General features: G+C 33.5%; 70 protein-coding genes and 1 other RNA gene. 45 read left to right on the forward strand and 26 right to left on the reverse strand.

The genetic code is table 11. The annotated features are described in order from the left end of the window. The first annotated feature begins 252 nt into the window (after positions 1-252). The 7 genes from AC13CQ_RS09010 (at position 253) to AC13CQ_RS09040 (ending at position 9166) form a co-directional block, all read left to right on the forward strand. Complete coding sequence (locus AC13CQ_RS09010; RefSeq protein ID WP_482882833.1) at positions 253-870, forward strand: conjugal transfer protein TraK; 618 nt, start codon at positions 253-255, stop codon at positions 868-870. Then, positions 857-1765, forward strand: a complete 909-nt coding sequence (gene traM, locus AC13CQ_RS09015) for a conjugative transposon protein TraM (protein WP_482882834.1) — start codon at positions 857-859, stop codon at positions 1763-1765. Before AC13CQ_RS09010 ends, traM begins: the two co-directional genes overlap by 14 nt. Further along, positions 1762-2571 (forward strand): DUF4138 domain-containing protein, encoded by an 810-nt coding sequence (locus AC13CQ_RS09020; protein WP_482882835.1) that lies wholly within the window; start codon positions 1762-1764, stop codon positions 2569-2571. The genes traM and AC13CQ_RS09020 overlap by 4 nt, the downstream gene beginning before the upstream one ends. A gap of 193 nt (positions 2572-2764) precedes the next feature. Further along, positions 2765-3934, forward strand: coding sequence for a HEPN-associated N-terminal domain-containing protein (locus AC13CQ_RS09025; RefSeq protein WP_482882836.1), 1170 nt, complete (start codon positions 2765-2767; stop codon positions 3932-3934). 160 nt (positions 3935-4094) lie between these two features. Then, positions 4095-7442 carry a hypothetical protein gene (locus tag AC13CQ_RS09030; protein ID WP_482882837.1) on the forward strand — a complete coding sequence of 1116 codons (3348 nt, stop codon included), beginning with the start codon at positions 4095-4097 and terminating at the stop codon, positions 7440-7442. 5 nt (positions 7443-7447) lie between these two features. Further along, positions 7448-8350, forward strand: coding sequence for a competence protein CoiA (locus AC13CQ_RS09035; protein WP_482882838.1), 903 nt, complete (start codon positions 7448-7450; stop codon positions 8348-8350). Positions 8351-8440: 90 nt separating this feature from the next. Then, the gene (locus tag AC13CQ_RS09040) at positions 8441-9166 is read left to right on the forward strand and encodes a hypothetical protein (protein ID WP_482882840.1); all 726 of its coding nucleotides are present in this window, start codon (positions 8441-8443) and stop codon (positions 9164-9166) included. Positions 9167-9226: 60 nt separating this feature from the next. Here the strand turns inward: AC13CQ_RS09040 and AC13CQ_RS09045 are convergent, their stop codons facing one another. The 5 genes from AC13CQ_RS09045 to AC13CQ_RS09065 form a co-directional block, all read right to left on the reverse strand. Beyond that, positions 9227-10813: a type IV secretory system conjugative DNA transfer family protein gene (locus tag AC13CQ_RS09045; protein ID WP_482882841.1), complete on the reverse strand. Its 1587-nt coding sequence runs from the start codon at positions 10811-10813 to the stop codon at positions 9227-9229. A 17-nt stretch (positions 10814-10830) separates the two neighbouring features. Continuing rightward, positions 10831-11853 (reverse strand): MobB family relaxase, encoded by a 1023-nt coding sequence (mobB, locus tag AC13CQ_RS09050; RefSeq protein ID WP_482882842.1) that lies wholly within the window; start codon positions 11851-11853, stop codon positions 10831-10833. A gap of 2 nt (positions 11854-11855) precedes the next feature. After that, positions 11856-12467, reverse strand: a complete 612-nt coding sequence (locus AC13CQ_RS09055) for a BfmA/BtgA family mobilization protein (RefSeq protein ID WP_482882843.1) — start codon at positions 12465-12467, stop codon at positions 11856-11858. Between the two features lie 425 nt (positions 12468-12892). Beyond that, the gene (locus AC13CQ_RS09060; protein ID WP_482882844.1) at positions 12893-13342 is read right to left on the reverse strand and encodes a JAB domain-containing protein; all 450 of its coding nucleotides are present in this window, start codon (positions 13340-13342) and stop codon (positions 12893-12895) included. A gap of 69 nt (positions 13343-13411) precedes the next feature. Continuing rightward, positions 13412-13756 (reverse strand): single-stranded DNA-binding protein, encoded by a 345-nt coding sequence (locus AC13CQ_RS09065; protein ID WP_482882845.1) that lies wholly within the window; start codon positions 13754-13756, stop codon positions 13412-13414. A gap of 727 nt (positions 13757-14483) precedes the next feature. On the opposite strand from AC13CQ_RS09065, the gene hsdR reads away from it, so the two are divergent. From hsdR to AC13CQ_RS09110, 9 genes are all read left to right on the forward strand, one after another. Further along, positions 14484-17699, forward strand: a complete 3216-nt coding sequence (hsdR, locus tag AC13CQ_RS09070; RefSeq protein ID WP_482882846.1) for a type I restriction-modification system endonuclease — start codon at positions 14484-14486, stop codon at positions 17697-17699. Between the two features lie 2 nt (positions 17700-17701). Beyond that, the gene (locus tag AC13CQ_RS09075) at positions 17702-18331 is read left to right on the forward strand and encodes an 8-oxoguanine DNA glycosylase OGG fold protein (RefSeq protein ID WP_482882848.1); all 630 of its coding nucleotides are present in this window, start codon (positions 17702-17704) and stop codon (positions 18329-18331) included. A 16-nt stretch (positions 18332-18347) separates the two neighbouring features. Then, positions 18348-19808 (forward strand): class I SAM-dependent DNA methyltransferase, encoded by a 1461-nt coding sequence (locus AC13CQ_RS09080; protein ID WP_482882849.1) that lies wholly within the window; start codon positions 18348-18350, stop codon positions 19806-19808. Beyond that, positions 19808-21109, forward strand: a complete 1302-nt coding sequence (locus AC13CQ_RS09085) for a restriction endonuclease subunit S (RefSeq protein WP_482882850.1) — start codon at positions 19808-19810, stop codon at positions 21107-21109. The genes AC13CQ_RS09080 and AC13CQ_RS09085 overlap by 1 nt, the downstream gene beginning before the upstream one ends. Before the next feature lie 8 nt (positions 21110-21117). Next, positions 21118-23829, forward strand: coding sequence for a P-loop NTPase fold protein (locus tag AC13CQ_RS09090; RefSeq protein ID WP_482882851.1), 2712 nt, complete (start codon positions 21118-21120; stop codon positions 23827-23829). Between the two features lie 377 nt (positions 23830-24206). Then, positions 24207-25169 (forward strand): phosphoribosyltransferase-like protein, encoded by a 963-nt coding sequence (locus tag AC13CQ_RS09095; protein ID WP_482882852.1) that lies wholly within the window; start codon positions 24207-24209, stop codon positions 25167-25169. Continuing rightward, a complete protein-coding gene (locus tag AC13CQ_RS09100) occupies positions 25156-27027 on the forward strand; it encodes an ORC-CDC6 family AAA ATPase (protein WP_482882854.1) in 1872 nt (623 codons plus the stop codon). The genes AC13CQ_RS09095 and AC13CQ_RS09100 overlap by 14 nt, the downstream gene beginning before the upstream one ends. 39 nt (positions 27028-27066) lie before the next feature. Continuing rightward, positions 27067-28002 (forward strand): hypothetical protein, encoded by a 936-nt coding sequence (locus AC13CQ_RS09105; protein ID WP_482882855.1) that lies wholly within the window; start codon positions 27067-27069, stop codon positions 28000-28002. Beyond that, entirely contained in the window at positions 27995-29176 is a 1182-nt protein-coding gene (locus AC13CQ_RS09110) for an HsdM family class I SAM-dependent methyltransferase (protein WP_482882856.1), read from the forward strand. Before AC13CQ_RS09105 ends, AC13CQ_RS09110 begins: the two co-directional genes overlap by 8 nt. Before the next feature lie 141 nt (positions 29177-29317). On the opposite strand, the gene AC13CQ_RS09115 is transcribed toward AC13CQ_RS09110, so the two are convergent. Beyond that, the gene (locus AC13CQ_RS09115) at positions 29318-30571 is read right to left on the reverse strand and encodes a site-specific integrase (protein WP_482882857.1); all 1254 of its coding nucleotides are present in this window, start codon (positions 30569-30571) and stop codon (positions 29318-29320) included. A 257-nt stretch (positions 30572-30828) separates the two neighbouring features. Beyond that, positions 30829-31229: a transfer-messenger RNA gene (ssrA, locus tag AC13CQ_RS09120) on the reverse strand. 804 nt (positions 31230-32033) lie between these two features. On the opposite strand from ssrA, the gene AC13CQ_RS09125 reads away from it, so the two are divergent. Both AC13CQ_RS09125 and AC13CQ_RS09130 read left to right on the forward strand, forming a co-directional pair. Further along, entirely contained in the window at positions 32034-33239 is a 1206-nt protein-coding gene (locus tag AC13CQ_RS09125) for an NAD(P)-dependent oxidoreductase (RefSeq protein ID WP_008613136.1), read from the forward strand. A 241-nt stretch (positions 33240-33480) separates the two neighbouring features. Further along, complete coding sequence (locus tag AC13CQ_RS09130; protein ID WP_008613134.1) at positions 33481-34488, forward strand: 3-oxoacyl-ACP synthase III family protein; 1008 nt, start codon at positions 33481-33483, stop codon at positions 34486-34488. Positions 34489-34602: 114 nt separating this feature from the next. Here the strand turns inward: AC13CQ_RS09130 and AC13CQ_RS09135 are convergent, their stop codons facing one another. From AC13CQ_RS09135 to AC13CQ_RS09155, 5 genes are read right to left on the reverse strand one after another with little or no spacing between them, the layout of a single operon-like run. Further along, positions 34603-35415 (reverse strand): N-acetylmuramic acid 6-phosphate etherase, encoded by an 813-nt coding sequence (locus AC13CQ_RS09135; protein ID WP_008613130.1) that lies wholly within the window; start codon positions 35413-35415, stop codon positions 34603-34605. Then, complete coding sequence (locus AC13CQ_RS09140; protein ID WP_008613128.1) at positions 35393-36862, reverse strand: sodium:solute symporter; 1470 nt, start codon at positions 36860-36862, stop codon at positions 35393-35395. The genes AC13CQ_RS09135 and AC13CQ_RS09140 overlap by 23 nt, the downstream gene beginning before the upstream one ends. 6 nt (positions 36863-36868) lie before the next feature. Next, positions 36869-38056, reverse strand: a complete 1188-nt coding sequence (locus tag AC13CQ_RS09145; RefSeq protein ID WP_008613127.1) for an exo-beta-N-acetylmuramidase NamZ family protein — start codon at positions 38054-38056, stop codon at positions 36869-36871. A gap of 51 nt (positions 38057-38107) precedes the next feature. Continuing rightward, positions 38108-39382, reverse strand: a complete 1275-nt coding sequence (locus AC13CQ_RS09150) for a RagB/SusD family nutrient uptake outer membrane protein (RefSeq protein WP_008613124.1) — start codon at positions 39380-39382, stop codon at positions 38108-38110. Between the two features lie 10 nt (positions 39383-39392). Beyond that, positions 39393-42449, reverse strand: a complete 3057-nt coding sequence (locus AC13CQ_RS09155) for a SusC/RagA family TonB-linked outer membrane protein (RefSeq protein ID WP_008613122.1) — start codon at positions 42447-42449, stop codon at positions 39393-39395. A gap of 164 nt (positions 42450-42613) precedes the next feature. Here AC13CQ_RS09155 and AC13CQ_RS09160 point away from each other — a divergent pair, with 164 nt between their 5' ends. Continuing rightward, on the forward strand, positions 42614-43363 hold the full coding sequence (locus AC13CQ_RS09160) for a DeoR/GlpR family DNA-binding transcription regulator (protein ID WP_008613120.1): 750 nt from the start codon (positions 42614-42616) through the stop codon (positions 43361-43363). Between the two features lie 96 nt (positions 43364-43459). Further along, positions 43460-45397 (forward strand): glucosamine-6-phosphate deaminase, encoded by a 1938-nt coding sequence (nagB, locus tag AC13CQ_RS09165; RefSeq protein ID WP_008613119.1) that lies wholly within the window; start codon positions 43460-43462, stop codon positions 45395-45397. Positions 45398-45745: 348 nt separating this feature from the next. On the opposite strand, the gene AC13CQ_RS09170 is transcribed toward nagB, so the two are convergent. After that, positions 45746-48214 carry a TonB-dependent receptor gene (locus AC13CQ_RS09170; RefSeq protein ID WP_008613117.1) on the reverse strand — a complete coding sequence of 823 codons (2469 nt, stop codon included), beginning with the start codon at positions 48212-48214 and terminating at the stop codon, positions 45746-45748. A gap of 115 nt (positions 48215-48329) precedes the next feature. Here AC13CQ_RS09170 and AC13CQ_RS09175 point away from each other — a divergent pair, with 115 nt between their 5' ends. After that, entirely contained in the window at positions 48330-48689 is a 360-nt protein-coding gene (locus AC13CQ_RS09175; protein ID WP_008613115.1) for a CoA-binding protein, read from the forward strand. Here the strand turns inward: AC13CQ_RS09175 and AC13CQ_RS09180 are convergent. Further along, positions 48673-50154 carry a sodium:solute symporter gene (locus AC13CQ_RS09180; protein ID WP_008613113.1) on the reverse strand — a complete coding sequence of 494 codons (1482 nt, stop codon included), beginning with the start codon at positions 50152-50154 and terminating at the stop codon, positions 48673-48675. The two genes, AC13CQ_RS09175 and AC13CQ_RS09180, sit on opposite strands and share 17 nt — an antisense overlap. Before the next feature lie 79 nt (positions 50155-50233). On the opposite strand from AC13CQ_RS09180, the gene recR reads away from it, so the two are divergent. From recR to rimO, 12 genes are all read left to right on the forward strand, one after another. After that, on the forward strand, positions 50234-50854 hold the full coding sequence (gene recR, locus AC13CQ_RS09185) for a recombination mediator RecR (RefSeq protein ID WP_008613111.1): 621 nt from the start codon (positions 50234-50236) through the stop codon (positions 50852-50854). A gap of 100 nt (positions 50855-50954) precedes the next feature. Beyond that, on the forward strand, positions 50955-52328 hold the full coding sequence (locus AC13CQ_RS09190; protein WP_008613108.1) for a dihydrolipoamide acetyltransferase family protein: 1374 nt from the start codon (positions 50955-50957) through the stop codon (positions 52326-52328). An 87-nt stretch (positions 52329-52415) separates the two neighbouring features. Further along, positions 52416-53195 (forward strand): 3'-5' exonuclease, encoded by a 780-nt coding sequence (locus AC13CQ_RS09195; protein ID WP_008613106.1) that lies wholly within the window; start codon positions 52416-52418, stop codon positions 53193-53195. An 11-nt stretch (positions 53196-53206) separates the two neighbouring features. After that, a complete protein-coding gene (locus tag AC13CQ_RS09200; RefSeq protein WP_008613104.1) occupies positions 53207-53818 on the forward strand; it encodes a fumarylacetoacetate hydrolase family protein in 612 nt (203 codons plus the stop codon). Positions 53819-53867: 49 nt separating this feature from the next. Next, positions 53868-54203: an Hpt domain-containing protein gene (locus AC13CQ_RS09205; RefSeq protein WP_008613102.1), complete on the forward strand. Its 336-nt coding sequence runs from the start codon at positions 53868-53870 to the stop codon at positions 54201-54203. A 2-nt stretch (positions 54204-54205) separates the two neighbouring features. Continuing rightward, positions 54206-55453: a competence/damage-inducible protein A gene (locus tag AC13CQ_RS09210; RefSeq protein ID WP_008613100.1), complete on the forward strand. Its 1248-nt coding sequence runs from the start codon at positions 54206-54208 to the stop codon at positions 55451-55453. A 75-nt stretch (positions 55454-55528) separates the two neighbouring features. Beyond that, complete coding sequence (gene rpmB, locus AC13CQ_RS09215) at positions 55529-55765, forward strand: 50S ribosomal protein L28 (protein ID WP_008613098.1); 237 nt, start codon at positions 55529-55531, stop codon at positions 55763-55765. Positions 55766-55792: 27 nt separating this feature from the next. Further along, the gene (rpmG, locus tag AC13CQ_RS09220) at positions 55793-55975 is read left to right on the forward strand and encodes a 50S ribosomal protein L33 (protein WP_008613096.1); all 183 of its coding nucleotides are present in this window, start codon (positions 55793-55795) and stop codon (positions 55973-55975) included. Between the two features lie 6 nt (positions 55976-55981). Further along, positions 55982-56134, forward strand: coding sequence for a DUF4295 domain-containing protein (locus AC13CQ_RS09225; protein ID WP_008613094.1), 153 nt, complete (start codon positions 55982-55984; stop codon positions 56132-56134). 126 nt (positions 56135-56260) lie between these two features. Then, positions 56261-57217, forward strand: coding sequence for a signal recognition particle-docking protein FtsY (ftsY, locus tag AC13CQ_RS09230; RefSeq protein WP_474506727.1), 957 nt, complete (start codon positions 56261-56263; stop codon positions 57215-57217). Positions 57218-57223: 6 nt separating this feature from the next. Continuing rightward, positions 57224-57499, forward strand: coding sequence for a hypothetical protein (locus AC13CQ_RS09235; RefSeq protein ID WP_008613091.1), 276 nt, complete (start codon positions 57224-57226; stop codon positions 57497-57499). Positions 57500-57653: 154 nt separating this feature from the next. Continuing rightward, complete coding sequence (gene rimO / locus AC13CQ_RS09240; RefSeq protein ID WP_008613089.1) at positions 57654-58958, forward strand: 30S ribosomal protein S12 methylthiotransferase RimO; 1305 nt, start codon at positions 57654-57656, stop codon at positions 58956-58958. Between the two features lie 69 nt (positions 58959-59027). Here rimO and AC13CQ_RS09245 read toward each other — a convergent pair whose 3' ends face one another. From AC13CQ_RS09245 to AC13CQ_RS09270, 6 genes are all read right to left on the reverse strand, one after another. After that, entirely contained in the window at positions 59028-59399 is a 372-nt protein-coding gene (locus tag AC13CQ_RS09245; protein WP_337902001.1) for a Dabb family protein, read from the reverse strand. A 42-nt stretch (positions 59400-59441) separates the two neighbouring features. Then, on the reverse strand, positions 59442-59768 hold the full coding sequence (locus AC13CQ_RS09250; protein WP_337902003.1) for a DMT family transporter: 327 nt from the start codon (positions 59766-59768) through the stop codon (positions 59442-59444). Between the two features lie 68 nt (positions 59769-59836). Beyond that, the gene (locus AC13CQ_RS09255; RefSeq protein ID WP_337902004.1) at positions 59837-60817 is read right to left on the reverse strand and encodes a DUF6515 family protein; all 981 of its coding nucleotides are present in this window, start codon (positions 60815-60817) and stop codon (positions 59837-59839) included. A gap of 33 nt (positions 60818-60850) precedes the next feature. After that, entirely contained in the window at positions 60851-61579 is a 729-nt protein-coding gene (locus AC13CQ_RS09260; RefSeq protein WP_474506725.1) for a DUF2092 domain-containing protein, read from the reverse strand. Positions 61580-61810: 231 nt separating this feature from the next. Further along, on the reverse strand, positions 61811-62500 hold the full coding sequence (aqpZ, locus tag AC13CQ_RS09265; RefSeq protein ID WP_008613081.1) for an aquaporin Z: 690 nt from the start codon (positions 62498-62500) through the stop codon (positions 61811-61813). A gap of 185 nt (positions 62501-62685) precedes the next feature. Beyond that, positions 62686-65451: a T9SS type B sorting domain-containing protein gene (locus AC13CQ_RS09270; protein WP_474506724.1), complete on the reverse strand. Its 2766-nt coding sequence runs from the start codon at positions 65449-65451 to the stop codon at positions 62686-62688. 151 nt (positions 65452-65602) lie between these two features. Here AC13CQ_RS09270 and AC13CQ_RS09275 point away from each other — a divergent pair, with 151 nt between their 5' ends. Further along, complete coding sequence (locus tag AC13CQ_RS09275) at positions 65603-66115, forward strand: adenine phosphoribosyltransferase (RefSeq protein WP_482882860.1); 513 nt, start codon at positions 65603-65605, stop codon at positions 66113-66115. On the opposite strand, the gene AC13CQ_RS09280 is transcribed toward AC13CQ_RS09275, so the two are convergent. The 3 genes from AC13CQ_RS09280 to AC13CQ_RS09290 all read right to left on the reverse strand — a co-directional run bounded on the left by AC13CQ_RS09280 (position 66112) and on the right by AC13CQ_RS09290 (position 68689). After that, a complete protein-coding gene (locus AC13CQ_RS09280; protein ID WP_040880028.1) occupies positions 66112-66264 on the reverse strand; it encodes a hypothetical protein in 153 nt (50 codons plus the stop codon). The two genes, AC13CQ_RS09275 and AC13CQ_RS09280, sit on opposite strands and share 4 nt — an antisense overlap. Before the next feature lie 230 nt (positions 66265-66494). Then, on the reverse strand, positions 66495-68330 hold the full coding sequence (locus AC13CQ_RS09285) for a M56 family metallopeptidase (RefSeq protein WP_482882861.1): 1836 nt from the start codon (positions 68328-68330) through the stop codon (positions 66495-66497). Continuing rightward, on the reverse strand, positions 68330-68689 hold the full coding sequence (locus tag AC13CQ_RS09290) for a BlaI/MecI/CopY family transcriptional regulator (protein WP_008613075.1): 360 nt from the start codon (positions 68687-68689) through the stop codon (positions 68330-68332). The genes AC13CQ_RS09285 and AC13CQ_RS09290 overlap by 1 nt, the downstream gene beginning before the upstream one ends. A 194-nt stretch (positions 68690-68883) precedes the next feature. Between AC13CQ_RS09290 and AC13CQ_RS09295 the strand changes: the two genes are divergently transcribed. Beyond that, positions 68884-69819, forward strand: a complete 936-nt coding sequence (locus AC13CQ_RS09295; protein WP_008613068.1) for a calcium/sodium antiporter — start codon at positions 68884-68886, stop codon at positions 69817-69819. A 183-nt stretch (positions 69820-70002) separates the two neighbouring features. Here the strand turns inward: AC13CQ_RS09295 and AC13CQ_RS09300 are convergent, their stop codons facing one another. Beyond that, positions 70003-71016, reverse strand: coding sequence for a glutamine synthetase beta-grasp domain-containing protein (locus tag AC13CQ_RS09300; RefSeq protein WP_008613066.1), 1014 nt, complete (start codon positions 71014-71016; stop codon positions 70003-70005). A 283-nt stretch (positions 71017-71299) separates the two neighbouring features. Here AC13CQ_RS09300 and AC13CQ_RS09305 point away from each other — a divergent pair, with 283 nt between their 5' ends. From AC13CQ_RS09305 to AC13CQ_RS09320, 4 genes are all read left to right on the forward strand, one after another. Next, a complete protein-coding gene (locus tag AC13CQ_RS09305; RefSeq protein ID WP_008613065.1) occupies positions 71300-73486 on the forward strand; it encodes a glutamine synthetase III family protein in 2187 nt (728 codons plus the stop codon). A 14-nt stretch (positions 73487-73500) separates the two neighbouring features. Continuing rightward, positions 73501-74154, forward strand: a complete 654-nt coding sequence (locus AC13CQ_RS09310) for an FRG domain-containing protein (protein WP_482882862.1) — start codon at positions 73501-73503, stop codon at positions 74152-74154. Positions 74155-74422: 268 nt separating this feature from the next. Continuing rightward, a complete protein-coding gene (locus AC13CQ_RS09315) occupies positions 74423-75601 on the forward strand; it encodes an AIR synthase related protein (protein WP_482882863.1) in 1179 nt (392 codons plus the stop codon). Between the two features lie 489 nt (positions 75602-76090). Then, entirely contained in the window at positions 76091-78643 is a 2553-nt protein-coding gene (locus tag AC13CQ_RS09320; protein WP_482882864.1) for an adenosylcobalamin-dependent ribonucleoside-diphosphate reductase, read from the forward strand. A 372-nt stretch (positions 78644-79015) separates the two neighbouring features. Here the strand turns inward: AC13CQ_RS09320 and AC13CQ_RS09325 are convergent, their stop codons facing one another. Continuing rightward, a complete protein-coding gene (locus tag AC13CQ_RS09325; protein WP_456867511.1) occupies positions 79016-79666 on the reverse strand; it encodes an ATP-binding cassette domain-containing protein in 651 nt (216 codons plus the stop codon). Positions 79667-80124: 458 nt separating this feature from the next. Between AC13CQ_RS09325 and prfA the strand changes: the two genes are divergently transcribed. The 3 genes from prfA (at position 80125) to AC13CQ_RS09340 (ending at position 82905) form a co-directional block, all read left to right on the forward strand. After that, a complete protein-coding gene (gene prfA / locus AC13CQ_RS09330) occupies positions 80125-81201 on the forward strand; it encodes a peptide chain release factor 1 (RefSeq protein ID WP_008613058.1) in 1077 nt (358 codons plus the stop codon). A gap of 99 nt (positions 81202-81300) precedes the next feature. After that, a complete protein-coding gene (gene pyrF, locus AC13CQ_RS09335) occupies positions 81301-82110 on the forward strand; it encodes an orotidine-5'-phosphate decarboxylase (RefSeq protein ID WP_482882869.1) in 810 nt (269 codons plus the stop codon). Between the two features lie 9 nt (positions 82111-82119). Then, the gene (locus tag AC13CQ_RS09340) at positions 82120-82905 is read left to right on the forward strand and encodes an ABC transporter substrate-binding protein (protein ID WP_482882866.1); all 786 of its coding nucleotides are present in this window, start codon (positions 82120-82122) and stop codon (positions 82903-82905) included. 334 nt (positions 82906-83239) lie between these two features. Here the strand turns inward: AC13CQ_RS09340 and purU are convergent, their stop codons facing one another. Continuing rightward, entirely contained in the window at positions 83240-84094 is an 855-nt protein-coding gene (gene purU, locus AC13CQ_RS09345) for a formyltetrahydrofolate deformylase (protein WP_335588621.1), read from the reverse strand. Between the two features lie 313 nt (positions 84095-84407). Between purU and AC13CQ_RS09350 the strand changes: the two genes are divergently transcribed. The 3 genes from AC13CQ_RS09350 to AC13CQ_RS09360 form a co-directional block, all read left to right on the forward strand. Next, positions 84408-87881 (forward strand): methylmalonyl-CoA mutase family protein, encoded by a 3474-nt coding sequence (locus AC13CQ_RS09350; RefSeq protein WP_482882867.1) that lies wholly within the window; start codon positions 84408-84410, stop codon positions 87879-87881. Positions 87882-88150: 269 nt separating this feature from the next. Further along, positions 88151-89143 carry a UDP-glucuronic acid decarboxylase family protein gene (locus AC13CQ_RS09355; RefSeq protein ID WP_456867508.1) on the forward strand — a complete coding sequence of 331 codons (993 nt, stop codon included), beginning with the start codon at positions 88151-88153 and terminating at the stop codon, positions 89141-89143. A gap of 759 nt (positions 89144-89902) precedes the next feature. Continuing rightward, the coding region (locus tag AC13CQ_RS09360; protein WP_482882868.1) for a response regulator at positions 89903-90538 on the forward strand (636 nt) is incomplete at its 3' end.

A 90538-nucleotide genomic window follows, 5' to 3' on the forward strand; every position in this document is an offset into this window, starting at 1 on the left:
ATAGAAACTTGGTATAATAGAAAAAGATTACACTCAGCTTTAGGATTAAAATCTATTGATGAGTTTGAAACAGATATGTACAATCAAAAATTAGCAGCATAATCTCTTTTCTCTTTGTCTAGTTTTTTGTTGCAAGTCCACATTGGGCTTTATCATCTTTTTAAAATTCAAGCTTTACCGTAGAGCCGTGTCTTTCACCATTCGCATTTTTACCGGAGGGTAATAAAACAGCATTAAAACAATAGAACAATTATGAAAACACCTTATAAAAGCATAGCCCAGATATTAAAAAACAACCGCTTTGTGGTTATTACCGTGACGGTGATGGCTTTTACAGCAACTGTGGTATGTTCATGGTTTACCTATTCCATATATCAAAAATCGATAAACAACGCATTTGTAGTCAGCACAGAAGGGAGTGTAATCCCTTTAAAACTGGTGGCCCAAAAGCAAAACCTAGAAATAGAAGCCAAGGCTCACTTAGATAATTTCCACCGATACTTTTATGATTTGTCTCCTACTAACTATAAGGAACAATTGGAAAATGCCCTATGGCTGGGAGACAGTTCGGTAGACAATGTATATCGCCAGAAAAAAGCAGATGGTGTATATAACCGCTTATTGCAATATGCCCTAGTACAAAAGGTGAGCGATATACAATCAGAAGTGGATGTATCCCAAGAGCCATATCCCTTTAAGGTAAGGACCATTTTTGAAATTAACCGGGGGTCGGTAACCGACATTTATGAATTGATAACTACCGGGGAACTTATAACCATCACCCGGAACTTCCCGAAAAACCCGCATGGGTTGCTCATTACCCATTTTTTTGAAAACAGTTTAAAGAAGATTACCCATGAAGATCGATAAAAAGAAAATCTTGTTTGCCGCAATCATAGGAGCTATTGTCTTGTTTATAATTGGCTACGGAGTATTTGCATTAGGAGCGGATAAGGAAACAGACAAAGCACTGGATCAGACGGTAGTCCCGGAACTTGGAGAAACCGAAGAGCAATACGAAGACAGGCTGAAAGCAGTGGATCAGTTGAAAGAGAAAAAGAAATCCGATGCCCCGAGTATTTATGACGAAAGCCTGTTGGATTCTACCGGACTTTACGATTCGGAATTGAAAGAGAAACAAAAGGAACGTATGGTAGATAGTATCTATAACCGGGGAAGAATAGACTATACAGCCAGGGGGTATCGCAAGCGTAAGAGTATTGAATCAAAAGATACGACCGTTACTTTTAAAAAACGAGACCTGGACGCCCTGGATAAAAGCCAGCAGGATTTTTTTAAGGTAGGGAAGGTCATCTGGGAGAGTATAGCTCCAAAAGCCTATACTCAGCCGGTAATCCATGCGGTGGTACACGATGCACAAACCGTAAAGACCAACGGCAGATTGGAACTCCGCCTTACCGAGGAGGCTATCATTAACGATAGGAAAATCCCAAAAAACACCCTGGTCTATGGTTTTGTAAAGCTAAAAGAAAACAGGGTGATGATAAACATCACCAATATCAACCACCAACCCGTACATCTGAAAGCCTATGACCTCCAGGATGGCAATGAAGGGATCTATATCGAGAACAGTATCCGCGCGGAACTCACCCGACAAATGACCGATGATATGATTCAGGATATCAATATAGCCGGCGTACCCCAGGTGCGGGGGCTGAAAAATGTCTTCCGTCGGAATAACCGCAAAGTAAAAAATACGATTTACAACCACTACCAACTCATTTTAAAACCCGTACAGCAATGAAACTTATATACTTTTTTTTCAGTCTGTGTTTAATACATTGGCCTTTGATGGGGCAAGTGCAGGAATTGGACACCATATATGCTAATGATCATACTACCATATCCCTTTTCTTTCCTGAACCTATCCGGCAGGGAATTAGTGGCAATGCCCATTTTATTTTTACCTATAATAAGGAAAACCCACAATACCTGGGACTACTTAAAGCTACGCCCGGGCTTGACAGCAACCTTTTAGTCATAACCACAGATGGCCAGGTGTACAGTTATATCCTGAAGTACCGTAAAGATTTGCCACAACTCAATTATTTTATAGATAAAGAGCAGCGTATAGGGCATGAAAAAGGGACTCCTCTTACAGAAAAGAAGCCACAGAAAGAGGGAGAGAGGACGGTGAAAATAACCCCCTACCATATGAATGCCGTCAAAAAAGTATCGGAGTACATGAAGAGGCAGAACCAGCTTTTGGCTCGCAAAAACAGGAAAGGGGTAAAACTCATTTTAAAGGATATACAGTACCGGTGGCAGGAAGTCTATATTTCCTTTACCATTGAAAACAAATCGGGGATTGATTACGAAATAGATTACTTCAGGGTCTATGTGGAAAACGGGAACAGGAAGAAAAATGCCTCCTACCAGAAGATCCTTCAGAAACCTGTTTATGCCCATAAGTTACCGAAGATTGTAAAAGACAGTCAGCAAAAAAGTTTTGTGATGGTATTTCCGAAGTTTACGTTGGGAAAGCAGGAAAGACTATTAATTGAATTAAGGGAAAGGAATGGGCATCGAATAGTGAAACTAAAAAGGTGAGAAATACCAACCCCGTATCTGAGATAGTTTTGTTCTCGATTAGTTATAAGAATAATATACCAGAGAGAAATTATGTTTAAGGGTAGGGTTTTGATAAAAAGCTGAATCATCCTAATATGTGATTTATTGTATATTTAATATTAATGTCAATACGGAATGAACCATTCCGATATTGCTTAAAAAATTATAATAGATGGGAAGAGTAAAAAATAGGATGTTAGATTTAGAATCCTTGTACATAGGAAATGTTCCTAATAAGAATGTTTGTGCAAAACATATTGATAATCGATTTGTTAAACGGTTTATAAAGGAAAATTATGAATATGGTTATTGTGATTATTGTCGAAAGAAAGTTAAGGTGATACATTTGGAGAAGTTGTTAGAATTTATGATGGAAAGAATTACATTATGTTATACTGATGCTGTTAATTTTATGAGTTATGATGGTAAAAGAGGAGGGTATCTTGGAGAAACCTTTAATGCAGATGAATTAATTCAAGATAGAATTGGTTTAAAGGCAGAACCGTTTGAATTGACAGAAGATATTATTAGTGGAATTCAGGAAATTGCTTGGAGTCAACCAGACAATTATTATCCTACTCCAAATGAAGAACTCATGTATCATTGGGGGCAGTTTAAGAATATGATTATGTTTCGGTCAAGGTATTTATTTGAACCATATCAAACATATGATGGAGATAGTGTGAATCCATACATCATTTTAAAAGAGGTTGGCAAATGCATTAGGAAATCAAATCTAATTAAAAACATATCCAAGGACTCTCTAATATATAGATGTAGGCAGCATAAATCTAATATCTCTCTCGAGAGATTAGAAGATTTTACAGCTCCTCCACAGGAAAATTGCAAATTTTCGAATAGATTTAGTCCGGCAGGAATATCTATGCTTTATGCTACATTTGATTCAAGAACATCTGTTAAAGAAGTTATAGACGAAAATAATGAAGAAAAGGATTCCCTAACTATTGCTAAATTAAAAATAGCTAAAGATATCAAGGTTATTGATTTTACAAATCTTCCAAAATATCCAGATATCTTTGATTCAAAAAAGTTCAGTTACCGCTTTTTAATTCAATTTTTGCACAATCTAGTTAGAGATTTTTCTAAGAGAATTGAAAAAGACAATATAGAGCATATTGAATATGTTCCCACTCAAGTGGTAACGGAATATTTTAGGTATCCCTTTAATAAGAATCGCAAATATAAAGTGGATGGTCTTGTATATCCTTCTTCAAGAAATGAAAATAATTCTTCAATGGTATTATTTTGGGACGATAAGGAAAGTTTAAAACATTTGAAATTAATAGATATTGAAGTACAAAAAACGAAATCATTTATTTGATGATTAACATCTCATTTATTTTACACTATATGCCTTTTGCAGATTTCAGGAGACTACAAATGGTGGTTAGTGAATAATTTTTAATACATTATGTTACGTATTTCCGTAAACTTTCTGTTTGCAATATTCTTATATTTAGTGTTTGTCATTAAAATAGACCATGGAACAGATAAATAATACTGAAACGGAGAAGGAAACATTACCTCTACAGCAGATTGAATTAACCGATATACAAACACAGATTTATGATGGTCTTAATATCATTAGACCTGAAATTGCAGAATTATTTTTGGATGGCATTTTTATATTAAATTCTGATTTAAAATCTAAATCTTATTTATTAGCTCATATCCTAAGAGAAGTTGAAAGTGGTTTAAGAGATATTTTTGGTAATAAGAAATCACAAAAAGAGCTTCAAAAAAAAATAGACACTCAGGATCTTCAAAGGTTATTTGATGAAATCAAAAATGACTACCAAGATTATGAATATTTAAAGGATACATCATTTGAAAAATTTAAACAAAGTAAAGGACACATTTCATCAATATTAGTTGCTTTCGGTTATCCTATAGATCATCCTTTATCTAAACAATACATTAAAGTTGCTATTTGGTTGGCCAAATACGCACATAGAAGTAATGACTACAATCAACCCAGAAATCCAAAAGATATTATACGGATATGGAATGAATTTGAAAGTATTTTATTAAAGTTACTCGGTAATTATTTTGCTATTGCAGATCGTTTGGACTTGATTATAAAATTGCAAGAGCCAACAGAAGAAGTTATGAGGACTTTACCTAATATCATTAAGTTTGAATCTAGATATGTATATTTCTTTAACCATTTAAGCTCTCCACAATGGTTGCCATTTTTAGAAGAGAAAGGGTACTTCTACGGAGGTGATAATCCTAACCCAGTAGAAGTAGAAGATACCCCAGGTGCATTTATAACTCCTTTTTGGCCTGTTTTGGCTTACCTTCAGAAAGTGGCTCAATATAATAAGCAAAATGTTGATGAGGAGTCTACTAGGATGATTTTAGGTATTATTGATGATATTATGCAGTATAGAAATGATGATGGAAGTCGGGTAGATAATTATCATACGGATTATGCAGTTTTTAAGTTGATTTGTGATATCCCAGGAAACTACCTTGAAAACAAGCATTTTGAATATATCCGTACCATGTTGTACAGTAATAATTTCAATGGGATACGATTTTATTTTAATGAATTTGTGCAACAATTAATTGCTTATAGGGATAAAGACTTGCTTTTTAAAGGGTTGAATTTGTTGTTTGAATTTTATATTGAGGATGAATATTCTTATAAGGTTGAATCCATTTTTGGTGAACATGAATTTGAAAGAATACTCCTGCAATATAAAGAAAGTCTAATTGCTGTATTGAATATTGATCTATTACAATTTGCATTAGATAAAATACACGAGGTTCTCCAACAGACTGAATATACCTTTAGTACTTCGGATATTCCAGCCATTGAAAATCATACACAAACCTGGAACCCTAACGAATATGAATGTCAACTGATATATTTGATTAGAGATTGCCTGGAAAGAATTGAATTAAATGAAATTAGGGATGAATTGATAAAATTCTTCAAAGAAGAACATCCTATTTATAAAAGATTAGCTGTTCATACTATTCGTATGAGATATGAAGAATTTCAAGACCTATTTTGGGGTTTTGATGGTAATCCATTGGATTTACCTTCATGTAAGCATGAGCTCTATGAATTACTAAAAAGAAGAGTGCCTGAATTCACAGAGGAAGAAATTCACAAAGTTTTGAATTGGATAGAAACCTGTGATTATTATATACATGAGAGTTTAAAAAATGATCCTGATGCGATAAGTAAACACGTCATTGGGTGTAAGAAAGAATGGCTTACTGCATTGTTGTCTACGGAAAATGAAGTTGTGATTAAAAAATGGGAAGAGTTTCATGCCATAAACCCGATAACATTTGATCATCCAGGGATTGATTCTTGGACTGAAACTAAATTTGGAAATGAGTCACCAATCGGGTATGATGAATTGGCTTGTATGAGTATAGAAGAGATTATTTCATATTGTAGCGATTTCCAAAGCAAAGAGAGAGATTTTTTTGGTCCTGATGTGCAAGGTTTAGTTAATGAATTAAAACAAGTGATTATTGATAATCCGGATAAATTCAATGTAGAGAATAACCCTATAGTTGCTGCACCAGCTCCAGTTCAATATAGTTGGATTTGTGGGATTTCTCAACTATGGGAAAAAGACATAGCTAATTATCGATGGGAGCAGGTGTTGAATACTATTAGAGTAATAGTTACCAGAGATAACTTTTGGGTTCCGGAAAAAAAAGATGATTCATATCGCTCAATGTTCGTCTCCAATGTATTGTCTTTTCTAATAGATGGGCTAAAGGATGATGACCATGCTTTAGATCGTGAACAACTTCCGGCAATAAAAGAAATTCTATTTACCTTTTTAGAAAAGGATGTCATCAAAGTGCATGACTTTAAGGATTTAAGTACGACCGTTTTAAATAGCACTAAGGGTAGGTGTTATATGGCTTTAATGCAATATTCTCTAAGATATGCTCGTCTCGAAAATAAAGAAGACAATCGTTGGGATTCAGACATTAAATTATGGATTTCAAAACAGATCCTTGAGGGACAGGAGAATTCCTTATTGTTTTTTGTTTTGGGGCAATTTCTACCAACTATTCAATACTTGGATGAACCGTGGTTATTAGAGAATTTTAATATTGTATTTCCGTTAAAGAATAAATCTAATTGGAGTGCTGCTATGCAGGGTTATTTTGTTAATAATCGCTTGAACTCCAATTTAAGTAAACTTTTTTTAAAATATGACCATTTAAATAATGCGTTTAATGAAAACATCTTACTCGATAACAAACTAAACTATATTTTAAATCATATTTGTACTGCCTTTTTACTTGGGATTGATGGATTTGAATTGGAAAGTGAGATAATTCAAAAATTAATAGAGTCGGAGCAGGTGTATATTTATCATCCAATACAACGCTTTTTGGCAGGGAATTCTATTCGTAAGATAGAAGAGAAAAATAAAGTCCAAGCCTTGTGGAAGGCACTGTTTGACAAAGCTATTGTCCTTGCTAATGAGAACATCGATAAGGAAATACTTTCAGGTTGTTGTTTATGGCTTAAAAATGTAAATAGTATTGATGGTGTTGTTTTTAAGATGTTATTGAATTCAGTACAGTACATATCGAATCGTGATCAATTATTGTTGATGAAAGCTCTGAATATTCATATTAATGATACTCCTAAAGAAGTTGGGAAGATATTAATAAGCATGTGCAATTATAATGTGGCTTATTTGTCCAGAACCTTACTGCTGCAAATGGTAAATGTTTTATATGAGAGAGAATTAAAGGAAATAGCAGATAGAATCTGTTTAATAAACGCTGAGAATGGAATGAATTTTTTAAGGCCAGTTTATTCTACGTATAATATTTAAAAAAGATGAGATATGCTATAAAGAAAAATAGAAAAGTAGAGCCTCAAGTGTCTGGAGAAAGGGCATTATGTCTAGTGTGCAAAAGTGAAGTGGTTGGAAAAATTTATAGTACTAGAATAGATCATTGGGCACATCTAGTAAAAAGAGAAAGCGATTGTGACAGTTGGTATGAACCCATCACGGAATGGCATCTAAATTGGCAAAATCTATTTCCTGAAGAAAATAGAGAAGTTACTATTACTGAAAATAATATCTCACATAGGGCAGACATTTTATTAAATAATGAACTTGTAATTGAATTTCAAAATTCATCTATAAAGATTCGTGAAGTAGAACGTAGGGAAACATTTTACAATAAAAACGATAGAAAATTAATATGGGTTTTAAATGGCAACAGTTTGGCTGAAAGTACAACCATAGAAAAAGAAGAGGCTATCAGTAATATATCGGTGTCCATATCAATCCCAAGGTCATTGACGACAGTAGAAAATTACAGCAGTAGAAGAATATTAAAGGATAAACTAATAAGTTTTCAAAATTTGGATAAAAAGCAAACAGAAACTAAAGAGAATACTCTAACTTTTAAATATGCAGAAGGAGAGTTTGATATTGAGCAAGTTAAAGAAATATACAAAAACCATATAGTTTATATTTATGAAAGTTTATATGGTCGAGTTGGACTAAAACTCTTTAAGGGGCTTATAAAAATTGAGGTTCACCCGATAGAGGAGACAATCATTGAACCAAAGTTAAAAATACAGACTTGGAGAGCTTTTATCGACAAGATGCGGTCTCCTATATTCATTGATAACCTAAAAGGACTAGAAGAAGACGAATTGTATTACCTTTCTGAAAATAAAATAATTTCCAAAAAGAAATTTATAGAAAAAGCATTAAAGTACATTTAAAAAAATTTAAGCTACGCTATTTTGTTTATTTTTTTAGTATATTGAAAAACAGTGTTATACAGATTCAGGCTATGGTCTAAAAATGTAGTGATGAAAAAAATAATATTACTTTGTATTTCTTTTATAGGCTTAGTCTCTTGTTTTGATCAAAAAGAAACCTTTGGTGTAACAGATATAATCAAAGGAGGGCAATGGAATTTGAAAATCGGAAGTTCGCCTGTAGAAGTGTATGATCAGATTCAGGAATTAGGAAAGAAGAAAGGTTTTGATGATATTGCCTTGGTGGGTAAATCGGAGGAGCATTTGGCAAGTATAGGAGGTAATTTGTCATTATATAATGCGGTAACCATACTGAGGCCAAGATATGATACGGATAGTATTTATATTAAGTTTAAGAATGGAAAAGTTACTGATATCACCAGATGGAGGGATCCACTGTTCGTTTTAGAGGAATGGTTTGAAGATGAAACAGGAGAAGTTCCTATGCCTTTTGTTCCCGGGCATTTAAGGTTGAAAGCGGATATTTTGAAAAATTGGCCGGAAGAATTACCAGAGACTTCCATAAACCTCGGAGATCAGGTTAATCTGGCGTCGGAAAAGTTGGGGGAAATTCCAAACAGGTTAGGAAGAACTAATATGCCTATTGTTTTATCAGAGAAAAACCTGGAAAAAGAATATGACCCTGAGATGGCGAAATATACCCAATGGGAATTTTCCTTTCCTGAGATCAAGAAGGATGTCCAAATAGGGCGTTATTCCATATGCTTATATTTTTGTGATAACAGATTAGAAAAGATTCGAAGGGAATATCGGTAGCAAATTACCCTTGAGTATATTTAAAATGAGATATACTTTTTAAACATTTTTTTAAAAAACCTATCCCGTATGGTGTGTGAAAATTTTCCTAACCTCCCCATGAATCCTCAAAAATTCAGCATCTACATCGACGGTTATTCCAGAAAATGGAGGCAGGAATTTTTCAATTAGGTGTTTTTTAAATCGTACTCGTTTCTCCCTACCATCAGCAAAGGCTACAAATTCTCCTGGTTTTAAACGGAAAAAACGATCCGCCCGTATTTTAGCCACTTCCTTTTCACTTCTAGTTATCCTTGTACGTGGGTTCATCCATTCCCCTTTACTGATACTGGTGGTTTTCATTTTCACAATTTCAAAAAACTGTTCATAATATTTGGCTGTATCCGGATCATTGGCCTTTCCGAAAAACTGGTAGGAAAGATTACTTAGGATGGCTTTGCTTGCTTTGTCTCCATAGAGCAGGTCATTCTGTATCTTATCCTGTAGTACATATAGGGTTGCTATATCATAACTACGCAAACTTGCCGGTATACGGTGCATGTTGAGCAGCCGGATGGTAGGGGCTTCTTCCATAAGCAGAAAAGAAGATCGGCGGTGCCGGACGCTCATCTGGTTGGTCATGGTATGGAGGATGGTGGCCAGTATGGGTGAATATGAAGTTTCAAAAAGGGGATTGTTGACCAGAGACACTACCGCTGGGTTATCCGGATTATTGACATCTAGGGGCACTTCATCTACGGAGAGTAGGGCAAAGAGTCGCTTGGTTGAAATCTTTTTAAAGGCATTGGCCAATGTACTTTTCACCCCGGCTGTTTGACGTTCGGAATCCCTGCCGCTGATAAAGGCATCGGCCATGGCTTTGGCGGTCCGGTTGGAAACCAAAAAATTGATAAGGCTGTCGGTGTCCAATAACTGATATAACGCCATCATATGCGGTAAGGTGCAATACTGAGGATAATCTTCTTTCAGTTTCCAGATCATCCCTGCGATAAGTCCTTCCACGGCATCATTAAAAAAACGGGAAGTTCCGGTGGCACCAGATTCTTTCATTTCCAGCAGGTTTTCCAGAAGTACTCTAGAGACTTCATTGACGGATTCTTCGTGTTCCAAGTAGCGGGGTGCAATGGGGTTGACCCGGTGATAGATTTTATCTGGAGAAATGATATAGAAAGGAATGCCTGCTTGCTGAAATAAAGGATAGGCAATTTCTGTCAGCTCAAAATGTTTGTAATCATGCATGACGCCACAAAAGGAATGTTTTCCTAAGTGTTGCAGGAGGTTGAAGACCACGCTTTCTGTTTTGCCGCTCCCAGCTGCCCCAATAATGGATATACCCCGCCGGATATTATCCAAAACAAGGCTCCCGTTTTTTAAATACAGTTTCACCCTGTATTTTTTATTGGGTATCGGACGGATGACGTACAGAATGCGTACATAGAGTATACCTACACATAAAAGAGCCGGCACTTCAATATACAGGAATACTTGCATCCAGGCTCTGCCGGGAAGAAGATGCCATACCCAGATCAAACAGGAAAGCAGGGGAACGATCAGGGAAAAGATAAAACTCCGGTGCACTCCCAAAAACCGTACGCCTGTCAAAAACAATAACACAAGACTTAAAGTAATATACAGGTAGCAATACATGGAAATAGGAATTTTAATTAGTAGCCCTGGCTGGACTCCTTGGTGATATCGATGATCTTTCTCAACGACTTGATGGTTTTTAGAGCCATTTGGGTTTTTGTAACGGGAATGTTGAGCCCGGGTATCCTTATGCCGGATTCCCTAAGAATGGATATGGCAGTTTTCCGTTCCTTCTTCGGGGTTTTCAGCAGTAATTTAAAATACTTTTTGGGGTCAGTTACCATTAGTTTTCTTGTCTGGTAGTATTCGGCAAAGTTGCGCTGGTACCCGGTCATTCGGTCAAAGGTTTTTTCGGTATTTATAAAAAAGCTGTCCCTGTCAAAGCCCCGTTTTACGGTCTTTCCGTTCAACTCCACCTGTGAGGCTTTATATCTGCTTCCCGGGGACAGGCTAAAGGTGTTGGAGGCGTCCCTGCGGCTTATGACAATATGGACGTGGGTTTGCATCCCCGGCTTTTGCATACCCTGTGCAATGGGTTTGCCATCAACTTTATGAGGGATCTCCCGTAAGAGCTGGTCGATCTCTTTTTCCATTTTTTTGACGTTGCCTTTTATTTCCCCACGTTCTACTTTCCGGATATTGTTTTTGAGTCTGGCTATTTTTTTGCTATAGGGAGCATTTTCCTTGATTTCTTGATCAAAGCCCTTGTAGGAGCGTCGGTGTTCTATTTTTGCATAATACTTAATATCGTCCACTGAAACCTCCTTACCCCTGTTAAAGGATTGGGTATAGCCTTTCATAACTTCCCGGGTATAGGCCTTCAGGTTGAGGTCGCCTTGTTTGAGATGTTGGAGCTCCCGTTTACTGGGGTTGATGGTAATGGAGTAGAAGCGAGGTTCAGTTTTCCTAAGCTTAGCCGTATTTCCGTCGATATCTTTAATGACATGATCCCGGTCAACCGTATCCTCATGCTGGTTAAAGAAATGTTCCATTTCTTCCGGCGATTTCCCTTCGTTTTCTTTTTCCAAATACTCTACGAAATTAGTAACACTTACATTATAGGTGTCGCTCATATTTTGTGGTGTGATGGTGACGTACATGATTATTCATTTAAGTTTAGTTTTCGTTTAAGATGTTCCAGACTTTCTAGAGGAAGGTCGATACGCAGGTAGGGTTTCCCGAAATTGCTCCGAATGGGTTTTACTTTTTCGAGAAAACGTGAAACTTCCTTTCTGGTATCTGACAATTCTTGTGTTGCTTTGGCATGTTTATTCCGATATAGGGATATCTGTTCTTTAGCTTCTTCCAGTTCTAACCGTTTAGGAATATTATGGCTGCTCACATGCCCCGGTTTCAAATTTTTTTCCTTCCAACTTTTCTTAGTGTTTCCCGACTTTTTTTCGGAAGTACTTTCCGCCTGTTCAAAGAGGTTTTGAAGCATGGCTACGGTGGGCTTGGTCTGGTGTTTTTCCATATCCTTTATAATGGAGATCACTCCATGGATACGCCTTTTAATTAGACTCTCTAAGGTATAGGCATTGGGACCGATGGATTCTTCCGGGGAAAGGCCACTACTTTCAAAAAACTGTAGCATAAGCAATAAAGTCATAGATTGTGACTTGGAGAGTATTTTACAATACTTCCGGAACTTTCGGGCGACTGATTTTTTGATTCTCAGTCCGGCATATCCTTCTTTTTCAAATTCCTTATCCATTTTTTCATAAAAAAGTTTACTGTTTACAGGGGCTGCGTGTGTTTTTTCATAAAAAATCAAGGTATTTCCCTGATTATAAATTATCTGTAATTATATAAATATATGATTTTCAATAATTTAAAAAATAAATGAAATTGCAATGACGCTTTAGCGCATTGCCCTCTTGCTATTCCTTTTATCCCGTAGGGATAAAAAAACAACCGCCCAGTCTCTGGTTAAAAAACAAAAGACCGGATTTATCTTAACCGACACTTTGCCTATAACAAGACAAATCACGGTAAGAATCAAACCTTGAAAATTAAATTATTTATAAATTGATCCCATCAGTGAAAGTCAAAAAAGGGATGGGAATATTACTATATAAAAATAGGGTATTTCTTGATAAATTGAAATACCCAAAACTACTTATATAAACATAAATAAAATTAAATTAAGGCTTCATCGGCAAAACTGAGATAGTTTCCCGCGGGACTTAAAATAATATGATCAAGAATTTTGACATCCATATATGAAGCTGCTTTTACAATTTTTCTTGTGAGCTCCTTATCCAGTGTACTCGCTTTTAGGTTGCTACTTGGATGATTATGACATAAAATAATTGACGTTGATAGGCTTTTTAGTACTACGGCAAAAATAATTCGAATGTCTACCAGAGTTCCGGTAATTCCGCCTGTGGAATGGGTATAAATTCCCTTAACAGCATTGGCATGATTGAGAAGCAATACTTTAAAGGTTTCATTCATAGCTATTGTGTGTTTATCAAAAGATTGATATAAAAGGTCGGCTGCATCCTTACTACATTTAATATGTGTTTGATGACTTGTCAAAAAACTTTCTTTATACGAGAGTTGAATTTCATTAACTTTGTTTAACATAACTATTCAATTTTAAATTGATCCGAAATAGTTAAATACAGCAGGTCCCCCGACCTGCTGTATTCTTTTTTAACTTGCTTGGTTTCCTCCAAGAAATAGAATCTCTGAGACGATGACCTCGGTTACATAGCGTTTTACGCCTTCTTTATCCTCGTAGGAACGTGAGGACAGTTTTCCTTGAACGGCAATCTCTTTACCTGTAAATACATAGTCTTCGATTAGGGAAGCTACTTTACCCCAGGCAACGAGTTGATGCCAGTCGGTATTGGTCTGTTTCTCTCCCTTGGAGTTTTTGTAGTTCTCATTGGTAGCTAGTGAAATTCTGGCTACTTTTTTTCCGTTTTCCAAAACGGTTACCTGTGGCTCCTGTCCTACATTTCCGATTAACTGTACTTGATTTTTTAGAGTACTCATAATTAAAAGATTTAAAAAATTAAACATTGATTTACTTATTATATCCGGCAGCGTTTTTCTTTTTTGATTTTTTTTAGTTTCACTTCCGAATTGATATTTTACTGGTGATTTCATGATAAACTGGTTTTGATTTACTTCCCATAGTGCCGTATAGCTGTTATCTTTTTTTGATGCTGACACGATTTCAATATCTTGGATTGACAAGGACTTATAAAAAGAGCGACATAGGAGCCTGATTATGCAGTCCGCTCAACTCCAAAATGTTGGTGTTTTGCGGTCAAATAAAAGAGTAACAGCTACGGGATATAGGAGATTAAAACCTAATTTTGAAGAACCGGGAATTATCAGGAAGTGAAACTAAATGCAATAAAGGAATTCCGATAAGATGGACTTAGGATTCTAATTTTAGGTAAGCATTATATTATGATTTAATCTTTATATAAAGAAAAAGAGTAGCTGAAGAAGAAAATGCTTGAGCTTAAAGCTCTTAATTTTCGGGGATCATTATTTGAATAGCTATATATTTTTGCGGTGTTACGGGAAGTAAATGATATTAAATTGTATAGCGCTTCTCTCGATATTGTTATAGACTATCTGTTGTTTGTTTCATTATTTAATTGAAATAAATTATCAAATAAAATACAAAGAGAAGCAATCAAAAGAATAATGATTATTGTGAATGTAGGAGTATTATCCTATATTTAGACTCCCTTTATAATACCAAATAATGGATCATTCAAAGTTTAAATTCTTACAATCTGAATATCCAGAGTTATTTTCTATTGCTGAGCTTACAGAAAAGCTTATTCATGTGGATCCTAGCTCTGCATTAGCAAAAGCACGTCTGTTTTCTGAAAAGACATCTCAATTGATATGGAATTTTGAAAAATTAGGTTTTTTCAATGGAAAGCAGGTAGAACGTATAAATCAGCTTAAATACACGAATTCTATACCGGATCCTGTTGCAGATTTAATGCATGTTATTCGTAAATCGGGAAATAAGGCTTCCCATAGTGGATCAGGATCCTATAAAGAGGCGTTATTTATACTAAAGAAGTGCTATCAATTGTCAAAATGGTTTTTTGAAACCTATGAGAGTGATTATCTAGAGAATGAAACTTATGAGTTACCAGAAACGGAGGAGCAAAAATCGGTTGAAGAGTTAACACAACAGTTAGAAAAGCTATCTCAACAAGTGATTGATTATGAATCTAAAATTTCTGCCCTGAATGCCTCAACACAGATTATAGAAGAGCGTAAAGAGCGATCTTTTAAAAATGCTCGAAATATTGACAAGTCGGAGGCGGAAACAAGAGCACTCATAGATGAGCAATTGCGAAGTGTAGGATGGGAATGTGATACCGAAGAAATAAATTTTAAGAAAAATAAGTCTTTACCCGAAAAAGGAAAGAACAAAGCGATAGCTGAATGGCCATGCGAAGGAAAATGGGCAGATTATGCGCTATTTATGGGCACAGAACTATATGGTATTGTGGAGGCTAAAAAATATGCGACAGACATATCTACAGATTTACAGCAGTCAAAAATATATGCCGAGAAAGTGACTATGCTAGGTTCATCAAAATTAATAGGAGAATGGCATGGGTACAAAGTTCCTTTTTTATTTTCCACAAATGGGAGATCGTATTTAGAGCAATTAAAGACGAAAAGTGGTATTTGGTTTTTAGATATCAGAAATAAAAGGAATCATCCTAAAGCTTTGCACGGATGGTATTCTCCGCAAGGTTTATTCGAATTATATCAACGTGACACTGCTATTGCAGATGAGCGTTTAGAAGAAAGTGGTTATGAATATTTGCAAAATAAAAATGGCTTAAGTTTAAGGTATTATCAAATAGATGCTATAAAAGCTATTGAGAAAAAGATACGTCAGCACCCTAATGAGAAACGCTCATTATTGGTAATGGCGACTGGGACGGGTAAAACCAGAACAGTTTTAGGACTTACTTATCGACTTATAAAATCAGATCGCTTTAAAAGAATATTATTTTTAACCGATAGAACCTTATTGGCAGGACAAGCTAAAGATGGATTTCAAGATAATAAAGTTGAAAACCTTCAGACCTTTGCGGGGATTTATCAAATGGAAGATACCACGGTTGTTCAACCGGATTCAGACACACGTTTGCATTTTGCCACAGTACAAAGTATGGTAAAACGATTATTTTATTCTGAAGAGCCCCTTCCTATTGATACGTATGATTGTATTATTATAGATGAAGCACATCGTGGATATAATCTAGATAAGGAAATAGATGAAGGCGATTTACATTTTAAGGATGAAAAAGATTATGTGAGTCAGTATAAGCGTGTAATTGAGTATTTTGATGCTTATATAATAGGCCTTACCGCTACACCAGCTTTACATACAACAGAAATATTTGGAAAGCCAACGCACAGTTATTCTTATCGGGAAGCTGTTATTGATGGCTATTTGACAGATCATGAGCCTCCTTATTTAATAAAAACCAAGCTAAGTGAAGAAGGAATTGTTTGGCAAAAAGGAGAAAAACCGACTGTTTATAACCCTGAAACTAATTCGTTGGAGGAATTAGCGGAACTTGAAGATGAATTACTTATTGAGATAGAACAGTTTAATAAACTTGTTATTACAGAGTCATTTAATCGTGAAGTCATTAAACAATTGGTGCAAGAACTGGATCCTGAAAGTGAGGAGAAAACACTCATTTTTGCTGTACGCGATAGCCATGCAGATATGATTGTTGACATTTTACGTGAAGAATTTGCAAATATAGGTTGTGATATTGAGCAGGGAGCGATTGAAAAAATTACAGGTAGTGCATACGATCCAACTGGTTTAACCAAAAGGTTAAAGAATGAAAAGTATCCAACTATAGCCGTAACGGTTGATTTATTAACTACAGGTATTGATGTTCCGCAAATTACCAATTTAGTTTTTCTACGAAGGGTTCGTTCTAGAATTTTATTTGAACAGATGTTGGGGCGAGCAACCAGAAAATGCGATGATATTGGCAAAGAATATTTTAGAATTTACGATGCAGTAAAAGTATATGAAGCTTTGGAAGATTATACACAAATGCAAACAGTTTCAAACCCGAGTATTTCATTTCAAAGACTCGTAGAAGAATTAGATTTTATTGATACTCCTGAGCGAGCTGAAAAACAATTGCAGCAAATTATCGCAAAATTGCAGCGGAAGAAAAAAAATATAGAAGAAGAACGTCAGGAAGAGTTTATATATTTAGCAAATGGTGAAAGTCCTGAAACATTGATAGAGCGTTTAAAAGAGGTTTCTAGCGAAGAGGTACATAAAGTAGTGGCAGATTATGCTAGCTTATGGAAGTTTTTGGATAAAAAAGTGTATAGACCAAAAAAGCAATTGGTGTCCGATCATGATGATAAACTGATTGGAATTGAGCGAGGGTATGGGAAAGCTGAAAAACCGGAAGATTATATCGAAGGGTTTAAAAATTTCATACAAGAAAACAGAAATAAAATTGCAGCCATCAATATGCTTTGCACCCGTCCTTCTGAATTGGATAGAGCTTCATTAAAAGAACTTAAATTGTTATTAGACCAAGAAGGATATACCGACATTGGCTTGAATACAGCCTGGAAACAATGGAAAAATGAAGATGTAGCTGCCGATATTATTTCTTTTATTAGAACGATGGCTCTAGATACCGATTTAGTAAGCCATGAAGACCGTATTATAAATGCAGTTGATAAAATTAGAAAACTGAAAGGCTGGAATAAAATTCAATTAAAATGGATTGAGCGTTTTGAGTATCAATTACTCAAAGAAACTATCTTACAAATACCCGATTTAAATCAAGAACCTTTCAACAGGGATGGTGGATACCAACGACTCAATAAAATATTTGAAAATAGATTGGATGAAATTATCACTACGTTGAATGAAAATTTATATTCTGCCTAAATATGCGTATTAAAGACTATTCAGCATTGATCGAGAATTTACCTTATAAAAATCAGGCATTTATTGTCAAAGCTAATAATTGGTCTAAATATTCAACACTATGTAGTGATTATAAATTATTTGAAGACAATAGTGAGATTAGAATTTCAAGAAAAGATTTGTTTGAAGCGTCAACAAATACAAAACTTTTCATTATAAAAACTTTAATGTGGGGATACCCAAATGGTGGCAGAGGAGGAAATATTAAAAAGGTATTAGATACCTCGGTTTTATGTAAGGTTTCAGAAATATTAGACGGATACAGAAATCAAAATATTTCGCACGAAAGGTTTATAACCGACTTAAAGAGTATACACGGGTTAGGAATTTCAACCATTACCAAGTTTCTCTATTTTTTAAATACCAAAGTCGATGAACATCCATCGCTTATTTTGGATGAGCGTATTATGAGAGTAGTTAGCGAAGGTGTGTTTGAGGAGCTTAATGAATTAGGAAAATTAAGAAGAGAAAATGCTTCGAAAAAATATCCGAAGTATTTAAAATTGATGAATGAATTAGCTGAAGATATAAAAGTAAAACCTGACCAATTGGAGTTATTTTTATTTATGTTTGGACAGAATTTAAAAGAATAAACAAGAGATATAAACGATGAGCGCAGAAGAGATTGCAAACAAATTATGGAACCTATGTAACGTATTGAGGGATGATGGTGTTACATACCACCAATATTTAAATGAATTAACATATATATTGTTTTTAAAACTCTCAGAAGTCAAAAATTTTGAAGAGCATATTCCTAAAGAATACCGTTGGCGTGGCTTTGTAGAGGAACACGATAATAACGAGGCTTTTGTGCGCTATCGCAAGTTTTTAGCTGAAATTAGCAATGAAACATCTAGTGAAAGCATCAAAGAAATTTACACCAATGCGTCTACAAGTCTTCGTAAGCCAGTAAATTTTAACACCTTGGTACAAGCCATCGATAAGATAGATTGGTATGAGCAGAATGATCGCGATGTTATGGGAGACATTTACGAAAGTCTACTTGAAAAAAATGCCGGCGAGAAAAAGAGCGGAGCCGGACAATACTTTACGCCGCGTCCGCTAATTAATGTAATGATAGACCTTGTAGTGCCTAAAGTAGGCGAGCGATGGAACGATCCAGCAGCCGGAACTTTTGGCTTTATGATTGCGGCTGACCATTATTTACGAAGTAAAACGGATGATTATTACGAATTAAACGCCAAAGATCGTAAGTTTCAGGAAGAAGAAGCCTTTAGTGGGGTAGAACTGGTAAGTGATGCGCACCGATTGGCTTTGATGAATGCCCGCTTGCATGGCATGGAAAGTACTATAGATTTAAATGACACCTTAACCGAGTTTGGTAAAAGTTTAAAAAACTTTGATGGTGTATTGGCAAATCCACCTTTTGGAACCAAAAAAGGAGGAGAACGCCCAACACGTGATGATTTCACATACCCAACCAGTAACAAACAGCTTAATTTTTTACAGCACATATACAGAAGCTTAAAGAATAATGGGAAGGCCAGGGCAGCCGTGATTTTACCGGATAATGTATTGTTTGAAGATGGGGATGGTGAACGCATTCGGAAAGATTTAATGCATAAATGCAATTTACATACCATTTTACGCCTACCAACGGGAATATTTTATGCGGCGGGCGTAAAAACAAATGTACTTTTCTTTACCAGAGGAAAAACAGAAACCGACAATACCAAAGGTGTATGGTTTTACGATATGCGTACCAATGTACCTAACTATGGAAAACGTACCCCGTTTACCGAAAAAGCTTTTGAAGATTTTATCATCGCCTATACCGGAGGAATAACTTTTGATAAGGTCGAAAAGGACTATGAAGGGATCATTGATAATAAAAAAAGAGAAAAGATAAAGAACGAACGTTGGCAATATATTACCCGTGAACAAATTACCAAAAAGAATGATAGTTTAGATCTTGGGTTAATAGCCGATGACAGCATTAACAATGGTGAAGACTTAGGCGAACCAATTGATATAGCTAAAGAAGCTTTAGTAGAATTAAACAGCATTACCAAGGAGTTAAATGCCATGATAAAAGAATTAAGTTGATGGAGAGGGAATTACCAAAGAATTGGATTAAATTAAAATTGAAGGATGCTGTTTTTTATAAAAAGGGTAAAAAACCTAAGATTTTAAATGAAAGCTCATTTAGGAATTCAATTCCATATCTAGATATAAGAGGCTTAGAGAAAGGAGAAATTAGGAGATATGCAGATATAGAATCTTCTAGAGTTATTAATGATAATGATATAGCTATTGTTTGGGATGGTGCACGTAGTGGTTGGGTAGCTAAGGGGAAATATGGCGCTATAGGCTCTACAATAGCAATATTAACACCAAAAAAAATAGAGCAAGAGTTTTTATATCGATTCATACAATCTAAGTTTGATTACATTAATTCTAATACACGTGGAACTGGTATTCCTCATGTTGATCCTAAAATATTATGGGACATTGACTTCCCTCTCCCTCCACGAGCAGAGCAGGAGCGTATTGTAGTCAAGTTAGATGCTTTGTTTGCGCAACACGAAGCCATAAAAAACCGTTTAGAAAAAATACCCATTTTACTTAAAAACTTTAAACAGCAAGTGCTTACCCAAGCTATTACTGGGAAGTTGACGGATGTTAAAATGAATGAAGTTGAATTAGGAGGTTATTTGGTTGATGTTAAATATGGGACATCAAAAAAATCTTCATATGAAACTGATGGTATTCCAGTATTTAGAATTCCAAATATAGAAAATGGAGAAATAAATGATGAGGATTTAAAGTTTTCAAGTTTAGATGATAAAGAGGTGGAGAAATTATCACTGCAAAAAGATGATATATTAATAATTAGGTCAAATGGAAGCGTTAATCTCGTTGGAAGATCAGCTATAGTAAGAAAAAGACATTTAGGTTATTCTTATGCGGGATATTTAATCAGGCTTAGATGTAATGAAAATTTACTACCAAGTTACCTTAACTATTTATTTCAAAGTACGAAATTAAGAGAACAAATTGTTGATACATCACGTTCCACTAGTGGAGTAAATAACATAAATAGTACAGAAGTAAAAAGACTTCTTATCTATTTACCTAGCTCAATAAATGAACAACAGGAAATTGTCAACCGTGTAGAAAGTTTATTTGCCAAAGTAGCTGTTATTGAGCAGCAATATAAATGCCTTAAATCCAAAGTTGATACTTTGCCACAATCCATTTTACATAAGGCTTTTAAGGGGGAGTTGTTAGAACAACTGTCTACAGATGGTGATGCAAGAGATTTATTGAAAGAGATTGAGGGGTTAAAAAAACAAGTGAAAAATAAAAAACAGCCAACTAGAAAGAAGAAGGTTGTGAAAAAATAGACTTGAAGATGAATGAATTTCTAGAAACAAACAGATCGTATGTAATAAAATTTTTAATATTCATAGCGACTTATTTTGTATTTAGGCAAACAATTATTGAATTCTTAATTTCAATTTCAAGTATTATAAATTTTGAATCAGTTTCCTTTAAGATAGGCCTCATTCTCTTTTGTCTTGTAATATTCATTTTATATACTTCTAAATTTGATAATAAGTTTAAATTCAGTTGGCAATACACTTTAGCGGGAGTTTTATTATTAGTCATATATTTTCTAGAAAGATTTTTTTTCGATAGTATTTCTTTTTTACCGCACGGTACGTATATAAAATATGTGGATTTTATATTGATGTTTACTGCTGTTCATATTCTAGTGTTGAATAGATACAAAAAAAGAGATGTAGAGTCGAAATCTTTAAAAGAAAGTAAGGGAGAAGAATGCTTTTTCATAGAAGATAGAGTATATGATGGCGAAATTGACAACGAGTTAATATTAAAAAATCTTTTAGGTCGTTTAAATGGTTTTATGCCTGATTCCTCTTTTAGTATAGGGGTAAATGCGTCATGGGGCTATGGTAAATCTACTTTTCTCAATCGCTTTTATTATAAATATAAACAAGAAAATAAAGAAGGTATTATATTCTGGTATAATATCTGGAGAAATAAGGATAGTGAAGCTATAATAGATAATTTTTTCTCCGAATTATCAAATAATTTATCTCCATATTCTGGAGAAATTTCTAATGAGGTAGATAAATATGTGAATGCGATTCTTCATATTACTCCAAATGGTATAGGGAAAGCTATTGAAGCAGGGAAATCTATATTTGTTGAAGAAAGTTCTTTAGAAGTTCGTTTTAATCGCATTAAAAATGCAATAAAAAAAATTGACCGTCAAATAGTGATTTTACTAGATGATTTAGATCGATTAGAAAAGGATGAAATTCTTGCTACATATAAATTGATTAGAACTTTGTCGAATTTTAATAATGTAATCTTTATTTCAGGTTATGATGTTAACTATTTAGAGTTAATTTTAGGTACAGAGAAGAAATACTTTAGCGATAAAATATTTCAGACTATTATTAACTTATTGCCTCACGAGCCATTAAAAATTAATGATAAGCTATTTAAATATTTAGAAGTAAATTTTCCTAAACATGATGCATATGATGATAAAAATGAATCAATTAGAATTAGCTTTTCTAATTTATCTCATGTCTTAAAAGACGAATCTGAATCTATACCTAATTGTATTGAAAAACTGAATATTGGTTTTGAAAGAATTAGTTTTAATAGTTTTCTTAGAACAGATAGAGATATTAAAAGATTTATAAATGAAATAAAATTTATTTTAGTTAATAAAGGCTTAATTGAAAATATAAATATACCTGAGTATCTTTTATTGAAACTTCTTTCTTTTAAATATAGGTTTATAGATGCCGAATTCATTATAAAATTGGAAAATGTACTTGATGATTTTGGCGGAAACATTAATGATGCAGGAGTAAACTCTATGTATCTTTCAGAAGATAAATTTAAGATACTAAAAGATGACCAAATTGAAAAGTTAAGATGTTTTTTATGTGCAAAAAGCTTTAAAAATGAAGACATTTATGTAATATTAGCATCTTTGTGGATATTATTTAAAGAGAGAGGTGAAGAATATTACAAAAACAATAGAACTAGTATAACGAACCATTTTATGTTACCTTTTTATTTGAGAAATGGTATTGTAAGTGGTCATTATACTCTTTCAGATTTTAAAAAAGTTATTGAAAAAGGAGAGCTAGTTTCATTGACGAAGGAGTTGTCTTTAATAGAAGATAAACAAGTATCTACTAAAGCTTTTATTGAGTTAAGAGAGCTTCTAAGAAAAATTAATGTTAGTAAGATAGAAATACTTGAAGATATATTGAATGCTGCTAATGAGGGGTTATTTAGCAATTATAATCCTGACCAAAATCAATTAATGATTGATATTCTGGACAGAGCAAATAATAATATTTTTGATGGCAAAGAGTCTGATTTTATTAATTATATAAAAGAATATACTCTTAGGTTTGAAACTACTTTTGTAGACTTACTATTGTCTGATTTAAATTTAAACTTGAAAAGACAAGAAAGCAATTTCTATAAAAAAAATGAATATATAGGGTATAAAAACTACCAGGTTTTTAAACCTCATATTAAAGATATTTTAATCTCTAAATTAAAAAGAAACATTAAAGATGGTAGTTATATTTCAATTAGCAGATCATATCACTCATTTATTGAAAAAATAATATTAGATCAAAAAAAAATAAGGCCTATAGAAGTAAATGAAATTTTACAAGATAATATAAAGCAAAGGCCTGATTTTTACTTAGATAACGGGATGTTTGATTTTAATGAAGAGTCAGGCAATATGGCTCCTAGTGATTTTAATAAGTATCATACATCAGAGTCACTTCTTCAAATTTTTGCAGATAAAAGTGAACTACAAAAAATACTTGATAAACCGAAGGATAAGAAAATATTTGAAAGCCTAGTTAGTAATGGATGGAACAATTATTATGAATTCTTAAGGTCAATTGATAAAGATAAACTCAGTGAAAGTCAAAAAGAAAAGTTAGAACAAACTATTAAACTATTTGAAATATTTAAAAGGAAAAATTATAGTTTTCTAGACTATAACGAGTATTATGAGATTGTTGATCCATTAAAATTAAAAGATATATGAAATGTAGGTTATTAAATAATAGAGATCTATATACGTTTGAGAATTATAATTTTTTTGAATAGAACTTATTATTAGTCTAATTGAGTTCTACCAAATAGAAAATGTAAAAGATGGTAATAAAAGAATTAGTGCGAGGGGCTAATACTGCATTAATTTATAATAATTGTGGGAATCAATACTAATAAATAAAACAATTCAATTATGGATATCTTTACTGAAAAAGAATTTAATATTCTAAAATCAACTTCTAAAAAAAAATATAATAAAGATGATAAGGGATCAAAAGAACTTTTATAGTCAAAAAATAATTTATATATAAAGTAATTTGTATTATTAAAGAAAATCTCGTTATTTATATTTCATTACGTTTATTTTATATGCTTTCAGAAGAAAAAATCGATAAATTTATTTCATATGCTTTAGATAAGGTCTATTTTTATATAGAGTCCAAGTTTTGGTCAAAACCAAACATGAAAGAGCTAAATAATTGGCTTAGAAATTTCAGAACTTTAGAAGAAAGATATTGTGCTTTAAAACTATTAGATAGATTTGTATACTACTCAGAAGAAGATATTATTCACTTGATGAAGTATGGCATAAATGAAAAAATAATTAGAAATCATATATATAATATAGAGCAAAATAGTGGCTTTCTACTTTCTAATTGTGAAATTAAAAGAGCAAAGAAAAAATTTTTAGAAGGACTATATTTTATAAAATTAGATACTGGCAATCCCTCAGAAAGTTCAGGAGCTATGTTGAGATATTTAACTGTATCTCTTGGTTTTCGAGAATCCAATATTCTCGATATTAATAATTTGAATAGTATTGATCTTGAGAAATGTGATAATCTTATAATAATAGATGATTTTATAGGTAGTGGTAATCAGATAATTGATTTTTGGAATTATAAAAAGGTTAAAGTTAATGGAGAAGAGATGCTTTTTTATAAATTAGGAGAAAAGTTTAAGCACATGTCAATTGAGTATTTCTGTTTGGTCTGTACTGAAGAGGGGTACTATAATTTTGCATTAGATAATGATCCAGGAAGAAAAACAAATTTGAAAATAACTTATAGTGAAATGCTTTCAAATAGATTTAGAGTTTTCGGGAATGATTCGATGTATTTTGATGATAAAGAAATGGATTATTGTAAAGAAATATTACAAAATATATGTGTCAAAAATAATATCGACTTCCTAGGATATGAAAGCCTAGATTATGCTATAGCTTTACACCATTCAATACCAGATTGCTCTTTACCATTGTTTTACAAAAATAACGACTCATGGAATTATCTTTTCCGAAATAAAAAAACCGAATCTGATGCCAATATTTGAAAATCCATTTTCCACAGATAGAGCTGAGCAACTTGGTGATAAATTATTTGAATTTTACGCAAATAGTAATACATTTGAAGGGCTTCTACGAAGAAAATCATTGATATTAGAAGGAGGAAGGGGGTCTGGTAAAACAATGTTTTATTTATATCATTCTTATTTCAATAAGAAGAGAGAATCTCAAAGTAATTTAACTGAATTTAATGAATTTTTAAAAGGAGAAAAATTAATAGGTATCCACTTTAGAGCAGATTCCAATTTCGTTCCTGCTTTTCAGCACAAAGGAATTAAAGAAGAAGATTGGAATTTACTTTTTGCACATTATATGAATATAAATCTTACTAAAAGATTAGTTGAAATTATTTTGGATATAAATGAATCAGTTAATGAAGAAAAATTAATATTTGATGTTAAAGAAGAGGTCTGTGAATTATTTTCTGATGATTCTATAATTGATTTTCCATCTTTTTTTAAAAGATTGAAAACTCAAGAAATTCGTTTGATTTCTTTTATTAATAATCCTGTGGAATATGACAAACCAGGATTAATTATAAATGGTTATTTGCTAAATCTTTTGGCTAAATGTATTCTAAAACAACCAATTCTTAAAGATAAATCAATACACATTTTTATTGATGAATATGAGAATATGCTTTTATATCAACAAAGGATAATTAATACACTTATTAAACACCCTGATCCTGTTATTTTTAATGTAGGTATGAGAAAAGAAGGGCTTAAAACTCATGAAACTCTTGCTAAATCAGAGATAATTAGCGCTCCCCACGATTTTAAACCCTTTGATATGGAAGATTTATCAGAAGATGAATATGAAGAACTACTTTTGAAAATATGTGAAAAAAGATTGTTACGAGTAGCTGAGCTTAATTCTTTTAAAAATGATCGCCTTTTAGATATTAGATATTATTTAGGTAACTATGATTATAAAAAAGAAATAGCAAGTATTTTAAAAACAAGGGATATTGAGGATTTGAAAATTAGAATAAAAAATAGAGTGGGATTTTCTGATTCTAGAATGGCTCCTTTATTCGATTGTGATGATCCATTATTATTAAGGTTAAATATTGTGTTATTAGATAGAGGGAAGAAGCCAGAATTTTTGGTAGATGAAATAAATAAATTGAATAAAGGAAAAAAATCAAAATATCGTGATTGGATACATAACAATAAAATGGGGGTTATTTTCCTATTAGCCAAAGAGCATAAAAAGGAAAAAATTTATGCTGGTTTTAATACATTTAAATCTGTTTCATCGGGGATTAGCAGATATTTCATTGAATTATGTGAGGCTGCATTTCAAAATGCATATCGTAATGGCTTTTTATTTACCGAACCAAGAGAGATTAGTTATCAAGAGCAAACGGCAGCAGCAAATCATATATCTAAATATAAAATTAATGACATAGAAACATATACTCCCTATAGTATAAAGCTTAAAAGGTTTACTTTATTGATGGGACAAATTTTTCAAAAATTACATCGTGATATAAGATTGAGTGAACCTGAAAGAAATCATTTTTCAACAGACTATGATAAATTATCAGAGTCGACTAGAGACTTTTTAAATAATGCAATATTATACTCGGTTCTTCAACGAAGAGAAGAAACGAAGGATAAGGATAACTCTATAGATTCGAATACTTATGAGTATCATCTAAATCATATATATGCTCCTTACTTCAATATTTCAGCTAGGCGTATACGCAGTTTGAAGATTAATTTCAGCAATTTAGAAACCCTTATTAATGGCGATGTAAAGAGTGCTTATGCAATTGCCAATAGTTATGTTAAAAACATAACCAAAGATGATAATAACCAACTTAGGATTGATATTTAAATGCAAGAAAAGTATACTAGATACTATGAGCTGAAGTCATTGATAAGTAAAGATGGATTTGTCGAAAATATAGATATATTACTGTTTGGTAATAGTCGAGAGTTAAGAGCTCAGAGAATACCTTCATTACTTGATGATAACTTTAAAGGAAAAGCATATTCAATAAATTATGATGTTGAGTATGAGAAGTACTCAATTATTGAAACGGGTATTAAAGCTACACATAGAGAAGAAGACTTAAAGATAAAAGGAAAAGATTTAGTATCTACTTTTAGAATGGATTTAGAGAATATTAAAATTGATAATAAAACAGTCTTAATTGATATTACCTCATTAAAACATCCTTTGGTGTTTTTTGTGATAAATATTTTGAAAGAGTCTTTTAATCCGAAAAAATTTTTTGTCTGTTACACAGAACCTGAGCAATATTCTAAAAAATATGAAAGTGAAATCGATGTGAAATTTGATTTAACAGAAAAGTTTTGTGAAGCAAATACTCTCCCAGGATTCCTTAGAATACCTGATCATAATAAAGATAAATTATTAATTGCAATATTAGGGTTTGAAGGCTCTAGATTTAGTAAAGCTTTTGGAGAAGTAAACCCAGGGAAAAGAAAAACATATGCAATTGTAGGATTTCCTTCTTTCCATCCAAATTGGCAATATTATGTGTATTCTAAAAATCAATCGACATTAATTCAATCACAATCTAGAGATTTAATAGAAAGAACAACCGCAAATGAGCCTTTTGGTATTTATAATATTCTACAAAAAATTAAATTAAATAACCCTAATGAAGAAATTACTATTGCACCACTTGGAACAAAGCCACACTCACTGGGGGTTAGTATGTTTGCTGTAGATAATCCAGATGTACAACTATATTATGATTTTCCATCACATGGCAAAAAAATAAGAACAGTTGGAATAGGAAAAAGCTTATTATATAATTTAACTGAGTTTATAAATGAATAATAGTTTAGGTCAATTTTACACAGCTGAATGTATTTCTCGTCTATTAGTATCAAAAATACTTATAAAAAAGCCAAAATATATAATTGAGCTTGGAGCTGGAAGTGGGTCTTTATTAAGGGAAGCACAAAAAAAATGGAAAACTAGTAAATTCATAGCTGGTGAAATTGATTCTAAAAACCTAGATGATTTAAAGAATGAATTTCCAAATATTAGTGTATTTAAGATTAATGGATTGTCGTCAAAACTTAATAAGAGAATAAAGATTAAATTAGGAACTATAGATGTAGGTATTTGCAATCCTCCCTACTTAAAAGTAAAAAAATCAAAAGCAATAGCTAAAATTATAGAGAATAGTAATTTAGGCAAATTAGAGCACTATAAAGTGATTACTTCTGATTTGGTTTTTTTAGCTCAAAATTTATCATTTATTCGTGAAGGAGGTGAACTTGGTATAATTTTACCAGATGGATTATTAACTTCTCATCAGTTCAGAGTTTTTAGAGAGCATTTAATTAATAATCACCAAATATTAGGTGTTATTGAGCTTCCTGACCACGTTTTTAAAAAAACAGAGGCTAAAACGCATATATTAGTGATAAGAAAAGCCAGGCCTAAAGAAATGGAGGTGCCTTTGTACTTGTCTGATATTGAAGGGAAAATAATTGAAAAACATGTAGTAAATAGGAAAGACTTAATTTTCAGAATGGATTTTAGTTATAATAAATGGTTAAATTCAGATAAAGTAGTAGGTATAAAACTGAGTCAGATAGGAGCTCAAGTATTTAGGGGAAAGTTTTCTAAAAAACAACTTGATAATAATAAATATGAATTTTTGCATACTACAGATTTGAATCAATCATTTTCTTTTATGTCTTGTAAGCCAAATAAAGAATTGTTGAAAAAATTTAAATGTGCGCAAAAAGGAGACATTGTAATATCTCGGGTAGGAAAAAGATGTTTAGATAGAGTGCTTATGATAACTGAAGGAGCTATATTAATCAGTGACTGTTTATATGTTATAAGAGTTGATGAGAAGTATAGAAATGCTATTGTTGATACATTGACCAGCGATTATGGAAAAAAATGGATTGAAGCTCATTCACATGGGGTATGTGCCAAAGTAATTAGTAAGATTGATTTATTAAATTTAAAAATTCAATTCGATGAATTATAAAAAAATATATTTTTATGGATAATATGAGCTAAATTAATCGATAAGTAAAGACTTTGGTTAAGATTATAAATACAAGGACTGAAAATCCTTGGGCCTCTATGACCTTGAATCTTGTTGCTTAAATTTGAGTTGGATATTTTATTAAATAGATGGTGATCTCTTAGAAACCTCCTTCTCATTCACTTCTAATTTTTCTCTTAAGACTCTCATGTCATCACTAATTTTTCGGTCTATAATTTTTGCATAATGTTGTGTAGTGCGTAATGATTTATGGCCAAGCATACGACTGACTGATTCTATAGGAACACCATTGGAAAGAGTTACTGTAGTAGCAAAAGTATGTCTGGCTAAATGAGTGGTGAGATTTTTTTTAATTCCACACAGCTCGGCTATTTCTTTCAAAAATGCATTTGACTTTTGGTTACTTAGAACCGGTAGGATATATTTTCCCTTTTTAACTTCTGGATGTTCTTTGTATTTATCCAAAATTTCCAGAGCTACCGGAAGTAAAGGGATACTACTTACTGTATTTGTTTTAGTTCGTTTAGTACGAATCCATTGATACCCGTCAATGCCAATAATAATGTCATCTTGTGAAAGTTTTTTCACATCTGAATAGGCCAGACCTGTATAACATGAGAATAGGAATATGTCCCTGACCAAGCGCAAACGGTCGAAGTGTAATTCTTTTTCATATAATGTATTGATTTCCTTTTCGGTTAAAAATTCACGCTCTACAGGCTTAAACTTCACTTTATAATTAAAGAAAGGATTTCTGTCTATCCATTGATTTGCTATGGCAATTCGAATGATTTTTTTAAAATTATTAATGTATTTAAGTGTGGAATTATGGTTGCATTTCCGGGTGGTCTTGAGATAGTATTCCAGTTTGGTGATGAATTGATTGTCGATCTTCCTTAAAGGGTAGTCCGTTGCGTTATACTCACTCTTGATGAAGGATTGTAGGTGACGGTAGCAGGTCCAGTACCTAGTTGCTGTGGATACTGTTATATCCTTACCAGCTAAGGTGTCCATTTTTTCATTGTGCTCCTTGAATACTTCCAGGAGAAGTTTTGATTTTCTTCTGGAGCCGCCACGTAATTTGTACATCAGATCCTTGGCTGTTACCTCGATGTCATTATCAATAAAGGTTTGGTGAACCTTGTTGAGTTTATGCCGAAGGTTGGCCATATGGTCATTGACCTCTTTGGCCTCACGGTTGTTGCCCATTACTTTTTCACTGGTAGGATTCCAGAACATAGGGTTCACCTTTCTTGAGATGCTGTATTCTACTCTTTTACCTTGAACTACAAGTCTCAGGTAAATGGGTGCCATACCAGTCTTATTAATTTTTTCTTTTCTTATGTAAAAGTGAACGTGATAATCAGTCTTCATTATTATGCATTTTTAGGTGTCGATTTGTACTTAAAATTACCTAAAAAGCATATAAAGTAAAAATACTTTAACAAATGTAAAATACTGAATATAAGTGTTTTGTTGGTTTAGCGATACCTATTTTTGATGAGGCTTAGGGGGTATCCATATAGGTATCGTTTAGTGCCGTATCATTTGCTATTATATAAAGTGATAAAAAATAAAAAACCCTGTAAATCAATTCATTACAGGGTTTATGATATGGATTGTCGTCCAAAAAGTGGAGTCGGGGAGATTCGAACTCCCGTCCAAACAAGCAATCAAAATGCTTTCTACATGCTTAGTTTTTGTTCAATTGTCGACGTGCAGCTGACCAAAAACCGCCCACTACACGCTTAGCTTCTTAAAGTTTAAAACAGTGCCGAAGCTACACCATTTCTATGTTGACTTTTATGGTGTCTTATAACGCGTCGCCATCAACAAGGGCTACCCAGAGACATCTCGCCTTCCCGCCTTGCGGGAACGTGGCCAAAATCTTACTATAAATTCAGATTAGGCAGCAAGAGCGTAGTTATTCTCGCCATTTAAAAAAATGTGAAATATGAGATTAAAGAGCTGTATCCCAGCGCTCTGCATGCTTACACTTTCATTAGACTCGCTGTCAAAACCAGTCGACCCCATATTCAAAGAACTATTTTATGCAATTTTCATCGCTATAACATCCGCAATTTTAGGATGTATTTTTTGGGCATTTCCCTCGCAAAAAAAAAAGCTCGGGTCGGGCTATTCGCTATATCTTTTTTACAATTGTCACCTTGAGCTTGTTGTGAAATTGTCACCCTGAGCTTGTCGAAGGGACAATTATAAAAAAGGATGTCGCTACTATCCCTAATGCGGGGTGCAAATGTAATACAATTTCTATTAATCCATAGGGCAAACGTATACTTTTATTCGGCTCTAGTTAAAAGAGCGTTAATGGCTAGCGCAGCTAAAACCCTTATTCCTAGAATAGTGACCGAAGGCTCTGAGATCAGGAGTGCAGCGACGCAGAGTTTCGGGCACGGTTTTTCGACCCAGTTGTCAAAAAAATTCATTGGATAAGGTGCCTTTTTCTTTGTTTCGTTTCTTTTGGGCGAGCAAAAGAAATGAAAAGCACGAAATCACTAGCATTTGGGTTGATATTAGAGCCAACAAATAATCAACGTAATTCTAAACTAGAACCTTATTTCTACTATTTTTATGTGAAAAACTAATTCATTTTTTCAGTTTTAAGAATATTCAAGTTCGTTGAAAATAAAAACAAGTTTAATTCATTTGACGTAGAGTCCTTTGGTCTCAGTACAGGCTCTGGGTAATAAGACCCTCTTTGAGGGATTCAAATGGATTTTTACAAAGTGTGAGTTTGCCCTCGTATTAATCCATAAGAAACTTGTACATTTCCATCCTTCCGTGTAAATTAGAACAAAATTTATACCAAATTAGTATGAAGTTCGGAATTATCAAAGAACGTAAAACACCTCCTGATCGAAGAGTAGTTTTGTCGCCTAAAGCCTGTCAAGCTGTCAAAACACAATTTCCTTCAGCAGAAATTATTGTAGAATCATCAGAAATTAGAGTTTTCAAGGATAATGACTACCAAAGTGCAGGTTTTAAAATTTCCGAGAATATGGAACAATGTGATGTGCTTCTTGGAGTAAAAGAAGTGCCTATTGCTGCGTTAATTCCGAATAAAAAATATTTTTTCTTTTCACACACTATAAAAAAGCAACCTTATAATAGAGCGTTACTTCAAGCAGTTCTAGAAAAAAATATCGAATTATATGACCATGAAGTAATAACAAATAGCAACGGACAAAGGTTAGTAGCTTTTGGACGTTATGCAGGCATTGTAGGGGCTTATAATGGATTTAGAACATACGGACTTAAATACAATTTATTTGAATTACCCAAAGCTACCACACTTCCCAACCAACAAGCATTAATAGATGCTTTAAAACGAATTCCTCTTCCACCAATAAAAATATTGCTTACTGGAAGCGGTCGTGTAGGTAATGGAGCTAAAGAAATGTTGGACGCCAAAGGCGTAAAAGAAGTTTCAGTAAAAGAATATTTGGATAGCAATTTTGATGTTGCTGTATATTGCCAAATAGATGTGTTGGATTACAACAAACGTAAGGACGGGGCTTTTTCAGAAATAATAAATTTTTATAAAAATCCATCAGAATATGAGTCTAATTTTATGCGATTTGCAGCGGTAACCGATTTCTATATCGCAGGACATTTTTATGGAGATGGAGCTCCATATTTATTTACACGTGAGGATGCAAAAAAAACAGATTTTAAAATAAAAGTAGTGGCAGATATAAGTTGTGATATCGATGGTCCTGTAGCAACTACAATTCGGTCGTCTACTATAGCCGATCCAATTTATGGGTATAACCCGAAGTCGGAACTTGAAACCGATTTTAGAGATGCAGACGCCATTGCAGTAATGGCGGTAGATAATTTACCGTGTGAACTTCCAGCCGACGCTAGTGATGGCTTTGGAGAGAATTTTATTGCAGCTGTAATTCCTGCTTTTTTTAATAATGATAAAGATGGGGTTTTAGAAAGAGGACGTATGACTTTTAAAGGAAAACTTACAGATAGATACAGCTACCTTCAAGATTATGTATATGGAAAAGAGTAAATAGCTTAATTTAAAAGGGCTTATTAAAGATTTATTATGCTTTAGGATTAGTGAGAGAGGTAAAATGACTTCTAATTTTTCCTTAAGAGCATTTTTTAGGATTCATTCTAGCTTTTTACACTACTTTTAGGAGACAGTTTTTTAAAGAGTTACTAATAATGCGTAACTTGCGATGCTTAATTTTGTTAAAGTCGCAAAAGAAAACGATTATTTTATATTATTTTAAAGAAAGGTCTTGCAGATGTATAATTCAAAAATAACAGGTTTAGGGTATTATGTACCTGATAATGTAGTAACCAATAACGATTTATCTAAAATAATGGATACTAATGATGCTTGGATTCAAGAGCGTACTGGTATTCAAGAGCGTCGTCATGTGGTTAGGGGGGAAGACACTACAACAACTATGGGTGTGAAAGCTGCTAAAATAGCTATAGAGCGTTCTGGGGTTGATAAAAATGATATTGATTTTATTGTTTTTGCCACTTTAAGTCCAGATTACTACTTTCCTGGACCTGGAGTTTTAGTACAAAGAGACTTGGGTTTAAAAACTGTTGGAGCCTTGGATGTTAGAAATCAGTGTTCTGGTTTTGTTTATGCAATTTCTGTAGCCGATCAATTTATTAAAACTGGAATGTATAAAAACATTTTGGTTATAGGGTCAGAAGTGCATTCTACAGGTTTGGATATGACAACTCGCGGTCGTGGGGTTTCTGTAATTTTTGGAGATGGTGCTGGGGCAGCAGTTTTAAGTAGAGAAGAAGATACTTCTAAAGGAATTTTATCCACACATCTCCATTCAGAAGGAGAGCATGCTGAGGAATTGGCATTAATTGCTCCAGGGATGGGAAAACGCTGGGTTACAGATATTATAGAAGATAATAATCCTGATGATACTTCTTATTTACCACATATGAACGGACAGTTTGTGTTTAAAAATGCAGTGGTTCGTTTTAGTGAGGTAATAAACGAAGGATTGAAAGCAAATAATTTAACTCCTGCAGATATCGATATGTTAGTCCCTCATCAAGCAAATTTGAGAATTTCGCAGTTTATTCAGCAGAAATTTAAATTAAGCGATGATCAGGTGTATAACAATATAATGAAATATGGTAATACAACCGCAGCTTCTATTCCAATTGCTTTAACTGAAGCTTGGGAGCAAGGAAAAGTTAAAGAAGGAGATACAGTTGTACTAGCAGCCTTTGGAAGTGGTTTTACATGGGGAAGTGCTATTATTAAATGGTAGATTTTTAAGTTGAAAGTTATAAAGTAAAAAAGTTAATAAGTTATCGAGTTATATTGTTGTGATGTTTTAGAAAAGCTTTTTTTTAACTAATAACTAATAACTAATAACTAATAACTACCCTTTAAAGTTTGCTATTGCTTTTTTTACACTTTGATGCTCCATTAAAAGGGCTTTTGCTTTTTTTTCATCAATTTTTAAATCTTCCATAAGCATTTTAATACCTCGCTTTACTAATTTTTTGTTGGAAAGTTGCATGTTGATCATTTTATTGTCTTTTACCTTTCCCATTTTAATCATCAAAGCGGTGGAGATCATGTTTAAAATTAATTTCTGAGCAGTTCCTGCTTTCATCCGTGTGCTTCCGGTAACAAATTCAGGCCCTAGAATTACTTCAACAGGATAAGTTACATTTGCAGCTAATGGGGTGTTCATATTGCAGGTAATACAACCAGTTGTAATATTATTCTCATTGGCTTTTTGCACACCTCCAATTACATAAGGGGTAGTTCCAGAGGCAGCAATACCAATTACAGCATCTTTATCAGAAATGAGATGTTCCTGCATTTCTATCCATGCTTTTTCAGTATTATCTTCTTCATTTTCAACTGCATTTCGTAATGCCATGTCACCTCCCGCAATAAGTGCAATAACTAATTCTTTGGATACTCCGTACGTTGGTGGAAGTTCGGAGGCATCAAGAACTCCTAATCTGCCACTTGTACCTGCTCCAAGATAGAATAAGCGTCCTCCTTTTTTCATTTTTTTATATACAGCATTTACCAATTTTTCTATTTCGGGAAGAGCTTTTTCAATAGCATTTGGAACTGTTTTGTCTTCTGTGTTTATATTGATGAGCAATTTTTGAGTGCTCATTTTTTCTAAATTGTTATATTCTGAAGTGTTTTCAGTGATTAATTGCTGACTCATGTTTTGGTTTGATTAAGATTAGGAATACTATTGTGATTAGGGCGTTTATAAAAATATTCATAAATCCTAGATCAAAACTGTAATAATATATTAATACGTAATTTAAAATATAGGTTAGAACAGGAGCGATAATGCATATAAATGGCACGAGTTTGTCTATAATGTTTACTTTACTGAAAATTCCAAAGAGAAAGAGTCCTAGGAGGGGACCATAAGTATATCCAGCAACTTTAAAAATACTGGTAATAATGTCTCCTGTGCTATTAGCAAATGCCATGATAATAGCAAACACAATAATGTTAAACCCGAAGAGCGTTAAGTTTTTAGCTTTTTTTCTTTCTGTAGGGGTTTTCTTATCTATATTTAAAAAATCGTGGGTAAAAGAGGTTGTTAAAGCAGTTAAAGCAGAATCAACACTAGAAAAAGCGGCGGCAGTAATTCCTAAAATAAAAGTAATAGCGGCTGCAATTCCAAAATAATTTAATGATAGTTTAGGGAAGAGGTCATCTGTATTAATAAAAGTACCCTCTTTTATAGGGAGTGTAATGCCTTTGTTTTCTGCAAAAACATAAAGTAAAATACCTAAACCTAAAAAGAGAAATTGGGTAATTGCTAGGATAAAGCTAAAAACCAATGCGTTTTTTTGAGCCTCACTTTTAGATTTACAAGTGAGCGTTTTTTGCATGATATTTTGATCGAGTCCCATCATGGCTATAGCAATTAAAATACCTGAAACTATTTGTTTGAAAAAATTATTTCCAGATTTAGAATCCCAGTCAAAAACCTTAAAATACTTATGTGATGTTACAGTGTCTATGGTTTCTGAAATAGAAAAATTTAATGCATTTTTTATAGCGAAAATAGAAACGATTGCCGCAACAATTAAAAAGGTAGTTTGAAGCGTATCTGTCCATACAATTGTTTTTATTCCCGATTTATTAGTGTAAACCCAAATAAGGATTAAAATAATTAGCACGGTTATTGGGAAAGGAATCCCTATGGGAGCAAACATAGCATAATCTAGTACTTTAACGGCTAGTAGGAGTCGTAATGCAGCGCCAAAAGATTGTGAGATTATAAAAAGTAGAGAGCCAGTTTTGTATGAATAAAACCCAAAGCGAGTTGATAAATAGGTGTAAATTGAAATTAATTTAAACTTATAATAAATTGGAATAAGCACAAAAACTATAAAACTGTAGCCAATTACATTTCCTATAACAAATTGGAAATAGTATAGGTAATTGTTAGAAACCATTCCTGGGATCGAAACAAAGGTAACACCAGACATAGCTGCGCCAATCATTCCATAAGCCACCAATGGCCAAGGAGATTGTCTATCTCCAGTGTAGTATGCGTCTGCTCCCGATTTTCTAGAGACTATGTAGGAAATGGCAACTAGAACTACAAAATAGACTAGAAAAATAGTAAAGAAAAGAGAGGTATTCATGTGTTATTATTTATAGAGTAAAATGGATGCTATTTGTGTTTTGTATTCCTTTAAATTTTCAAAGTTTTCTAAATCTTCCATAGTGCCATTAGTGGTTACCCATTTTCTTAATTTATCGGTTCCGTTAATAATATCAATAGGCATATTTTTATAATCATACTCGTAAGGAGGTTCTTTCCATTCAAAATCTTTTCCTAAATAATGATAAAATTCTTTCATAAGAAATTGTCCTGTTCTCCATGGTTTGAATGTTTGTGAATCTGTAACATGAATTTGAAACCCACCACATATTCTATTCATATTCTTTTGAAAAGTGGGTAAAAATGTAATAGGTCTTAAAACGACTCCTTTTAGTCCAGATTTAGCGAAAGATTTTTCCAAATGATTTTTATAGTAACCAAAGGCTTCAATTTTTGGGCTTCCAACAATTTCTAATGATTGTGTAGTGCCGCGCCCTTCACTTAATTTTGTTCCTTCAAAAAGTACAGTCGTAGGAAATGTAAGAGTGCTAATAGCCCGTGGTAAATTTGGAGACGGCAATAACCATGAGAGTCCAGTGTCTTTATAGTACATTGTACGATTCCAATTTTTCATGGAAATTATGGAAAGATTACATTTTTTGTTTGCCCAATATTCTTGGTGCATAAGAGCAACTTCTGCAATGGTAAGTCCATGTCTAACGGGTAATGGATGTAAACCTATAAAGGATGAAAATTTTTCATCTAAAATATTTCCTTCAATGTCAATCCCATTTATTGGGTTGGGACGATCCAATATAACAATCTCAATATCTCTTTCTGCGCATTTATTTAATATATGCGTTACAGTATATATATAGGTATACATTCTGCATCCAACATCTTGCAAGTCGATAAATAGATAATTGATGTTTTCCAACATTTCATCAGTAGGAATTCGAGTTTCAGAGTAAAGAGAGTATACGGGGATATTGAAATATGGGTGTATAAAATGATTTGTTTCAATCATATTATCCTGCGCATCTGTAGAAAATCCGTGTTGTGGTCCAAATAGTTTTATAAATCTGTCGCCAAAAATATTCTTAAATAGTAATGCAGCATGATTTAATTTACCATCAACAGAAGCATTGTGGCACAAAAGCGCTACGTTTCCTTGATATTTTGATTGGATAGAGGTATCATTTACCAACCGATCCAAACCAGTATTTGTTTTCATACGATCAAATTTAAGTTAGGCATTTTTTTCTTTCTATTAAGATTTCATAAATTAATTTTGTGGATTTGGAGGAGTTTGGGTGTTGTTATCTCTTTCGGAGTTAGGATAAGGATAATAATTTCTGTTTCTTTCTGTAGTAGGTCTGTTAAATCTTCTGGAATCTTCTAATGATAAGCCACTTAAATAAAGTTCTATTCTTCTGTTTTTATAAATTTCATCTAAAATAGCTTCTTTGGTCATTTCTCCAGAATATGCAGGAAGCATAGCGGCTACGCCATAAATATCTTGCGCAGGAGTTTTTGTTATTACTTTGTTCAGTTTTATTGTAGCCTCTTCTAATCTATCTTCTCGAGCATAAGCTTCTGCTTGTATTAAATACATTTCACCTGGAAGATATACAGGAATTTTATCAGTATTCGAAGTAAAAAAACCTTTGACAAAATAATCAGGTTCCTGACCATCAACATAAAAATCAATGCGACCATCGTTTGTGCTGGGAGCTAAATTAGATGGCAAACCAAAGTTTTTGTCTTTTGCCTGACTTACATTATTTGATGAGAACCAAAATGCTAGCGGATTTGGATTTGCTTCTTCAAAAATCCAAGTAGATGACGTGTTTAGATTAACATTGTTTGCAGCAGAGATGGCATCAATATTATTACCTAACATTAAATGATATCTGGCTGTTAAGGCGTATACAGAATTTTTAAGGTCGATAGAATTAAACAATTCTGAAGTTACAGAAGTAGATAATCCATTATTTATATATTCTAAAGAAGTAGATAAATCGGTTAAAGCACTATTTAATACTTCTGTGCGTGTATTGAATGGGGCGTTTTTCTGAATAGAAAGCGGTAGACTTTCAAAAAACTGAATTAAAGTTCCGTGAGCAAGAGCGCGGTAGAAAAGAGCATATGCTTTTAAGGAATTAGCTATTTGAGAATCTTCTGTAGCAGTATTTGCATTGTCAATAATAGTGGTAGCTTCTTTTTTAATTAACATAATTTGCCCCCACATATTGATTAGAACTTCATTGTCTCCAGAAACGGTAGAGCCTCCAATTACTAATTCATTTTCTCCAACATTCCCAGGGTTTAGCAATCGCAATTCTCCAGTATTTAGTCCTGCTGCTGTTACTGTAGTATACATGGGACTGGGTCTATTGGTGCTCCATTGTTGTTGCATGCCGTTAAGGAGCATTATTTGCTCATCAACACTAGAGGTGAGCGTTGGATCTAATACAGAATAAGGATCCAAATATTCTTTATCGCAAGATATAAAAACGATAAAACTGCATATTATTAAGGTATATTTAATAGATTTCATAATCATTATTTTAAAAGTTAGCACTTACAGATAAGGAAAACGTTCTTGGGATAGGTGCATTTCCAAAATTTACGGAGCGGAGGAGATTTGATTGCCCTCCAGCATTAGTTTCAGGGTCATAACTAAAGAAATCATCAAATGAAAAGAGATTTCTACCTTGTACTGAAATTAGAACATTATTGAGGGCATTTCCAAGACTTCCCAGTTTATAGCTTAAAGAAATTTCTCTTAGTTTGATGAAGGAACCGTCTTCAATTCTGAATTCTTCAATAGGATATATAGAGGCAATATAACCTCTAGGTAATTCTCCAGTAAGCTCTTGTTCAGCCATTTTACCTACCCCAACTCCTTGACGAGTACGCTTATCGGCATCAAAAACATCAAACCCTTGAACCGATTCCCAGAGCATGGAAAAAGAGAGTTTTTTGTAGGTAAGATTGGTTCCAAAAGCAAGAATATAATCAGCATTGGGGTCGCCAATAACTTTTTTTAATTGATCTCCAACTGGTTGTCCGTTTGCATCTCGTTGAGGTAATCCAGTAGTTATATTCCCTCTTTCTGTTTGAGGAAGCCCATCTGGAGTTAATAGTAAACTACCATCTGTGTTTTGAGCGTAATAGGTTCCGTAAAAAACACCTAATGGTTCTCCTTCTCTTACCTGTGGTAAAGCTCCACTTACGGTAGCAATAGAAATAGGCCCTCCACTAGTATTGGTAACTTCATTTTTATTAGTGCTGAAATTAAAGTTTAAATCCCATTGCCAATCTTCATTTTTTATAGGACTTACATTTAGGTAAGCTTCATAACCGTGATTCTTCATATTTCCTACATTTTCTGTTCGCGTTAGTCCGCCTTCAGAAGGAGATAAAACCCGTCTTACAATTAAATCTGAGATATTCTGATTGTAATAAGTAAATAAGAAAGAAACTCTGTTATTAAACATATTTACATCCGTACCAATTTCAAATTCTTTTGTACGCTCTGGTTTTAGGTCTAAATTTCCTAATCTACTGTCTTGTACTAGGGTGTTCTGTACGCCGAAAAAATTATTTCTTGAATAGCTTCCAAAACGTTCATAAGGAGAAATTGCAGTTAGGTTTCCTGCATGTCCATAAGAAGAACGAAGTCTTACAGAGTTAAAAATGTTACTTAAATTACTGTTTTCCCAGAAAGGTTCGTTAGATAATAGGTATGAACCTGAAATTTTTGGATAGAAATTTGTGCGATTATCGGGAGCAAAATTGGTGGCTCCGTCTACTCTTCCAGCTACAGTTAAAAAATACCTGTCTTTATAAGCCAAGGATTCCTGAAGGAAAAAACCAAAAATGTCTAACCTATCTTCCGATAGTTTGTCTTCTAAAGGGACTGTAGGAATATTATTTGCATTAAGATCTCTTCCTTGAGTTCCGTTTAGTGTTAATTTACTTGATTGAAAATTATATCCAATAATAGTTTCGGAACTTAATTCATCAGAAAAATCAAAGTCAAAAGTAGCCGTAGCATCATAATTCCAATTAAATATTTTGGCTTCGGTATCGGACAAATACCCTTTGTCAAAGTAGGATGGATTTACATCAGGATATGGATAGGCAGGAATGTAAATATGACCAACTTGCGTGTACATATCTGCTCCATATGTTTGATTGATGGTTAAAAAATCAAAGGGTTTTATGGCTACCTTTAAATTTGGAATAAAACGGTTAATTTCTTGACTAATATCAAAATCTTCAATAATAGATAACGGATTAACTCGGGTAGGTTCTACGGCCATTAAATTACCATTTTCATCTCTTCGTGTAGCATCATAAATATTATTTGAAATATTAACAGAGTTAATTGGACTCCAAAACACATTTCCATCTGGCTTTTCATTAGATTGGCTATTTGCAAAATAAGCGCCTACATCATAAGACAGCCAATCGGTAACTTTATGGTTAAATCCCAATCGGGTAGAGAGCCTTTTAAAGTCTGTGTTTTTTATAATACCTTGATTTGTAGTATATCCAACAGAAGCATTATAACCAATGTTTGGAGCTCCACCTCTCATTGATAAATAATTATCTGTTCCATAGCCTGTATCAAAAATTAAATCTTGATAGTCGTAACGAGTTACATCAAATTTTTCTGAAGAAAGATTTTGATAGGGTGTAAGATTGCCATTTTCATCTTTTCCGAAAATTGGCCAAAGACGTTCTCCTAAACCACTTTCAAATTGTTCGCCACGTAAATTTGTAGGTACTTTTTTACGAACTGTATTTACATTAACGGAAGTTTTGAAATAAAATTCAGGTTCTTCATTCCCCATAAGCCCTTGTTTGGTATTAATAATAACAACACCATTGGAGGCTCTAGATCCATAAATAGCAGCAGCTGCAGAACCGTTTAAGATATTAATACTGGCAATGTCATTTGGATTGATATCTGCCATTCGGTTTTGTCCTGGCTGCGCTGCTCCAGCGTCTACATTTAAATTGGTAACATTGGTAGTTAAGTTACTAGTAATTACCCCATCAATTACATATAGTGGTTCTGATGAACCGCTAATAGTACTCGGACCTCTTAATCTTATAGAAAATCCACCAGCTGGATCTCCCGAATTTTGTGTAATTTGAGCTCCTGGAATTTTTCCTTGAATAGCTGCAGTTACACTAGGCGTGGGAGAACTGGTAATGTCTTTAGATTTTAATGTGGTAATAGCATTCCCAATTTTCTTTCTAGATTGTGATACACTCGACCCCATTACGACTACTTCCTCTAAAGCATTTGAGTTGCTGTTTAAATACACTTCAATAGTGTTTTGATCTAAAGCAATTGTAATTTCTTTAGAAGAGTAACCAATGTAGCTTACTACTAATATTTTCTCTTCTCCACTAATAGTTATAGAGAATTTCCCGTCAAAGTCCGTCACAGCACCAATAGTAGTGCCTTTAAACAATACATTAGCTCCTGGAAGCGGTTGATTGTCGTCTTCTGAAATAACAATTCCGCTAATTGTTCGCTCTTGAGCCATAGCAAAATTTATAATCAGAAGTAATACTGATAAGAATGTTAAATAGTGTTTGTTCATTTTTATGACCTTTAAATAGAGTAGTAATGTATAGTTTATTTTTCATATAAGCAAAAAAAATGCTAAATAATGCATATTTAATGCATTTATAGCTGTAAATTTGGACTTAAACTAATTTAATGCGTATATTTTTGCATGAATAAAGCGTGTTATTTATAATTTGTATGCAAAAAAAGGAAAGACAAGATCTTATTATAGAGGAGGTTAGGGTAAATAGAAATGTTACTTCAACCTACTTAGCTCAAAAACTAAATGTTTCTGAGGATACTATTCGAAGAGATTTAAATGAGCTCGATAAAAAAGGGTTGGTAATGAAGGTGCATGGAGGAGCGGTGTCGACTATTCAAAAACTATATCATTATAATGAAGAGGTTATCTTTAATAGGGATAAAAAAGATACAATAGCTAAAAAAGCTGGAGTGTTATTGAAAGATGGAATGGTAATTATAATAAGTGGCGGAACTACAAATTTAATGTTTGCAAAGCAACTACCAGAAACATTAAAAGCAACAGTATATACCTATAGTTTGCCAATTGCTATGCAATTATCTGATCATCCAACTGTAGAGGTTATTTTTATAGGAGGGAAGATCAATAAAAAATCGATGGTTACTGTAGGGATCGATGTGGTGCAATCGCTTTCTCAAGTAATGGCAGATATTTGTTTTATAGGAGTTAGTAGTATTAATGAATTAAATGGTTTGACCGATGAGGGGTATGAAGTATCTTTAGTAAAAAAAGCCATGATTGCTGCTTCAGACAAAGTAGTGGCTTTGGCAACTTCAAATAAATTAAACATTAGGCAAAATTATAGTGTATGTGGCTTAGAGGAAATTAATACCTTGGTAACAGAAATAGACGCTAACGATAGTATCTTGCAGCCATATAAAAACGCAGGGATATTAATAATGTAAATTATTTTTGAAAGTGTTTAATAAACTGACCAAATTAAAATTGTAGAAATTATTATTTAATAGTATTTTTAATACATCCAGAGAAAAGTAAAGACAATGAAAACAAACGCTGACGAAGTACAAAGTGTTAAGTATGTCAAGGTAGGAACGTATGAGTATAGTAGATTTGAAAAAATCCATAATGTGGTTTTTAAAAAATCTTCTAAAGCCTCTTACCTTGTAGCCAAAGAAATAGCCGATTTAATTCGCTCTAAAAACAGTAAAGGGGAAAAGTGCGTTTTAGGACTTGCTACGGGTTCATCGCCAATTCGAGTGTATGAAGAATTAATAAAAATGCACAAAGAAGAGGGGTTGAGTTTTAAAAATGTAATCACCTTTAATTTGGATGAATATTTACCTATGAATCCAAGTAGTATTCATAGTTATCATTACTTCATGCATGAGAATTTATTTAATCATATAGATATTCCCGAAGCGCAAATTCATATTCCAGATGGAACTATTTCACAGGAGGAGGTAAATGATTATTGTGCGGCTTACGAAGAAAAAATAGCAGCATGTGGTGGTTTGGATTTCCAACTTTTGGGAATTGGTAGAACGGGCCATATAGGATTTAATGAGCCTGGATCTCATTATAATTCGGCTACCAGAAGTATAACGCTAGATCAGTTAACAAGAGAAGATGCTGCAAGTTCGTTTTTAGGGATTGAAAATGTGCCTAAAAAAGCAATTACAATGGGGGTTGGTACGGTTACCAATGCAAAACGAATTGTGCTTTTAGGATGGGGGCATAAAAAAGCAGAGATTATAAAACAAACTATTGAAGGGGAAGAAACAGCTCAGATTCCTGCTACCTATCTTCAGGATCATCCAAATACTACTTTTGTTTTGGATACCGAAGCGGCTTCTATGCTTACTAGATTTGAGTCGCCTTGGTTGGTAGATACAGTGGAGTGGACAGCGCCAATGATTAAAAGAGCAGTGGTTTGGCTTTGTGATAAAGTAGAAAAATCTATATTAAAACTTACAGATAAAGATTATAACGAACATGGATTAGCTTCTTTAATTGCTGAAAAAGGTTCTTCGTATGAATTAAATATCGAAATGTTTAACCAATTGCAGCATACTATTACTGGTTGGCCAGGAGGAAAACCAAATGCTGATGATTCTAATAGGCCAGAACGAAAATCTCCAGAAAAGAAACGTGTTATTATTTTTAGTCCGCATCCAGATGACGATGTAATCTCAATGGGAGGTACATTTGACCGATTGGTACAACAAGGACATGAAGTGCATATTGCATATCAAACCTCCGGAAATATAGCTGTTTCTAATGCCGATGCTTTAAAGTTTGCTGAAGTGGCAATGGATTTCCTTCCGCAGGGGGAAGAATTAGAAAAATTAAAAGCAGTAGTAGAAGGGATTAATCAGAAGAAAGAAAATGAGATTGACCCGATACAGGTGAGAGAATTAAAAGGGTTAATACGTAAAAGAGAGTCTATTGCGGCTACCCGTTATTTTGAGGTTCCAGATGCGCAGGTGCACTTTTTAAATCTTCCTTTTTATGAAACTGGGGCTGTAAAGAAAAGTCCGTTAGGGCAAGCAGATATTGATATTGTAAAAAATTTAATTGCAGAAGTTAAACCACATCAAGTATATGCAGCAGGAGATTTAGCAGATCCGCATGGAACTCACAAAGTATGTTTGGATGCTGTATTTAAAGCGATGGCCGAATTGAAGTCTGAATCTTATATGGACGATTGCTGGTTGTGGTTGTATAGAGGTGCTTGGCACGAATGGGAAATCCATGAGATAGATATGGCGGTTCCAATGAGTCCAGACCAAGTGTTGAGAAAGCGAAAAGCTATTTTCTTCCATCAGACTCAAAAAGATGGGGTTTTATTTCAAGGAGAAGACTTACGAGAATTTTGGGTTAGAGCAGAAGATAGAAATAAAAAAACGGCAGCACATTACCGTAAGTTAGGATTGTCGGATTATGCAGCCATAGAGGCTTTTAAACGTTTTGATTATTAGAATTTTCAATTCAATTATGTAAAAAATCAAGAAGCTGTCTAAAAAGAATCTAAACTCTAAAATCATCCTGAACTTGTTGAAGGATGCCCTTGAGTGTTAGTTGTTTAAAACTTCGATAAGCTCAGTTTGACAACTAATGATTACTTTTTAAAACAGCTTCTTTTATTAATAGCGGGCAGATAACACTAACCATCAACTATATGAGAATATGCGTCGCTATTAAATCCCTCATTGAGGGTTTCATTTTCTAGAGCCTGTCCTGGAGTTAACCGAAGGGCTCTACGTTGAAACAGATTAAATTATTTTCCTTTGAGTAGCTCGTAGGCTTGCCTCGAGGGAGTTGGTTTTTTAGAAACCACCTCCGCTACTTTCTTTAGTGTTATTGTCTCTATTTTTACGTGCTACTTTTCTGTTTTTTCCACCGCCAAATCGATAAGATAATCCAGCAAATATGGTTCTGCTTTCCCAATTAAAAGCACCTTCTTGCATGTATGGACGCTCTCCTTCAAATCTAAATTGCATAGTATTGAAAATATCGTTGAAATTTAAACTAAAGGTTCCTTTGCCTTGCGCAAAGCTGTAACGTGCTCCTGTATTTACAAAATACATGGGTTGTGCATTCATTTGAATTCCTTTGTTTTCTCCTCTATAAAATCCAAATAAAGAAAGGGAGAGCTTTTTTGTAATCGTAAAATTATTATTCAAACGAGCGTTATACGCCACATTCTCAACTTTAATTTTTTCTTCCACAATATCATCCACAGATGGGGTGTCGCTTGGGTTTAATTGTTCGGTTAATCCACGTTGGGTTTGCGAGTATAAATCGAAACTTCCGTTAATGCTCCACCATTCTAATGGTTTATAATTTGTTGAAATTTCAAAACCGAAGGCTTCAGTGTCGTCAAAATTATCATAGGTAAGCACTTGCTTTGAAACATCCAATCGGTCTATATATAAAGCTCTGTTAATTTCGTCTTTTATGGCTCTGTAATACACCCCTAAAGTAATACTCCCGTGTTCCAATCTACGTGTGTAATTTGTTTCAAAGGAGTTTGTAAATTGCGGTTTTAGACTTTCATTTCCATAAGAAGAAATAATTGGGGTACTCCATTCTCTAATAGGATTTACCTGTGTAAGTCCTGGTCTATCTACTCTTTTACTATAACTAACTTGAAACTGATTTTTTTCTGAAGGAGAATAAGTTACAAAAGCCGAAGGATATAATTGTGAATAATTGTCGGTGAAACTACGAACGCTATTAGTGTCTGCCTTAACCGATACATTTTCGTAGCGAGCTCCAACTTGATAGCTCCATTTTTCGAAATTCTGACCAAAAGTAGCATACCCAGAATAGATATCCATTCCGTAGATAAATTCTGTACTTGGGGTAGGCACGAGTTGTCCGCCACTGTTAAAAGTAAATCCTGTTGAATTGTAATCTACATTGGTTTCAAAATTACGAGTTTCAACTCCAAGTTCTAATTTAGACTTTTCAGAAAGCGGATTTACATAATCTAAATTGGCAATAGTCTGTTGTCTTCTTGTATCAACAAAATCTAAATAATCGGGTTGAGTTGTTGCGCCAGAATAGTTGAAATCTGCATTTTCTTCATCTGAAAAATTACTGTAATCCACTTCCAATTCAATATTGTGACCTTCTTTCTCAAAATCTCTTTTATAATCAAAATTATATTGTTCGTTTTGGTTGGAATTATTGCTTATAAATAATTGTTGTGTGTCTCCAACCGATGGGTCTATATTTGTAATTCTTGTGTCTCCAGAGCCTTTTCCATCGTAGATATTCTGATTTGTAAAAACAGAAATAGTATTGTTGTCATCTAAGAAAAAGTCAACTCCTAATTTGTATAAATGCGATTTGTTATTATTGAAAAAATTAAAATTTTGAATCTGGTTTTCATTAAAATTAGCAGATGCTTCATCGTCAAAACGTTCTATTCTTCCATCGTTCACATATTTCCCAATATTGTTTCCGTAATTCCCGTAAAAGTTAAATTTTCCACGTCGGTAATTTAAATCTATAGAACTATTAAATTTAGCTTCCTCTTGATAAGACAACCCTAGATTTAAATTTCCATTAAAACCAATATTAGCATCTTTATACAATACAATATTAATAAGTCCGCTCATCCCCTCAGGGTTATATTTTGCTGAAGGATTTGTAATTAATTCTATCTTTTTGATAGATGTTGACGGGATTTGTTTTAATAATTGTGCAACAGGGACGTTGGATAATTTTCCGTCTACCATAACCCGAACATTAGAATTTCCTCGCATAGATAAATCGCCTGTTTGTTGATCCACATTTAGTGATGGAATATTATTCATAATATCACTAGCGGTAGCTCCTTGTGTGGTTAAATCTTTTCCAACATTAATAACTTTACGGTCAATTTTCTGTTCAATACTAGAGCGTTCTGCAACCACATCTACGCCTTCAAGCTCAGTAATATTTTCTTCAAGAGTAATAGTTCCAAGGGCTACTTTTCTATTTTCTTTTGAAATTGTTATTGCTTTACTAAAAGTGTTGTATCCTATAAATTGTACTTCAAATAAATAGGATCCTTCTTCAATATTGGAAAGTTCAAAAGTACCATCGTCGTTTGTAATGCCTCCAACAATTGTATTTCCTTCTTTTTTTATAACTACAGTAGCATATGGAATTGGTTGTTGAAGTGATTTGTCGATTACAGTTCCTGAAACGCTCCCAAGCTTAGCAAAATTTGTATTGGGAGCGCTGTTTTGTGCATTTAAGATAGTTGATAAGGCTATCATGCAACATAGAATGAATTGTTTCATTGATTGATTTTTTTGATTGATGATTTTTGTTTAATTTCATTTAAGCTGTTACCTAATTGACGACTGTTTAAGCAAGCTGTTACAGCTTTATTAAATCTTTAACATTATTTAACAAATGAAGAAAACACTAGTAATGGGCGCTTCTTTAAAGCCTAGTAGATATAGTAATATTGCGATAAACAGATTGGTTTCGGCTGGTAATGAGGTTGTTGCATTTGGTTTAAGAAAAGGAGAAGTGGCAGGAGTGGAAATAGATACAGCGCTTTTAAAATATAAAAATATTGATACCGTTACGTTATACTTAAATCCAAAAAATCAAGAACAGTATTACGAGTATATAATTGGTTTAAATCCAAGCCGAATTATTTTTAATCCAGGTACAGAAAACCCCGATTTTTACGCAATGCTTCGTAAAAATAATATTGATTATGAGGTGGCTTGTACGTTAGTTTTGCTTTCTATTGGGCAGTATTAAATAGAATTTCTTTTTCTGCTGAAGTTGGTTTACTAGAGATAAGAAGTAATCCTATAAAAGTTAGAGCTCCATTGAGAATTAATACAAAAAAACCAAAATCAAATCCAAACTGAGTATTACTCCAGGTGCTTATTACATAAGCTAAAATTGGAGATAAAATAGCTATAAAAGGCACCCATTTATCGTTTGCTTTAAGTTTTGTGAAAAGTCCAAAGCTATAAAGTCCCAGGAGTGGACCGTAGGTATAACCAGTAAAAACAAAGAGTTTAGCAATAACGCTTTCGTCTTTTATAATATATTTAAAGGCAATGATTACTAGAATTAAAACCAATGAAAACAGAACATGGATATTTTTTCTGATTCTAATCTGTTTCTTAGCATTGTATTTTTTTTCAATATTTAAAATATCAACACTAAATGAAGTGGTAAGAGAGGTAAGAGCACTGTCTGCGCTACTGTATGCCGCTGCAATAAGTCCAATTAAGAAAAATATAAACACGCCAATTCCTAGATAGTCTTTAGCAAGTACAGCAAATAAATCGTCTTTATGAGCATCAATACCTAGCTGTTGCGCGTAAACGGTCATTAACAATCCTAAACATAAAAAAATAAAATTTACTACTGTTAGTACAATTGTGAACCAGAACATATTTTTTTGAGCATCTTTAAGAGAACGACAAGTAAGATTTTTTTGCATCATATCTTGGTCAAGTCCTGTCATTACTACAGAAATAAATGCTCCAGAAATAAACTGTTTCCAGAAGTAATTTCCGCTTTTAAAATCGTCAAAAAAGAACATTTTAGATAAGTCGCTTGAGGCAATATAATTTGCCATGGTCTCGCCACTAATATTTAAATCGTTGTAAACAGTAACAATGGCAACCCCTAATGCTATCAACATAAAAAGAGTTTGCAGCGTATCGGTCCAAACAATAGTTTTGATGCCGCTTTTAAAAGTATAAAGCCAAATAAGTATAATGGTTAGCGTTACGGTAGCCCAAAAAGGCACGCCCATTTCATTAAAAATAATTACTTGTAAGACATTGGCTACAAGGAATAATCTAAAGCTAGCTCCAACAATTCTAGAAAGTAAAAAGAAAGAAGCGCCGGTTTTATAGCTATTATTTCCAAATCTCTTTTCTAGATACGTGTAAATAGAGGTGAGGTTTAGTTTATAATATAGGGGTAATAATACAGTTCCAATAATTAGATACCCAACAATATAGCCAAAAACAACCTGCATATAACCAAACTTAGACTCTTCAACCCAGCCGGGTACAGAAATAAAAGTAACCCCACTAAGAGAGGCGCCAATCATCCCAAAGGCTACAATATACCAAGGCGATTGTCGGTTTGCTTTAAAAAAGTTATCATTACTTTCTTCATCTTTGCTTGTTAAGAAGGAGACTAAGATTAAAATTCCGAAGTAAGCAGCAATGATTAGGAGGATATAAATAGGCTTCATGTAATTTTTTTCTGAAATGAATATACAAAACTATGTTATAAAATTTATTTATGACACTTAAAATTGTAATTTCGCAACAATGGAATTTTCATCTAAATTATTAGAAAGTGCCGTTTATGAAGTTTCTCAGCTTCCAGGCATAGGAAAGCGTACTGCGCTTCGCTTAGTACTGCATTTATTGCGCCAACCCGAAAGTCAGACTACCAATTTGGCATCCTCACTTTTAACCCTTAAAACAGAAGTAAAGTTTTGTAAGAGCTGTCATAATATTTCTGATGTAGAATTATGTGAAATTTGTGCCAACCCAAAGCGACAAGAAAAATTGGTGTGTGTGGTAGAAGATATCCGAGATGTTATGGCTATTGAAAATACAGGGCAATACCGTGGAATTTATCATGTTTTGGGAGGTAAAATATCTCCAATGGACGGAATTGGTCCTTTAGATTTGAATATTGCTACCCTTGTGGAAAAAGTAAAAGAAGGAAAAGTAGATGAAATAATTTTTGCTTTAAGCTCGACAATGGAGGGAGATACTACCAATTTTTATATCTTTAAACAGTTGGAACCTTATAAAGTGGTAACATCTACAATTGCGCGAGGTATTGCGGTTGGAGATGAATTGGAATATGCAGATGAGGTTACTTTAGGAAGAAGTATTTTACATAGAATACCTTTTGAAAATTCTTTAAAAAGTGATTAACGTAGAATTATGATATTATAAAGAAAAATTAATAACGAAAAAGCTTATTTTTTATTATTTTCGCAAAATAAGCAACTTAAAATAGCTACAAATTATTGATATGGCAAGAATTGAATTAAAACTCCCACAAATGGGGGAAAGTGTCGCAGAAGCAACGGTAACTTCTTGGTTAAAAGAAGTAGGTGATACCATTGAAGCAGATGAGGCGGTACTAGAAATTGCAACCGATAAAGTAGATTCTGAAGTTCCAAGTGAAGTAGATGGAGTTTTAGTAGAGAAGTTTTTTGAAGTAGATGCTGTTGCGAAAGTTGGAGATGTCCTGGCTATTATTGAAACAGAAGGAGAGAATGAAGATGTTAAAGAAGCTTCAGAGGAAAGCGCTTCAACAGCTGTAGAAACAGAAAAAGAAGAAGTGAATGGAACGTCTGTTAATGAATTAGAAGACAATATTTCAGCAATAAAAGAAAGTGTTTCTGCACCAGTAGCAGATTTTAATGATTCTGAAAGATTTTATTCTCCTTTGGTGAAAAATATTGCTAAAGAAGAAAATATAAGTCTAGGAGAATTAGAAACTATTAGCGGTACAGGAAAGGATGGGCGAGTTACTAAAGACGATATTTTAAAGTATTTAGAAAATAGAGGCTCAGCTTCAAGTACTAAACCAGTATCTGTAGCTCCAGAACCTACTAAAAAAGTAGAGTCGCAAAGCAAGCCTACACCTCCAGTAGGACAAACAGTACAAGCATCTCCAGTTTCTGTAAATGGGCAAGATGAGGTAATTGAGATGACTCGAATGGGGAAATTAATTTCGCATCATATGGTGCAGAGTGTTCAAACTTCTGCACATGTACAGAGCTTTATTGAGGTAGATGTAACAAATATTTGGAATTGGAGAAACAAAGTAAAAAATGAGTTTCAGAAAAGAGAAGGAGAGAAGCTTACTTTTACGCCAATTTTTATGCAAATAATTGCTAAAACCATCAAAGATTTTCCGCTAATTAATATTTCTGTTGATGGCGATAAAATCATCAAAAAGAAAAATATTAATTTAGGAATGGCGGCTGCGCTTCCAGACGGGAATTTAATTGTTCCAGTAATTAAGAATGCAGACCAGTTAAATTTAGTTGGAATGGCAAAGCGTGTAAACGACCTTGCAGGGCGTGCACGTGTAAATCAGCTTAAGCCAGACGAAATCCAAGGTGGAACTTATACAGTAACCAATGTTGGGACTTTTGGAAGCGTAATGGGAACTCCTATTATTAATCAACCTCAAGTTGCTATTTTAGCGTTGGGTGCCATTAGAAAAGTACCAGCAGTTATTGAAACTCCAGAAGGCGATTTTATAGGAATAAGACATAAAATGTTCTTGTCTCATAGTTACGACCATCGTGTAGTAAATGGAGCTTTAGGAGGACAATTCATACAAAGAGTTGCTGAGTATCTCGAAGCTTGGGATGGCGATAAAGAAATATAAAGAAAATAAACTTTTGAAAAAATAAAACCCTGAAAACTCAGGGTTTTATTTTTTCAATCCCTAATTTTATAATTTCAAAATAAAATCATGGAATTAAATTTATCTAAACCTATCTGTTTTTTCGATTTGGAAACTACAGGAATTGATGTAGCTAGAGATAGAGTCGTAGAAATATCAATATTAAAAGTATTTCCAAACGGAAATAAAGAAAGTAAAACTTGGCTGGTCAATCCAGAGATGCCAATTCCACCAGCATCGTCTGCAATTCATGGAATTACCGATGAAAAGGTAGCTAATGAGCCTACTTTTAAAGAGTTATCTAAAACTATTTATAATATGATTAAGGATAGCGATTTGGCGGGTTATAATTCTAATAGATTTGATATTCCTGTATTGGCAGAAGAATTATTACGTTCGGATATCGATTTTGATATGGGAAGTCGGGTTGCGGTAGATGTGCAAACTATTTTTCATAAAATGGAACAACGTACCCTATCTGCTGCCTATAAATTTTACTGTGGTAAGAGTTTAGAAGATGCGCATACAGCAGAAGCAGATACCAATGCAACCTATGAGGTTCTAAAATCGCAATTGGATCGTTATAAAGATGATTTAGAGAATAATATGAAGTTTTTAAGTGAGTTTACTACTAGGAAACAAACCGCAGATTTTGCTGGATTTATTATCTTTAATGAAGATGGAGAAGAGGCTTTTTCTTTTGGGAAGCATAAAGGTAAAAGAGTGGAAGATGTTATGGAACAAGAACCAGGTTATTTTGGCTGGCTCCTAAATGCAGATTTTCCTTTGTATACCAAAAAAGTACTCACAGCTATAAAATTGCGTAAGCTAAATAATAAATTAAATTAGTAGTCTTAAGAATGAAGATTATTTGTATTGGTAGAAATTATACCGACCATATTGAAGAGTTGAAGAATGAAAAACCAACAGATCCAGTAATTTTTATAAAACCGGATAGCTCTGTATTGAAAAATGGTCATGATTTTTATATTCCAGATTTTTCAGATGATGTACATTATGAGGTAGAAGTGTTGGTGAAAATTAACAAGGTAGGAAAGTTTATCGAGCAGAAATTTGCACATAAATATTACGAGGAAGTAGGCTTGGGGATAGATTTTACAGCTCGCGATGTACAAGCTAAATTGAAAGAAAAAGGATTGCCTTGGGAAAAGGCAAAAGGTTTTGATGGCGCTTCTGTAATTGGAAAATGGATTGATAAAACGAAACTACCTTCTATTAATAATATTGATTTTAGCTTAATAAAGAACGAAGAAGTAGCTCAAAATGCAAATACTTCTTTAATGTTATGGAAAGTAGATGAGTTAATTTCGTATATTTCCACGTATTTTACACTTAAAATTGGAGATATTATTTTTACTGGAACTCCTGCTGGAGTAGGAAAAGTTGCATCAAATGATAAGTTAGAAGGCTTTTTAAACCAACAAAAAATGTTTTCAATAAAAGTGAAATAATGTATAATTAATTCGCTTTGATATCTATATAAAGAAACAATAATAACTAATGAAATACAGCTTAGACAAACTAAACGAACTATCTGGTGGAGACAATGAGTTTAATGCCTCCGTGATAGAGACTTTTTTGTTGGAAACCCCCGAAGACCTAGCAAAATTGCAAAAATCTGTAAGTAATAAAGAGTTTGACTTAATTTACCAATTTGCGCACAAAATAAAGCCTAATGCAGATTTATTAGGAATTGAAACTGTGAGAGAGCATATGTTGGCAATGGAAGGGCATGCGCGAGGAGATAAAGATATTGATGCAATAAACAGTCTTTTAAAAGAAGCGGAATCAGAATTACAAAATGCATTTTCTGAGTTCAAAGCGTATTTAAGATAGTCATGTTTGCAGAGATAATTACAATTGGCGATGAGATTCTCATAGGTCAGATTATAGATACCAATTCAGCTTTTATAGCTAAGCAATTAAATCTTATTGGAGTTTCTGTATATCAAATCACCTCTATTCAAGATGATAAAAAGCATATTCTAGAGGCTTTAAAAGAAGCGGAAGAAAGAGCGGATATTATTATAATTACTGGCGGATTAGGACCTACAAAAGATGATATTACAAAACATACCATTTGCGAATATTTTGATGATGAGTTGGTAGAAGATGCTACTGTGTTAGCGCATGTGGAGCATTTGTTTAAAAAATATATCTCTACCCCAATTTCCGATTTAAATAGAAAGCAAGCCTTAGTTCCTTCTAAAGCAAGAGTGCTAAAAAATAACTTTGGAACTGCGCCTGGAATGTGGTTGGAAAAGGGGAGTAAAACCTTTATATCTCTACCTGGAGTGCCTTATGAAATGGAAGCGTTGATTACGGGAGCTGTAATTCCGAATATCCAAGAAAAATATGAGCGCCCCTATATTTTACATAAAACTATAATTACTTATGGGTTAGGAGAAAGTGCTTTAGCAGAACGAATAGAGGCCTGGGAAGATAATCTCCCTCCATTTATAAGATTGGCTTATTTGCCGAATTTAGGAAAGGTAAGATTACGACTTACAGCCAAAGGAACGGATAAAGATATTTTAGATTCTGAAGTAAAGAGCCAAATTGAAAAATTAAATCCGTTGATAAATGATATTTTCTTCGGAATGGAGGAGGATAGTGTATTGGAAATAGTAGCAGGGAAATTACTGAAACAAAATAATGAAACCGTTGCTACAGCCGAAAGTTGTACAGGAGGAAAAATAGCAGAAACTTTTACAGCAATCCCTGGTTCTTCCGCTTATTTTAAGGGGAGTGTAGTAAGTTATGCCACGCAAGCAAAGATAGATGTTTTGCATGTGGATAAAGCTTTGGTAGAACGCCATTCTGTTGTAAGTAAGCAAGTTGCTGAGGCAATGGCATTGAGTGCGCAAAAACTTTTTAAATCTACCTATGCAATTGCCACTACAGGAAATGCAGGGCCTACAAAAGGCGATTCTAATGCAGAAGTAGGAACAGTTTTTATAGCAATTGCTACTCCAAAAGGAGTTATTTCAGAAGAATTTAACTTTGGGAATCATCGGGAGAAGGTAATAAATAAGGCAGTTAACAAGGCTTTTGAAATTCTTTGCAAAGAAATTTTAAAAAAATAGCATATTTACTTGTCTTACAAGTGAAAAATTCGTTAATTTGCACCCTGTTTTTAAATAACATAAAGTTTTAGAAGAATGTCAAGAGTTTGTGAACTTACTGGAAAGAAAGCGATGGTGGGAAATAATGTTTCTCACGCAATGAACAAAACCAAGCGTAAATTTGATGCGAATCTTATCAAAAAACGTTTCTTCCTTCCTGAAGAAGATCGTTGGGTTACGCTTAAAATATCTACATCTGCGTTAAAAACTATTAACAAGAAAGGTATTACTGCGGTTTTAAAAGAAGCTAAAGAAAAAGGGTTTATTAAGTAATTAATAATCCGTTAAAAAGATATAAAGATGGCAAAGAAAGGTAATAGAATACAAGTTATTTTAGAGTGTACCGAGCATAAAACTTCTGGGCAACCAGGAACATCTCGTTACATTACTACGAAAAATAAAAAGAATACACCAGATAGATTAGAGATTAAAAAATTTAATCCTATTCTTAAGAAAATGACTGTTCATAAAGAAATAAAATAATAAGCCATGGCAAAGAAGACAGTAGCATCCTTACAGACAAGTTCAAAAAGATTAACCAAAGCAATTAAAATGGTTAAGTCTCCGAAAACTGGCGCTTACACTTTTGTAGAAGCTGTAATGACTCCAGAAGCAGTTAATGACTGGTTAAATTCAAAATAAGAAGTTCACAACTTATTATATATTAAGGCTACTTTCGTATAGAAAGTAGCCTTTTGTTTTTATATCTTTGGAGTTCATAACCAAAAGGGTTGGTTATAGTCCGTCAACTAACGTATACGTTGTAAAATGAGTTTTTTTAAGAAAATATTTTCATCAGAAAAGAAGGAAACTTTAGACAAAGGCCTAGAGAAATCTAAATCAAGTTTTCTTTCCAAGTTAGGAAAAGCAGTAGCAGGGAAGTCAAAAGTAGATGACGAAGTGCTAGATAATCTTGAGGAGGTTTTGGTTACAAGTGATGTAGGAGTTAATACTACACTTAAAGTTATTGAGCGTATTGAAGCTCGTGTTTCTAAAGATAAATATCTTGGTACAGAAGAGTTGAATCTTATTCTGAGAGAAGAAATAGCTGGATTATTATCGGAAACTAATTCGGGAGAAGAAAAAGAATTTGTTATTCCTGCAAATAAAAAACCTTATGTGTTGATGGTAGTAGGGGTAAATGGCGTAGGAAAAACCACAACGATAGGGAAATTAGCGTATCAATTTAAAAAGCAAGGAAAAAAGGTGGTTTTAGGAGCTGCCGATACTTTTAGAGCTGCCGCTATAGACCAATTGCAAGTTTGGGCAGATAGAGTAGAGGTGCCTATTGTAAAGCAACAAATGGGGAGCGATCCTGCTTCTGTAGCTTTTGATACCTTAAAATCTGCCGTAAATCAAGATGCAGATGTTGTAATTATCGATACAGCAGGAAGACTTCATAATAAAATAAATTTAATGAACGAGCTTACAAAAGTTAAGCGCGTTATGCAGAAAGTGGTTGGAGATGCTCCTCATGATGTTCTTTTGGTTTTAGATGGCTCTACAGGACAAAATGCCTTTGAGCAAGCCAAACAGTTTACAAAAGCAACCGAAGTTACTTCTTTGGCGGTAACCAAATTAGATGGTACTGCAAAAGGTGGCGTTGTTATTGGAATCTCCGATGAATTTAAAGTTCCTGTAAAATATATTGGTGTAGGAGAAGGTATTGAAGACTTACAAGTTTTTAATAAGTATGAATTTGTCGATTCATTTTTTAAGAAATAAAATTTAATGCCAAATAGAACGCTTGTAACCGTTACCAAAATAATAGCTTATTACTGTATGTTTTATGCTGCAGTTAAATGTTATGCTATTATAAATGGGATGTGGCTTTTTCCAAATTTAATTGTAGGAATCTTTTTAGCTATTATCGCTTTTATAGGTTTTTGGATTATGAAAACTGAAAAGTATAATTGGTATTATTTGGTGGTTTGTGTAGTCCTTCTTTCTGCATTACGCTATTATGAGCCTACTTTAATCCCGTATTTACAAGAAGTTTTAGGTTAAAATTAATATTAACTCGAATTATCTTCGTTTTATACACTTCCAAGTTGTAATTTTGCCCACTGTTTTAAAATAAGCATTTTATGATGGATTTTTTGTTTTTAGATGATGTATCTATTAAAGAAAATCTTTCAATTTAAATAAGAAATCGGTTGTTATGAGAACAAAATCATTGAAGAAGAATAAGATTAATGTTGTGACTTTAGGATGCTCTAAAAATGTATATGATAGTGAAGTACTTATGGGGCAACTTAAGGCAGGAGGAAAAGAGGTTGTTCATGAAGAGGAAGGGAATATTGTAGTGATAAATACCTGTGGATTTATAAATAATGCAAAAGAGGAAAGTGTAAATACAATCCTTGAGTACTTAGAAAAAAAACAGGAAGGAGAAGTAGATAAAGTGTTTGTTACAGGGTGTTTGAGTGAGCGTTACAAGCCAGATTTAGAAAAAGAAATTCCAGATGTAGATCAGTATTTTGGTACTACAGAATTGCCAAGTCTGTTAAAAGCACTTGGGGCAGATTATAAGCATGAGCTTATTGGGGAACGTATGACTACAACTCCTAAAAATTATGCTTATTTAAAAATTGCTGAAGGTTGCGACCGTCCTTGTAGTTTTTGTGCTATTCCTTTAATGAGAGGAAAACATATAAGTACTCCGATTGAAAATTTGGTCAAAGAAGCCAACAATTTAGCTGCCAATGGGGTTAAGGAGTTAGTGCTAATAGCGCAAGATTTAACTTACTATGGTTTAGATTTATATAAAAAAAGAGCTTTAGCAGACTTGTTAAAGGAGTTGGTTAAAGTAGAAGGGATTGAATGGATTCGTTTACATTATGCGTTTCCTACAGGGTTTCCAATGGATGTTTTGGAAGTAATGAAAAACGAACCTAAGATTTGTAATTATATAGATATTCCTTTACAACATATTGCCGATCCTATTTTAAAGTCGATGCGACGAGGAACTACAAAGGAGAAAACAACAAAGTTGCTTCAAGATTTTAGAGCCGCTGTTCCAGAAATGGCTATAAGAACAACATTAATTGTTGGGTATCCTGGAGAGACAGAAGAAGATTTTCAGACTTTAAAACAATGGGTTAGCGAAATGCGTTTTGAGCGTTTAGGCTGCTTTACTTACAGTCATGAAGAGAATACGCATGCGTATAATTTAGAAGATGACGTTCCTGAAGAGGTAAAGCAACAAAGAGCTTCAGAAATAATGGATATCCAATCGCAAATCTCATGGGAGTTAAACCAAGAGAAAGTAGGGAAAACTTTCCGATGTGTAATTGATAGAAAAGAAGGGAATTATTTTGTAGGACGTACGGAGTTTGATTCTCCAGATGTAGATAATGAGGTGTTAATAGATGCGTCTCAGTATTATTTAAAAACTGGGGAATATGTTGATATTTTGGTAGAAGAAGCGGGAGATTTTGACTTGTATGGTAAGCCAGCAGTGTAATTTTAAAAATATAAAAAGGAGGCTACATTTTTAAAAATGTAGCCTCCTTTTTTATGAGTTTGTTTTAGTTTATTTGTTAACTACATAATCAATCTCCATAAAATCTACAACCTCTTTTTTCCATACATTTTCTACAAATGCTACATGGTCTGGATGATTGCTATAGGTGTCATAATCTGCTTGACTTTTAAATTGCATAGTTAAGCCCCATTCAAAATCGTTCTTTTTACCAATTTCCTTAACGCTTGTCATATTTAAAACGGTTGGAATGGATTTAAGTGCTACTGCTTTTTCGATAAAAATCTTCTCCGCTTCAGATCCTTTTGGATGCTTCAATTTAAAGAACACAGTATGTGTAATCATATCTTTATTTGATGAGGAATTGCAACTTGTTATAGCAAGTGTTGTTAGGAAAGTAAGTAGTAAAAATAGTTTTTTCATTTTGGATAAATTTTCTTTTTTCCGAAGTTACAAAAATGGGATTTAATGCGAAACAAATTTTAAACCTACTAAAGAAATAATTAGAGTTGAAATAAAGAATAAGCGCCAGAAATCAACAGGTTCATTGAAAAGAAAAATCCCAGCTAACACGGTTCCTACCGCTCCAATTCCTGTCCAAACGGCGTAGGCTGTTCCTATGGGGAGTGTTTGGGTAGCCTTCATTAATAAAAGCATGCTAATTGTTAGGCACACTAAAAACCCGAGATACCAATAGCTAGCTTCATTCCCAGTACTATTTTTTGCCTTTCCTAAGCATGTAGCAAATCCAACCTCAAAAAGTCCTGCTATAATTAAGAGTATCCAATTCATAATATTAAAAAAATATTGCCTCGTGATATACTATCCACGAGGCAATAAAAATAAAGAAATTATTAAGACTATTCTTCTTTAACTTCTGCAACTTCGTATTGATTCTTACCATCAATTTTTACAGGTTGATAGTAAGTTTCTCCATATTTTACATAGGTTTGATCTCCAATTCTTACTTCTTCTGCGCCTTCTGGTAAGTTTTCTACTACTGTTCCAGCAGTTGGAGGAACAACAGTATAACCATCACTATCTTTTTCATAATAAGCCCCACCGTAATAATAATTGTTTGTGCTATCTCCGGTACTTACAGTTTCATAACCATCAGGAAGAACTTTTATAGTAGCTCCTACCGGGGCTTGTACAACAGTATAACCATCTTTTTCTTTAACATAGTAATTCCCTTGATCATAGTGGTATTGTTCATTTTCAACAGAAATAATAATAGCAGTTGTTGCTAATGAGGCTACGAAAAATCCCCATGGATGCCAAATAGGTCCCCAGTAAAAAGGGGTAAATGGATGGTAATAATATGGGTGGTATGCATAATAATGAAAACCTCCGTAGGAATATGGTGGCCTGTAATAAGGTCTAGGATTAGGTCTTACTACTGTATGACGGTTGTTAATGTGAACGTTATTATTACGATTTACATTGATGTTTACATTATTATTATTGTTATTATGCGGTCTGTTAACAACATTTGAATTTGATAAGTTTCCATTATGATTAGGTCTTGAATTGTTGTTGTTAGGCCTGTTTACCGTAGATCTAGAGCTGTTGCCAGTTGAAGGTCTGGTAGATGGGCGAGACGTAGTTGTTGGTCTACTAGGTCTAGTAGCTGGTCTGGTACTAGGGATGTTTCTACTAGGTTGTTTATGAAACCCACCGTTAATAGGTTGTCTCCCTGCCGAGGGGCGAGATGCAGTGTGTGGGCGACTCATACTTGCGCCATGACCAAAGCGTTGAGCTTCTATTGTTATTGGGAAGATTAGCAATAAAGCAAAGAAAGCTATTTTGCTATAATTTATATGTTTTATTTGAATTTTCATGTGTTTTAACTTTAGTGTTGTATAAAGAATGAATTATTCAGCTTTAGCCATAATATCTATGTTTCTAGAATTTTCTGGCGGATAGAAATTAAAAATAGCATCATCAATTTCAGGATTGATAACCCAATCTTTAAAGGTTACTTCGTATTGGTTGTGGTTGCCATCTTTATGAATTATTACCATTTTTTTTGGGAGTGGGTCTTCATCATTTTCAATCCATAATTGAACATTCAATTTATTATTTGAAGCTAGCACATGATAGCACAACACATTGTCTATATAATCATTCCCCATATAAATTATATTACTAAAATTTTCAATCATATCATCTGTTAAGCTGGGGTAGAATATATCGGCAGCTGGAAAACGGATATCAAATTTTTTATGAAACCCATCAATGAGTTTAATAATATTATCTGGGGCATCTAAGACAGAATAATTGTTTTCATCTACAGAATAGTAAACAAACTTTGTTCCGTTGTAGTAATAGTCTTTATTATGTTGTGTGCCTCTTGTTTGCACTAGCATTTTATTTGGACCAATCATACTAATATTATCCGTATAAAAGTGTTTTTCTAATCCATAATATCCATCATAGTCTGTGGAACGTTCAAGAGTAAGGGTGCAGGCATCTATGGAGCCTATGTATGCCCCCATGTTGTCAATAATATTAATGGCAGCAGAATCTATTACCGATTGATTATTTTGTGCAAAGCTTGAAATTCCGCACAAAAAGCATAATGCTAATACAATTTTTTTCATGTGTTTATCTTTATTACTTTTTTAAAAGACATGTTAGGCATCTAATTTATTTAATTAATAAGATGAATAAAACCTATTGTAAAACGGTCTCATTTATATAAATAAATAGAAAATATAATTTGTAGTAATAAGGAGGAATAGTGTGTAAAGTACTAAGATACTACATTAAACTAATAAAAAAAAGTCCCAATTTTAAAAATAGGGACTTCATATAGTATTATTTTTTGAATGTTATTCTTCGGTGTTTGGAGCTATAATTTTGTAAACAATACCAGCAATTGCAGCACCAATAATAGGTGCAACCCAAAACAACCAAAGTTGTCCCATAGCCCAATCTCCAACAAATAGAGCCTGACTTGTACTACGAGCAGGGTTAACAGAAGTATTGGTAACGGGAATACTAATAAGATGAATTAAAGTTAAGCCTAATCCAATAGCTATTCCAGCAAATCCACTAGAAGCATTTTTGTGGGTAACTCCTAAGATGATAATTAAAAACATAAATGTCATCACAATTTCTGTAACCAGTGCAGCTGTTAAATTATAACCATCTGGAGAGTGTGCTCCATAACCATTGGCAGCAAAACTCCCTATAGAAGCCCCGTCTTTACCAGTAGCAATTAAATATAAGATACCTGCTCCAGCGATACCTCCAAGAACTTGAGCGATGATGTATGGTAAAAGGTCTTTACCGTCAAAACGTCCACCAACCCATAAACCGATTGAAACAGCTGGGTTTAAATGGCAACCAGAAATATGCCCAATAGCATAAGCCATGGTGAGGACTGTTAAACCAAAGGCCAAAGCAACGCCTGCAAATCCAATTCCTAGTTCTGGGTATCCAGCAGCAAGCACGGCGCTACCACAACCACCAAGTACCAGCCAAAGGGTACCAATAAATTCTGCAATTAGTTTTTTCATTTTTTATCGAAATTTGTTAATAATAAAAAATGTAAGCTTGGTGGTGGGAAAAGTATGTATGTTTGTGGGGTAAAACGTATGTTATACGTAATTATTATTCTATAAATGTAATAAAAAAATCTAAATGATAATTGTTTTTTTATTACAAAACATGAAAGATAAAATTGTAAATTATTGTAAGAAAATTATAATTTTAGAGTAAAGTGACCTTTGTATTCTTTCCCATCGGGAAGTTTAAAATAATACCAGTAATCATCTGGAGGTAATAGTTTTCCATTATACTTTCCATCCCATCCTATTGATTTTAAAGGATCAAAAGCACATATTAATTTACCGTACCTGTTATAAATTGAAACATAAGTAGCTTGGTTATAAAGAGATGGATTTAAGCCACTCAAATTCCAAGAATCATTTATAGTATCATTATTAGGAGTGAAGAATTTAGGGAAACCAATTATAGCAAAATCTTGAGAAACCGTTGTACAATTATATGTGTCTTTAACATATAGCGTATGTTCACCTGGAGGTAAATTTGCAAAAGAATTGGATTCTTGATAATTGCTAAACTCATTATCTACAGCGTATTCGACCTCTCCATTATTAGAATTTACTATAACCTCAATATTTTTATCGTCAATTTTAATTTCCTCAATTACTGGGACTTCAACTTCATTTACCGTTACATTTATAGATTGACTACAGCCTACTATTGGGTCGGTAACTGTTAATTGGTAGACACCTGAAGCGTTAGCGCTTATAATATTTGTTGTTTCTCCAGTATTCCAAAGGTAATTGTATTGTGAGGCGTATGTAGTACTTATGCCAGAGCTGATAATGACAGGGAAGTTTTGTGTGCAAGCTATACTTTCTTTATCTTCAATAAGAGGGAATGGTTTAGTTATCAGCTCAATCGACCCGCCACCATAGCATGAATTTCCATCAACAGCTCTAATGTATACTGTTGTATTAGAAGACTCATAATTGTCAGGAATTGGATTGATTCCAATAGCAGCATCTTGAGGATTCTCGTGTAAGGTAACAATAACTCCTGACTGTCCAATATTACTTACAATATTTGACCTTATAGATGAGATATCAAAAATAGCGATACCATCATTCTCATAATCACAACCATATTGATCTGGAGCTGTTATTGGAGTTGCAGCATTTGTTTGCAATTCAATGGGGACTATTTCATAACATTCTGGGTTTGTTCCGTATACTTTAGCATATACAATTTGGTTCATGGTAATATTCCTATAAATAGGATCGATATAATCTGTATTATCTACATCAGCATCAGCATCTGTGGCACTTAAATAGAAATTAGCATTCACAAATTGTGTAGTGTTTAAGGTAATGTCTGGAATTGTATTATTTAAATTAAATGTAGCAATACCGTCATTTGGATTATTATCAAAAGAGTCGCATTGCGTAAAAGGGAATGTTCCGCTATATACATTTGGAGCTTCAGAAATAGTAACCTGTTTAATAAGTGGGTCGTATGCTACTCCATTTGTATATAATTGGAGAGATACCGTATAGGTGCCAGGGTTGGTATATTGATGAGTTGGGTTTTCGACTGTACTAGTATTTGAGCCATCTCCAAAATCCCATTCTACACTTGTATATGGGTCTTCAGAGGTAATTGTAAATTCAGTAGTATCTCCTAAACAGGTATTTTCATAATCAAAAGAATAGTAGAAAATAGATTGGATAAAAGCTGGCAATCCTTGTCCAGTTACCCGGCCATTTAAATCTGTATAATCGGGTTTATAATCACACGTAGTTCCTAATTGATTTGGGGTATTAATTACAGAGAGTTTTGTTCTTTTATCGTTTAATTGATAAGATGTTCTGTATATTTTTCCATTTAGGGCTAATTGTAATGCTCCAGTTATTGTAGATGAATTATCTATTATTGTTTTACTATTTGCTATATTGTTACTTTCCAAATTGTATTGGTAAAGTAAGCCCCTTTCAAATAGATCATTAGAATTAAAAATAGAGGAAGTAATATACAAGACCTTAGAGTTTGGAGAAAACTCAACTCCGTATGGGTACTCATTATCTAATAAAGTTTCTTGATTGCTTACCATACCTGAAGCATTATCAAAGTTGTATAATAATACTTTTCCATTTTTTCTTAGCCCAGTTCGCGGGTTGCCTAAATTGGTAGAAGTGTGAGCAATTGCTAACTTTTTTCCGTTAGGAGATACTTTTAGGTAACCTATAGCCGTAGGATTAGCTCCTTTGCTAGCACCATCAGGATATAATCTTGGGTTAACAGTTTGTTGTACTGTAGAGATTACAGGATTGCTATTCACTCCGTTTGCATCAACTTTAAAAGCGTAAAACTTATTTACAAATTGAGTAATTACCCAAATGGCAGTCCCATCGTTATTAGTAACAGCAGTTATTTTTTCTGAAGCTTTAAATTCCCTTTGTATAGCATCGTTAGTATCATAAGTTATTAAATGAATATTCTTTTTACCAGTAATAACATCTCCATAACCTCCATTTAATGTCATATCTACTTCTGAATAGTTAATTCCTTCAATTGTATCGCCAGCGTCAGCTTGAAGTTTGCCAGGCTCATCAACCGTAAAAATATAATATAAACCTCTTCTAACAGGATTAGGTATAATAATAGCAGATTGTGTACTCGATTTATCTCCTAAAAGAGCATAACCATTAGGCATCTCAGTATGGTTTCTGTCCCAAACAGATATTCCATCTGTATAAAAAAGTAAACTTCCATTAGTGTCAGAAATAGCAGCGCATCCTTCTCTAGAGTTTAATTGTCCATTTGTTAAAGGAGTGGGAGGTTCTGTGTTAAAATTTAAACCTGCTCTTTCGCCAAAATACCAATAAGCGGACTCTTTTTGCGCTAATAATTGATTGCTTAAGAGCAATCCTAAAGTAAGTATGAAGAATTTTAGAACTTTCAAATTTTAGATATCTGTGAATTAGTAGCTTAGATTTGGCTAAAAGTAAGAATAAACAGTAGTTATACGAAATAATTTTACGACAGAATATTTTAATTTTAAGATTAAGTTATTTTTATTGTATTATTAGCTAAAATTAAAAAAAGCACAACCTATGCAGCTCTCAGATTACATTCGTGATATACAAGACTTTCCAAAGCAAGGGATTTTGTTTAAAGACATTACACCACTGTTATTGAGTACTAAAGCAACCCATTTGGCGGTGGATGAGTTGTATAAAAAAATAGAGGGTAAAAAAATAGATGTTGTAGTTGGAATTGAAAGTAGGGGCTTTTTCTTCGGGACATTATTGGCTCAAAAACTAACATGTGGTTTTGTGCCAGTTAGAAAACCAAATAAGTTGCCAGCAGAAACTACTTCACAAATATATGCTTTAGAATATGGAGAAGATAAGTTAGAAATCCATACCGATGCTATAAAAAAAGGAGATAGAGTTCTAATCCATGACGATGTTTTAGCAACTGGTGGAACTGCCGAAGCGGTATGTAAATTAGTAGAAAAACTAGGTGGAGAAGTGGTGCAGTGTAATTTTTTAATGGAATTATCTTTCCTTTCTGGAAGAGAAAAATTGAAAAATCATGAAGTAAAAGCGGTTATAACTTATTAGTCCAAAGCATTTTTGGTAACATAGGCACGCCAGCCAATAATAGCTAATTGGAATTTACTCGCTTTTGCCAAATCCAGTTCTTTTTTTGTAAAAGAAGGGAGGATTAACTTATTTATTCTTGCTAACAGTTTAAAAAATTTCTTTTTCATATAGTTATTTTTCTTGTAAAGGTAAAAAATATAGAGATAATTATCGGGAGTATAGTCGTTTATCTCTTGTGGCGGATTTTGCTCCGTAATCAAGTTTTTCTTTATTTTTTTTGATAAAAAATCAGTAAAAGTATACCGAAAACTAGCCGTTAGAATCCTTACTCAAAAAAATAGCTCATTGCTTTTCTATAAATGCAATGAGCTAATATAAGCTATACGATGTATTAAATTTAAAAACTATTTTTTGAACTTCCTTTAGTTTGAATTATTATTACTCCATTTTTACCTTTTTCACCATATTTTTCAACGGCATCTCCATCTTTAAGAATGATAAAAGCTCTAATTTCTTCTCGATCTATTTTGGAGTATTCTTCATGACTTATTTCTTTTCCATCAAGAATAATTAATTGATTGGGGTCAATTTTTTTAAATTGAATTGAAGTACTTTTATTCTTTGCTTCACTAGTATTAGTTTCCAAAACAATCTCAATTACTCCATTTTTACCTTCATCTCCATATTTTTTAGTAGCTTTAGCATCTTTGAGTACATTAATATGATTAATTGTGGAAGGATCAATCGTATTTATATCAAAATCTTCATGGAGAATTTTGCCATCTAAAACATAAAGTGGCTTTTCTTTTTGATCTATTGTAGTTGAAGATATTTTAAAACTATTTTTACTATCACTACTGTTTAAGTTTATTTGGTCACTAACTTTTAAGAATATTTCTACAACTCCATTTCTGCCTTTTTCACCGTATTTTTCAATAGCACTCTCTCCTTTTATAACATTCATGCTATAAATACTTTCTGGGTCAATTGACTTTACATCAAAATCTTTCGGCATTATTTTACCATCTACCACATAAATAGGATCGCCTAATTGTTTGCTTAAGGTTTGTTCTGTTAGTAGGTTATTGTCTGTGGACTTTTCAATATCTAAATAAACAGTGTTGTTGTTTGTTCCGAAATATAAATTACCAATCCCTTCTTCTTTACTGAATTCCGTTGGTCCTGCTTTTATGCTTCCTACAATATACTTAATCTTAATATTTTTTATTAATCCAGACGAATTGCGTTTAAGATTACTATAGATTAATTTATTGCCCTGTTTTTGGACTTTATTTTTTAATTCTTCAAGCTCATTATCTGTTGTTTGTTTTGTAATTACGTATTGATTGGTAGTGTTTTCATTTAAATGATTAAACTTAGTAACTGTTTTAAAACTAAAAAGCATCATAAAACCAGCTAATAACGGGAGGATTAAACTGTACTTCCAAAGGTTCTTTTTGTTTGATTTTTGTTTTTGTAACATAACGATTCGTTTTTTGATTAATGAATTATAAAATGGATTGATGATGGAATATTGCATTCCGTTTAATTGCTTCAATAGTAAATATTGATATTCTTTTTGGGTATTGAGTTTATTAGAAGTATGTAGATCTGTTATATACTCTAAGTTTTGAGTGTGTTCCTTTTTATACAACCAAGCAATTGGGTTTATCCAGAATACAATGGTGTATATATGAAGAAAAATAACATCAATAGAATGGTGCTGCTTTGCATGAATTTGCTCATGGGTTAGAATGGCTTCTAATTCCTTCTCTTTATATATGTTTGGATTGTAAACTATATAGTTGAAGAATGAAAACGGACTCATATTTTCGTTTGTTAGCACATAGTTAAAATTACCTTTCTTGAGAGTTCCTTTTTTTATAAACCGATATAATGAAGCTAATTGAATTAATAGCTTAGTGCTAAAAAATAATATTCCTAATAGATATCCATAGAAAGCATAAGTTAGTAATTTACTGGCTACAGAAATTTCTTGTGCTGTTTCATTTGTTATTGTAGGTAGAGAAGTAGGAGTGTTTGTAGGAACTTCAATAATATTTATAGTTTTAAAATAAATAAAAGGGATAACGATGGAGGCAATTAATCCAAAATTTAAAAACCATCTAGTTGAATTAAAAAAAGTTTCTTTTTTTAAAAATAGGTGGTAAACTGCCCAGAATAATACCAAAATCCCAGACGATTTTACGAGATGTATAAAGAAAACTTCCATTAGTTATTTTTTTCTATTTGTTCTATAATTTCTTTTAATTCTGCAACGCTAATCTTTTTTTCATCAGCAAAAAACGAAACAATGTTTTTATAGGAGTTGTTGAAATAATCTTCAACTGCTGTCGATACAAATCTTTTTCGGTAGGCTTCCTTTTTTATAATAGGGTAGTATTGATGTGTATTTCCAAAAGCATTATGTGCTACGTATCCTTTTTCTTCTAAATTTCTAATAATAGTAGAAAGGGTGTTGTAATGGGGTTTATCTTCCCTTATTTCTGCTTGAACTTCTTTTACAAAAGCTTTGTCAAGCTTCCATAAAATCTTCATAATTTCTTCTTCTTTATTTGTTAGCTTTTGCATGAGTAGAAATTTATTTCTTTTAAGTTGAAACGAATATATAACTATTATTTTAGTTATACAACTATAAAAATAGTTAATAAACTATTATTGTAGTTGTTTATTGTTTTTGTTGTTGGTAATTTATAAATACTGTTATGTTTTGCTAAAGGAAGAAGTATCTTTGTTTAGCAAAATACTTTGTAAGAATTTTTTATATGAATTTACTCTTTATTGTTTCTGGATTAATCTTATTGATATTAGGAGGAAATTGGTTGTTAAAGTCGGCAGTTAGTATTTCTTTACGACTTAATATTCCTAAAATAGTAATCGGAATGACGGTGGTTTCATTTGCCACATCAGCTCCAGAATTAATTGTAAGTGTAAAATCGGCTTTAAATGGTTTTCCAGATTTAGCAATGGGAAATGTGGTTGGTTCTAATGTGGCAAATTTAGGATTGGTTTTGGCCGTAACTATTATTTTATCTCCTATACAAGTGGAACGAAGCTTTTATAAAACCGATTGGCCAGTAATGATGATTTCTTCTTGTGTGTTATTTGGTTTTGTAGCTTTTGACAATTCTCTACAGCGCTATGAAGGGATTATCCTAGTGCTCTTTCTAATAATTTTTTTAATCTACCTTTTAAAAGTTCAAAAACCTGCAGTTGTGGAGGAATTGGAGGTAAAGGAGGAAGCGCCTTTATCGGTTTTAAAAACAGGGATTCTCTTAGGTTTAGGAGGAGTCTGCTTATGGGGAGGTTCGGAATTACTAATTAGCGGAGCAGTTGGAATGGCCGAATTTTATGGAGTAAGTAAAAGGGTAATAGCGGTAACGGTAGTTTCTATAGGAACAAGTGTGCCCGAATTGGCAGCTTCTATAATAGCAGTAATGAAAAAGGAAAAAGCTATCTCTTTAGGAAACTTAATAGGTTCTAATATGTTCAATATTTTGGCGGTTCTTGGAGTTACTTCAATTATTCAACCAATTATAATTAACGATAAGGGCTTACTTACTAACGATATTTATTGGATGTTAGGAATCTCATTTATTATCCTACCATTGGTTTTTTTGCCAAGAGGATTACGATTAGGTTGGCGTGATGGAATAATTTTATTAGGGCTATACGGTATTTTTGTCTGGACTATACTTTAGATTAAGTATCTGATTTACAAGGTTGTAGGATGTAATAGTTTTGCTGTTTTAACGGCTATATCGAACCGTTTTTTTAGTTTTCTTCTAGTGGTTATTGACCTATTTTTATGGTGTTCTATAAAAGAACAAAAAAAATGCTGCCTAAAATAGACAGCATTTTTATATATTAAATCTTAAAAGTGTTTAGGCTTTTACGTCTTTCACTGTTTCAATAATTCTTGAAGCAACTTTGTATGGATCTGCATTAGAAGCAGGACGTCTATCTTCTAACCATCCTTTGTATCCTTTTTCTACTGTAATAATTGGAATACGGATAGAAGCTCCTCTATCAGAAACCCCATAACTAAAATCGGTAATAGAAGCAGTTTCATGTTTTCCAGTTAAACGCTCGTCGTTAAACTCACCATAAACAGCAATATGTTCTTTAGTTACTGGTCTAAAAGCTTCACAAACTTTATCGTAAACATCTTTAGAACCACAAGTTCTCAATAATGTATTAGAGAAGTTAGCGTGCATACCAGAACCATTCCAATCTCCTTTAACTGGTTTTGGATGGTATTCAATATAGTAACCATATTCTTCACATAATCTATCTAATAAATAACGAGAAATCCAGATTTCGTCTCCAGCTCTTTTACCTCCTTTGGCGAAAATTTGGTATTCCCACTGTCCGCATGCAACCTCTTGGTTAATTCCTTCAAAGTTTAATCCTGCGTCGATACATAAATCTGCGTGTCTTTCAACAACTTCTCTTCCGTGAGTGTTTAAACCACCAACCGAACAGTAATATAATCCTTGTGGACCAGGGTAACCTCCAACAGGGAATCCTAATGGAAGTTGTGTTTTAGCATCCATAATAAAGTACTCTTGTTCGAAACCAAACCAGAAATCTTCATCATTTTCATCATCAATTGTAGCTCTCGAGTTGGTTTCATGTGGCGTACCATCGGCATTTAGAACCTCTGCCATTACCAAGTATCCATTTCTTCTTGCTGGATCTGGGAAAATAGAAACAGGCTTTAATAAACAGTCAGAAGAACCTCCTTCTGCTTGTTTTGTAGAAGAACCATCGAATGACCAAATTGGACAATCTTCTAGTTTACCGCTGAAATTATCTTCAACTTTAGTTTTACTTCTCATGTTTTGGGTTGGAAAATATCCATCTAACCAAATGTACTCAAGTTTAGCCTTGCTCATTTCTTATAATAATTTTTAATTGAACTTTACTCGTAGACAAAAATATGGTATTTTGTTTCTTGTCCCGAAAATTAAAGGGGTATTTTTGAAAAAAGTTTGCTATTTTTATTAATACCCTATTTTTGTAGGGGGTATTTTCTTTTTTATATAAATATCCTGAAATTTGTTAATAATAATTTAATATTTTATTTACTTAAAGGTATCGAATAAAAAGCTTAAATAGCACTTTTGTTATTTATCAAACATTTAGAATTTAAAATCAACTTTTTTATAACGAAGCAATATGTCAACAATTAGATTTAAGGCAATTAATAAAACTTTTGAACGCAAACCTTTACCAGTTGAAGTAACTAGTAAACGTTCTGAAATATTTGGAACCAATGTTTTTAATGAAATGGTAATGCGTCAAGTTATGTCTAAGGAGGCGTACAATAATGTAATTTCTGCTATAGAAGGCGGCTTGAAAATTGATAGGAAGTTGGCAGATGAGATTGCATCGGCAATGAAAAATTGGGCAATTACTAAAGGAGCAACTCATTATACACATTGGTTTCAGCCACTTACTGGAGCTACTGCAGAAAAACATGATTCTTTTTTTGAGCCTATAAATAGTTCTCAGGCGGTAGAAAAATTTGGAGGCGATCAATTAGTGCAGCAAGAGCCAGATGCTTCTAGTTTTCCGCATGGTGGAATTAGAAATACTTTTGAAGCTCGTGGTTATACAGCTTGGGATCCAACTTCTCCAGCTTTTGTTTATGGTACAACATTATGTATTCCTACTGTTTTTGTTTCCTACACTGGGGAGGCTTTAGATAATAAAGCGCCACTTTTAAGAGCTTTACAAGCGGTAGATAATGCCGCTACAGAGGTTGCTCGCTATTTTGATAAAAGTGTTTCTAAGGTAAATGCAACTTTAGGTTGGGAGCAAGAGTATTTCTTAATAGATAAGGCATTAGCATATTCAAGACCAGATATTGTTTTGGCAGGAAGAACGCTTTTGGGGCATTCGCCAGCTAAAGGTCAGCAATTAGACGATCATTACTTTGGTTCAATTCCAGATAGAGTGCTTAATTTTATGAGAGAATTGGAAAACGATTGTGTTAAATTGGGAATTCCAGTAAAAACACGTCATAATGAAGTAGCACCAAATCAGTTTGAATTAGCGCCACTTTTTGAAGAAGCTAATTTAGCGGTAGATCATAATTCTCTTATAATGGATTTAATGGATAAAACTGCCGATAAGCATAATTTTAAAGTGCTTTTTCATGAAAAACCTTTCGTGGGAGTTAATGGTTCTGGAAAACATAACAACTGGTCGTTGGCAACAAATAATGGAATAAACCTATTAAGTCCAGGGACTACACCTACAAAAAATCTTCAGTTTCTTACATTTTTTATTAATACAATAAAAGCAGTTCATGATAACGAAGAGCTTATTAGAGCTTCGGTGGCTTCAGCTACAAACGATCATCGTTTGGGAGCAGGAGAAGCACCGCCAGCAATTATTTCAGTATTTATTGGTTCTCAGTTAACAAAGGTTTTAGATGAATTGGAAGATGTTTCTAAAGGGAAGTTATCACCTCAAGAAAAAACAGATTTAAAACTGAATGTAGTTGGAAAAATTCCTGAAATTCTTTTAGATAATACCGATAGAAACCGGACTTCTTCTTTTGCTTTTACAGGAAATAAATTTGAATTTAGAGCGGTTGGTTCAAAATCTAATTGCGCTAAACCAATGACGGTTTTAAATACAATTGTAGCAAAACAGTTAAAAGAGTTTAAAAAAGAGGTTGATGGTTTGATTGATAAAAAAGGATTGAAGAAGGATGAGGCCATTTTTAATGTATTGAGAGAGTATATCAAAGCTTCTAAGAAAATTAGATTTGAAGGAGATGGTTATAGCGAGGCTTGGGAAAAGGAAGCTGAGAAGCGTGGGCTTAGTAATAATAAAAATACCCCACAGGCACTAAAAGCGGTGGTTTCTAAAAAAGCAATCGATTTATATGAAGAAATGGGGGTGATGAATTCTGTAGAAATAATAGCGCGTCAAGAAATAGAATTAGAAGAGTATGCGCATAAAGTGCAAATTGAAGGTCGTGTTTTAGGAGATATCGCTAGAAATCATGTTATTCCAACCGCTATTAAATATCAAAATACATTAATTCAGAATGTAAAAGGATTAAAAGAGGTCTTTGGAAGCGATTTTAAAAAATTAGCTCCAGAGCAAATAGATTTAATCGAAGAAATATCAAATCATATTTCAGAAATAAATTCGAAGGTAAAATTTATGATTGAGGAGCGAAAAAGCGCCAATAAATTAGAAAAAGCACAATTAAAAGCCGAAGCTTATTGTAATAAAGTGTTACCTTACTTTGAGCAAATACGCTACCATTGCGATAAATTGGAATTATTGGTGGAAGACAATATATGGCCACTAACGAAATATAGAGAGTTGTTGTTTACACGATAGTTCTGCTTAATGATATGAAAGAATATAGAGTAAATAAATTTAGTGATTTACACGAATTATTTGATTCCTCTGAGAAGTCAACAATATATCGTGGGCAATCAAATGCAAATTGGGAACTTATTCCAAAAGCAGGTAGAAAACCCTTTAATAAATTTAATGATAAGTATGCAATAAATTATTTTAAAGATAATTCCTTAGCATTTTTAGATATAATCCCTGAAAACAATTGGGAATGGCTAGCTTTAGCGCAACATCATGGAGTTCCTACTCGGTTACTTGATTGGACAAAAAATCCAATGATAGCGGTTTTCTTTGCGGTTGCTTTTGATGAAGATTGTGATGCCGCAATATATAAATTTAAGTATGAAACATACGCAAAAACGGAAATTGACCCATTTGATTTTGAAATAGTAACTGTATACAAACCTCGTTCAGTAACTAAAAGAATTATAGCTCAACAAGGATTATTTACAATACATCCAAATCCTGAAAAATCTTTTTCTAAAGCTCCTGCAAAAGGAAAGTTGGAAAAAATAATTGTCGATAAAGATTATCGAAAGAAATTAAAATTTGAATTGAATAAATATGGATACAATCATTTTTCTGTTTTCCAAGATTTACAAGGACTATCTGACTATATCGAATGGAGATTGATAAATCAAGAATAAAAAAGCACTAAGCATAATAATATATCATCGCAATTATGGCGTGTTCGACTACGTCCGAATCCATTCAGAATTGCTAACGCTAGTGCTAAACCAAAAAATAAAGCAAAAAAACCGATAACTGACGTTTATACGGACTATTGAATTTTTGGTTTCCAAACATACTTTGAAATGTTAAAACTCGATTATCGAGTAATTTGTAATAAGATGCACACAACTTTTGTTTGTGTGCTTTTTATTAATAGGCTATTTTTGCACAAAATATTGATACATGAGTTCAGAGATTAGCAAAAGGTACGCGCAAAGAGGTGTTTCAGCATCAAAAGAAGATGTTCATAACGCTATAAAAAATGTAGATAAAGGATTATTTCCACAGGCCTTTTGTAAAATCGTACCCGATTATCTTACAGGGAGCAACAATCATTGTATTATTATGCATGCCGATGGAGCGGGTACAAAATCATCTTTAGCTTATATGTATTGGAAGGAAACTGGAGATATTTCAGTTTGGAAAGGAATAGCTCAAGATGCGTTGATTATGAATATCGACGACCTTCTTTGTGTGGGGGTAACACAAAATATTATGCTTTCTTCAACTATCGGAAGAAATAAAAATCTTATTCCAGGTGAAGTAATTTCTGCTATTATTAATGGAACCGAAGAGCTGATTGCTGAATTGAAAAAATTTGGTGTTGAAATTCATTCTACTGGAGGTGAAACTGCCGATGTAGGAGATTTAGTACGTACTATTATTGTAGATTCTACTGTTACCGCGCGTATGGAACGTAGTAAGGTAATTGACAATGCTAATATAAAACCCGGAAATGTAATTGTTGGTTTGGCTTCTTTTGGACAAGCAACTTACGAGACTGAATATAATGGGGGAATGGGGAGTAACGGACTTACCTCTGCGCGCCACGATGTTTTTGATAAGTATTTGGCTGAAAAATTTCCTGAGAGTTTTGATCATGCTGTTCCTTCTGAATTAGTGTATTCTGGAAAAGTAAAGTTGACAGATAAAGTAGAGAATTCTCCAATAGATGCAGGAAAATTAGTACTATCTCCAACAAGAACCTATGCGCCAATAATTCAGAAAATATTAAATACCTATTCTTCAGAAAAAATTAATGGAATGGTTCACTGTAGTGGAGGAGCGCAGACTAAAATACTTCATTTTGTAGATAATGTACACGTTGTAAAAGACACTATGTTTGATGTGCCACCTCTTTTTAAATTAATTCAAGAGCAGTCTAAAACTTCTTGGAAGGAAATGTATCAAGTTTTTAATTGTGGACATAGAATGGAGTTGTATGTAGACGAAAGTATTGCGCAAGATATAATAGCTATTTCTAAATCTTTCAATGTAGAGGCACAGATAATAGGTAGAGTAGAAGCTTCAGAAACTAAAAAACTTACCATAAAAAGTACATACGGTACTTTTGAATATTAATTAATCCCTCATAAAGGGTTTTATTCCCTAGAGCCTGTCCGGAGTTGAAGAACTCTGCGCCGAAATAAGATTGTTTCGTTTGGAAATCCTATGGGCTACCCCGATGTAGTTGATTTAATTTTTGTTGAAAATAAAAGTAAGAATAAGCCTATATACTTTTGTTAAAATAGGTATCTAATTCATAGTTTTTTATCCAAAAAACTAGCATTTCCTTTGAGATAATCATAAGGTTTTAATCGAATAAAATATTGATTTTTAATAAATTAAATTTCCTTACAATTAAAAAAGTTGTAAACTTTTCATTGTTAGTAAAATTGTAAAATATTGATAATTAGGTGTTTAAGTGCTTTTTCTTGTAAACTTTTTTAAAATAATTTTAATTCGTGTTTTAATTTTAATTAGTTTTGTGGTGTTGACAGCTTAGATGTTTTGTAAGTTGTTGAACATTCCCCTATACAGTTTAAGTATCCACACAAAATCATTATAAAAATGCAAAAAATAGAGACTTCTAATTTGAAAAAAACATATACACAGGAAGAAGCTATAAAAGCCTCTTTAGAATATTTTAAAGGAGACGATTTAGCAGCAACGGTTTGGGTAAATAAATATGCGCTTAAAGATTCTCAAGGGAATATTTATGAGGCTACTCCAAACGATATGCATCGTAGAATTGCAAAAGAAATTGCAAGAATAGAGGAAAAGTATGTTAATTCAATGACAGAAGAAGAGGTGTTCGATTTGATAAAAGACTTTAAATATATAGTACCTCAAGGAAGTCCGATGGCAGGAATTGGAAACCCATACCAAGTAGGGTCATTATCAAATTGTTTTGTAATTGGTAATGATGGAAATTCTGATTCTTATGGTGGAGTCATGAAGATTGACCAAGAGCAAGTGCAACTAATGAAACGTCGTGGAGGTGTGGGTCACGATTTATCTCACATCCGTCCAAAAGGATCGGAAGTAAAAAATTCGGCATTAACATCTACCGGAATTGTACCGTTTATGGAGCGTTATTCTAACTCTACTCGTGAGGTGGCGCAAGATGGGCGTCGTGGAGCCTTAATGCTTTCTGTTTCTATAAATCATCCAGATGCTGAAGATTTTATTGATGCAAAAATGGAGCAAGGAAAAGTTACTGGTGCAAATGTATCGGTGCGTATTGATGACGATTTTATGAAAGCGGTTGATGGGAGATTAAATTACACACAAAAGTACCCTATTCATAGTCAGACTCCTAAAGTAGAAAAGGAGATTGAAGCCTCTAAATTGTGGGATAAAATTGTGCACAACGCATGGAAATCTGCCGAACCAGGAATTCTATTTTGGGACACTATTTCTAGAGAATCTGTTCCAGATTGTTATGCCGATTTAGGGTATAAAACAGTTTCTACAAATCCATGTGGGGAAATTCCGTTATGTCCGTACGATTCTTGTAGATTGTTGGCAATCAACCTTTATTCGTATGTTGAAAATCCGTTTACAGACAAAGCGAGTTTTAATTTTGATTTATTCAAAAAGCATGTTGGTTTAGCACAACGTATTATGGACGATATTATCGACCTTGAATTAGAAAAGATTGATAATATTTTAGCTAAAATAGATGCAGATCCAGAAGGAGATGATGTAAAATTGGTTGAGAAAAACCTTTGGCTTAATATCCGTAAAAAAGCATATGAAGGAAGAAGAACTGGAGTTGGAATCACTGCGGAAGGAGATATGTTGGCAGCGCTAGGTTATAGATATGGAACTGAAGAAGCTAATGAGTTTTCAGTAAATGTACATAAAACAATAGCTTTGGCAGCATACCGAGCTTCGGTTGAAATGGCTAAAGAACGTGGAGCTTTTAGTATTTTTGATGCCGACCGTGAGAAAGATAATCCTTTTATACTTCGTCTAAAAGAAGCAGATGATAAGCTGTATTACGAAATGTTGGAGTACGGGAGAAGAAACATTGCGCTATTAACTATTGCTCCTACTGGAACTACAAGTTTAATGACGCAAACTACTTCTGGAATTGAGCCTGTATTTTTACCAGTATATAAAAGAAGAAGAAAAGTAAATCCAAATGATAAAAATGTACGTGTAGATTTTATTGATGAAGTAGGAGATTCATGGGAAGAATATGTTGTTTTTCACCACCGATTTAAAGAGTGGATGCAAATAAACGGAATTGATACTTCAAAAAATTATAGTCAGGAAGAAATTGATGAGCTCATCCAAAAGTCGCCTTACTATAAAGCTACTTCTAATGATGTAGATTGGTTGAGTAAAGTACAATTGCAAGGAGCTGTGCAAAAATGGATAGACCACTCAATAAGTGTAACCATAAACTTGCCAAATGATGCCACAGAAGAATTAGTAGGACAATTGTATTTAGAAGCATGGAAGGTAGGATGTAAAGGTGTTACCGTGTATAGAGATGGTTCTCGTAGTGGGGTTTTAATTTCTAATGAAGAAAAGAAAGAAGAAGAAACTACAGAAAAGAAAGTATTAACCACAAAACGACCTCAGGTTTTAGAAGCCGATGTGGTGCGTTTTCAAAATAGTAAGGAAAAATGGATTGCCTTTATTGGTTTGATTGACGGAGAGCCTTATGAGATTTTTACAGGATTAGCAGATGATGAAGACGGAATTTTAATTCCGCGTTGGGTTGAAGATGGAGTAATTATTAAGAATAGAAATGAAGATGGAACCTCTCGTTATGATTTTCAATATAAAAACAAGAGAGGGTATAAAACTACTATTGAAGGGTTGTCTCATAAATTCAATCCTGAATTCTGGAACTATGCTAAACTAATTTCGAGTACACTTCGACATGGAATGGAGATTGAAAGAGTAGTGAATTTAATTAACAGTTTACAATTAGATTCTGAGTCGATTAACACGTGGAAAAATGGTGTGGCAAGAGCTTTAAAACGATATGTTCAAGATGGAACAGCGGCAAAAGGGCAGAAATGCAGCAACTGTGAAGGAGGTAATTTGGTATACCAAGAAGGTTGCTTAACTTGTAAAGATTGTGGATCTTCTAAATGTGGATAATTACTAAATAATTAATATTTGAATACTCAAAAGCTTTTCCTGAATTTTCGGTAGGGCTTACGCAGAAAATTTAAATATTTTAAAGGTGTACAAATGCTATATAAAAAACCTCAGAATTTACTTGAAAAAGTAAGCTCTGAGGTTTTTTATCTTGAATTCTTCACCCAAAGCTTTTTACTTTCATCATGATGATGTCACCCTGAGCTTGTCGCCCTGATTTTTTTAATTGAGGAGCTTTTCACCCTGATCTTTTCACCCTGATCTTTTTGCTGTGGAGCTTTTCATCATGAGGATGTCACCCTGAGCTTGTCACCCTGAGCTTGTCGAAGGGGTCATTCTGAAGAACTTCAAAAGGCGTATTTTCTTGAAGAACTAACTTACCAAATAATGTTCGTTTACTAAATCTTGCCGAGAAGAAACCTGCTTTGTATGTCCGTTTCTTAAGAGGTATAAATCATCACATATATCTATTACATGTTCATATAAATGATCTGTAATAATAATTCCTTTTTGATCTTTTTCTTCATCAATAATTTCTATAATTTTTTCAATATAGAGTGGAGCAATATGAGAAAAGGGCTCGTCTAAAAGTACAAATTTTGCTTCCGATTTTAATATAAGATAGGTCTCTATAACTCGTAATTCTCCTCCAGATACTTCTTTTGGCTTTGCAGTTTTATGAGTTTCAAAACTCGGGAAAACTTTTACAAAATCGTTCCAATTTACACTCATCAGAAAAAAGGCATCCTTTAATTTTATGTTGTTAGGAAGCATTTGGTGTTGTGGTAAATATTTAACTAAACCTGTTTTATAAAATGCTTTTAATAGGGGCTTTTCATCTATGCGAAGAAGTTTGTATTTTGGTTGCAGACTTCCGAAGATGATTTTTAAAAGACTACTTTTTCCGCAGCCATTTCTTCCTAATACTCCTGTTACTTTTCCTATATCATTCTTAAAATAAATACCAGCCAATATTTTTTTATCAGCATAAGAAAGCTCGATATTATCAATTTCTAATTTCAAAATAGTGGGTTTAAAAAAGAATACATAACAATGCTTACAACAAAATCTGTAAATAAAACTCCGACAAATAATTTTGGGATGGAAACAGAAAGATTTTGATAAAATGTAAATTTATTGTCATTCCCAATTTTGGCTGTAGTAAAAAATAAAGCACTAAAGAAAAGGGTTTTTGTAAATAAAATAGCGGGAATGGGAAATTTTATAAATAGTAAAATAAACTGTATAAAAACAGAAATTAGAAGGTAGCTTTTATAAAAGTTGAAAATTAAGAATAGGGATTTCACACGAATAAATTTAGAACAGGGATGATTTTAGTCATTATAAATCTCTCAATGAGAGTAAAAGTATTATTTTTTATAGATAAATGCTTATAATAAAGGAAATTTTAACTGAATAACATCTAACTATAAAAACAACAAAAATAATCGTAAATTTGCATTTCGAATTAGAGAATAATTATGTTAGATAAATTAAATATTGTAAGACAACGTTTTGATGAGGTATCGGATTTAATCATCCAACCAGATGTAATTGCCGATCAAAAGCGTTATGTACAATTAAATAAAGAGTATAAAGAACTCAATGAACTTGTACAAAAGCGAGATGAGTATGTAGAGGTTACAAGTAATATTGAAGAAGCCGAAGAGATAATTGCTGATGGAAGTGATGCTGAAATGGTCGAAATGGCTAAAATGCAGTTAGAAGAAGCTAAAGAGAAACTTGGGCCATTAGAAGACGAAATCAAGTTTTTATTAATACCTAAAGACCCAGAAGATTCTAAGAATGTAATGATGGAAATTCGTGCAGGTACTGGAGGAGATGAAGCTAGTATTTTTGCAGGAGACCTACATAGAATGTACACTAAATACTGCGAAAGCAGAGGATGGAAAGTTAATGTGGTAGATTTTAATGAAGGAACTTCTGGAGGCTATAAAGAAATTATTTTTGAGGTTAATGGAGAGAATGTCTACGGAACTTTAAAATTTGAATCGGGGGTACACCGTGTGCAACGGGTACCTCAAACAGAAACCCAAGGTCGTGTGCATACGTCTGCAGCTACAGTAATGGTGTTGCCAGAAGCTGAAGAGTTTGATGTAGAGCTTGATATGGGAGATGTAAAAATTATCAGAACAACTTCTACAGGACCTGGAGGGCAGTCGGTTAACACCACATATTCTGCTATCCAATTACAGCATTTACCTACAGGGATAGAAGTGCGTTGTCAGGATGAAAAATCGCAACATAAAAACTTAGAAAAGGCTATAAAAGTACTTCGTTCACGTTTGTATGAGCGTGAATTGGCTAAAAAGCAAGAGGAGGATTCTGCAAGACGTAAGAGCATGGTTTCAAGTGGAGATAGAAGTGCTAAAATTAGAACTTATAATTATCCGCAGGGGCGTGTAACAGATCATAGAATTGGATTAAACCTTTACGATTTATCGAATATTATGAATGGCGATATTCAGAAAATTGTGGAAGAACTTAAAATGACAGAAAATACAGAGAAGCTTAAAGAAGCTAGTGAAACAATGTAAATTGGATGTTATTTTGAATTTTAAATGATAAATTTTAAATGAAGAATGTCATGCTGAGCTTGTCGAAGTATGGCATTTTTTATATCAGAAATAAAACAAATGCAAACAGAACAATTAATTCAACAAATAAGAACTAAAAAATCATTTTTATGTATCGGCTTAGATGTTGATATCAAAAAAATACCGAATCATTTATTGAAGGAAACAGATCCTATTTTTGAGTTTAATAGAGCTATTATTGATGCTACCCACCATTTGGCTGTGGCTTATAAACCTAATATTGCATTTTACGAAGCTTTTGGAATTAAAGGATGGGAAGCTTTGAAAAAGACAATTAATTATATCAATGAGAATTACCCAGAATTGTTTACCATTGCCGATGCAAAACGAGGAGATATTGGGAATACTTCTACCATGTATGCAAAAGCTTTTTTTGAAGATATGGAGTTTGATTCTGTTACCATAGCGCCTTATATGGGGAAGGATTCTGTAGAGCCGTTCTTAGCTTTTAAAGATAAGCATACCATTCTTTTAGCACTCACTTCTAATGAAGGAGCATTTGATTTTCAGACATTAAAAGTAGGAGAAGTTCCTTTATATCAAAAAGTATTGGAGACCTCTAAATCTTACAAAAACTCAGAAAATTTAATGTATGTAGTGGGCGCTACAAAAGCTGAATATTTAAAAGAAATTCGACAAATTGTTCCTGAAAGTTTTTTACTTGTTCCTGGAGTAGGAGCTCAAGGAGGAAGTCTGGAAGATGTTTGTAAATATGGGATGACAGAAAATATTGGCTTGTTAATAAACTCTTCTCGAGGAATTATATATGCTTCTAATGGAGAAGATTTTGCAGGCAAAGCAAAAGAAAAAGCGTTAGAAATGCAGCAACAAATGGCTTCTTTTTTATAAAGCTGTAATTTGAAAGATCAATTAGGGCGACATATTAATCTAAAAAGTACTCCACAAAGAATTATATCTTTAGTGCCTTCGCAAACCGAATTGTTATACGATTTGGGTTTGGAAGAACGTATTATTGGAGTTACAAAATTTTGCGTGCATCCCAAACGAGCCCTTGTAAATAAAACGGTTGTTGGAGGAACAAAAGATGTAAAATACGAACTTATACAATCGCTTAAGCCAGATGTTATTCTTTGTAATAAAGAAGAAAATACTAAGGAAATAGTGTCGACTTTAGAGAAGATTTCAACAGTTCATGTTTCAGATATTTACACGCTCCAAGACAGTTTAGCACTTATTAAACAATATGGAGAATTATTTTCCGCAGAAAATTCCGCAGAAAATTTAATTACAACCATTACGAGCGAATGGAAAAGTTTTAAAGCTTTTGTTAAGGATGCTTCAGAAAGAAAAGTGGCTTATTTTATTTGGAGAAAACCATGGATGGTGGCTGGTAATAATACTTTTATTGATTTTTTGCTGAAAGAGAATAGGTTTATAAATGCATTTGGAGAGAAAGCTCGCTATCCAGAAGTATTGCTTTCAGAATTAAAAATGATGGAAGATTTAGATTACATATTATTGTCATCTGAGCCTTTCCCGTTTAAGCAAAAACATATTGATGAAATTCAACGAGAGCTTCCTTCTGTAAAAATTATTTTAGTGGATGGCGAATACTTTTCATGGTATGGCTCTCGACTCCAAAATGCATTTAAGTACTTTGAGAGTTTGCATAAAAAAATATAATAGACAAAGATATAAGACCGCTTCGCTGTAAGAAAAAAGAGAAAATATTTTAAAAATGTCTTTTAACCCTTAATATTAGGATGCTTTTCAGTGTTTGAAAACATTTTATTGGATAATGGGAATTAACTTTAAAGCATAAAAAAAACCGATTCGGAAAAATCGGCTTTTCTAAACTAACTAACTGCTAACTCAAACTATTCAAGTATGAAACTCATTTTGATGGTACAAAGTTGCATAAACAGAAAGGAAATAGTGTTAACTAGAAATTACCAAAATATTAAGTTGAAGGTAATTTTGTTTAGAATTGTTGCGCTAGAAGAGTCTGCTTTGAGAATCAGCTAAAAATGATTGTTTTGTTATTAAAAACCATCGTTTTTCTATCGATATGAAGTTTAATTCCCCGTGCCAAAACTATTTTTTCCAAATCTCTCCCTTTCATAACTAAATCGTCTATAGAATGGGCATGTGTAACACGTGCAACATCTTGTTCTATAATAGGGCCTGCATCTAATTCCTCGGTTACATAATGGCTAGTAGCTCCTATAATTTTAACCCCGCGTTTATAGGCGGAATGGTAAGGTTTTGCACCTACAAAAGCAGGTAAGAAGGAGTGGTGAATATTGATAATTTTATTTTGATAACGCTCAATAAGTTTTTCTGATACTATTTGCATATACCTTGCCAATACTATAAAATCAATTCCGTGTTCTTCTAATAGTTTTAATTGCTGTTGCTCGGCAATTTCTTTGGTGTTTTTTGTTACTGGAACATGGTAAAAAGGGATTTTAAAACTCTCGGAAATATGTTTTAAATCGGGATGGTTGCTAATAATAAATGGGATTTCAACATTGAGTTCGCCAGCATTATAGCGACCTAAAATATCGTACAAACAATGATCGTATTTCGAGACAAAAATTGCCATTTTAGGTTTGTAGTCATCTGTATATGCCTGCCATTCCATTTCATATTTTTCTGCAATCAACTCTTGGAAAACCGATTTAAAATTTTCGTAATGAAAGGTTTTTGGGTTGAATACGCTTTCGCATCGCATAAAAAAAGTAGTGTTCTGTCTATCTACATGTTGGTCGATATACACAATATTTCCATGGTTTTTATGGATAAAGTTGGTTACCGATGCTATAATTCCCGATGTATCTTTACAGTGAATGAGTATTGTTATTTTTGCCATATTTTTAAAAATAGCTTTCCAAAAATGGACGTGCTACCAGGTGTTTGGTTAATTTATTATTTGTAATATTCAGCCGTAATGCACTGAGTATCTTTTTCTTTCAAAAATAATAGCTTTTAGATTATTATGCATATGGTTTCTTAAGTTTTATAGTTACTTATTGTTGAAAAATGTTATAAAAAGACTTTAGGATTTTCCTTAAGTTTGAGTAGAATTACAACGTAAGAAAATAGGATTAACTTATTCTTAAAATAAGCCCCTTTTTTATGCAAATTCTGTAAATTGCGTACGTATAAAACACATCTTATTACAAATGAAGCAATCAAACTCATATATACCTAAGAATAAAATAAGAATTGTAACTGCAGCTTCCCTCTTTGACGGTCATGATGCTACCATAAATATTATGCGCCGTATTATCCAAGCAACTGGAGTGGAAGTAATCCATTTAGGACACGACAGAAGTGTTGAGGAAGTGGTAAATACTGCTATCCAAGAAGATGCAAATGCTATAGCGTTGACTTCTTATCAAGGAGGACATAATGAGTATTTTAAATATATGCACGATTTGCTTCAAGAGCGTGGTGCTTCGCATATCAAGATTTTTGGTGGTGGCGGTGGTGTTATTCTTCCGGAGGAAATAAAAGAATTAATGGATTATGGTGTTTCTAAGATTTATTCTCCAGATGATGGAAGGGAATTAGGATTACAAGGAATGATAGATCATTTGGTGGAAAATTCTGACTATGCAAACCCGTCCCTAACCCTTCCCGAGGGGAAGGGAATAGAAGAAGCATTAAAGGAAAAAAATATCAATACTATAGCAAGACTTATTACACTAGCTGAAAATAACCACGATATATTTCTTAAAAAATTTGAAAAAATGAAGAATTCCTCTCCTTCGGGGAGGTCAGGAGGGACTATCCCTGTCTTAGGAATTACAGGTACTGGTGGTGCTGGGAAAAGTAGTTTGGTAGATGAGGTGGTACGTAGATTTTTAAACGATTTTGATGATAAAAAAATTGGAATTATTTCTGTAGATCCTTCCAAAAGAAAAACTGGAGGCGCTTTGTTAGGAGATCGTATTCGGATGAATGCCATTAATAATCCACGAGTATATATGCGTAGCTTGGCAACGAGGCAATCAAATCTAGCGCTGTCGAGACATGTTGCTGAAGCTGTAGAGGTTTTAAAAGCTGCTGAATACGATTTAATCATATTGGAGACATCTGGAATAGGACAAAGCGATACCGAAATTCTAGATCATTCGGATGTATCCTTATATGTAATGACTCCAGAATTTGGTGCAGCCACGCAGTTAGAAAAAATTGATATGCTCGATTTTGCCGATTTGGTGGCCATCAATAAATTTGATAAACGTGGGGCGCTAGATGCACTCAGAGATGTAAAGAAACAATACCAGCGCAATCATGGAATGTGGGAAGCTAAAGCAGATGATATTCCTGTATTTGGTACCATAGCCGCGCAGTTTAACGACCCCGGTATGAATACACTTTACAAAGAAATAATGAAAAAGATTGAAGAAAAAACTGACGCTCGTTTAAAATCGAGTTTTGAGATTTCTTCAGAAATGAGTGAAAAAGTATTTGTAATTCCTCCAAATAGAACTAGGTATTTATCGGAAATTGCTGAGAATAATCGCGCTTACGACAAGAAAGTGGATGAGCAGGTAGAAGTGGCTCAAAAGCTATATGGCATTTATCGAACCTTATGTAGCGTAACCAATACAAATTTGAGCTTATCGAAGCATGGAGTTGAAATTTCTTCGGAAGATAATAAGCAATCCGAATTTGTTAAACTTTTGGTAGGCGAATTTGATAGGGTAAAGCTTAATTTAGACCCTCATCATTGGGAGACAATTTTAAGTTGGAAAGATAAGGTTGCCAAGTACAAAGCACCATTATATACTTTTAAAGTTAGAAACAAAGAAATTAGTATGCAAACGCATACCGAGTCGTTATCTCACACGCAAATTCCAAAAGTAGCATTGCCAAAATACCAAGCTTGGGGCGATATTTTACGTTGGGTTTTACAAGAAAATGTGCCGGGGGAATTTCCGTATTCTTCAGGTTTATACCCTTTCAAACGTACAGGGGAAGATCCTACACGGATGTTTGCTGGAGAAGGAGGACCAGAACGAACCAATAGACGTTTCCATTACGTAAGTTTAGGAATGCCTGCAAAACGTTTGTCCACTGCTTTTGATTCGGTTACCTTATATGGGAACGATCCCGACCATCGTCCAGATATATACGGAAAAATAGGGAATGCAGGCGTTTCCATTTGCTGCTTAGACGATGCCAAAAAATTGTATTCTGGCTTTAATTTAGCAGATGCTATGACTTCGGTAAGTATGACTATTAACGGACCTGCGCCGATGTTATTAGGCTTTTTTATGAATGCAGCCATAGATCAGCAGTGTGAAATCTATATCAAAGAAAATGGTTTAGAAAAAGAGGTTAAAGCGAAAATCAAGGCAATTTATCAGCAAAAAAATAGTGAACCCCCAAAATATCAGAGTTTTTCTCGTAATGAAGGCGCAGATGAAGTAGGGTTGCCAGAAGGAAACGACGGACTCGGACTCATGCTTTTAGGGGTTACTGGAGATATGGTGCTTCCAAAACATGTGTATCAAGAAATTAAAGAAAAAACTATAGCACAGGTTCGTGGAACGGTTCAAGCCGATATTTTAAAAGAAGATCAAGCGCAAAATACCTGTATTTTCTCTACCGAATTTGCATTGCGATTAATGGGAGATGTGCAAGAATACTTTATAGAAAACAATGTTCGTAACTTTTATTCCGTATCAATTTCTGGTTACCATATTGCGGAAGCTGGCGCTAATCCTATTACCCAATTAGCATTTACTTTAGCAAACGGATTCACTTATGTGGAGTATTATTTGAGTAGAGGAATGGATATTAATAAGTTTGGGCCTAATTTATCTTTCTTCTTCTCCAATGGAGTTGACCCAGAATATGCCGTAATTGGAAGAGTAGCTCGTAAAATTTGGTCAAAAGCATTAAAAGAAAAGTATGGTGCCGATGCACGTTCACAGATGTTAAAATACCATATCCAAACTTCAGGTAGGTCTTTACATGCGCAGGAAATCGATTTCAATGATATCCGAACAACGCTTCAAGCACTGTACGCTATTTACGACAATTGTAATTCATTACATACCAATGCATACGATGAGGCAATAACCACACCTACAGAAGATTCTGTGCGCCGTGCAATGGCAATTCAGCTTATTATCAATAAAGAATTAGGCTTGGCAAAAAATGAAAATCCTATTCAAGGGAGCTTTATTATAGAAGAATTAACCGATTTGGTGGAAGAAGCTGTGTTAAAAGAATTTGACAGAATTACAGAACGTGGAGGCGTATTAGGAGCAATGGAAACCATGTACCAAAGGTCAAAAATTCAAGAAGAAAGCTTGTATTATGAAACCTTGAAGCATACAGGAGAATACCCAATTATTGGAGTGAATACTTTTTTAAGTAGTAAAGGTTCTCCTACAGTAATTCCTTCGGAAGTAATCCGTGCAACAGAAACGGAAAAACAATTACAAATAGCTACTTTAGAAAAGCTTCATAGCATTTATAGTGAAGAATCAAAAGATGCGATTGCTAAAATACAAGCAGCAGCTATTCAGAATAAAAATGTATTTGAAGCTTTGATGGAAGCAACTAAAGTGTGTTCATTAGGACAAATAACACAAGCATTGTTTGAAGTAGGAGGGCAGTATAGAAGAAATATGTAAACTGATATACATTACAAGTATAGAATTATAAGATTTAAGCTAGGAAAAGAGGCTCTCTAAAAAGCAATCTGTACTTGTCTAAAGGAGCTTGTTGAAGTTTTTAAACAACATATAATCAAAATAATCCTTCAACAAGCTCAGGATGACGTATAGATTATACTATAGATACTTTTAGACAATTTCTTTTCTTTAAAGAGGGGCTATATATCAAGAAACCCCAATTAAAAAGAAACAATTTTTTAAGTATCTTCGTCTTCAAAATAATAGAATTGGAAAAGAAGCGAATTTTAATTACTGGAGCAGCAGGTTTCTTAGGATCTCATCTTTGCGATCGGTTTCTTGCCGAAGGCATGTATGTTATTGGAATGGATAATTTAATTACTGGCGATTTAAAAAATATAGAACATTTAAGAAGCAGTGAGTATTTTGAGTTTATCCATCATGATATAACTAAATATGTTGATATTTCTGGAACTTTAGATTTTATTTTACATTTTGCTTCTCCTGCTAGCCCCATTGACTATTTAAAAATTCCAATTCAAACATTAAAAGTAGGAGCCTTAGGAACGCATAATTTATTAGGATTAGCCAAGGATAAAGAAGCTAGAATTCTGGTAGCATCGACTTCCGAAGTGTATGGAGATCCATTGGTGCACCCTCAAACAGAAGAATATTACGGAAATGTGAGTCCCGTAGGACCTCGTGGTGTTTATGATGAAGCAAAACGCTTTATGGAATCAATCACAATGGCATATCACCGTTTTCATGGGGTGGATACGCGTATTGCCCGTATTTTTAACACTTATGGACCAAGAATGCGTCTCAATGACGGACGCGTAATTCCAGCTTTTATAGGACAAGCATTGAGAGGAGAAGATTTAACCGTTTTTGGAGATGGTAGTCAGACACGCTCTTTCTGTTTTGTGAACGACCAAATAGAAGGAATTTATAAACTTTTAATGAGTACTTACCACGAGCCAGTAAATATTGGAAACCCTACTGAAATTTCTATTAAAGATTTTGCTGAAGAAATTATAAAACTTACAGGAACAGATCAAAAAATAGTATATAAGCCTTTACCTACAGACGATCCACTACAACGGCGACCAGATATTACCAAAGCAAGAGAAGTATTAGAATGGGAGCCAAAAACTTCAAGAACAGAAGGGATGAAAATTACCTATGAATATTTTAAAAATTTACCCGAATCGGAACTTTATAAAAAAGAACATCGCGACTTTAGGAGTCACACAAAAGGGTAATTTCATTCCTATAAAAAATTAATGCTTTTAAAGATTCAGGTAAGTATTTGCAGCCAATATTTTATACATTTTGGTATGATACCAAAAATCCATGAATTTTTCATGAATTTGATTAAAATAATCCCTCTCAGATACATTTTAATCCCTTACAGACATGTTTACCTCCTTAATTTTATCATTGAAATCCAGTGAAGTGCAGATATCCAAACGGATCTGATGCAACTTTAAATAATGGGGTACGGTCAAAATCCCAGATTTTTATAAAAAATAGCCAGATTTTGACATTTAGTATTTGATGAAAATTAAACATATTAGCTATCTGGAATTGTTCCATTTGATATATGGAATGCACCCTTTACGATTTTTTCATTAGCCCAAGAACAAGGAATGGGCATTATGCCCCCGACCTATAAAAATATAACATACCATATGTTAAATTTTGATGCTATGAATAACGCTTTAGAGAACCACTGGATCAAAGGGTACATGTATAAAAGAGTGGTATGGATAGGTCATTGATATGCCCCTTTTTGAGCCCCAGACCGCACTTTACAAGGGAAACGGTTTTTGTCATACTGAAATGCGCCCAGACGGAAAGAAATATACATGAAGATCACTGAAGGTATAAACGGAGTCTCTCAAAGTAGACTAAATGTATACTTTTTTTATCCATAACGGCTACCTGGGCTGCGTTCGAACTTATTAATTTTAAAGTTTACTACCCTATAAAATAGGGTGGGAATAGGAGAAAGGTGGGATATGAGAAAGAGTTACCACATATTGTATATTAATGTTCCTTGGCATGTAATGGAAACATTTGAAAGAGTAATCCGTGAAGTTGAAAGGGAAAAAGAGATTCAATTCCGAGTAAGCAAGGCCTATACTCTGGAGCAAGCTCTCAGCTTTGTGGATGACGGCTCCATTGATTTGATTTTTTTGGATGTTTATATATTTCCCTCTACGGATTGGGAGGGGTTGTCAAGGAATACTTTGGTGAAGAAGTTACATGAACTTCCCCCTAGGATTGGGGTAATAATCTTTTCGAGTTATACAGACCATTTCCATATCCGTTACATGTTCAAAAACCTTCACCCTATGGGTTTTGTAATTAAAAAAGAGATGTGCTATAAGGAGATGGCCATAGCCCTATACCGTCTTATAGACAACACCCCATATTACAGCAAGACAGTCGTAAGATACCTGACCGAACAAGGAGCTAACACTTACCTGCTGGATGAAGAGAATCATCTGTTGCTATACCTGCTCTCACGCTTTTATACCATGAAAATGATCACTAAAAAAATGACACTATCCTTATCTGCTTTAGAAAAGAGGAAACGACGTCTTAAGGATCTCTTTGGTGTAGAAAAAAGCTCAGAGCTTATTAAAAGGGCT

The sequence above is a fragment of the Galbibacter sp. L-19 genome (assembly GCF_056857615.1).

Excerpts from the sequence above, each read along its gene's own strand:
- AC13CQ_RS09030 (WP_482882837.1), top strand. The coding sequence starts at position 4,095 with ATGGAACAGATAAATAATACTGAAACGGAGAAGGAAACATTACCTCTA.
- AC13CQ_RS09190 (WP_008613108.1), top strand. The coding sequence starts at position 50,955 with ATGGCAAGAATTGAATTAAAACTCCCACAAATGGGGGAAAGTGTCGCA.
- AC13CQ_RS09155 (WP_008613122.1), bottom strand. The coding sequence starts at position 42,449 with ATGAACAAACACTATTTAACATTCTTATCAGTATTACTTCTGATTATA.
- AC13CQ_RS09250 (WP_337902003.1), bottom strand. The coding sequence starts at position 59,768 with ATGAATTGGATACTCTTAATTATAGCAGGACTTTTTGAGGTTGGATTT.
- pyrF (WP_482882869.1), top strand. The coding sequence starts at position 81,301 with ATGCAAACAGAACAATTAATTCAACAAATAAGAACTAAAAAATCATTT.
- AC13CQ_RS09320 (WP_482882864.1), top strand. The coding sequence starts at position 76,091 with ATGCAAAAAATAGAGACTTCTAATTTGAAAAAAACATATACACAGGAA.
- AC13CQ_RS09100 (WP_482882854.1), top strand. The coding sequence starts at position 25,156 with ATGCCAATATTTGAAAATCCATTTTCCACAGATAGAGCTGAGCAACTT.
- AC13CQ_RS09290 (WP_008613075.1), bottom strand. The coding sequence starts at position 68,689 with ATGCAAAAGCTAACAAATAAAGAAGAAGAAATTATGAAGATTTTATGG.
- AC13CQ_RS09090 (WP_482882851.1), top strand. The coding sequence starts at position 21,118 with ATGAATGAATTTCTAGAAACAAACAGATCGTATGTAATAAAATTTTTA.
- AC13CQ_RS09135 (WP_008613130.1), bottom strand. The coding sequence starts at position 35,415 with ATGAGTCAGCAATTAATCACTGAAAACACTTCAGAATATAACAATTTA.
- AC13CQ_RS09060 (WP_482882844.1), bottom strand. The coding sequence starts at position 13,342 with ATGTTAAACAAAGTTAATGAAATTCAACTCTCGTATAAAGAAAGTTTT.
- AC13CQ_RS09035 (WP_482882838.1), top strand. The coding sequence starts at position 7,448 with ATGAGATATGCTATAAAGAAAAATAGAAAAGTAGAGCCTCAAGTGTCT.
- AC13CQ_RS09285 (WP_482882861.1), bottom strand. The coding sequence starts at position 68,330 with ATGGAAGTTTTCTTTATACATCTCGTAAAATCGTCTGGGATTTTGGTA.
- AC13CQ_RS09305 (WP_008613065.1), top strand. The coding sequence starts at position 71,300 with ATGTCAACAATTAGATTTAAGGCAATTAATAAAACTTTTGAACGCAAA.
- hsdR (WP_482882846.1), top strand. The coding sequence starts at position 14,484 with ATGGATCATTCAAAGTTTAAATTCTTACAATCTGAATATCCAGAGTTA.
- AC13CQ_RS09055 (WP_482882843.1), bottom strand. The coding sequence starts at position 12,467 with ATGGATAAGGAATTTGAAAAAGAAGGATATGCCGGACTGAGAATCAAA.
- AC13CQ_RS09160 (WP_008613120.1), top strand. The coding sequence starts at position 42,614 with ATGCAAAAAAAGGAAAGACAAGATCTTATTATAGAGGAGGTTAGGGTA.
- AC13CQ_RS09275 (WP_482882860.1), top strand. The coding sequence starts at position 65,603 with ATGCAGCTCTCAGATTACATTCGTGATATACAAGACTTTCCAAAGCAA.
- AC13CQ_RS09150 (WP_008613124.1), bottom strand. The coding sequence starts at position 39,382 with ATGAAATCTATTAAATATACCTTAATAATATGCAGTTTTATCGTTTTT.
- ftsY (WP_474506727.1), top strand. The coding sequence starts at position 56,261 with ATGAGTTTTTTTAAGAAAATATTTTCATCAGAAAAGAAGGAAACTTTA.
- AC13CQ_RS09300 (WP_008613066.1), bottom strand. The coding sequence starts at position 71,016 with ATGAGCAAGGCTAAACTTGAGTACATTTGGTTAGATGGATATTTTCCA.
- AC13CQ_RS09195 (WP_008613106.1), top strand. The coding sequence starts at position 52,416 with ATGGAATTAAATTTATCTAAACCTATCTGTTTTTTCGATTTGGAAACT.
- AC13CQ_RS09205 (WP_008613102.1), top strand. The coding sequence starts at position 53,868 with ATGAAATACAGCTTAGACAAACTAAACGAACTATCTGGTGGAGACAAT.
- AC13CQ_RS09075 (WP_482882848.1), top strand. The coding sequence starts at position 17,702 with ATGCGTATTAAAGACTATTCAGCATTGATCGAGAATTTACCTTATAAA.
- AC13CQ_RS09315 (WP_482882863.1), top strand. The coding sequence starts at position 74,423 with ATGAGTTCAGAGATTAGCAAAAGGTACGCGCAAAGAGGTGTTTCAGCA.
- rpmB (WP_008613098.1), top strand. The coding sequence starts at position 55,529 with ATGTCAAGAGTTTGTGAACTTACTGGAAAGAAAGCGATGGTGGGAAAT.
- AC13CQ_RS09280 (WP_040880028.1), bottom strand. The coding sequence starts at position 66,264 with ATGAAAAAGAAATTTTTTAAACTGTTAGCAAGAATAAATAAGTTAATC.
- AC13CQ_RS09085 (WP_482882850.1), top strand. The coding sequence starts at position 19,808 with ATGGAGAGGGAATTACCAAAGAATTGGATTAAATTAAAATTGAAGGAT.
- AC13CQ_RS09260 (WP_474506725.1), bottom strand. The coding sequence starts at position 61,579 with ATGAAAAAAATTGTATTAGCATTATGCTTTTTGTGCGGAATTTCAAGC.
- AC13CQ_RS09140 (WP_008613128.1), bottom strand. The coding sequence starts at position 36,862 with ATGAATACCTCTCTTTTCTTTACTATTTTTCTAGTCTATTTTGTAGTT.
- AC13CQ_RS09115 (WP_482882857.1), bottom strand. The coding sequence starts at position 30,571 with ATGAAGACTGATTATCACGTTCACTTTTACATAAGAAAAGAAAAAATT.
- rpmG (WP_008613096.1), top strand. The coding sequence starts at position 55,793 with ATGGCAAAGAAAGGTAATAGAATACAAGTTATTTTAGAGTGTACCGAG.
- prfA (WP_008613058.1), top strand. The coding sequence starts at position 80,125 with ATGTTAGATAAATTAAATATTGTAAGACAACGTTTTGATGAGGTATCG.
- AC13CQ_RS09235 (WP_008613091.1), top strand. The coding sequence starts at position 57,224 with ATGCCAAATAGAACGCTTGTAACCGTTACCAAAATAATAGCTTATTAC.
- AC13CQ_RS09310 (WP_482882862.1), top strand. The coding sequence starts at position 73,501 with ATGAAAGAATATAGAGTAAATAAATTTAGTGATTTACACGAATTATTT.
- AC13CQ_RS09080 (WP_482882849.1), top strand. The coding sequence starts at position 18,348 with ATGAGCGCAGAAGAGATTGCAAACAAATTATGGAACCTATGTAACGTA.
- AC13CQ_RS09145 (WP_008613127.1), bottom strand. The coding sequence starts at position 38,056 with ATGAAAACAAATACTGGTTTGGATCGGTTGGTAAATGATACCTCTATC.
- AC13CQ_RS09210 (WP_008613100.1), top strand. The coding sequence starts at position 54,206 with ATGTTTGCAGAGATAATTACAATTGGCGATGAGATTCTCATAGGTCAG.
- AC13CQ_RS09125 (WP_008613136.1), top strand. The coding sequence starts at position 32,034 with ATGAAGTTCGGAATTATCAAAGAACGTAAAACACCTCCTGATCGAAGA.
- nagB (WP_008613119.1), top strand. The coding sequence starts at position 43,460 with ATGAAAACAAACGCTGACGAAGTACAAAGTGTTAAGTATGTCAAGGTA.
- purU (WP_335588621.1), bottom strand. The coding sequence starts at position 84,094 with ATGGCAAAAATAACAATACTCATTCACTGTAAAGATACATCGGGAATT.
- AC13CQ_RS09020 (WP_482882835.1), top strand. The coding sequence starts at position 1,762 with ATGAAACTTATATACTTTTTTTTCAGTCTGTGTTTAATACATTGGCCT.
- AC13CQ_RS09065 (WP_482882845.1), bottom strand. The coding sequence starts at position 13,756 with ATGAGTACTCTAAAAAATCAAGTACAGTTAATCGGAAATGTAGGACAG.
- AC13CQ_RS09350 (WP_482882867.1), top strand. The coding sequence starts at position 84,408 with ATGAAGCAATCAAACTCATATATACCTAAGAATAAAATAAGAATTGTA.
- aqpZ (WP_008613081.1), bottom strand. The coding sequence starts at position 62,500 with ATGAAAAAACTAATTGCAGAATTTATTGGTACCCTTTGGCTGGTACTT.
- AC13CQ_RS09040 (WP_482882840.1), top strand. The coding sequence starts at position 8,441 with ATGAAAAAAATAATATTACTTTGTATTTCTTTTATAGGCTTAGTCTCT.
- AC13CQ_RS09245 (WP_337902001.1), bottom strand. The coding sequence starts at position 59,399 with ATGAAAAAACTATTTTTACTACTTACTTTCCTAACAACACTTGCTATA.
- AC13CQ_RS09010 (WP_482882833.1), top strand. The coding sequence starts at position 253 with ATGAAAACACCTTATAAAAGCATAGCCCAGATATTAAAAAACAACCGC.
- recR (WP_008613111.1), top strand. The coding sequence starts at position 50,234 with ATGGAATTTTCATCTAAATTATTAGAAAGTGCCGTTTATGAAGTTTCT.
- AC13CQ_RS09170 (WP_008613117.1), bottom strand. The coding sequence starts at position 48,214 with ATGAAACAATTCATTCTATGTTGCATGATAGCCTTATCAACTATCTTA.
- AC13CQ_RS09045 (WP_482882841.1), bottom strand. The coding sequence starts at position 10,813 with ATGTATTGCTACCTGTATATTACTTTAAGTCTTGTGTTATTGTTTTTG.
- AC13CQ_RS09130 (WP_008613134.1), top strand. The coding sequence starts at position 33,481 with ATGTATAATTCAAAAATAACAGGTTTAGGGTATTATGTACCTGATAAT.
- AC13CQ_RS09180 (WP_008613113.1), bottom strand. The coding sequence starts at position 50,154 with ATGAAGCCTATTTATATCCTCCTAATCATTGCTGCTTACTTCGGAATT.
- mobB (WP_482882842.1), bottom strand. The coding sequence starts at position 11,853 with ATGTACGTCACCATCACACCACAAAATATGAGCGACACCTATAATGTA.
- AC13CQ_RS09025 (WP_482882836.1), top strand. The coding sequence starts at position 2,765 with ATGGGAAGAGTAAAAAATAGGATGTTAGATTTAGAATCCTTGTACATA.
- rimO (WP_008613089.1), top strand. The coding sequence starts at position 57,654 with ATGAGAACAAAATCATTGAAGAAGAATAAGATTAATGTTGTGACTTTA.
- traM (WP_482882834.1), top strand. The coding sequence starts at position 857 with ATGAAGATCGATAAAAAGAAAATCTTGTTTGCCGCAATCATAGGAGCT.
- AC13CQ_RS09255 (WP_337902004.1), bottom strand. The coding sequence starts at position 60,817 with ATGAAAATTCAAATAAAACATATAAATTATAGCAAAATAGCTTTCTTT.
- AC13CQ_RS09095 (WP_482882852.1), top strand. The coding sequence starts at position 24,207 with ATGCTTTCAGAAGAAAAAATCGATAAATTTATTTCATATGCTTTAGAT.
- AC13CQ_RS09295 (WP_008613068.1), top strand. The coding sequence starts at position 68,884 with ATGAATTTACTCTTTATTGTTTCTGGATTAATCTTATTGATATTAGGA.
- AC13CQ_RS09110 (WP_482882856.1), top strand. The coding sequence starts at position 27,995 with ATGAATAATAGTTTAGGTCAATTTTACACAGCTGAATGTATTTCTCGT.
- AC13CQ_RS09225 (WP_008613094.1), top strand. The coding sequence starts at position 55,982 with ATGGCAAAGAAGACAGTAGCATCCTTACAGACAAGTTCAAAAAGATTA.
- AC13CQ_RS09175 (WP_008613115.1), top strand. The coding sequence starts at position 48,330 with ATGAAGAAAACACTAGTAATGGGCGCTTCTTTAAAGCCTAGTAGATAT.
- AC13CQ_RS09200 (WP_008613104.1), top strand. The coding sequence starts at position 53,207 with ATGAAGATTATTTGTATTGGTAGAAATTATACCGACCATATTGAAGAG.